Raw genomic sequence first — 115343 nt, forward strand, 5'->3', positions numbered from 1 at the left:
GTGTCGTATCTCATTCGTCGCCCGAGCGGGTGCGGATTGGTCAGATCAGCTGATTTGCCGGTTCGGCAAGGAAGTTTGGCAAAGCGGCCCCGGTGCGAGCACGCTCACGGCCATGAACGCACACCACGGCGCACACGCCCACAACCACGGCCACAACCACACACACCCGGGCACGCAACAGCCCGACTGGGACGCCTTCGCCCCGATCCTCGAACAGGGTGCCGAGGTGCACACCCCCGTCTACGACCAGGCCACCGCCTGGCTGCGCGAGCGGTTCGCCGCGGCGGACGGCTCCGTACGCCGCGTCCTCGACGTGGGCAGCGGCCCCGGAGTGGTGACCTGCCTCCTCGCCCGGGCCTTCCCGGACGCCGAGGTCGTGGCCGTGGACGGTACGCCCGCCCTGCTGGAGCGGGCCCGGGAGCGCGCCGCCCGGCTCGGGCTCGACGGCCGCGTCACCACCCTGCACGCCGAGCTGCCGGAGGGGCTCGACCCGGCCACGATCGGCACCGCGGATCTGATCTGGTCGAGCAAGACCGTGCATCATCTGGGTGATCAGCTCGCCGCGCTGCGCCGACTCGCCGCCGCCCTGCGCCCCGGCGGGCTGCTGGTGCTCGGCGAGGGCGGACTGCCGACCCGCTTTCTGCCCCGGGACGCGGGGCTCGGCCGACCCGATCTGCTGGCCCGGCTCGATGCCATCCAGGCGGAGCGGTTCGCCGAGATGCGGGCCGAGCTGCCGGACGCGACGGAGACCGTCGAGGACTGGCCCGGGCTGCTCACGGCGGCCGGTCTCACCGGCGCCGCCAGCCGCAGCTTCCTGCTCGACCTGCCCGCCCCGCTCGGCGCGGCGGCCCGCGACTTCCTGCGGAACGAGCTGGGCCGCTGGCGCGAGGCCGCCGCCGACCGTCTCGACGACGGCGACCTCGCCACCCTGGACCGGCTGCTCGACCCGGACGACGAGGCCGGGATCATGCGGCGGCCGGATGCCTTCCTCCTGACCGCGCAGACCTTCCACGTGGCGGCCCGGACGGAGTGAGGGCCCGCGTCGGCGCCGTCAGCCGGTGGTGAGCGTGAGCCCGTACGCGCTGAGGATCGGGTTCACCGGCTGGTGGTACGTCGTACCGCCGACGGTGCAGTTGCCGGAGCCGCCGGAGAGGACGCCCTGCGCCTCGGTTCCGGAGACGAACGAGCCGCCCGAGTCGCCGGGCTCGGCGCACACATTGGTGCGGGTCACGCCGCGGATGGTGCCCTCGGGGTAGACCACGCTGGTGTTGTGCTGCTGGATCGTGCCGCAGTGCCAGCCGGTGGTCGAGCCCGAGCGGCAGACGGACGAGCCGACCGGCGCCTCCTGGGAGCCGGTGACCGTGATGGTGGTGGAGTCGGGGCCGACCACCAGGGGCGTGGGCTTCCAGTCGGCGTTGGTGGCCACCCACGCGTAGTCGCTGCGGGGGAAGACCGAGCCCTGGAAGGTGCCCTGCGCGACGCGGTTGAAGCCGGTGGTGGTGTCGCCCGCGTCGCCGCAGTGCCCGGCGGTGACGAAACCGGCCTGGGTGTCCTGGGTGACGGAGAAGCCGACCGAGCAGCGGGCGGTGGCATTGATGTAGTACGCCTCGCCGCCCCGCAGGTCATAAAGGGGAGCCGGGCGCTCGGCCGACTCCACGATCCGCACCATGCCGCGGTCGACGCCGCTGGCGTCGATGAACCGCTGGGCCGCGGCGGGCTGGGCCGACTGGACGACCACGCTGTTGCTCTTCACGTCCACGTACCAGAGGGAGGCGGTGGTGGCGGACGGGGGGCGCTCCTCGGCCATCCGGTCCAGCGCGTCCTTCGCGGTGTTCAGTTTCTCCAGGCTGTGGCCGACGACGGTGGCCTTGGCGCCGGAAGCCGTGATGGCGCCGCTCTGCGCCTCGTCGGTGGTGCCGACGGTGAGTTCGGCGGTGTTCCCGGTCACCCAGGTGCCCGCGTAGCTGCTGCCGAGGTTCTTGCGCCAGCCGGGTTCGGCCTGTCCGGCCTTGTACTCGTTGTTGATGCGGGTCCGCGCCTCGTCGGCCGTCAGTCCGAGGTCGCGCTGCATGGCGGCGAGCACCTCGGGCGGGATCTCCCGGTGGGAACCGGGCGGCGGGGACGGGTTGGCGGTCGCGGGTATGCCCGCACCGGCGAGGAACAGTGCGGCTATGGCGACGGTGCAGCCCGTGGCGAGCTCAAGACCATGACGACGTCTGCGGCGCATAGTGCGTTCTCCTGTCGCGTATCACGCTGCGTGTCTTACTGATCGCCAAGCGTAATTGCGGCTGCGGGGGAGCGCTCGGCGGGCGCGGGCATGACGCCGCCCCGCCGCGCGGTGCGCGACGGGGCGGTGGCGACCGGCTGTCAGATGTCGGTCAGACCTGGGTCAGGTTGAACGTGTCCGGGTTCGGGCCCAGGCGGTTGCCCGAGTCCAGGGAGTCGATCGCGGACAGGTCCTGGGAGTCCAGCTCGAAGTCGAAGACGTCGATGTTCTCCTTGATCCGGGACGGCGTCACGGACTTCGGGATCACCACGTTCCCCAGGTCGAGGTGCCAGCGCAGCACGACCTGCGCCGGGCTCTTGCCGTGCTTCGCGGCGATCTCCGCGAGCTTCGGCTCCTCCAGCAGGCCCTTGCCCTGGCCCAGCGGGGACCAGGCCTCGGTGGCGATGTTGTGGCGGGAGTTGAAGGCGCGCAGCTCCGACTGCTGGAGCTGCGGGTGCAGCTCGACCTGGTCGATCACCGGGGTGACCGACGCCTCGGAGAGCAGCCGCTGGGTGTGGGCGGGGTGGAAGTTGGACAGGCCGATGGCCTTGGCGCGGCCGTCGGCGTAGATCTTCTCGAACGCCTTCCAGGTGTCCACGTACTTGTCCACCTCGGGCAGCGGCCAGTGGATCAGGTAGAGGTCCACGTACTCCAGGCCGAGCTTGGTCAGCGAGGTGTCGAAGGCGCGGAGCGTGGAGTCGTACCCCTGCTCGGCGTTCCAGAGCTTGGTGGTGACGAACAGCTCGTCGCGCGCGATGCCCGACGCGGCGAGCGCCTTCCCCGTGCCCTCTTCGTTGCCGTAGATGGCCGCGGTGTCGATGTGGCGGTATCCGGCATCCAGGGCGTTACGCACCGCGACCTGTGCCTCGTCGTCCGGCACCTGCCAGACGCCGAAGCCGAGCTGCGGGATCCGAACGTCGTTGTTGAGGGTGATGAAGGGGACCTTGCTCACGAGCGGTCGATCCTTACGTCGGAATGCGAACACGTACTCTCTTGTCAACGATCACCGGGCGCCACGCATTCCCGGTCCGCGAGCCGCACCGGCTGCGCGATCTCCGCGCGGAAACGGTGGAGGGTGTGCCCCTCGCGTACCGTCGCGCCCACCGCGACCGCCGCCAGGCTCACCGTACCCCGCGGTGCTCGCACCACCATGGCCAGCCGGTACGTACCGCCGATGGGGACCGTGCCGGTGCGGCGGATCTCCCACCCCGGGTCGGAGCGCAGCTCGCGCCGGGCTTCCAGGCAGACCCGCTCGCCGGGCGGCGGCGCGTGGCTGTCGTCCCGGAGCGCCAGCCGGGGACCGAGGCGGACCGGTGCGGACACGTCGCCGGTGCCGGTGAGCTGATGCGGGGCCATGGACCAGGCGACCGGTCCGAAGGCGGCGGGCCCGGCCGCCTCGGGGTCGGTCGACAGGGTCAGATCGAGGTTGACCGTGTGCAGAGCGGGTTCCGGCGCGTCCTGTGCGCAGCTGACCGCGCAGAGCAGCAGATGGTAAACGGCGGTGTGCGCCTCGGCCTCCACGAAGGCCAGGAGTTCCGGGTCCCCGGCGACCAGCTCGGAGGTGACCGGGACGGACACCGGTCCGCCCAGGGTGATGTGCCCGGTCAGCGCCGGGGCCTGGGGAGTCTCCTCGGAGACCGGGGTCAGTTCGCGCTCGGGAAGTGCGGGGAGAATGACATCGATCATTTCGTGCCCCCTTCGCGGCTCGGTGGTTCCCAGGGAGTGCGCGTGTCCCGTAAGCCGGCTGGGCGTCGTACGGCCGCCCAGGCGTGGCACGACCGCCCATGCGTGGTACGACCGCTTATGCGTGGCACGACCGCCTATGCGTGGCACGACCGCCTATGCGTGGTACAGCGCCTCGACCTCGACGGCGTACGCCTGTTCGATCGCCTTCCGCTTCAGCTTCAGGGACGGTGTCAGGAGACCATGCTCCTCCGAGAACTGCGCGGCAAGTATGCGGAACGTACGAATCGACTCGGCCTGCGAGACGGTGGTGTTCGCCGCGACCACCGCCCGCCGGATCTCGGTCTCCAGATCCGGGTCCCGCACCAGCTCAGCTGCCGCCATCTCCGGTTTGCCGCGCATCGTCAGCCAGTGCGAGACGGCCTCCGGATCCAGGGTGACCAGCGCCGCGACGTACGGGCGGTCGTTGCCGACCACGATGCACTGGGCCACCAGCGGATGCCCCCGCACCCGGTCTTCCAGCCACACCGGTGAGACGGTCTTGCCGCCGGAGGTCACCAGGATCTCCTTCTTCCGCCCGGTGATCGTCAGATAGCCGTCGTCGTCCAGGGTGCCCAGATCGCCGGTGGCCAGCCAGCCGTCGCGCAGCACGGCGTCGGTCGCCTTCGGGTCGCCGAGGTAGCCGTTGAAGATCTGGCCGCCGCGCAGCCAGATCTCGCCGTCGTCGGCGATGTACACGGTGGTGCCGGGGATCGGCTGGCCGACCGTGCCGTAGCGGGTCCGCTCGGGCGGGTTGGCGGTGGCGGCCGCGGTCGACTCGGTGAGTCCGTACCCCTCGTAGATGGTGACGCCCGCGCCCCGGAAGAACAGCCCGAGCCGCCGCTCCATGGCCGAGCCGCCCGACATCCCGTGCCGGACGCGGCCGCCCATCGCGCCGCGCACCTTGCTGTACACGAGCTTGTCGAAGAACTGGTGCTGCATGCGCAGCGAGGTGCTGGGGCCCGTGCCGATGCCGAACGCCTTCTCCTCCACCGCCTCCGCGTACCGCACCGCGATCTCGACCGCCTTCTCGAACGGCCCCGACTTGCCGTCCGCCTCCGCCCGGCGGCGCGCCGCCGCGAACACCTTCTCGAAGATGTACGGCACGGCGAGGATGAAGGTCGGCTTGAAGGACTGGAGGTCCGGCAGGAGCGCGGACGCCGCCAGCTTCGGCTGGTGGCCGAGCTTGACCCGGCCGCGGATCGCGGCGACCTCCACCATCCGGCCGAAGACGTGGGCGAGGGGGAGGAAGAGCAGGGTGGCGGCCTCGTCGCCGCGCTTGGAGTGGAAGGCGTCCTCGTACCGCTCGACGACGTTGTCGCACTCGGCCATCAGATTGGCATGGCTGATCACACAGCCCTTGGGACGGCCGGTGGTGCCCGAGGTGTAGATGATGGTCGCGGTCTGATCCGGGGTCATCGCCAGCCGGTGCCGGTCGACCAGGTCGTCGTCGATGGACTCGCCGTCGCTCAGCAGCTGCTCCAGCGCCCCGGCGTCCAGCTGCCACAGCCGCCTGAGATGCGGCAGCCGGCCGACCACCGAGCCGACCGTCATGGCGTGGTCCTCGTGCTCGACCATGCACGCCGAGACCGACGCGTCGTGCAGCATCCAGAAGACCTGCTCGGCGGAGGAGGTCGGGTACAGCGGCACGCTCTGCGCGCCCACGGTCCACAGCGCGAAGTCGAACAGCGTCCACTCGTAGCGGGTGGGGCACATGATCCCGACCCGGTCGCCGAACCGGACCCCCTGCGCCAGCAGTCCCTTGGCGAGCGCCACCACCTCGTCCCGGAACTGGGCCGAGGTCACGTCCTCCCAGCGGCCGTCCGGCGTCTTGCGCCCCAGCGCCACCCGATGAGGGTCGGACTCCGCGTGCTCGAAGACGGCATCCGCCAGTCCTCCGGCCTGGGACGCCGACGCCAACGGGGGGACGGTGAACTCGCGCAATACCTGCTCCTTGAAGCCGCTCCGCACAGCGCCGCGACCGTACCCGATCCGAAGCCCCGGGTGGGAGAGGTGTTTCGTCAAGTAATGGTCGGAATGTGCGCTGACCAGTGAGGTGAAAGGGTGTCAAACGGTCACCGTGGGGACCGGTTTGTACTCATGTTGACCCTATGCACCGCATGTGTAGCTGATATGTGACGACTTTCTGCACGGAATCTCTCCGATCACGCCACAGGCCCGGCCGGTCACGCCACCACAGGCCCGGCCGCTCACGCCACAGGCCCGGCCGGTCACGGCACGGGCCCGGCCAGGATCGCTTCCGCGAGCCGCTCCGCCGCGGCGCGGGTCGCGGTGTCCCGCTGCCGCTCCCCGTACAGCAGTACGAAGTCCACCGGCCCCAGCTCCGGCAGCCCGGCCCGCTCCGGAACCGGCACCAGGCCCGGCGGAATCAGGCCATCGGTGTGCGCCATCACCCCGAGCCCCGCGCGCGCCGCCGCGACCAGCCCGTTGAGGCTGCCGCTCGTGCACGCGATCCGCCACGATCTGCCGTGCCGCTCCAGCACCTCCAGCGCCCGCGCCCGGGTCAGCCCGGGCGGCGGGAAGGCGATCAGGGGCAGCGGGCGGCCCGGATCCAGCCGCAGCCCCTCCGCGCCGATCCACACCAGCCGGTCCCGCCACACCAGCTGCCCCTGCGGCCGCTCCTCGGACCGCTTGGCCAGCACCAGATCCAGCTTCCCCGCCTCCAGCCGCTGGTGCAGGGTGCCCGACAGCTCGACCGTCAGCTCCAGATCCACCTCCGGGTGCTCACGGCGGAACCCCTTCAGGATCTCCGGCAGCCGGGTCACCACGAAGTCCTCCGACGCCCCGAACCGCAGCCGCCCGCGCAGCCGGGTGCCCCGGAACCAGCCCGCCGCCCGCTCGTTCGCCTCCAGGATCGACCGCGCGAAGCCGAGCATCGCCTCGCCGTCCTCGGTCAGCTCCACCCCGTGGGTATCCCGGCTGAACAGCTGCCGCCCGGCCGCCTCCTCCAGCCTGCGGACGTGCTGGCTCACGGTCGACTGGCGCACCCCGAGACGGTGCGCGGCCTGGGTGAAGCTCAGGGTCTGCGCGACGGCGAGGAACGTACGGAGCTGGGCGGGATCGAACACGTCTTCCAGCCTAGGCACGCCCATCACGGAACGCGATAGCAGTCAGTGCGGTATGCGGGATTCCCGATGGGCCCGATCCCGGGCAGGCTGGAGAGGGCCCCGTCCGGATGCCCGGGCCCACGGCAGCGAGAAAGAGAGTTCATGCACCGCCCGCACCATCTGCTCCGCAAGATCACCCTCCCCTCCTGGCTGCCGCTGGACGGCTTCATCCTCGGCCTGGTCGGCACCGTCGCCCTCGCCGCGCTGCTCCCGGTCAGCGGCCGGGCCGCCACCGTGACGGACGGGGCCACCACCGTCGCGGTCGCCTTCCTCTTCTTCCTCTACGGCGCCCGGCTCTCCACCCGCGAGGCGCTGGACGGGGTACGCCACTGGCGCCTCCATCTGACCGTGCTGGCCTGCACCTTCGTCATCTTCCCCGCGCTGGGCCTGGCCGCCCGCGGGCTGGTCCCGTACGTCCTCACCCAGCCCCTCTACACCGGCCTCCTCTTTCTGTGCCTGGTGCCCTCCACGGTCCAGTCCTCGATCGCCTTCACCTCGCTCGCCCGGGGCAACGTCGCCGCCGCGATCTGCGCGGGCTCCTTCTCCAGCCTGATCGGCATCGTCGTCACCCCGGTCCTGGCCGCGCTGCTCCTCGGCAGCAGCGGCGGCGGGTTCTCCGCCGACTCGATGATCGAGATCGCCCTTCAGCTGCTGGCCCCGTTCCTGGCCGGTCAGTTCCTCCGCCGCTGGATCGGCGGCTTCATCACCCGCCACCGCGCGGTCCTGCGCCTGGTCGACCGCGGCTCGGTCCTGCTCGTCGTCTACGCGGCCTTCAGCGAGGGCATGACCCGGGGCATCTGGCACCAGATCACCCCCGCCCGGCTGGCCGTCCTGCTCGGGGTGGAGGCGGTGCTGCTCGCGCTCATGCTCACGCTGACCACGTACGGCTCCCGGAAGCTGGGCTTCCCACGCGAGGACCGCATCACGATCACCTTCGCGGGCTCCAAGAAGAGCCTGGCCGCGGGCCTGCCCATGGCCAGCGTCCTCTTCGGCGCCCAGGCGAGCCTGGCCGTCCTCCCGCTGATGCTCTTCCACCAGATGCAGCTGATGGTCTGCGCCGTCCTGGCCCGCCGCTTCGCGGACCGGGCCCCGGAGGCGGTCCCCGAGCCCGCCCCGGAGGAGCCGGTACGGGAAGAGAGCGCCCAGCCCTCGGCCGTGACCCGCTGAGGGCCGGGGCTGTTTGGCCCCGGGCGGTGCGATGACACACGGCTGGGAGTGAGGTGTCAGTGGGATGACCGGACGCGGTTTGCGGGAACCTCATCGCGGGTCCGGTCCCGGGCGCGACCGCCCATCTGGTCCCAAAATCGCCGCAGATCCGGCACCGCCGCCTTGCGCTGCCATGCTGCCCGTCGGCGGAACCGCAGATACAACCAGGCGTGGAGCTGCACGAAATTGAGCAGCCCGCGCTGGTTGATGCAGAACAATTCGTTGAGTTCCATGCGGCACTCAGGGCCCTTGGGGGGATACGGGCACAGCATGAACGGGCAGTCATCGGCACACTTTGAGCCTGGCGGAGACTGCGGTGCCTCGCCGATGGGCGTACGCATCGGATCCAAGGACTCGCGGCTTTCGGTCAGACACGGTGGCAGCAACGGCGGAGCCTTCCGGTCCACCCGTGCCAGACGACGTTGCAGTTCGTCCTGATGGTCGCCCCGTTCCTCGGCGAGCACGGCGAGTATGAGGACATCGGCCAGCAACTGCTGCGCTGCCGGATCGAGGGTGCTCCAGCCAGTGGAAGGAGGTATCCAGAGGTTATGCGCGCGAGGCTCGTGCAACGAGGAGGTCTCCGAGCCGATCTGTGATGCCACACCGGCCTCGTCAATCCATAGAAATCGGTCCGGATGCCGGGTCTCCAGTGCTTGTCGGGACATCCTGGCCGCCGCCCGCACCAACGGGTGCTCGTTCCGGGGCCTGACCCTTCTGCCGTCGTCATCGTGCCGGTGGAGCCAGTGGCGCACCTGCGCGCGAGGGTTGGATCCATGGCCGTGCAACGGCTGCCGCTGCGCGATGTTGTCGGGAAGCGCCCACAGCGTGAGGGCATGGAGAAGGGTGAGCCGGGTGAACCAGAAATGTGTTTTCCCGAGCATTTCCCACGCCTTTTCGCTGAGGAAGTCTCGAGTGTCGTTCGGCCGGGAGGGAGGATGGCGGTGGTTGGCGGCCTGCTTGAAACCCTGGGCAAGGGCAACTTCCAGTCCCCTGTCGAGCCGCTTCTCTTCCATCGCCTGCGTCAAACGGCAGAGCACTGAGTATGGCGTGTCCTGGTGGTGGGCGAGTGTGCAGGAATCCACCAGCATGGGGCTCAGCCAGGCCCGCATGATGTGCTGACGCCGTTGCTTTTCCTCGTCTTCCTGCTCCCGGTCCTCGTGGTCGCGCTCTTCCCTCCGCTCCTCGCGAATCCGCTCGTCGCGTAGCTTGCGACGAAGCCGCTCGCTCTTGGTCGAGTCGGATGGCCGTTCCTCCCGATCTCCGGGGGCTCCGGACTCGTGTCCTGTCCGGGAGGCGTTCTCCGGACAGGCGTCGCCTGACAAGGGCAGTGTGAGTTTCTCCTTCAGAGCGTAGAACGCGGTGTCACTGCCCGCGCCGATCTCCCGCGCGATGGCGAATCGCACCGCGTGGGAACGTTCGTCACAGGCCAGGTCGAACAGCAGGTCGTATGCGGTCTCTTTCTCCGTTGCGTCGGGATTACGCCCAGCCAACAGGCGGGCCGTCGCCCCGATCCGTTTGACCAGGCCCGTTTTGGCGCAGTCGAGCTTGCGCTCGTTGTATTCCTGGACGTTCGGCCATTCATCCTGGATTTTCTTGACGATGTTCCGGTGCTGAGGCTGATCATCGAAGCTGTCGATGTCCAGCGCGGCGGAGTACATCTCCAGGGCCTTGATCCGTAGATCCTGCTCCTCGTCGCTGTCGCCCCACACGTCGCCTCGGGTCAGCGCGTTCTCTGCTGCTCTTCTGAGCAGTTCCCTGCTGTGGTGTGTCGTGCACAGCTGTGGCGCTGTCCTGCAACTGCATATGCACTCGAGTGAGCGGGAATGGAGTACGAGGGCTGTGCTGAGTTCCCTGCCGGGGCGTTTCAGCGCCTTTATGAAGTAGTTCGATCCCTCAGGGCCATTCTTGGTGCTCTGCTCGAGCAGGGGGGCCATGTACCGGGAGGCCAAATAGGCCTGCATCACGCTGTGCCGGAAGCGGATGCCCTGTCCCCGGTCGTCCACCAGGCCCAGGCGGCTGCCCCAGCTACCGGCGGTACGTGCGCCGATCCGAATCTTTTCCAGTAGTTCGGGCTTCACGCGGTTGTGCAGCCGCTTCGTGATCGCCGCAAGGGCCTCCCGGTCCATACGGCTGTCGGCGTCGCATTGCTCGGTGAGAGCATTGTAAGAGACCTCGGCGGAGCTCTCCCACAGCGCGGCGCACGCAAGGGCGGACAGATACTCCACCGTCATGCGTCGCCCCAGATGGGAAATGGGCTGTTCGGGGAAGAGCGCGCCGTCGATGAGCGCCTCGGTCCAGGCTTCCAGCAAGTCGTACCGCAAAGCCCATTCGTCCTGATCGCGCGTGTCCGACGGATCGTCTCCGCCACCGATGATCGGGGCCAGTCGTCCCAGCGTCTCCAGTTCCCTGGCAATCTCGAGGTAGAGGGGGGATCCGGCGACATTGGCCGCCTCCACGACCCAGTCCAGCCGCTGCTTGTCGGAACGCCAGTTGCTGCCCGAAGAAACATAGGACAACGCGGCCTCTTCACTGAGTGGTTCCAGCGCCGTGAGTGCGGCTGGCACCGCCTCCAGGGAGTCGTTGGGACGGGAGGTGACGACTAGGGGAACCATTGCCTCGTCAGCCTCGGTGATGGCTTGGCGGATGAGGTTGTCGCGGTCGGGGTGCTTTCTGAGCGCTTCCTCAAGGCCGTCGGCCAGTACGACGACCCTGTCCTGCTGATAGCGCAGGCGCTGCCAGATCTTCTCGCCTTCCGACGGCGAAAGTGTCTTGTCCGAGACCTCTTCGAGGAAGCGCTGCCGGGCCAACTCGGCGAAATTCAGTTTCTGCCTGGCGTCCGTCATGTCTTCGACGTCCTGGATGTCCCGCAACTGTAGGACGACAGGCGCGGCGCCCTTCCGGGCAAGTCGCTCAGTGAGGCGCACGAGAAGCGCAGTCTTGCCGACGCCGATCGTGCCTACTATCACATGCGGACGTCGACGGTCCCTGTCGCGCAGATCGGTCATCAGGGCGTCACACAGCGGGTCCCGTCCCACGACCCGCCCGATGATGCTGCCGGGCTTGACCAGATTGCTCGGATGGCGCCTCGCCTTGCGCAGGTAATACCGCCGTACCCGTCCGAAGCGCCAGAACACGAACCAGGCCACGATGAACACGGCGGTCGAGGAGGTTCCGATGGCTCCCAGTGCCGTCTCTTCCTCGTCGAAGAAACTCCGCAACGGCGCACCGGCCCAAAACAGGTGGACTATCCACATGAGATAGAGGATGGAGAGCGCGCCGACGAGCACCGGCCACGTCCAGGACCGTGGCCGCGACCAGCGGCGTGGCGTGCGAATGCCGCGGGCGAGGAGCCAACGGCTACGGCCTGCGCGCCATATCGTCACCACGGGCCAGCTCACCCGTGAAGCGAAGCGGCGCAGTCGGCCGGCCGGGGCGGGGCCGGGCGGTCCGGCCGTAAACGTGCTCTCCAACGTCTGCTGATTAACAGCGTTCACCGGGCCTCCCTTCGCCATGGGGCAGGCGAGGGAGTCAGAGCCGTATGCTCGCGAGCCCCGATGAGCTATGAGCATGGGGGCCGCCACCGTGCTGAGGAGGCCGTTCGCCCCTCTTCTTCACCGTAGGCGGGGCGTGCTGTGGTTGCCACTGGGCTGCGCCCCGCCTCGGAATCAGCGGGGTGAGCGGACGCGGTCCAAGGGGAGACGGGCGGTCGCGGATTTCCCGTCGACCGGGGCGTTGAACTCGCGGACGTGGCGGAGTTCTGTGTCGGTCAGGGCCCGGTCGTAGACGCGGACCTCGTCCAGGGCGCCCGTCATCCGGGAGCGGCCGTCGACCGCCTCGCCGAGGTGCAGGGCGAAGGGGGAGGAGCGGCTGATGGTGCCGGGTGCGTCGGGCGCGGAGACCGGGGCGGTGCCGTCCACCGTGAGGGAGAGGCGGCCGCCGGTGCGGGTGAGGGCCAGATGGTGCCATGCGCCGTCGTTGTGGGCGGCGGTGGTACTGACCGAGGCCGAGGTGTAGGTGGCGGGGCCGTTGACGGTGGTCATCAGGGCGCGGACGCGGTTCGCGGACGGTTCGCCGCGCACCCAGACCTGGGCCTGCTTGCCGCCGATGCCGCCCATCCAGAGGAAGGGGTGCTGTCCGGAGGCGGCGGAGTAGCGGAACCACAGGCTGATGGTGAAGTCACGGGTGCCGAGCGGCAGCGAGGAGCGGTAGGGGAGGCGTACGGCGTCGTCCGTGCCGTCGAAGGCGAGCGCTCTGCCGAAGCGGCCCTCGGCGGTCCCGGTGGCGCCGCCGAGGACGGTCGCGGGGCGGGCGCGGGGCGAAGCGGATCTCGTCGCGGGCGTCCACCGCGCCGCCCTCGTACATCAGCCCGACCGTGCCGGGCGCGACGAGGGCCATGTCGGAGTAGCCGGACCAGTCGGTGGTGACCACCTTGCCGCGGTCGGTCCCCTCCCAGCTGCGGGCCTCGTCCCAGGAGGAGCGGATCATCATGGTGCGGCGCCGGTCGGGGTCGGCGGGCGCCGCGAACAGCAGGCGCCCCCGATCGTCGCGGCCCGCGTCGCGCAGCCGCAGGACCGAGCCCTGCACCATCGGCGTGGACAGGTCGGGGATGGTGCGGAAGGGTGCGGCGAAGCTCTCGCCGCCGTCGTGGCTGATGGCGTAGTCGCGGTGGCCGAGGTCGGTGCCGTCCTGTTCGCGCCCGTTGACGTAGACCGAGCCGTCGGACCGCTCCAGCAGCGTCATCTCCGACGGCTTCTGACGGAACGTGCCGTCCTGCGCGATCGGGTACGAGTCCACCGCGCCGACCTTCCAGCGCCTGCCGCCGTCGTCGCTGTAGGCGAGGGCCGCGTGGTTGGCGGTGATGCGGGTGCCGTCGTGGCTCTCGGTGTTGACGGTGAAGAGCAGCCGCCCCTTGTGCGGCCCGTGCTTCAGCTGGATGCCGTGCACCGGCCCGGTGGCGTACCAGGAGTTCCACGCCGGGGGCAGCAGGGCGGGGCTCAGATCGCGCGGGGTGGACCAGGTGGCGCCGTCGTCGTCGCTGTGCTGGAGGTGCGGGGTGCGGTCACACGGCACGTCACAGCTCTGGGAGTCGTCCCGGCCGGTGTTGTACGTGCTGGCCAGCAGGATCCGGCCGGTGCGGGTGTCCACCACGGGCGCCGGGTTGCCGTGGGTGTCGCCGCCGCCCTCGTTGACCACCTGTAACGGGCCCCAGGTGCGGCCCCCGTCGGTGGAGCGCTTGAGCACCAGGTCGATGTCCCCGGCGTCGCCGCAGTTGTCCTTGCGGCCCTCGGCGAAGGCGAGCAGGGTGCCGTCCTTGGATGTGACGATGGCGGGGATACGGAAGCAGAAGTACCCCGCGTCCTGGTTGGACTTGAAGAGGATCTGCTGGTCGAAGTCCGCGTCCACGGAGGAGCCGGAAGCGGTACGGGCCGCGGACACGGTGTCGTCCGTGTCCGCGGCCCGTACCGGAAGCGGTGTCAGGGCCAGTGCCGCGGCGGCGAGAAGCACCGAGGCGCGGCGCCGCCAACGTCTGGTCCGGGGGCGTGTGCGGGGATCTGACGCCATGGTCACGACCTGCCCTTCAGAGCCATCTGGACATCAAGACATCACGACATCCCATGTCTCATGGAGACTGTCGCAGAAGTGTCCCGCTTTGCGCCGGGTGGAACAAGGACCGTGCGTCAGGGGATGAGGACGACCTTTCCCCGGTTGGTGCGGGACTCGATGATGGCGTGGGCCTTCGGGGCCTGGTCGAGCGGTATTTCGGCGTGCACGGCGGGGCGCAGGCGGCCCTCGCCGAAGAGCCGCCACAGCTCGCCGCGGTGCTGCGCGTACAACTCGGGTCGGTTCCGGGAGAAGTGAGCCATGGTCAGCCCGGTGATGGTCTTCGAGCCGGAGAGCAGGGCGTGCGCGGGTACGGTGCCGCCGCCGGAGTTGAAGAACACCAGCCGCCCGGCCGGGGCCAGGGCCGCGAGGGCGCGGGGGAGGAGGTCGCCGCCGACGCCGTCGAGCACCGCGTCGACCGGTTCGCCCCAGGACTCGTCCCCGTACGCCACCACCTCGTCCGCGCCGAGGCCGCGCAGGAACGCGGCCTTCGCCGGGTCGCCGACGGCCGCGACGACGCGGCGCACCCCTTGGACGCGCGCCAGTTGGACCGCCAGATGGCCGACGCCGCTCGCGGCGCCCGTGATGAGCAGGGATTCGGTGGGGGAGGGTGCGGCGGCCGCGAGGGCGGCGAGGGCGACATGGCCGCCGCGGACGAGGGCGACCGCCTCCACGGCGGTCGCGTCGTCCGGGAGGGGTGAGGCGGTGACGACGGGGGCGGTGGTGAGGTCGGCGTAGGAGTCCGCGAACGAGATCGCGCTGACCCGGTCGCCGACGGCGAAGCCGGTGACGCCGTCCCCGAGCGCGGCCACCCGCCCCGCGACGTCGCCGCCGAACGACCCCGGGAGCGGCGTACCGGTGTCCCGGACGCGGCGGACCCCGGGCAGGGTCACGCCGATCGCCTCGGTGCGGATCAGCAGCTCGCCGGGGGCGGGCGCGGGCGGATCGGCCTCCTCCAGGCGGAGGACGTCCGGGCCGCCGTGGGCGTGGAAACGGACGCGGCGCATGGGGCCTCCCGGGGCGATTGAATTCATTGGGTGACCCAACGATAGCGGGAATTGTTGGGGCTGCCAACGTTGGGATGTCCAACGATGTGCCGGGTACGCTGAGGCCATGCCCGAGACCCCGTTCGCCCCCGCCCGCATCCGCTCCCTGCCCAGCTGGCTCCTCGGCCGTGCCGCCGCCCGCGGGCACCGTCTGGTGGCGGAGGCGCTGGCCCGGGAGGGGATGCGGATGATGCATCACGCGGTGCTGTCCGCCGTCGCGGAGCTGGGCCCCGTATCGCAGGCGGAGCTGGGGCGCAGCCTCGGCATCGACCCCAAGGACATGGTGGGGATCGTCGGCGACCTGGAAGGGGAGGGCCTCGTCACCCGCAGCCCCGATCCGCGTGACCGCCGGAAGAACGCGATCGCCATCTCGGAGGAGGGCGAGCGGCGGCTGGTGCGGACGCGGCGGCTGGGCGACGAGGCCAACGACGAGCTGACGGCGGGGCTGAGCACGGCGGAGCGCGAGCAACTGATGGCGCTGCTGCGGCGGGTGGCCGAGCCGGACGAGCCGTGCCGCGAGGCGTAGCGGGGGGGCGGACGTCCGGTGGCTGCGGGTCAGTCCGTGGCGGACTGACCCGCCGTGATCACCACGTCCAGCAGCGACCGCGACGTCTCCAGCTCCTCGATCGCGGTCGTCATCCGGTCCCGCTCCCGCCGCAGTTGGCCCAGCAGGTCCTGGCAGGTCGGGACCAGCCGCTCGCCGTCGTCGCGGACGCACGGCAGGACCTGGGAGATGACCGCGGTGGACAGGCCCGCGGCGAGGAGGGCGCGGATGCGGTGCACCGTCACCACATCGGACTCGCGGTAGACGCGGTAGCCGCTGGGCAGCCGGTCGGGCCGGAGCAAGCCCTGCTGTTCGTAGTAGCGCAGCAGGCGTTCGTTCACCCCGGTGCGCCGGGACAGCTCGCCGATGCGCATGGACTTCTCTCCTCCGGCTCCCCGACTTCCGCCGTCAGAGTTTACGAGCGCACATCACGTCGTCGAGCAGCGCCTGGACTTCCTTCTCGGCCGCGAGGAGCTGCTCGTCGTCGGACGTCGTGCCCGTGGTCATGACCACGACCGAGCGTCGCCCGTGGGTGTCTGTGGTGGCCCTGACCGTGCCGCCCGCGAGGTCACCGCCGTGGCCCCAGCGGTCTCCGCCGCAGGTCAGCGGCTGCTGGGCCAGCCCGAGGCCGTAGCGCATCCCGGGGAAGACCTTCTCGTAGTCCGCGTTGACGGCGACGGTCCGGCGCATCTCGGCGAGCTGCGGCGGCAGCAGCAGCTTCCCGCGCAGCAGCGCGGTGTAGAACCGGTTCACATCGTGGTCGGTGCTGACCAGAGAGCCCGCGGAGCCCGCCCAGTTCACATTGCGGACGGTGGTGTCGGTCCACTTGGCTGAATCGGGGAAGCGCTTGTACGTATGCGCGTGCGGGCCCCTCAGATACGGGTCGTCGCCGGGCGCGTAGGTGCCGGTCAGGCCCAGCGGGCGGACGATCCGGTCATGGACCTCCTTGTCCCATGACCGCCCGGTGACCTTCTTGATGATCATTCCGGCGAGGAGGTAGCCGGGGTTGGAGTAGCTCCACTGCGGATTCGGCTCGTCCTCGGCGGCGGGCGGGAAGTCGGGTCGGTGCCTCATCGCTCCGGCGACGATCTCCTCGGGGTCGATGTGGCGGTACCGGTTCTGCTCGAATGCCTCGGCCGTGTCCCCGGTCTCCTCCGTGGGGTCGTAGCGGTAGATGCCGCTGGTGTGCTGGAGCAGGTTGCGGATGGTGATCCGGCTGCCGTCGTTGCCGTTGCCGCTCACCACGCCCGGCAGCCACTTCTCCACCGGGTCGCTCAGCGACAGCTCCCCCTCGGCGACCAACTGGAGTACGACCGTGGCCACGAAGGTCTTGGTGACGCTCGCGGCCCGGTAGTTCGCCCCGTACGGCATGGGGCGGCCGGTGTTCCGCTCGGCCACGCCCGCGCGGGCGCGGACCTCGCGGCGGCCGTCCCGCACCTCCACGGTGATGCCGGTGTATCCGGCGTCCCGGAGGACCCTGGCCACCCGCTGGTGTAGCTCCTTCGAGGTGAGCGCGGTGGGCGCGGCGGACGCGGTGCGGTGATCGGCCGTGGCCGCCGGGACGGCGGCGGCGCCGACGAGGAGGGCGGCGGCCGCCGTGGTGGCCGCGGCGAGACGTAAACGGGCTGTTCTGATACGTCTGTTCATGTCGCCCCAGCCTGCCGGGGCGAGGGGCCCCGGACCATGGAGACGGCCCCCGGGCCCGGGTGGGGGCAGGCCCCGGGCCCTGGTGGGGGCAGCCCTACAAGGTGGCAGGCGCCGTCAGGCCGAGGAGCCACTGTCCACGACCAGGTCGGTGCCGACCACGGAACCCGCCGCCGGGGAGGCGAGGTAGAGCACCGCCGCCGCGATCTCGTCCGCCTCGGCGAGCCGGCCCAGCGGGGTCTGCGTCTTCATCCGCTCGGCACGATCGGCCTCGGTCTCGCCGGGCAGCAGCGACATGGGGCCGTCGGAGGCGCCGGGGCTGACCGCGTTGATCCGGACGCCCTGGTGGATGTGGTCGAGCGCGGCTGCCCGGGTCAGCGCGGCCACCGCCGCCTTCGAGGTGCTGTACGCGCCGTTGCCCGGAACCCGGAGGTGGGCGCCGAGGTTGGACGAGACGTTGACGATGGCTCCGCCGCCGTTCTCCTTCATGTGGGCGATCTGGTGCTTCATGGCCAGCCAGACGCCCGTCACATTGGTGCGCAGCACCGCGTCCCAGTCCTCCTCGCTGACCTCGCCGACCGGCCCCTGGCCGCGGAGTATCGCGGCGTTGTTGACCGCGATGTCCAGCCCACCGAAGCGGCTGACGGTCTCGCGCACCAGATCCCGCAGTCGGCCGGAGTCGGTGACATCGGCGGTGACGGCGGCGGCCCGGCCGCCCGCGGCCTCGATGAGGCGGACCGTCTCGGCCAGGGTGGCTTCGGTGCGCCCCGCGGCCACGACGGCCGCGCCCTCGGCGGCGAAGGCGAGCGCGATGGCACGGCCGAGGCCGGAGCCCGCGCCGGTGACGAGGGCGGTCTTTGCGGTGAAGCGGTTCATCGTATGGCTCCTTGTGCGGTGGAGGAGGGACGGCTCCGCTGGACGCGGAGGTTCAGGGCGGCGGCGGCCGCGAGCGCGGCGCCCGTCGCGGCGAGGGAGGAGGAGTCGCTGCCGAAGGTGAGCACGATGGCGAAGACCACCGTCGGACCCAGCTCCATCGCCGTGTTCAGCACCCCGCCGGCGAGCCCGGTCCGCTCGGGCGGCACACCGTCGGTGGTGAGGACCGCGGCCCCGGCGAAGGAGGCCGCGGTACCGGTCGGCAGCAGCATCAGCCCGGGCAGAAGCCCCGACGCGTACGGGGTGTGGGGGTCGAGCCCGGTGAGAGCCAGCAGGACGAGCCCGGCAGCGGCCGTGGCCAGTCCGGCGGCGGTGACCTTCCGGGGGCCGAAGCGGGCTATGAGCCCTCCCGCCAACCGGCCCGAGGCGAGCAGTGCGACGGCGAACGGCAGGAAGGCGGCCGAGGTCCGCAGCGGGGACCAGTCACGGTCCTGCTGGAGGTGGAGCGAGAACGTCACGAAGGTCATCGCGGTCGCGCAGGCGCTCAGCGCGATGGCCGTGAGGGCGAGGGCCCGCTGCCGGTCCGCCAGGAAGCGGGGCGGCAGGAGCGGATCTCCGGCCCGGTGCTCGGCGTACCAGAACGCGGTGAGCAGCGCGGCTCCGAGGAGCAGCGGCACCAGCACCCCGGCCGACGACCAGGGAAGGGCGTCGGTGACGACGAGCCCGTAACTGGCGAGCGTGATCCCCGCGGTGGCCAGCAGGGCGCCCGGCAGATCGAGCGTCCGGCCCGGGGCCGGCGCGGTGTCCGGAAGCAGCCGGGGCGCGAGCGCCAGGGCGGCCGCGGCCACCGCGAACGGTACGGCGAAGCTCCAACGCCAGGACAGCAGTTCCGCTATGACGCCGGAGAGCACATTGCCCGCGGTCGCGCCGAGCACCGAGAGCCCGCCCCAGGACGCCATCGCCCTCCCGTACGCCGCGGGGGAGGGGAAGACGGCGCGCAGCACGGCCATCGCGGCGGGCGCGATCAGTGCCGCGCCCGCGCCCTGTGCGAAGCGTGCCGCGAGGAGTGTGCCGATGCCGGGGGCGAACGGGGCAGCGGCCGAGGCCGCGGCGAAGAGCGTGAGCCCGGCGCCGAGGGCTCGTCGCCCGCCGTACCGGTCGGCGATGCGGCCACCGAAGAGCAGCAGCCCGGCGAAGGTCAGTCCGTAAGCGGCGCTCAGCAGGATCAGATCGGCGCGCTCCAGGTCGAATGCGCGCCCGATCTCGGGCAGCGGCACGGCGATCGCGGCGAGCGTGAAGATCAGCGTGATCTGGACGGAGCCGAGCAGGGCGAACGCCCGGCGCCGGCGCGTGCCGGTGGCGGTGCCGGTGCCGGTGCCGGTGGCGGTGCTGGCGCCGGTGTCGGTACTGGCACCGCACGGCGGCGTATCCGTGGCGGTCATCTTGTCCCCCAATTTTGACCGATCGGTTTAATATGCGGGCATGAAAAAGGAGCGGCTGCTGTTGTGCCGTGATGTGGGTCGGCCCCGGGGCGGGGCTTCAGTCCAGCAGCGCCAGCGCCTGCTCCGCCGCGTCCCGTACCCGGGCGGGGTCGTCCGACGCCTTGCCCACCACCCGTAGTCCCTGGAGGAGGACGAACAGCATCCGTGCCAGCGCGCGGGGGTCGCGGTCCTCGGGAAGCTCCCCTTGGGCCTGGGCCCGTATCAGCGCGGAGTGCAGTGGGGTCTCCACGTGGTCCCAGCTCACTTCGACTCGGCGGGCGATCACCGGGTCGTGCGGGGCCAGTTCGGCCGCGGTGTTGGTCACCAGGCAGCCTGTCAGTCGGTGCTCCGGGGAGGCGGCCTCCTCGGCGAAGCGGTGCACCAGCGCCCGCACCGCGGGCAGTGCGGGGCCCGGCTGGGACAACTCGGCCAGCAGGGACGGGTCGCGGGTCTCCGCGTAGCGGTCCATCGCCTTCAGATACAGCTCGCGCTTGTTTCCGAAGGTCGCGTAGATGCTGGCGCGGCCGATGCCGAGATGCTCGACGAGGTCCGCCATCGAGGTCGCTTCATAGCCGCGCCGCCAGAACAGCTCGAGAGCCGACTGGAGTGCGGCCTCCGGATCGAATTCCTTCGTTCTGGCCATGGGGAAACCCTAGCACCCATCCAGAACGATCGGTCAATAACTCTTTCGAGGGACAGGGACAGGGACAGGGACAGGGACAGAGGCAGTGCCCTCAGGCGCCGCCGACCGCCGTCGGCAGGGCGAGCCGGTGCTCGCCCGCGTACACGTTCATCGACGTGCCGCGCAGGAAGCCGACCAGCGTCAGCCCCGCCTCGTCCGCCAGGTCCACGGCCAGCGAGGACGGCGCCGAGACCGCGGCCAGCACCGGGATACCCGCCATGACGGCCTTCTGTGCCAGCTCGAAGGAGGCCCGGCCGGAGACCAGCAGCACCGCCCCGGACAGCGGCAGCAGCCCCTGCTGCACGGCTCGCCCGACCAGCTTGTCCACGGCGTTGTGGCGGCCCACGTCCTCCCGTACGTCCAGCAGCTCGCCCTCCGGCGTGAACAGCGCCGCCGCGTGCAGCCCACCGGTGCGGTCGAAGACGCGCTGGGCGGCGCGCAGCCGGTCGGGCAGGGCGGTCAGGGTCTCCGGGGTGATGCGGATGGGAGCGTGCGGGTCGTCCGGCCCGTCCAGCCGCCAGCGCGCCGTGGTGCGGACGGCGTCCAGGCTGGCCTTGCCGCACAGGCCGCAGGACGAGGTCGTGTAGACGTTGCGTTCGAGGGTGATGTCGGGGACGGGTACGCCCGGGGCGAGCTTCACGTCCACCACGTTGTAGGTGTTGGAGCCGTCCTCGGTCGCGCCCGCGCAGTAGACGATGTTCGCCAGTTCGTCCGCGCTGCCGAGCACGCCCTCGCTCACCAGGAAACCGGCGGCCAGCGCGAAGTCGTCACCCGGTGTGCGCATGGTGATCGCCAGTGGCCGTCCGTTCAGCCGGATCTCCAGCGGCTCCTCGGCCACCAGGGTGTCCGGGCGGGTGCTGACCACCCCGTCCCGGAGGCGGATGACGCGGCGTCGCTCAGTGACCCGTCCCATGTCGATCAGTCCCGGTTCTGTGCGTGGTTGCGTGCGTGGTCGTGTGCGTGCTGGGAGGTCTCATTGTCCTGCACGTGGGCCTGAGACCGTAGCCCCGGTGTGCGTAAACTGTAGACAATAACCAATCCGGAACAACCAATCCGGGAATCCGGCCGACGCCGATCCACAGGGGGCGCGATGCTGTCCAAGGGGCTGCCGCAGGGCGCGGTGCCGAGGCTGGAGCGGCCCGGGCCGCTGCGCGAGCGCGTCTACGAGGCTCTGCTCGAACTCATCACCACCCGCGCCCTCCGCCCCGGCCAGCACCTCGTCGAGAGCGAACTGGCGAGCCAGCTCGGCGTTTCCCGGCAGCCGGTGCGCGAGGCGCTTCAGCGGCTCAACACCGAGGGGTGGGTCGATCTGCGCCCGGCGCAGGGCGCGTTCGTCCACGAGCCCACGGAGGAGGAGGCCGACCAGCTCCTCACCGTTCGCACCCTGCTGGAGGCCGAGGCCGCGCGGCTGGCCGCCGCGGGCGCGGGGCCGGAGGGGATCGCGGCGCTGGAGGAGGTGTGCGCCACGGGTGAACGGGCCGTCCTGGACGACGACGTGGACGGCGCGGTGGCCGCGAACGCCGAATTCCATGCCACGGTGATGGCGCTCGCCGGGAACGCGGTGCTGGCGGACCTGGCCGCCCAGGTGCACCGCCGGGTCCGCTGGTACTACACCCCGGTGGCCCGGCAGCGCGGCAAGCAGTCCTGGACCGAGCACCGCGAGCTGATCGCTGCCATCGCCGCGCGCGACGAACGGCGCGCCACGGAGATCATGCGCGCGCACACGGAGCACACTCGCCGCAGCTATCACGAGCGCCCCGGCGACTGACTGCCGAGCGTCCCGGCGACCGACCGCCGAGCGTCCCGGCGACTGACCGCCGAGCATCCCCGCGACTGACCGCCGGTCGTGCGCGTGGCGTCAGCCGCCGGTCGCGCCCGTGGCCTCAGCCGCGGGTCCCGTCCATGCGCTCGACCGCGTCCTTGGCCTCCTTGAGGTCCGCGTTCGTGATCTCGCGGTACTCCTTGATGGCCTGGATCTTCTTGTTCTCGCGCAGCAGGGCCGTCACCCGCTCCATGCCCGGCTCCTCCTGACGGATGCCCAGGTGCTCGAGGATCAGGTCCGCCTTGCGCTCCAGCCGGGCGTTCCGGCGCTCCAGCCGCTTGAGGCGGGCTTCCAGGCTGCCGTACACCACGACGACGACCACGAGGGTTGCATAGCTGGCTATTTCCATGATCGACATGGTACGGCGCGGCCGTGACGGGAAATCGCCCCTGCCTCACCTCTAGTTTGTCCTTCCGCAGGAGAAAGTCCGCATGGATTGCGGCGCAAGTTCTTCCCACCCCCGACAACCGCTGCTACGTTCCCCGTGAAAGCCCGACCATGTGCATGCCGATGACGGCGGGAGGGGCGGCGTGAGGCGCATGACGGCACGACCCGCGAACGCGCATCAGGCCCGGCTGCTCCGCCTGTTGCGCGATGGCGGCCCCAACTCCCGGGCTCAACTGGGCGATCAGATCGACCTCTCGCGTTCCAAGCTCGCCGTCGAGATCGACCGGTTGCTGGAGACCGGGCTGGTGATCGCCGACGGCCTCGCCGCCTCACGGGGCGGGCGACGCTCGCACAACATCCGGCTCGCGCCCGCCCTGCGGCTGCTCGGCGTCGACATCGGCGCCACCTCCGTCGACGTGGCCGTGACCAACGCGGAACTGGAGATTCTCGGCCACCTCACGCAGCCCATGGACGTCCGCGAGGGCCCGGTCGCGGTGTTCGAACAGGTCCTGGCCATGGCCGCCAAGCTCCGCGCCTCCGGCGTCGCGGAGGGGTTCGACGGCGCGGGCATCGGAGTGCCGGGCCCCGTCCGGTACCCCGAGGGCGTGCCCGTCGCGCCGCCGATCATGCCGGGCTGGGACGGCTTCCCCGTACGGGAGGCACTCAGCCAGGAACTGGGCTGCCCCGTCATGGTCGACAACGACGTGAACCTCATGGCCATGGGGGAGCAGCACGCCGGAGTCGCCCGCTCCGTCAAGGACTTCCTCTGCGTCAAGATCGGCACGGGTATCGGCTGCGGCATCGTGGTCGGGGGTGATGTCTACCGCGGTACGACCGGCAGCGCGGGCGACATCGGACACATCCAGGCCGAGCCCGACGGCCGCCCCTGCGCCTGCGGCAACCACGGCTGCCTGGAGGCCTACTTCGGCGGCGCGGCCCTCGCCCGCGACGCCGAGGCCGCCGCCCTCGACGGCCGCTCCGCCGAACTCGCCGCGCGGCTGGAGGCCGCGGGGCAGCTCGCCGCCACGGACGTCGCGGCGGCGGCCTCGGCCGGTGACGCCGCCGCCCTCGACCTCATCCGCGAGGGTGGCATGCGCACCGGTCAGGTCATCGCCGGTCTCGTCAGCTTCTTCAACCCGGGCCTGGTCGTGATCGGCGGCGGCGTCACCGGCCTCGGTCACACGCTCCTCGCCGCCATCCGCACCCAGGTCTACCGTCAGTCCCTTCCGCTCGCCACCGGCAACCTCCCCATCGTGCTGGGCGAACTGGGCCCGGCCGCGGGGGTCACCGGCGCGGCCCGTCTGATCAGCGACCACCTCTTCTCCCCGGCCTGACCTTCCCGCCCGGGCGCCCACCGCCCGGCCCCCGTCCCTACGGTCCGCCCCGCGGAACGGACCGTACCGAGGCACAGCGCGCAGCACGCGCGACACCCCCGGCGCCCTGGGCACCCGGCCCCCAGAGGGCGCCTGCCGCAGGTGTCCGTTATCGCCTCGGCACCACCAGCCCCTCCGGCGTTCGAGGAGCGGGGGCCGGGGCGGGGCCCCGGGGTCGGGGAGGGCCGGGGCGGGGGAGAGCAGCAGCCGCACCACCCGCACGGCACCAGCAAACGGCAACCCGCACCGCCACAGCACCGCGTACCCCGCAACCCCGCACACCGCGACAGCGATCCGCACCGCCACAGCGACCCGCCCGAGGAGGCTCGCCATGGCACCACCCGAACCGCGTCAGACGAACCCGCCCCCGCTCCTCACCATGTCCGGCATCACCAAGTCCTTCCCCGGCGTACGGGCCCTCGACGGCGTCGACCTCGACGTCCAGGCGGGCGAGGTGCACTGCCTGCTGGGGCAGAACGGCGCGGGCAAGTCCACGCTGATCAAGGTGCTGGCCGGGGCCCACCAGCCGGACGGCGGGGAGATCGTGTGGCAGGGCGCGCCCGTTGCCCTGAAGTCGCCCGTCGCCGCCATGCGCCTCGGCATCGCCACCATCTACCAGGAACTCGACCTGGTGGAGGGCCTGTCCGTGGCCGAGAACATCTTCCTCGGCCACGAGCCCGCCACCGCGGGCTTCGTACGGTCCCGGGCCGCCCGGGGCACCGCCGCCGAGCTGCTGGCCCGCCTCGGCCACCCCGAGATCGACCCGCGGCGGCTGGTGGGCGAACTCTCCGCCGCCGCACAGCAGATCGTGTCCATGGCCCGCGCCCTCTCGCACGACGTACGGCTGATCGTCATGGACGAGCCGTCCGCCGCGCTCGACCCCGACGAGGTGGACAACCTCTTCCGTATCGTCGGGGACCTCACGACCGGTGGCGTGGCGGTCGTCTACATCTCGCACCGGCTGGAGGAGATCCGCCGCATCGGCGACCGCGTCACCGTGCTGAAGGACGGCCGCGCCGCCGCCCGCGGGCTGCCCGCCCGTACGACGCCCACCCGTGACGTCGTCGCGCTGATGACGGGCCGTGATGTCGAGTACGCGTTCCCCCGCCGCACCACCGAAGTCCCCACCCCACACCAACCCGTGCTGCGACTCCAAGGGCTGGCCAGGGCCGGGGAGTTCGAGCCGGTGGACCTCGACGTGGCGCCCGGCGAGATCGTGGGGCTCGCCGGACTCGTCGGCTCCGGCCGGTCCGAGATCCTGGAGACCGTCTACGGTGCCCGCCGCCCCACCGCGGGACGTGTCCTCGTCGACGGCCGCCCGCTGCGCCCCGGCAGCGTGTCCGCCGCCGTGCGCGCCGGGCTCGGGCTGGCGCCCGAGGAGCGCAAGGCGCAGGCGCTGCTGATGCTGGAGTCCGTCACCCGTAACGTCTCCGTCTCCTCCCTCGCCCGCTTCTCCCGGGCCGGTTGGCTGGACCACGGCGCCGAGCGGGACGCGGCCCGCCGCAGCGTGCGCGATCTGTCGCTGCACCCGGACGACCCGGAGCGGCCGGTGCGCACGTTGTCCGGCGGCAATCAGCAGAAGGCGGTGCTGGCGCGCTGGCTGCTGCGCGGCTGCCGGGTGCTGCTGCTGGACGAGCCCACCCGCGGGGTGGACGTCGGCGCCCGCGCCGAGCTGTACGCGGTGATCCGCCGCCTCGCCGACGACGGCATGGCGGTGCTGCTGGTCTCCAGCGAACTGCCCGAAGTCCTCGGCCTCGCCGACCGGGTGCTGGTGCTTCGCGAGGGGCGTGTCGTGCATACGGCGCCCGCGGGCGAACTGGACGAGCACCGCGTCCTCGATCTCGTGATGGAAGGGAGTCCGTCGTGCTGAACTCACCCGGAGGCGCCGACGCCGACACGGGCGCCGACGCCGTCCCCGGCGCCGCCGCCACGCTCACGAAGGCAGCCGGGCCCGGGCCCGCCGCCGGGCCACCGGCCAAGGGCGGCGGCCTCAGAGGCCTCGCCGACGTCCGCAACCTCTCCCTCCTCGGCGTGCTCGCCGTCCTCGTCGTCGTGGGCGGCATCACCAAGCCCGACGCGTTCCTGAGCACCGACAACCTGCAACTCGTCCTCACCCAGGCGTCCGTCATCGGCGTCGTCACCGTCGGCGTGACCTTCGTCATCACCAGCGGCGGCATCGATCTGTCCGTCGGCGCGATCGTCGCGCTCGCCTCGGTGTGGGCCACCACGCTCGCCACCCAGGACTACGGTTTCGGCGGCATCCTGATGTGCGCCGTACTCGTGGGGCTCGGCTGCGGCCTGGTCAACGGTGTGCTCATCGCGTACGGCAGCGTGGTCCCGTTCATCGCCACCCTCGCCATGCTGGCCTCCGCGCGCGGCCTCGCGCTCCTGATCAGCGACGGCAAGACGCAGGTCATCACCGTCAAGCCGGTCCTGGACCTCGGGCTCCGCGACTCCTACGTGCTCGGCATCCCACCGCTGGTGATGATCTTCGCCGCGGTCACGGTCCTCGGCTGGCTGCTGCTGGGCCGTACGACCTTCGGGCGGCGCACCGTCGCCATCGGCGGCAACCCGGAGGCGGCCCGGCTCGCGGGCATCGACGTACGGCGCCAGCGGCTGCTGCTGTATCTGCTGTCCGGGCTGTGCTGCGGCATCGCCGCGTTCATGCTGGTCGTCCTCACCGGCTCCGGCCAGAACACCAACGGCAACCTGTACGAACTCGACGCCATCGCCGCCGCCATCATCGGCGGCACCCTGCTCAGCGGCGGCCGCGGCACCATCACCGGCTCCGTCCTCGGCGTCCTCGTCTTCACCACCATCACCAACCTCTTCGCCCTGAACAACCTCCAGAGCGATGTCCAGCAGATCGCCAAGGGCGCGATCATCGTCGCCGCCGTCCTGGTACAGAAGGGTCGTTCGACGCCATGAACCACACCCCGAACCACACCCAGGGAAACCCCACCAGCCGCAGAAACCTCCTCCTGGGCACCGCCGCGGCGGGCGCGCTGTTCGCGGCCGGCTGCACCAGCAACGAGAACAACGACAGCAAGGACGAGGGCAAGCAGCCCGCGGGCGCCGCCGACAAGAAGCCCGGCAAGAAGGTCACCATCGGCTTCGCCGGGCCGCAGGCCGACCACGGCTGGCTCAACGCCATCAACGAGCAGGCCAAACGGCGAGCCAAGGAGTACCAGGACGTCACGCTGGTCAGCACGGAGGGCTCCAACGACACCGCCCAGCAGATCGGGCAGATCGAGACCCTCATCAACAAGAAGGTCGACGTCCTGGTCATCCTGCCCGCCGACGGCAAGGCGCTCACCCAGGTCGGGCTGAAGGCCATGGAGTCGGGCATCCCCGTCGTCAACCTCGACCGCGTCTTCGCCTCCCCGCAGGCGTACCGCTGCTGGATCGGCGGCGACAACTACGGCATGGGGCTCAACGCCGGTCGCTACATCGGCGAACAGCTCAAGGGCAAGAAGAACGCCAAGGTGGTGGAGCTGGCCGGGCTGGACAACCTGGAACTGACCCGCCAGCGCACGGCCGGTTTCGACGACGCCCTCAAGAACTACCCCAACATCAAGAAGGTGGGCCGCCAGGCCGCCGAATTCACCGTCGAGTCCGGCCAGTCGAAGATGGCCCAGCTGCTCCAGGCCCACTCCGGCTTCGACGCCCTGTGGAACCACGACGACGACCAGGGCGTCGGCGCCGAACGCGCCATCCAGCAGGCCGGACGCGACGACTTCCTGATGGTCGGCGGCGCGGGCGCCAAGCGGGCCATGGACGCCATCAAGGCCGACAACACCGTCCTCAAGGCCACCGTCCTGTACCCGCCGACGATGGCCGCCTCCGCCATCGACCTGGCCCGCGCGCTCGGCCAGGGCAACGGCGTCGGGGGCCTGGCCGAGCTGGAGATCCCCGCGTCCCTCACCCTCTACTCGGCCGTCGTGACCAAGGACAACGTGGACGAGTACCTGCCCACGGGATTCAGCTGATTCGGCCAGGCCCCATCTCCACCTCGCATCCGCCGCGATCTGAGAGGAGCCTCATGGAACACCCCGAAGCGCAACAGGCCGAAGCACAGGGCCTCGGCATCGGCATGGTCGGCTACGCCTTCATGGGCGCCGCCCACTCCCAGGGCTGGCGCACCGCGGCCCGCGTCTTCGACCTCCCACTCCGCCCCGCCATGGCCGCCATCTGCGGCCGCGACCCGGACGCCGTCCGCGCCGCCGCGGACAAACACGGCTGGGCGGCCGCCGAGACCGACTGGCGCGATCTGATCGCCCGGGACGATGTGCAGCTGGTCGACGTCTGCACCCCCGGAGACAGCCACGCCGAGATCGCGATCGCCGCGCTGGAGGCCGGTAAGCACGTGCTGTGCGAGAAGCCCCTCGCCAACTCGGTCGCCGAAGCGGAAGCCATGGCCGACGCGGCGCGCCGGGCCCGGACGCGCGGACAGCGGGCGATGGTGGGCTTCAACTACCGCCGTACGCCCGCGATCGCGCAGGCCCGCCGCATGGTGGCCGGGGGCCGGATCGGCGTCCTGCGCCACGTACGGGTCACCTACCTCCAGGACTGGATCGTGGATCCGGAATTCCCCCTGGTGTGGCGGCTGCGCCGGGAACTGGCGGGCTCCGGCGCGCTCGGCGACCTCGGTGCGCACATCGTGGACCTCGCGCAGTACCTGGCGGGGGAGCGGCTGGTCGGCGTCTCGGCACTTACCGAAACCTTCGTACGGGACCGTCCGCTTCCGGGCGCCGCGGGCCCGGGCGCGGCGCATTCCGGTGCGGCGGCGCGCGGCCCGGTCACGGTCGACGACGCCGCCCTGTTCACCGGTCGGCTCGCCTCCGGCGCGCTGGCCTCCTTCGAGGCCAGCCGCTTCGCCGCCGGGCGCAAGAACTCGCTGCGCATCGAGCTGAACGGCGACCACGGCTCGCTCGCCTTCGACCTCGAACGGCTCAACGAGCTGTCCTTCCACGACCACACCGCCCCCGCCGCCGACTCCGGCTTCCGCCGCATCCTCGTCACCGAACCCGACCACCCCTACCTGGCGGCCTGGTGGCCCCCGGGCCACGGGCTCGGCTACGACCACACCTTCGTCCACCAGGCGCGCGACATGGTGGCGGCCATCGCCGCCGGAACCGACCCCGAGCCGTCCTTCGAGGACGGGCTCCAGGTGCAGCGGGTGCTGGCCGCGGTCGAGGACAGCGCCGAGAAGAACTGCGTCTACACACCCGTGCCCGCCTGAGGAGGAGGCCCCCATGCCCAGACCCTTCACCCTCTTCACCGGCCAGTGGGCGGACCTGCCACTGGAGGAGGTCTGCCGCCACGCCCGCGACTTCGGCTACGACGGCCTCGAACTCGCCTGCTGGGGCGACCACTTCGAGGTCGGCCGCGCGCTCGGCGAGCCCGGCTACCTCGACGGGCGCCGCCGGCTCCTCGACAAGTACGGCCTCCAGTGCTGGGCCATCTCCAACCACCTGGTCGGCCAGGCCGTCTGCGACCACCCCATCGACGAACGCCACCAGGCCATCCTCCCCGCCCGCATCTGGGGCGACGGCGACGCGGAAGGCGTACGGCAGCGGGCCGCCGCCGAAATGGCCGACACGGCCCGCGCCGCGGCCGCCTTCGGCGTGCGCACCGTCATCGGCTTCACCGGCTCGTCCATCTGGCACCTGGTCGCCATGTTCCCGCCGGTGCCGCCCGGCATGATCGACCGCGGCTACGAGGACTTCGCCACGCGCTGGAACCCCATCCTCGACGTCTTCGACGCCGAGGGCGTGCGCTTCGCCCACGAGGTCCACCCGAGCGAGATCGCGTACGACTACTGGACGACCCACCGCGCCCTCGAAGCCGTCGGCCACCGCCCCGCCTTCGGCCTCAACTTCGACCCCAGCCACTTCGTCTGGCAGGACCTCGACCCGGTCGGCTTCCTGTGGGACTTCCGCGACCGGATCTACCACGTCGACTGCAAGGAGGCCCGCCGCCGCCTCGACGGCCGCAACGGCCGCCTGGGCTCCCACCTCCCCTGGGGCGACCCCCGCCGCGGCTGGGACTTCGTCTCCGCGGGCCACGGCGACGTGCCCTGGGAGGACGTCTTCCGCATGCTGCGCTCCATCGCGTACGACGGCCCGATCTCGGTGGAGTGGGAGGACGCGGGCATGGACCGCCTGACCGGCGCCCCCGAGGCCCTGCACCACTTGAAGTCCTACGACTTCGACCCCCCGACGTCCTCCTTCGACGCGGCTTTCGGCGGCGCCTGAGCCCTCCCGGCCACGCACCCGAACTCCGCCCGGCCCGGCCCACGCCCCGGGGCTGCCGGGGCCTGCGAGTCCGGCGGGGCAACGCGGTTGCCAGGCTTCGGCCTACGCCGTGGCCCGGGCGCCGGGCCGCCACCCCCGGCCTCGCCGGGGGTGGGGGTGGGGTGGGTCGGCGCGGGGGCCGATTCTTCCCCCACCCCGCCCCTTCCCGAAACTGGGGGCAAGCCCCCAGACCCCCGGCCCGGCAGGGCTGGGCAATGCCGGGTCGCCGAGGCCGACGGAGCGCGCGACGGCACGCACACGGGATTCCGGGGCGCGGGGCTCTCGGTGCGCCGGGGTTGGCCCCTGCCCGTGCCCGGGGCTGCGGTCCGTGCCGGTCCGGTGGAGGCGCTGCGCGGCGCCCTGGCCGGACCCGGGCCCGAACGGCGCGCCCTAGAACCTCGGGGGGCTGGGGGCCTGCCCCCAGTTCGGGGAGGGGCGGGGTGGGGGAGAGGAACCCGCCCAACACCCCACCGGCTTTGTCCTCCCCGCGGACCAAGCCAACCCGCCCCGTGTCAAAGGGGTTTCCGAACCGGACAAACCACGCTACCGTCCTTGAGATGTACCGGTCACATGGGGCCCCTCACCCCGAACCGGTCATCGAACGGCGCGACGGCGCGCGCCTGTGCCAGGTCGGGCGGCCAACGGCCCCCGTCCGTACACCCCCTCTTTTCCCGGAGGATCAGCGTGCACAGGAAACGGCATGGACTGCGCGGCTCCCTCGCGCTCGTCACGAGTTCGCTGCTCGTGGGCGCGGGGCTCGCGTTCACCGCATCCCCACCAGCGGGAGCGGACCAGGCGGAGGAGAAGTTCCAGCAGGTCACGCTCGCCAAGGGCGCGGCCGAGACCGGTGAGCCCATGTCGCTCGCCGTCCTCCCCGACCGCTCGGTGCTGCACACGTCCCGCGACGGCACCCTCCGCCTGACAGACGCGGGCGGCGACACCAAGGTGTCCGGCAAGCTCCCGGTCTACTCGCACGACGAGGAGGGGCTCCAGGGCGTCGGCATCGACCCCGGGTTCGAAGAGAACCGCGCCATCTACCTCTACTACGCACCCCCGTTGGACACCCCCGCGGGCGACGCCCCCAACGAGGGCACGGCGGCCGACTTCGCGAAGTTCGACGGCGTCAACCGCCTCTCCCGCTTCACCCTCGACGCCGACGGCACCCTCAACACCGCCAGCGAGAAGAAGATCCTCGACGTCCCCGCCTCCCGCGGCACCTGCTGCCACGTCGGCGGCGACATCGACTTCGACGCCGAGGGCAACCTCTACCTCTCGACCGGCGACGACACCAACCCGTTCGCCTCCGACGGCTTCACCCCCATCGACGAGCGCCCCGACCGCAACCCCGCCTATGACGCGCGCCGCTCCGCGGGCAACACCAACGACCTGCGCGGCAAGATCCTCCGTATCAAGGTGGCCGCGGACGGCTCGTACACCGTCCCGGACGGCAACCTCTTCGCGCCCGGCACCGAGAAGACCCGCCCCGAGATCTACGCGATGGGCTTCCGCAACCCGTTCCGGATCAACATCGACAAGCCGACCGGCACGGTCTACGTCGGCGACTACGGGCCGGACGCGGGCGCCGCCGACCCGAACCGCGGCCCGGCGGGCATGGTCGAGTTCGCGCGCGTCACCAAGCCCGGCAACTTCGGCTGGCCGTACTGCGTCGGCGACAACAAGCCGTACCGGGACTACGACTTCGCCACCGGCGCCTCCGGCCCGGCCTTCGACTGCGCCGCACCGAAGAACACCTCGCCGCACAACACCGGGCTGACCGACCTGCCGCCCGCCCAGCCCGCCTGGATCCCGTACGACAACGACTCGGTGCCCGAGTTCGGCACCGGTTCCGAGTCGCCGATGGGCGGCCCGGTCTACCGTTACGACGCCTCGCTCGACTCCCCGGTCAAGTTCCCGGAAGGCTACGACGGCGACTTCTTCGCGACCGAGTTCGGCCGCCAGTGGATCAAGCGCATCGAGCAGGGCGCCGACGGCACCGTGGAGAAGATCAACGACTTCCCCTGGACCGGCACCCAGGTGATGGACTCCGCCTTCGGCCCGGACGGCGCGCTGTACGTCCTCGACTACGGGCTGAACTGGTTCGGCGGCGACGAACACTCCGCCCTCTACCGCATCGAGAACGCCACCGACGGCTACTCGCCGATCGCCGAGGCCGCCGCCGACCGCACCTCCGGCAAGGCGCCCATGAAGGTCGCGTTCAGCTCGGCGGGCACCGCCGACGCCGACGGCGACACGCTCACGTACCGCTGGGACTTCGGCGACGGCCACACCTCCACCGCCCCGAACCCCACCCACCGGTACACCAGGAACGGCACCTACACCGCCACCGTCACCGCCACGGACCCCACCGGCCGCAGCGGCAGCGCCGGCGTGCACCTGACCGTCGGCAACACCGCCCCCAAGGTGACGCTGCAACTGCCCGGCGACGGCCAGCTGTTCACCTTCGGCGACGAGGTGCCGTTCAAGGTGAAGGTGACCGACCCCGAGGACCGGACCATCGACTGCGCCAAGGTCAAGGTCACCCATGTCCTCGGCCACGACAGCCACGGCCACCCCGTCACTTCGGCCACCGGCTGCTCCGGAACGCTCAAGACCAGCGCCGACGGCGAACACGACCCCAACGCCAACATCTTCGGGGTCTTCGACGCCGAGTACACCGACAACGGCGGGGGCGGCCAGCCGTCGCTGACCACCCACGACCAGAACGTCGTCCAGCCCCGCCACCGTCAGGCCGAGCACTACGACGACTCCCAGGGCGTCTCCGTCATCAGCCACGCCCCGGCCAACGGCGGCAAGACGGTCGGCGACATCGACAACGGCGACTGGATCGCGTTCACCCCGTATCTCCTCGGCAACGCCAAGGACTTCACCGCACGCGTCTCCTCCGCGGGCGCGGGCGGCACGCTCGACGTACGCGCCGGCTCCCCGACCGGGCAGCTGCTGGGCCGGGCCACCGTGCCGGTGACCGGCGGCTGGGAGACGTTCCAGGACGTCAAGACGACGCTGCGCAAGCCCCCGGCCCGCACCACCACGCTCTACCTCGTCTTCAAGGGCGGGGCGGGAGCGCTGTACGACGTGGACGACTTCACCATCGGCACCGGCTGACCGCCCGCCCGTGGCCCGGGGCGGCGGCGCGCCCGTCCGCCCCGGGCCACGGGTCCGCACCCGGAGGAAGGAGTACCCGGCCATGCCCCCGCACCCCCGCCGCTCCAGACCCCGCGCAGCCCTCCTACGGACATCCGCCGTGGCCGCGCTGCTGCTCGCCGCCACGGCCCTGCCCCCTGCGGCGGCTTCCGGCGCGTCCCCATCGCAGAACGACCGCGTCCTCGTCTTCTCCAAGACGGCAGCCTTCCGCCACGACGCGATCCCCGACGGCATCGCCGCCATCCGGGACCTCGGCGCCCAGTACGGCTTCGCCGTCGACGCCACCGAGGACGCCGCCGCGTTCACCCGCGCCAACCTCGCCCGCTACGACGCCGTCGTCTTCCTCTCCACCACCGGCGACGTCCTCGACGCCGCGCAGCAGTCCGCCTTCGAGCGCTACATCCGGGCGGGCGGCGGATTCGCCGGGGTGCACGCGGCCGCCGACACCGAGTACGACTGGCCGTTCTACGGCGGCCTCGTCGGCGCGTACTTCCGGACCCACCCCGCCATCCAGCAGGCCACCCTCGCCGTCGAGGACCGCGCCCACCCGGCCACGGCGCACCTGGGCGCGGCGTGGCAGCGCACCGACGAGTGGTACGACTACCGCAGCAACCCGCGCGACCGGGCCCACATCCTCGCCACCCTCGACGAAACCTCGTACGAGGGCGGTGGGATGGGGGAGGACCACCCCATCGCCTGGTGCCAGGACTACCGCGGCGGCCGCGCCTTCTACACCGGCCTCGGCCACACCAAGGAGTCCTACGCCGACCCCGCCTTCCGGCAGCACCTGCTCGGCGGCATCCGCTACGCCACCGGCGCCGCCCGCGCCGACTGCCGCCCGGAGCGCGGCTACCGGCCCCTCTTCGACGGCACGTCGGTGGCGGGCTGGAAACAGGCCGGACCGGGCGGCTTCACCCTCGACCCCGCCACCGGCACCCTCACCTCGGCGGGCGGCATGGGCCTGCTCTGGTACGAGGCGCGGGAGCTGCGGTCGTACTCGCTGAAGCTGGACTGGCGGATGGCCGGGGCCGCTGGGGACGACAACTCCGGCGTCTTCGTCGGCTTCCCCGCCTCCGACGACCCCTGGTCCGCGGTCGACCGCGGCTACGAGATCCAGATCGACGCGACGGACGCCCCGGAGAAGACCACCGGCGCGGTGTACGGCTTCCAGTCCGCCGACCTGGCGAAGCGGGACGCGGCGCTGAATCCGCCGGGGGAGTGGAACACGTACGAGATCAGGGTGCGCGGCGAGCGGCTCCAGATCTGGCTCAACGGCGTACGGATCAACGACTTCACCAACCACGACCCGGAGCGCAGCCTGCGCCGCGGCCACGTCGGCATCCAGAACCACGGGGACGGCGACGAGGTCGCGTTCCGCAACATCCGCGTCAAGGAACTCCCGTCCTGACGTCCCTGACCGGCCCTGATCGGCCGCCCAACGGCCCGAGGGGAGCCGTAGGGCGGCATCAGGCGGCGGGGAGGAGTACGCCGCCTCCTCCCCGCCGCCGCGGCGGGCGCCGAACGGCCGTGCCCGCACCACCCCTACGGCCACCGCCACCGCCACCGCGTATCCGCGCAACCGACCGGCACCCGGGAGGCAGCCAGTGACCACCGGCCCCGACACCACCCACCTCCATCCCCACCCCACCGGCACCCCGGGCGGCGGTCTCCGCACCGGCATGTGGCTCATCGGCGCGCGCGGTTCGGTCGCCACCACCGCCGTCGTCGGGTGTGCCGCCGTCGCGGCGGGGCTTCAGCCCGCGACCGGGATGGTGACCGAGACCGCGCCGTTCGCGGACAGCGGTCTGCCCGCGCTCGGCGATCTGGTCTTCGGTGGCCACGACACCGCCACCACCCCGCTCCCCAAGCGCGCCGAGGCGCTGGCCGCCGAGGGGGTGCTGCCGTACGGGCTCCCCGATGCCGTACGCGCCGAACTGACCGCCGCCGACGACGCGATCCGCCCCGGAGGACCGCAGCCCGGGGACACCCGCGGCGACGACGAGCTGATCGACGCCTTCGCCCACGACCTCGACGCGTTCCGCCGTACGCATCACCTCGCCCGCGCCGTCGTCGTCAACGTCGCCTCCACCGAACCCGTTCCCACCGGCGGTGACCGGCTGCCGCCCAGCTCCCTCTACGCCTGCGCCGCGCTCCGCGCCGGGTGTCCGTACGTCAACTTCACCCCGTCCACCGGGCTGCATCACCCCAGCCTCCGCGAGGTGGCGACCCGCTCCGGGCTGCCGTACGCCGGGCGTGACGGCAAGACGGGGCAGACGCTGCTGCGGTCCGTGCTCGCGCCGATGTTCGCGCAACGTGCGCTGCCCGTACGGGCGTGGTCCGGCACCAACCTGCTGGGCGGCGGGGATGGCGCCGCGCTCGCCGACCCCGCCGCCGCGGCCGCGAAGAACGCGGGCAAGGCGCGGGTCCTCGCCGACACCCTCGGCGAACTCCCGGACGGCGAGCTGCACATCGACAACGTGCCCGCGCTCGGCGACTGGAAGACCGCGTGGGATCACGTCGCGTTCGAGGGCTTCCTCGGCTCCCGCATGGTCCTCCAGACCATCTGGCAGGGCTGCGACTCGGCCCTCGCCGCGCCGCTCGTCCTCGACCTCGCCCGCCTCACGGCCCGCGCCCACGAGGCGGGTCTCACCGGGCCGCTCACCGAACTCGGCTTCTACTTCAAGGACCCGGACGGCGGCCCGTCCGGCCTCGCCGACCAGTACACGGCCCTCACCGGTTTCGCCGCCCGGCTGCGGGAGCAGTCATGACGTCGGCGCGCGCCTGGGCGGAACTGCTCAGGGTCTCGGCCCTGTTCACGGTCCCCGGCGACGCCCTCGCGGGCGCCGCGGCCACGCGGACCGCCCCGAACCGCGGCACCGCGCTCGCCGTGGGCGCGTCGCTGTGCCTGTACGAGGCGGGCATGGCGCTCAACGACTGGGCGGACCGCGACCTCGACGCCGTCGAACGCCCCGGACGCCCCCTGCCGTCGGGCCGGATCACCCCGGCCGCCGCCCTGACCGCCGCGACCGGACTGACGGGGGCGGGGCTGGTGTGCGCGGCGCTGGCGGGCCGCCGGACGCTCGCCACGGCCGCGGCCCTGGCGGGCACGGTGTGGGCGTACGACCTGGGGCTGAAGAACACCCCGGCGGGCCCGTACGCTATGGCCACGGCCCGATCGCTGGACCTGTTCCTCGGCGCCACCGCCACGTACGCCCCCGCTGCCCGTCAGGCCGTCGCCCCGGCGGCCCTCCTGGGCGCGCACACGCTCGCCGTGACCGGGGTCTCCCGCCACGAGACGACCGGCGGCTCATCGAAGGCCCCCCTGACGGCCCTGGCCACGTCCGCGGCGATCACCTGCGCAACGACAAGAAGCCCTGGGCGCACCACCACGAGGGTGCGCGCCGCCGCGCTCGCCGCCACGTACCTCGCCACCGCCGCCCGGCCCCTCGCGCACGCCGCGCTCAATCCTTCCCCCCAGCTCCTCCAGCGCGCCGTCGGTGGTGGCATCCGGGCGATGATTCCGCTTCAGGCGGCGCTTGCGTCGCGGGCCGGGGCGGGGCGGGCGGGGATGGGGTTGCTTCTGCTGATGCCCGTCGCGCGGCGACTGTCCAGAAAGGTCAGCCCGACATGACGTCCCCGACCCCGCCCCCGACCCCGGCCGCCGCCCTCCGCTTCGCCTACGGCACCAACGGGCTGACCGACCTCCGGCTCGACGATGCCCTCGCCCTGCTCGCCGACCTCGGCTACGACGGGGTGTCGCTCACCCTCGACCACATGCACCTCGACCCCCTCGCCCCGGACCTGGACGCCCGTACCCGCCGCGTCGGGCAGCGCCTCGCGCGGCTCGGGCTGACCGTTGCCATCGAGACCGGGGCCCGCTACGTGCTCGACCCGGGCCGCAAGCATCACCCCACGCTCCTCGATCCCGACTCCGGGGCCCGCGCCGCCCGGGTGGATCTGCTGGTGCGCGCCGTGCGGGTGGCCGCGGAGCTGGGGGCGCACGCGGTGCACTGCTTCAGCGGTGTGCGACCGCCGGGGACGGCGGAGGACATCGCGTGGCGGCGGCTGGGCGACGCCCTCCAGCCGGTGCTGGAGGCCGCCACGTCCGCGGGCGTTCCCCTGGCCGTCGAGCCCGAGCCGGGGCATCTGCTGGCGGATCTCGCCGGGTTCCACCGGCTCCGCCGGGAGCTGGGCGATCCGCCCGCGCTCGGGCTGACGCTCGACATCGGCCACTGCCAGTGCCTGGAACCGGCCCCGCCCGCCGACTGCGTACGCGCCGCCGCGCCGTGGATCCGCCATGTGCAGATCGAGGACATGCGGCGCGGTGTGCACGAGCATCTGCCGTTCGGGGAGGGCGAGGTGGACGTCCCGCCGGTGCTGGAGGCGCTGCGCGCCATGGACTACCGGGGCCTGGTCGGTGTCGAGCTGCCCCGCCACTCGCACGCGGGGCCCGAACTGGCCCGCTCCTCCCTGGCGTACCTCAAGGCGGCGGAGCGCACGGCCGCGAGGGGAGGCGTCGCGTGCTGATCGCGGACCTGCACACGGCCGTGCGCGACCACCTGGACGGCGACGCCGCCGCCTGGCTGGACCGCGCCCTCGCCGAGGCGGCGACCACTCCCCACTGGGAGGCGGACTTCGCCGCCGCGGCCCGCCACTGCCGCCGCAGTCATCATGGCGAACTCGCCGACGCCACCCGCATCCTGCTCCTCCACGCGGCCCGCCCCGACATCCGCACGCTCACCCGCCTCTACACGCACGGCACGGCCGCCGAGCGCCGGGCCGTCCTCCTCTCGCTGCCCTATCTCGACCCCGGCCCGGACGCCCTCCCCCTGGTCGAGGACGCCCTGCGCACCAACGACACCCGCCTGGTGGCCGCCGCGGTCGGCCCGTACGCGGCGCGCCATCTCGACGCGCACGGCTGGCGGCAGGCCGTACTGAAGTGCCTGTTCACCGGGGTGCCCATGGACGCCGTGGCCGAGTGGCCCGCCCGCGCCCGGGGCGACGCCGAGCTGGCCCGCATGCTGACCGACTACGCGCGCGAACGCACCGCCGCGGGGCGGGACGTGCCCGCGGATCTCTCTCGCGTCCTGGCCCACACCACCCCCGAGGAGCCCTGATGCGCATCTTCGACCCGCACATCCACATGACCTCCCGCACCACGGACGACTACGAGGCCATGTACGCCGCGGGCGTGCGCGCCCTCGTCGAGCCGTCCTTCTGGCTCGGCCAGCCCCGCACCTCGCCCGCCAGCTTCTACGACTACTTCGACGCCCTCCTCGGCTGGGAGCCCTTCCGCGCCGCGCAGCACGGCATCGCCCACCACTGCACGCTCGCCCTCAACCCCAAGGAGGCCAACGACCCCCGCTGCCTCCCCGTCCTGGACGAGCTGCCGCGCTATCTCGTGAAGGACGGCGTGGTCGCCGTCGGCGAGATCGGCTATGACGCGATGACCCCCGCCGAGGACGCCGCGCTCGCCGCGCAGCTCCAGCTCGCCGCCGACCACGGGCTGCCCGCCCTCGTGCACACCCCGCACCGCGACAAGGCCGCGGGCCTGGCCCGCACGCTCGACGTCGTCCACGAATCCGCCCTCCCCACCGACCGCGTCCTGCTCGACCACCTCAACGAGACCACCGTAAGGGCGGCCACCGACAGCGGCTGCTGGCTCGGGTTCTCGATCTACCCGGACACCAAGATGGACCCGGACCGCATGGTGCGCGTGCTGCGCGAGTACGCCACCGAACGGGACCGCATCCTGGTGAACTCCGCCGCGGACTGGGGCCGCAGCGATCCGCTGAAGACCCGCGCGGTGGGGGAGGCGATGCTGGCGGCGGGCTTCACCGACGACGACGTCGACCAGGTGCTGTGGCGCAACCCGGTGGCGTTCTACGGGCTCAGCGGGCGGCTGGACCTCGACGTCGAGGACACCACACCCCACGCCACCCACGAGGGGAACTCCATCCTCCGCGGCGCCCCGGTGACCACCGCCACCACCGAAGGCCGGTGACCCCATGCGCTTCCGCCACCCCGACGGCTCCACCGTCCACCTCGCCTACTGCACCAACGTCCACCCCGCCGAAGACCTCGACGGCGTCGTGGACCAGCTCCGCCACCACTGCGAGCCGGTGCGCCGCCGCCTGGGCCGCGACCGGCTCGGCATCGGCCTGTGGCTGGCCCGCGACGCCGCCCGCACCCTGACCGCCGACCCGGCCGCCCTGCGCCGGCTGCGCACCGAACTCGACCGGCGCGGCCTGGAGGTCGTCACCCTCAACGGCTTCCCTTACGAGGGGTTCGGCGCCGAGGAGGTCAAGTACCGCGTGTACCGGCCGGACTGGACGGAGACCGAGCGGCTGACCCACACCGGCCACCTCGCCCGGCTGCTGGCCGCCCTGCTCCCGGACGACGTCACCGAGGGCAGCGTCTCGACCCTCCCGCTCGCGTGGCGCGCGCCGTTCGACCCCGTCCGGCGGCGGGCCGCGCTCGGCCACCTCACCACGCTCGCCACGCGGCTCGACGCGCTCCAGGACCTCACCGGCCGTTCGATCCGCATCGGCCTGGAACCCGAGCCGGGCTGCACCGTCGAGACCACCGCCCAGGCCATCGACGCGCTCACCGCGCTCCCCGAGGGCGCACCCCGCCGCCGCATCGGCCTCTGCCTGGACACCTGCCACCTCGCGACGCAGTTCGAGGACCCGCACACCGCCACCGCCGCCCTCACCGCGGCCGGTGTTCCCATCGTCAAGGCGCAGCTCTCCGCCGCCCTGCACGCCGAGGAGCCGCACCGCCCCGCCGTACGCACCGCCCTGGCGGCGTTCGCCGAGCCGCGCTTCCTGCACCAGACCCGCACCCGCACCCCCGCGGACGGCGTACGCGGCACCGACGACCTCGACCAGGCCCTCGCGCCGGGCGGGCTCGACACCGCCGCACCCTGGCGCTCCCACTTCCACGTGCCCCTGCACGCCCCGCCCGAGCCGCCGCTCACCTCCACCCTGCCCGTCCTCACGGACACCCTCGCCCGGCTGGTCGGCGGCCCGGCGCCGCTCACCCGCCACCTGGAGGTCGAGACGTACACCTGGCAGGCGCTGCCGCCCGAGCTGCGGCCCCGCAACCGCGACCGGCTGGCCGACGGCATCGCCGCCGAACTCGCCCTGGCCCGCGACCTGTTGACCGACCTCGGCCTGAAGGAGCTGCCGTGAGCGCCCCGGGGAAGCCCACCCCCCTCCTCGTCCTCGACGTCGTCGGCCTCACCCCGCGCCTGCTCGCCCACATGCCCCGGCTGCGCGCCCTGGCCGACTCCGGTTCGTACGCCCCGCTCGGCACCGTGCTGCCCGCCGTCACCTGCGCCGCCCAGTCGACGTTCCTCACCGGCGCGACCCCCGCCGAGCACGGCATCGTCGGCAACGGCTGGTACTTCCGCGAGCAGGGCGACGTCCTGCTGTGGCGGCAGCACAACGGCCTGGTCGGCGGCGACAAGCTGTGGGACGCGGCCCGCCGCGCCCACCCCGGCTACACGGTCGCCAACATCTGCTGGTGGTACGCGATGGGCGCGGACACCGACATCACCGTCACCCCGCGCCCCGTCTACTACGCGGACGGCCGCAAGGAGCCCGACTGCTACACCCGGCCGCCCGCGCTCCACGACGAACTCACCGCCGCCCACGGCACCTTCCCCCTCTTCCACTTCTGGGGTCCCGGCGCCGATCTGGTCTCCTCCCGGTGGATCATCGACGCGACCCGCCACATCCTGCGCCACCACCCCACCGACCTCACCCTCACCTACCTCCCCCACCTCGACTACGACCTCCAGCGCCACGGCCCCGACGACCCCCGCTCGCACGCCGCCGCGACCGCGCTGGACACCGCCCTGGGGCCGCTGCTGGACGACGCGCGGGCTCAGGGCCGTACGGTCGTGGCGCTGTCCGAGTACGGCATCACCCGCGTGTCCCGTCCCGTGGACATCAACCGGGCGCTGCGCCGCGCAGGGCTGCTGGAGGTGCACACCCAGGACGGCATGGAGTACCTGGACCCGGGCGCCTCCCGCGCGTTCGCGGTGGCCGACCACCAGCTCGCGCACGTCTACGTACGCCGCGCCGAGGACCTGGCCGCCACCCGGGCCGCCCTCGACGGCCTGTCCGGGCTCGCCGAACTCCTCGACGACGAGGGGAAGAAGGCGCACGGACTGGACCACCCCCGCGCGGGCGAACTGGTCGCGGTGGCCGAGCCGGACGCCTGGTTCACGTACTACTACTGGCTGCACGACGACCGCGCGCCCGACTTCGCCCGGCTGGTGGACATCCACCGCAAGCCCGGCTACGACCCGGCCGAACTCTTCCTCGACCCCGTCGACCCGTATGTGCGTGTCAGGGCGGCCACCGCGCTGGCCCGCAAGAAGCTCGGGATGCGCTACCGGATGGCCGTCGTCCCGCTCGATCCGTCCCCGGTGCGCGGCAGCCACGGCCGGTTGCCGGACCGGGACGAGGACGGGCCGGTGCTCATCTGCTCCCGGCCGGACGCCGTGCCCGGCCGGGTGGCCGCCACCGACGTCAAATCGCTGCTCCTCCGCCTCGCCGGTCTCGAAAACACCTGACCCAACCGACAGGAGACACGCACGTGACAAGCGCCCAGCACCCGGAACTCGCCGCCGCCCTCCGCCGCCGGAGATTCCTCGGCGTCGCCGCCGGAGCCACCGCGGCCACCCTGCTCGGCACCACCACCGCGCATGCCACCAGCGGCGGCAGGGGCGGTCCGATCGTGCCGCGCGGCCACCTCGGCATCCAGCTCTACACCCTCCGCGACCAGGTGCAGTCCATCGGCTTCGCCCGCGTCTTCGAGGAACTGGCGGCTTACGGCTACGACCAGGTGGAGTTCGCCGGATACACCCAAGGGTCGGCGGGCGCCATCACCCTGAAGCAGCTGAAGCGGTTGCTGCGCGACAACGGGCTGCGCGGCATCGGCAGCCACGTCGGCTACTACTCCGACGATCCCAACGCCTACACCTTCGCCACCAACCTCACCAAGGTGCTGGACGACGCCCAGGCCCTCGGCCTGCCGCACGTCGGCACCGCGTCCGGCCCCTGGCGCTACGGCACGACGGTCGACGGCTGGAAGCGCTGCGCCGAGGACTTCAACACCTACGGCGCGGCCGCGAAGGCGCGCGGGATGAAGTTCTACCAGCACAACCACGCTGAGGAGTTCTCCTTCGCCACCGACCGCCCGGACGTCCGCCTCTACGACGTGCTGCTCGCCGAGACCGACCCGGAGCTGGTCCACCTGGAGATGGACATCTACTGGGCGTACGTCGCCCAGCACCGTTTCGGCAAACGCGCCGACGGCACCCCGGCGCCCTTCGAACCGCTCGACTACGTCCTGGCCGACCCGGACCGCTATCCGCTGTTCCACGTCAAGGACGGCGAGCACGACGAAACCGTCCCCGACGGCTACCGCATGGTGGACGTCGGGGACGGTGACATCGACTACGTACGGTTCCTCGGCAAGGTCGGCAGGACCCACGGGGGGCGCCGGAACCACCACTGGATGGTGGAGCACGACAACCCGGCCGACTCGCTCACCACCGCCCGTCGCTCCGCCCGCTATCTGCGCACGGGGCGGTGCGGCGACTGAGCACACGGAGAGGTCACACCGCCTCGCGGCTGATCGGCCGCGGGTTCGGGGCGATGTCCCGGACCCGCGGCCGGCCCGGCTGGCGCAGCAGCAGGGCGACGTGGATTGCATACAGTCGACGTTATGCTGTATGAAACCCGTTATTCCGCATCGGCCGATCGATGTCCAGGGGGCGTACGTCAAATCGTTCGATCAAGTCGCCGCGGGCCGACGTCCCCGCGGGGGAACTGGCCCCCTCGTCACCCTCCGTGACCCCACGTGCTCACGCCCCGCCCACCCCCCACGTCACCGCAGGTCGTCGCGGGGCTGGGCGGCACACATACGCTGGTGAAACGCACCCCAAAACCTTGGTATCGTTGTCCATGTCGCCGCGGGGAACCGCGGGGCACACCTTGTCCGGGTGGCGGAATGGCAGACGCGCTAGCTTGAGGTGCTAGTGCCCTTTATCGGGCGTGGGGGTTCAAGTCCCCCCTCGGACACCATGAAGCATGTGGGTGCTGGTCGAGTCTCGGCCAGCACCTTTTGCGTTCCATGATCGTAGGTGCGCGTGAAGCCGAGTAGCCGGTATGCCTCGGCCCCGCGCTCGGCGGCGATCAGCTGTGCGCAGGGCTCCAGGCCGCGGTATCCACCGGGCAGTCTCCGCGTTCCCGCAGTAGTCGGCGGAATCGCCGCTGGGCTTCCTCTCGCCCGTGAACCAGCATGATCTCGTGGGGCTGTACCTCATCGATGACCCGGAGGAGTCCGCGCCGGTCGGCGTGGGCGCCGAGCTGGAACTGCCGCACTGCGGCTCGCACCTCGACCGGACCGTCCGGGAGATCCAGGGTGCCGTTGCCGTCGGCCAGTTCGAGCAGGCGGCGTCCTGGGGCGTCCTCGTCCTGATAGCCGCAGATGAAGAGGGCGTTGGCCGGATCCGGCAGAATGTCCCGCGCCCAGATGACGGCAGGACCGCCGCGCAGCGTGCCGGCGGTGGAGACGACTACCCCCTGACGGAAGGTGAGCTGCTCGGCCCGGCGGTCTTTCACTCGTCGGACCCGGTCGGACAGCACCGCCCGTTCCGCCGCGGTTGCCTCGGCGTGCCGGCCGTACGTCTCGGCGACGTTCCCGGCCAGCCCGTCGATGAGCACCGGAAGGTCGGGCAGCCGCGAACTGAGGGTCAGTGCGATCTCCTGGGCCCGCCCGAGGGCCGTGGCCGGGATGAGTACCCGTCCACCGTTCTCGCAGACCTCCCGGACCGAGCGCACCAGATCCTCGACCATCGCCTCGCGTGACATGTGAAGGGCGTCGCAGCACGTCGACTCCATGACCAGCAGGTCCGTCTCCTCGGTGGTGACCGGAAGACTCAGCGGTTCGGCTCCCAACTGGCGTTCGACCGACACGTCGCCACTGACCACGATGCGGCGCCCGGCACCTCGGACCACTACCCCGGCGGAGCCGAGGATGTGCCCGGCGGGGAAGAGCTCGATGTCCAGGTCGCCGATCGGGACGCGGAACCCGAAAGGCAGATCTTCGATGGCACGGCTCGCGACATTGACCTCCGCCCGCCCGTACGGCGCGTCGGCGCTCCGCTCTCCCCACCTCCGGCGTTCATCGGCCCGACGGCGCATCAACTGGGCGGTGTCCTGCCACATGAGCGGCAGGAGTTCCGCCGTCGCCGACGAGCACAGCACGCGCGCCCCCGGCCAGCGCCGGACGACCGCCGGTACCCAGCCGCCGTGGTCGTTGTGGGCGTGCGTGACGACGACCGCGGCGACCGGTGGCCCGGAGGCCAGTTCCGTGTCGAGCAGGCGGGGCGCCACATGGTCGGCACGGTCGTCGTTCCGGATGCCCGCGTCGACGAGCACGCGCGTGTCGCCGAGTTCCACCAGGATGCACGAACCGCCGATCTCGGTGCCTCCCCCGAGGGGCACTACCCGTGGGCCGGTCACGACGGAAGTCTCCACCGCACCTGCCGGGGCCGCCCTGGGCAGATCGGGGACAAGCAGCGCGTCGAGGGTCTTGAGCAGGCCCTCCCGGTCGCCCCCGGCGCTCTCGATCAGTTCCAGCAGCGGGCGCACCGAGGGATGGGCCCGCAGGATGTCGGTCCCGGGCGCAGCCGAGTCCCTCGGGTCGGAGGAGCGAGTGGCGGCCGCGGATCGCAGGGCACGGTGCACCGTGCGCAGGGCGCGTACGGGGTCGTTCGCGCGGGCGGACAGGATGTCCCGTTCCATCGCGACGGTGGTGGCGGTCTCCTCCGCCTCCCGGGACCGCTCGGCGCTCTCTTCCAGCCGCGTGCGCAGCACGGTGACCTCGTCCTGGGCCCGTTCGGCCCGGCCGCGGTACAGCCGTGCTCGTTCCTTGGCTTCGGCCAGTTGTCCCTTGAGACGCTGGACCTGGCGCTCCTCGGTGCTCGGTCGACGTGCCCCGGGCAGGGCGGAAGACGAGGAGGGGACGGCACGACCGCTGTCCCATGCTCCGACGGTCCGACGCAAGGCGGCCGAGCCGTCCCAGAGGCGGCGGAGTATCCCCTCCTGCTCGGCGGCGTACCGTTCCGGCGAGGTGGCGGCTGCGACGCCCGCCATGGCCGGGCGGGACAGCACGATCTCGGCGGCCCGCAGCAACTGCGCAGGGGTGGGAGGCGTGGCCGGTTCCATGGCGGTCACTGCGGCTGCGCCGTACTGGAGCAGGCCTGTTCCAGTCTGGTCAGCAGGGGCTCCGTCATCAGCAGACCGGAAGCGTCCTCCACGAGCGCGCCGAGGAGGCGAAGCACCTCGACCACGTCGCGCAGGGAACCGTAGCCGTCGCTCCGCAGGACTTCGGGGTCCAAGTCCGGGTCCTCGGACATCGGGAGCAACTCGCAGAAGAGGTCGGGGTCCTGTCCCTCCTTCTCTCCCAGCGCGACCAGCTGGCGCCAGGCGGCGCTCAGCGAGCGGTTGGCCCGCAGCCCGCAGCGCGCGAGCATCGCTTCAGGGGCCTGCGCCAGCGCGGCTTCCATGCGGGCATAGGCGTCGTCGCGGTCCTTGGCCTCGCGGGAGACGTAGCACTCGATGACCTGGTGGACCAGGTAGGGCCACGCTCCGGTGCGTTGCAGCAGCTCGGCCTGGAGCCGGGGCTCCTGGAACGGCAGCTCCGCGTCCCACATCCACAGCCGGATGCCGGCCGGGTCGAACCGGTGCACCGAGACGATCTCCGTGTGGTCCCCCGGTTCACCGGCCCACAGGAAGCTCTGCTGCGGGCCGGTCACCAGGACCACGGCCCGGGTGTCGTCCTCCCGCGTTCCCTGGGGTACGCCGACACGCTCCCTGGCGAGCGCCACCATCTCCCGGGCCTGCTCGGGAGCCGCGTCGAGGAGGTTGACCACCATGACCCGGTGGCCCACCCCGGCCGGTTTGAGCAGCGCCTTGGACAGTTCCGCCGTGGAGCAGTCGACCCGCTGCACCTGCCGGACCGCGGCGCCGTCCTTATGGGCCTCTTCCAGGGCTCGAGGCACCCGGCTGACCTGGACGGCTTCGGAGCCGGTGACGATGAAGCAGCCGTTGGCCGGCCGGAAGAGCCGACCGATCTGCCCGGTCGTCAGCGGCGACCGCTCCGAAGGACGGCCACCGTACGGCGCCCGGTAGGACGTGCCCTCGAAGCGGCGCGGAAGCTGGAGGTGCTCCGATGCCTGATCGAGTTCCTCCTCGATCTGCTCCCGGGTGCCCAGCAGTCTGAGCAGATTGGGGGTGCGCAGCCGGAACCGATTGCCGTCAGTGCCGAGTACACCGAGTTCGACGCACTCACCGAGCAGACCGGCGAACTCCTCTCCGCTGCACTCGCTGAACCCCTCCGGCCATCTGCCGCGACACGTCTCCATCAGCTCTCGGCCGGTCGCCGATGCCGCCGCGCCGTCGTTGAGCGCCATGCGGGCGATGCAGTAGGCGATGACCCGGTAGCGGTTGTCCAGGTTGAGCGTCCACAGGAACCGCTCGCGGAAGTCCGACATGAGCTTGCGGTCCTCCCAGACCGCGTCTATGTCGGCCCGGGTGATGACGGACGGCGGCGCGGCCGGTGCGACGGTGGCCGAACGCATCCGCTCCAGCAAGGCGGTGGCGAACAGCTGGACGAGCGCCGGGGCGTTGTTGGCCAGGGCGAGGACACGGGCGGGCACGGAGCTGTCCGGGAAGGTGTACCCCAGCGCCCCCAGCGGCCGGGTGAGCAGCCGATAGGCGTCGCGAGGCTTCAGAGGGCCGATGGACAGGGGTGCTCCGAAGTGCGCGAGCGGCTGATTGGGCAGCTTCTCGAAGCGCACAGTGCTGTGCAGGCCGGCGAACACCACCTTCGCGCGGCGCCCTGTGTCCTCCATGATCTTGCGGATGATGTGCACATTGGCGAAGGACCGCTCCTCCGCGTCGAAGCGCAGGAAGTCGTCCGCCTCATCCAGCAGGATGAGCAGCTGACGGGAGTCACCCGCATTGACCCAGGCGAGGATGCCCCGGTGCACCGCCTCACCGACATCCCTCATCGGTGGCTGGCCGCTCAGTACTCCGGCGTCGGCGAGCTTGGGCCACAGCACGTTCCACAGCTGATCGGAGGATCCCGGCTGCTTGCCGACGGAGTAGATGCTCTCCAGGATGACCAGCCGGTTCGGGGCGGTGGCCCGGACCCGGCGCAGTGCCGCACGCAGGAGCGCCGACTTGCCCAGCTGCCGTCCGCCGTAGACGAAGCAGGATCCGTGCCGGTCGAGCACCTCGTCGAGTTCCTTGCCCCGGCCGAAGAACATTTCCTCCGGCACGTCCCCGGCCGCCTTCGGGGTGTACGGGTCGGCGGACGTGAACGGCGCGAGGATCCCGGTGAGCAGACCGATGTCCGGCACCTGGCGTAGCAGGAGGTGGAGCAGCGCGGCGATGTCCAGGACCGCGACGACGCTGCGTCGGCGGCGGGCGGTCTGTGCCAACTCCCGCCACTGCTGCGGCTGGAGGACACCGAGGTACAGCACGATGACCGTTTCCTCGGCGGGGCAGTACCTGGTGTAGTCGAGCAGTTGGCTGGGCTCGGAGGCGTTCCACACCAGCAGCACGCGCAGCGTCCGGCCGGTGGGGCTCACGAGGCTTCCGAACTGCGGCAGCACCGGCTCGCCCTGGAGCCGCAGGTCGGACAGCCGAATCCACAGCCGGCCGGCGCCGTTCTCCGCGTCATGGATGGGCCGTACGGTGCCGGACTCGACGCCCAGGGCGTTGAACACCTGCCGGATGTTGTCGAGATGGGTGGAGTCGGCGCGGGTGCCGAAGCGATGTCCCTGCGTGAGGTTCCTCAGCTGGCCGAGGGCCTTGCGGGTGATGGCCAGCCGGTCCGCGCTGAGACGGCCCCGGTCCCCCAGCACCGCCATGACACCGGCGAGTTGATCGGGAACCTTGCTGTGGGCGGACTCCAGGGTCTTGCGCACCTGGATGATGAGGTCGGTTACTCCGGCGGCCTGGGAGCCGGCGGGACCCAGATACCGGCTGACGGCGTCCGGCACGGCGGGGAAGAAGCTCTCGATGCCGATGGGATCGTCATCGTCGGGAGGCAGTTCCTTCCCGGCTTCCGCCTGGGCGAGGAACTCGTCGGCCGTGGTCAGGTCGTCGGCCGCGATGCGCGCGCTGATGCGGTCCGCGACCTCGGCGACGTGGGGGTTGGCCGTCGCCTTGTCGAGTCGTTCGCGGAGGTCCCGGCGCGCCCGCTCGCAGTGGGTCTCAAGATCGGCGGCGAGCGCCGCGGCCTCCTCGGGGATCCGGTTGAAGTCGTAGCGGTCCGGGTCGTCCAGGTCGCGGTAGCGCGCCGTCAGTACCGACCAGTCGTTGGACTGGAGCAGGCCGTTGCGCAGCCCGGAGTCGATGCGGTCGGACAGCGCGCGGAGTTGCCCGCGCATCTTCTCGCGCCGGGTCTTGATGTGGTGTTCGCGGCGGGCCCGCAGTTCCTGGGCCAGACGAGGGTCGTCGACCCGTACGACACGGATGATCTCGCCGGTGCCCACGTGGTCGCCGTACTGTGCGCGCGCTTCGAAGGCCGTGGCGTAGTCGGGGCGTGTCTTTGCGAGCTCGGCGAGCGCGGGCAGGAACGTGGCGTCAACAGGGACCAGCGGCTCCAACGACCGTCGGCGGACCGAGAGGTTGCTCAGCAGGAGAAGGTCACCGCGGAGCACGACATCGACGATGTCGCTGGTGACCGGTTGTGGCTGACCGTCCAACAGGTTGAACGCACTCTGTAGGACGAGCTGCGCGGCCTCGGCGGCGGCTGCCTCCAGGGGATCACCGCCGACCGAACCGGTCCGCAGAAGATCCTCCCGGACCGGCTCGCGGAACCGCTGGACGTTGCCGCGCAGCTCGTTGATCCGCCGGACCAGCCACGCGTTGCTGTCCTGGTAGCCCTCCTTCAGGTGCAGGCGTCCGGTCAGGTCGGCCCAGGTGGCCGCCACCGTGACGGCTTCGCCGATCAGGGAGCGCAGTTTTTCTCGGGCGCCGTAGTCCACCCGCTTGCGTCCCTTGGCGACGTGCCGGGTGGCCTGGTCGATCTCCCGTTCCACCGCGTCGGTGGAACGCAGCCGGGCGACCTCTTGGCGGACCTCGGCCAGCTCGGCGGGGTCGTCCCGCGCGACGCGGGCGCAGAGGGCACCGACGACTCCACCAGCGCCGACGAGGTGGTGCCAGACTTCGGTGGCAAGCTGGTAGCGGATCTTGCGCTGTGGCCCGGAGTGGAAGATCTCCTCGGCCTGCTGTGCCGCCGTCCGCCGCTGCTCCTCGGCCTCGGCCTCATCCCGGACGGTCCCGAGTATCTCGGGCACGATGAAGGTGCCCTGCTGCACGGCCTCGGCCAGCACCTCGGAGAGCTCGATGACAGACCGGCGTCCCCGTGCCGCGTACGGGGACAGGTCGCGGATCAAGGCGGTGATCTGGGCACTCGGCGCGATGAGGCCCACCCGGATGGCGACCGCCCAGGTCAGAATGGCACCGGCCCGGTCGTCGGCGAAGCGGTCCGGGGTCAGCCCGTCCAGCAGCACCTGGCAGCGGTGGGCGATGTCGCCGGTCGCGCTGTTGAGGTGGCTTGCGAGGGCCGCGGCCTCCCGGACCTGCACCGCGGCGCTTGTGTCACCCGATGCCCGGCGGATCCAGGCGGCCAACGCGAAGCGCCCGGCGCGGAGAGCGGCGGCCTCCGGGCCGGCCGCATCGCTGCGGTCCTGTGCCGTGCCAACGATCGGTTCCGCGGGGGTGGGAGGCCCGGCGTTCGTCCGGTCCGAGGCAGCGGTGGTCTCTGCGGACGGATCGGAGGTCCGGAGCGCCACACCGTCCTCGGCGGTCCGGGATTCAGGCGTGCTGACGCCGCTCCGCTCGGCGGGGGGCTCCTGCGCATCGTCTTGCGCGGTGGGCTCGTCGGCGAGCGCCGCGGTGTCCGGTGAGCCGCTCGTTGCCTGGTCCTGATGCGGTGCGGTCGGCTGCCCGCTTCCGGACCCGGCACCGCCCGACTTCTCGGCGGGTGCCGTTTGTGCGGCAGGGCCTTCGCCCGTCGGCTGGCAGTCATCTACAGGGGCGGTGTCCGCCGACTCAGGTGTCGTCGTCGTATCGGCGAGCAGGATTGCGGCGATGTCCTGGTCGAGCAGGTCGATGTCGTCGGGGGCCGCCTCCGATTCCCCGCTCTCGATGTCGCCGACGTCGTGCACGTCCGTATCCAGCGCGATGGGGTCCTGATCGGTGGATCCGGGAGTGTCTGCGGGTCCTGCGGACGCGGTAATCGGCGCGTGGGCCCGCCGGACGTCGTCCGGCACGGAGAGGCCCGGTGGGTCGGACTCGGCAGGCTGCGCGGAGCGGACGGCAGGGAGGGTCAGCTGGCGCATGGCCGCGACGGCCAGAAGCGGAATCCAGGTCCCCGGCAGACGTTCGGACAGCAGCGGCATCAGCCGCTGGGTCTCGGCTTGGCCGCCGTCATCGTCCGCCGCGGACTGGCGGATGAAGTTGGACAGGGCTACGAGGTCGGCCGCGTCCGGCTGTTCCGTGGAGGCGGTCTCCTCGACCAGCTCGCGGGCCCGCTGGCGCACGTGCTCCAGCTTGGACTCGCACCAGGCGGGACCGGTGAGCCCGGTCAGCGCGATGAGCTCGGCCCGTGTCTCACTCAGCCGTTCGGCGCTTTCCCACGTGTCATGAAAGGCGGCCAGGTTCCACTCCTCCGGCGGGAGGTCCGTACGTAACTCGCTCGCAACGGTGCGGAAGAGCCGGGCGGCCTCGTCGACCATGGCCAAGTCGGTCGGCAGTGGGTACCTGTTCTCGTGCAGAGCGGTCGCGGCCCGCTCCGCAGCGAGGGCCGCGGGACCGACCAACGCGGCCAGGCGTTCGAGAAGACGGCCCGTGGTCTCCGGGGCCTGAGGCTCGGACGCCGGGGAATCCGCCGGAGTCGGTTCGTCGAGTTCCTCACCCACAGGGTCAGTGCCGGTTTGGCCATTGCGCGGGGAGTGGTTTCCCAGAGGTGCGACGAGGGAGTCCAGCGCGCTCCATCCGATCGGCTCCGCCGGGAGCTCGGGAAAAGACACGATCATTTCCTTCCACGCCGCGTTCAGCGCGTCGGCGACGGAGGCCGGGAGCGCGGCGTGGTCTCCGCGGAGCAGCCCCAGCGCCAAGGCGCCGTAGGGGCAGTTCGGCTGCCCGGCCGCCATGGCCAGATCCCGCCAGATGCACGATTTCGCGAATTCCCGGACGCTTCGCATCGCCTGTGGCCCCCTCTCCGCGCCGCGGAGCAGCGCGAGCGCCGCGTCTCCTCCCGTCAGCAGAGCGGCGACGGCAGGCAGGGACGACAGAGCGGGATCGCTGAGCAGCAACCTCAGGGCCCGGATACCCGGATAGCTCGCCGCAGCCGACCCGGCAGGGGCGGCACTGGACGGACTGGTCGAGGACTGCGGGAAGGCTTCGACGGGGTGGCAATGGGCCACATCGGTGGGGACGCTCGCCACGACCGTCGCGGAGTTCTGCATCTCCGACACGGCCTCGAGATGGCGGGCTTGTTCGGGGGTGATCCGGCGGGCGAGCTCATCGCCGACTTTCCTCAGGTCGTGGCGGCGCAGCAGGTCGCGCGGCACGGGGAAGTCCGCGAGGGCGGCGTCTTCAGCCCCGCTGGGCTTGCGGTGGGCGCGCTCCCGGCGCCAGGGATTCCTTGCATACGTCATTGGCCCCCCAGCCACACCCGCCGTCGATGACCAGACGGCGATTCTGATGCCAGTTATATACCGGAAGGGGTCCCTTCCAGGACCACAATTGCCAAGAAGGTCGGTCGGTGCTGTGGCAGGGCAGCGGTCGGTCTCTCGCCAGGGAGCCCGCGCTCCCGTCGTGAATCGAGCTGGTTCACCGTCGCAGGCGAGACGTGCCCGGCCGGGAGCCGCAGCATGGTCGATCGCCGCGGCTTCGGGGACTCCTCCGCCTCGCCTCGAAGACCGAGAAGCTGACGAATACGCCGCCGACGACCAGCGCCGCGCCCCAGAACTCGTAGGGCGCGGGCATGCGCTGCTCCCAGAGCAGGTAGAAGAACGCCCCGAACACCGCCTCCATCCCGATGATCGGCCCCATCACCGTCGACGGCAGCCACTGGGAGGCGATGTTCCAGAACCAGGTGGCGCACCAGGAGCCCAGCACCGCGAACGCCGCGCACCAGGACAGGAACGCCCCCAGCGTGCCCGGGTCGGCGAAGGGGGACGTCCCTCCGGAGGAGGCGGCCAGGGGGAGCAGGGTCAGCGACCCGCCGAAGGCTCCGATGCCGATGCAGGCCGTCCAGGTGCTGTTGTCGAGGACGGAGGCCCGCCGCCTCATGGTGATCCGGTTGGCGATGACGAAGTAGGACCACGCCAGGCAAGCGGCGAACCCGAGCCCGGCGGCGGTGAGTTGTCCGTCGTCCTCCGCCCGGAAGGCGTCGACGCCGCCGTTCACCAGGAACAGTCCGACGGAGATGACCCCGATGGGCAGGAGGCATCGGTGCCACGGGAAGACCTTCTCGATGGCGTTGGAGATCAGCGAGACCATGAGGGGGATCAGGCCCGTCATGGTCGAGGCGAGAACACCGCCGCCGACGGACGCGGACATCGACAGCAGGAGATAGAAGCCGATGTAGCCCACGACGCCCAGGTGCATCGCGGTGAGGACGCCGCGGACACCGAGGGCGCGGAGTCTGCCCCGCCGGGTCGCCAGCACGGCCACCGACATGAGCCCGAAGACCGCGTACCGGCCCAGTACGAGGAAGTAGATGTTCACCGGGGCGACGGCGGCCGGGCCCAGGAAGGTGAACCCCCACAAGGCCGTCGCGACCAGCGCGGCCGACAGCCCGACGAGCGGCGTCGTGCGGGGCGTCATCGGCGCTGGACGTACAGGCGGTTGCCCGTCGGACCGGTCCATTCCAGCCGTACGACACCCGGCACGGCGGCGTCGGCCACGCGCGATGGCGCGGACCAGTAGCCGGAGGCCGGGTTGCGGAAGAAGGTGGCCCACAGGTCGCCGTGGTGGTCCGCGAAGACGTTGTTGTGGCCCGCGCCGACGCCCGCTGTCCAGCGCGGGGAGTACGGGCCCTCGAAGCGGTCCGAGACCGCGACGATCGCGTCGTACTGGTACTGCTCGCGGCCGGGGCCGGGCGGGTCGTAGGCGTGGCGTGTGGTGCCGTCGGGGTTGTCCGAGGTGCGGTTCCAGGCGGCGTGGAGGAGGTAGTACCGGCCCCCGTGCTTGAACACGTACGCGCCTTCGAGATACGGCTCGGGGGAGTACGGCGTCTGCCGGAACCTCGGGAGGTTCGTCGTCGGGACGATGTCCTCCATGTCGTCCCGGAACTTCGCGTACAGGTCGTTGTGCAGCACCAGCCACGCGTCGTCGCCCTCGGCGTAGAGGCTGCCGTCGATGTGGTGGTACGCGCCGGGCTCGATGAAGTCCGGCCCGCCGGGGGCGAGGTCGCCGAAGGGCTTGTCGAGATTGCCCTCGACCAGCCGGTACGGGCCCTCGACGCCGCCCTCGCTCACCAGCAGGAACGAGCCCACCTTCCGGGAGTGGTCGCCCATGCACGCGACGATGTACCACGTGCCGCGGACGTGGTGCACCTCCGGCGCCCAGGCCTCGCCGCGCTTGCCGAACCGGGCGTCGTGCCAGTACTCCTGCCACGGGGCGACGACCGTGCGGCCGGGCCGGTTCTCGCCGGCGAACTCCGGCGACCACACCTTCCCCCGCTCGGCCCCGGGCCGGACGCCGGTCGTGTCGACCAGCCTCCACGGCCCCCGCAGCGACCGGGCCACCCACACGAAGATGCCGTCGTTCCACGGCCCGGCCGCATCGAGCCCGGCCGCGCGCGTGGTGCCGGTGGCGACGTAGAGCGGACGGCCGTCGACGACGAAGCAGTTGACGTAGGTGTCCCGTATCCAGACCCGGCCGTCCTCCTGGTCGCGGGGGCGCAACTCGAGCGGGAGGACGAAGGAGTTGTCCTCCCGCGGCCACAGGTCCAGCCGAGTGTCCGCGAGCCCATACGGCTCGGGATCGGGCCAGTTCGCCGGATACCGCCCTCCCCGCCGCGGAGGCGCCGCCTGCGCGGCGGCCCCGGGCAGCGCCGCCGCGCCCAAGGCGCCTGCGGCACCGGCCAGGAAGAACCGCCGGTCGAGGTGTAATCCGTGCTCGGAGCTGGCCATCAGTGCGTCCTTCCCGGTCGTGCAGGACACCGGCGCCCTGCCTGGGAAGCCACGTTAGGGATCCGCTCCGACGGTGAACAGACGCCCCTCGGGGGCAGCGAGTTCGTAGCCCGCTTCCTCCACCGCGGCGCGCACTGCTGGGCGAGAATGGTCGTCTGACGGAGCGCCGGAGCCGGGGAGGGCGGGCATGGACGCGGTGGTGGAGTGGGTGGACGCGCGCGAGAGGTTGCCGAGGAGCGGTGTGCCCGTGGCGGCGGCGACGTCGGGGCGCTATCCGCCCGAGCCGGGGCAGGCGGCGGGGGAGGACTTCTGGCTGGTGCTGCCGATGTACTTCACCACCCGCCACATCGCCGAGGACGGCACCGAGTACCGCGATTGCTTTGTCGATTCCGACCGCGTCGTCCGCCTGCCCCATGGCCGCCCCTGCGCCGAACCCGTCACCCACTGGGCAGAGTTGCCCGCCCTGCCGGGCATGACCGTGCACCACGTGCTGGGGGAGGACGCGCGGACCGCCGTCAGGGACGCCATGGGGTGAGGCGGAGGTCGCCGCTCCTACGCGTGGTCCAGCGAGGTCCAGAAGCGGGTGAGGACGCGGGCGCCGCGGGCGGGATCGTGTGTCATCCACCAGTGGCCGAGCCCGTCGAGGGTCTCGACCCCGGCGCCGGCGCGGCGAGCGGCGCGGCGGCGCTGCTCGACGGTTCCGACCGCGTGGTCCTCGGTGGCGAGCAGGGTGAGTCCCGGTCGTTGCGACGCCCGTTCCAGGTCCCGGCCCAGCTCGGCCATCGCCGGTTGCGCGGCGGAGGTGTAGAGCGCGAGCACGGCCCGGCCCATCGCCTCGTCCTGGCCCCGGGCGACCTGTCCGGCCACCGCCTCGTGCATCCCCCGGTCGACGAGTGTCGCGACCCGTTCGCCGAGGGGCGCGCCGAACCGTGCGGTCACATCGGCTTCTCCGGCGCCCGGCGTCTGCCACCGCCGGGCCAACTCGTGCCAGACGTAGTCGGGTTCGTAGATCCCGATGGAGTCGCTGACCCAGCTGCGTACGAGGTCCGGGCGGCTCATCACCGCGTTCAGGACGTGCCCGCCGCCCCAGTCGTGTCCCACCAGGTCGACGGGTTCGGCGAAGCGGGTCAGCTCGCCGATCAGCCAGTCGCGGTAGTCGGCGACGGTCGCGCCGAACCCGGCCGGTAGCGGTGCGCCGAACCCGGGCGGGGACAGGCACACCAGACGCGGGCGTGCCGCACCGGCGCGCTCCAGCTCGGGGAGCAGCCGGTCCCAGACCGCCGCCGTCTCGGGGTTGCCGTGCACGAAGACAACGGGCATCAGGTCAGTCCGCCCAGCGGTACGGTCGGCTGCAAGACCGATTCCACCAGCGCCTCGCTGCGGAAATGGGACACCGCCTGGTATTCGGGGTCACGGAGCATGTCGGCGAACGCCTGTCGGCTCGGGTAGCGGACCAGGGCCACCATGTCCCAGGCTTGCCCGTCCTCGGCGACCAGTGCCCGCCCGCCGTCTCCCAGGTAATCCACCTGCACCCCGTACCGCGCGTTGATCACCGGGCCGAGCGCCTCGGCGTAGCGCTGGTAGCTCTCGCGGCCGCCGTCCGGATGGAACCGCAGCAGGTTCAGCATCACCACGGAACCACCCGGATCCTCGGCCAGCAGAGCATCCACGGCGCGCTCGTCAATCTCGATCATCGGAAACCTCCAGTTGGTCGACGCCGTGATCCTTGCGTACTTGTTGGTCGGCTGACAAGTTTGTTGTAGATTCTTTTCCATGACGACCACCCGCCGTACCCAGCAGCAGCGCCGTGACCAGGCCGAATCCGCATTGCTCACCGCCGCCGCCGAACTCCTCGTCGAGCAGGGAGTGCGCGCGCTGACGCTGGTGCGCGTCAGCGAGCGAGCCGGATACAGCCGCGGACTCGTCACCCACCACTTCGGGTCCAAGCAGTCGCTCCTCGAACGCCTGGCACACGCGACCCAGGCCGGATTCGTCCCCGGGCTCGACGGCCTGCCGCCCGGTCTGGAGCGCCTCCTGCGGCTGATCGACGGATACATCGGAGCCCTCGGCCGGGTGGGCGTGTGGAACCGGGCGTTTCTGCTGCTCTGGGCCGAGGCCGCCACGGCGTCGGAACTGGCCCCGATCTTCCGTGAGCGGGACGAGGCGTTCCGCGCCGATCTGCGCGAGGACGTGGCCGCCGGTCTCGCCGACGGCACCATCCGCCCCGAGGTCGTACCCGGCGAGGCCGCGATCGCCATCGTCGGGCAACTCCGCGGAATCGGGCTGCAACGGCTTCTCGATCCCGAGGCCGTCGACACCGAACGGCTGCGGCACTCGGTCACCGAGCACTGGCGCCGGGCCCTGGCCCGCGGCTGATGCCGCCCGCCCGACGGTGCCGTTTTCCTGCCGGATGGCGGGGCACTCGTCGCGCATGGATCACACCGAGGCTCCCGTCCTGGAGGCCCTGGCTCGGTATCACGAGCGGGGGTTCCTCCCGTTCACCCCGCCCGGGCACAAGCAGGGCAGGGGCGCCGACCCGGAGGCGCGCAAGGTTCTGGGCGACGAGGTGTTCCGCGCCGACGTCCTCGCCTTCGGCGGGCTCGACGACCGGCTCCAGTCGGGCGGGGTGCTGCGGCGCGCCGAGGAGCTGATGGCCGACGCGGTGCGCGCCGATCACACCTTCTTCTCCACCTGCGGCAGCTCGCTCTCGGCCAAGGCCGCGATGCTCTCGGTCGCCGGGCCTCACGAAACGCTGCTGGTGGGCCGGGACGCGCACAAGTCCGTGATCTCCGGCTTGATCATCTCCGGGGTCCGCCCGGTGTGGGTGGAGCCCCGATGGGACGCCGCCCGCCACATCGCCCATCCGCCGTCGGCCGACGACTTCGCGAGGGCGTTCGCGGACCACCCGGAGGCCAAGGGCGCCCTGGTGACCAGCCCGACCCCGTACGGTGCCTGCGCGGATCTGGCGAGGATCGCCGAGGTCTGCCACCGGCTACGGCGCCCCCTGATCGTGGACGAGGCGTGGGGAGCGCATCTGCCGTTCTGCTCCGGGCTGCCGAGCTGGGCCATGGACGCGGGCGCCGACGTGTGCGTGACCAGCATCCACAAGATGGGCGGCGGCCTGGAGCAGGGCTCGGTGTTCCACCTTCAGGGCGACCTCATCGACCCCGCCGTCCTGAAGTCCCGCGCCGATCTGCTCGGCACCACCAGCCCGAACGTTCTCCTCCACGCGGGCATGGACGCATGGCGACGCCACATGGCGCTGCACGGCGGGGAACTGATGGGTGCGGCGCTGCGCCGGGCGCATACGGTCCGTACGGACATCGAAGCCATCGACGGCCTGCACGTGGACGGCCACGACGATTACGTGGGCCCAGGGCTCGCCGCCGACATCGATCCGCTCCCCGTCGTCATCGACCTCACCGGACTCGCGGTGAGCGGCTACCGGGCCGCCGACTGGCTCCGGGAACGCCACGACGTCAACGCCCACCTGGCCGACCACCGGCGGATCAGCGCCCAGCTGACCCACGCGGACGACGCCTCGACCACCGGTGCGCTGCTGGCGTCCCTGCGCGAACTCGTCGACCACGCGGACGAGTTGCGGCCCGCGCCCGAGGTGGCCGTGCCGACCCCGGGCGAGCTGCGGATGGACCAGTCCCATCTGCCACGGGACGCCTACTTCGGCTCCGTGGAGGACGTCCCCCTGGACAGCGCGGTGGGCCGGGTGGCGGCCGAGATGGTCACCCCCTACCCGCCGGGCATCCCGGCCGTGCTGCCCGGCGAGGTGCTGAAGCGTCCGGTCCTGGACTATCTGCGCACGGGCGTCGCCGCCGGGATGAACCTCCCCGATCCGGCCGACCCCGGCCTGCACACCATCCGCGTCCTGGTCGAGGGGACGCGCGCCGACTGACGCACGAACCACCTGACGGACATCGGCGCCCGGCCACCGGCCGGGCGCCGGCCGGGCGCCGGTCTCGCCTGGTGACAGCACTAGCATCGGCGCATGCCATTACGCCGCAGCCATGACAAGCTCGCCGACCTGCCGCGCGACCCGCGAGCCGACGCGTACCCGATGCCGCCCGTTCCCCACGGCTGGTACGCCGTGCTCCGCAGCGGCGAGCTGCGGCCGGGGAAGGTCGTCAGCCTGCACTACTTCGGACGTGCCCTCATCGCCTTCCGCGGAGCGGACGGACGGGCGGCGGTGCGCGACGCCCACTGCCCGCATTACGGCGCGCACCTGGGCGCCGGGGGGAAGGTCGTCGGCGGCACCGTGGAGTGCCCGTTCCACGGGTGGCGGTTCGGGGCGGACGGGCGGTGTACGCACGCCCCCTTCGCGGTCCGCACCCCCAAGGTGTCCCTCGGGGGGTTCCCGGTACGCGAGCACAGCGGGCTCGTCTTCGTGTACTACGGCCCCGCCGCGCCCTCGTGGGAGGTGCCGGACATCCCGGAGACGGCCTCCGGGGACTTCGCGACACCGATCGACGACGTGTGCCGGGCACGCATCCACATCCAGGAGATGCGCGAGAACATCGTGGACGAGTCCCACTTCCACTTCATCCACGGCCAGAGCGAACCCCCGGTCCAGGAGCTGCGGCCGGACGGCCCCTTCGCCGAGGTCCGTGGCCGGATCCACCGGCGTGTTCTCGGCCGGGACATCAACAACACCTTCGATGTGTTCATGTACGGGCCGGGCGTGATGGTGGTGCGCGTCCTCGGGCCCGTCCTCTCGCTCACCGCCGTCGCCCTCACCACCCCCATCGACGACCGTACGAGCGAGATGCGGATGCTGTACTACGTCCGCAAACCGGCCCGCCTGCCCTTCCTGGCACCGGTGTTCAAGCTGGTCTTCCGTGCGGAAGCGCTGAGGGAGGTGCGGGAGGAGGTCCGGATCTGGGACCACAAGATCCACCAGCCGCGCCCCGTCCTGCTCCCGCACGAGAAGGGCATCCGGGCGCTACGGCGTTGGTACGCCCAGTTCTATCCGGCCGACGCCTGACGGGAGTCCAGTTCCGCCCACACCTCCTCTCGGGGAGCGATACGTGGCGCGGGGCGGTCGTCGGGTCGCGTGCGAAAGAAGGGCCGGTTGTCGGGTAAATCACGCGGCAATTAAGGTCACGGACGTGCATAAGGGCGATGGCTACCAGACCGATCCGGTCCTCCTGCCCTCCGTGCCCGTCGGGCTGCGAAGGGTGCTGGACCTCGTGGTGTCGGGCGAGGCGACCAGCCGTGCCGAGATCGCGCGGCGCAGCGGTCTGGTCCGGACGACGGTCGGGAAGCAGGTCGACCATCTCCTCGCGCGCGGCATCCTGGAGGAGCTCGAATCGAGCGAATCGGTGCGGGGCCGACCGCCGAGGGTGCTGACGCTCAGCCCGCGGTCCGGGACCGTCGCCGTGGCGGACGTCGACACACTGGCGTCACAGGTCGCGATCGCCGACCTCACGGGGCGGGTGCTCGCGCAGGAGACCGTGGGCGTCCGGATCGATGCCGGGCCGGAGACCGTGCTGGAGACGGTGACCGAGCGTCTGATGGCCCTGCTGGCGCAGTGCGGGCGCGACTCCGGTCGGGTCCGCGCGGTGGTGATGGGCCTGCCCGCGCCGGTGGACTTCCAGCGCGGCTGGGCGGTGCGGCCGACCGGGATGCCCGGCTGGGGCGGCTACCCGGTGGCCGACGAACTGCGGAAGCGGTTCCGGTGCCCCGCCCTGGTGGACAACGACGCCAATCTCATGGCCCTCGGCGAGGCAGGCCAGGAGCAGGGCGACACCCCGCTGGTGTGCATCAAGATCTCCGCGGGGGTGGGGGCCGGGATCGTCACCGCGGGAGGCGGGGTGTACCGCGGGGCGGACGGAGCCGCGGGCGACGTCGGCCACATCCGGGCCGTCGGCGGCGGCGAGGCCCTGTGCTCCTGCGGCAACGTCGGCTGCCTCAGCGCGCTGGCCTCCCGCCCGGCCGTCCTGCGCGGCCTCGGCATCCCCGAGTCGACCGACGAGGACCCGCTGCACGGCGCGCGCGTGCTGGCGGAACGCGTCGCCGACAACGAACCGAACGCCGTGCGCGCCCTGCGCCAGGCGGGCACCGACGTCGGCGAGATAGCGGCCATGCTGGTCGCCATGTTCAACCCGCGCACGCTGGTCATCGGCGGCCCGCTGAGCGAACTCCGCGACGACCTCCTCTCCGGGGTGCGCGCCGTGGTCTACCGGCGCGCGCTGGCCCTCGCCACCAGCAAGATGACCATCACCACGCCCCGGCTCGGCGAGAGCGCCGGGATCCACGGCGCCATCGCCCTCGCCACCCGGGAGGTCTTCAGTCCCCAGGGCATCGCCCGGATGATGGTCGTCGACCCGTAGCCGCGGGCGACCCGTAGTGCCGCGGGCGGCCGAGCCCGGCTGAAGGGCTCGGCCGCCCGCGGCACGGCATCAGCCGACGCGCATCAGCAACCGGCAGGCGGGGTCGCCGTTGCGCAGGCACGCGGTGGCGCAGTTGCGGGTGAGTTCGACGCCGAGCCCCTCCGACCAGCCCGCGTGGATGTCCGTGCACGGGCAGTCGTAGCCGTCCAGCGAACCGGCCATGCGGACCATGGTCACGGCGAAGTTCTGCCGCATGGTCAGCTCGATGTCGCCGTCCGGGAGCACGGCGGTGCCGCCGTCGCGGAGTTCGCTCGGGAACATCCACTCCGAGCAGTCGTCGTACCGTTGCCGGAGTTCTTCGAGGTCGGCGGCGGGTTTTCCACCGTGCTGGCGGGCGATGCGCTTGCCGACCTGGACGGCCACGTAGCGCAGCGCCTCGGCGTTGATCTCGTTGGCCACCGCGTGGCCGAAGCGCTTCGCCACGCCCTGGTACCAGCGGGCGTCGTGCAGCCACCACTGGCGGTACACGTCCATGGGCCGGGGGCGGGGAGTCGTCATCGCCCCGCCTCTCCCAGCGCGCGCCCGCCCGCCAGCCGGGCCCGGAAGCGTTCGCGCATCTCCCGTTTGAGCACCTTGCCGGTGGCGCCCTTCACCACGTCGTTCGCGTCCATCCGGAGCGCTCCGGTGAGGGGCGGGAAGCCCTCGGCGGTGAGCGCCCGGTTGACCTTGGCGGTCCAGTGGTCCGCGTCGTCCCCGTCGGCCGTGTCCGCCGCGTCCGGGCGCACCTGGAGCAGGACGTACGCGTCGGCGGTGCCGTCGCCGTCCCAGTCGGCGCGTACGCCCTCGGGGGCGACGGCCACCACCGTGCAGTCGTCGAGTTCGGGCAGCTCGCGCAGGAGCAACTCCTCGGTGCGGGTGCTGAACACCAGGCCCGCGGCCGTGCGGATGGCGTCGGGGGCGCGGTCGAGGTGGTAGAAGTTGCCTTCCTCGTCCCGGTAGGAGAGGTCGCCGGTGAGCCAGTAGCCGCCGAGCCGCAGCCGGTGGAACGTCAGCGAGTCGTTCCAGTAGCCGGGGGTGAGGGTGGGGGACCGTACGCCGAGGCGGCCCACCTCGCCGGGTGGCAGCGGGGTGCCGTCCTCGGAGAGCACCGCGGCCTCGGCGAAGCTCATCGGCTTGCCGACGCAGCGGGAGAACGACGAGCGGCCGGGCTTGTGTCCGTTGTGGAAGAGGGAGTAGCCGGTCTCGGAGGAGCCGAGCCCGTCGGTGAACACGGAGCCGGGGACGCGGCAGCGCTTGAGGTCCCGGCCGACCGTATCGTGGCTGCCCTGCGCGATGAGCGCCCTGATGTGTGCCTCGTGCGCCGCGTCGCCGGTGTTGTACCAGGCCTCGACGCTGGACAGATCGCGCGCGGCGAGATCCTGCGCCGCCATCTCCCCGTACGTTCCGGCGAACGCGAACACCGTGGTGGGGCGGAACGACTCCATCGCGTCCAGGACGTCGACACCGCGCTGGCTGGACAGCAGCAGGACGGGCGAGCGCAGCAGGAAGCCGAACAGCATGACCGAGATGGACGCGTTGTGCGAGCCGGGCATCGCGACCAGCAGCCTGCCCATCGCGGAGCCCACCGACAGCTTCAGCCGGTGCAGTTGCGCGTACAGCAGGGTCTCGTGCGTGTGCGGGACGGCCTTCGGCATGCCGGTGGTGCCCGAGGAGTGGGAGATGATGATCGGATCGGTGGGATGGTGGGCGTACGGGTACGACGCCGGGAGCGGGCCGCGGGCCGTGTCCGCGCGGATGTCGGCCGCGGTGGCGCAGAAGGTGAGGCCCAGTTCGGCCTGGTGGGGAGCCAGGACCGGGTGGTGTGCCCGATCGGTGAGGGCGCCCACCGCGCCCTGGCGGCGCACGTATTCGCGGGCGATCTCGGGGCGGAGGTTGCCGTTGACGAAGGACGGGATCGCGCCGAGGGAGGTGAGCGCGAGGAAGTTGATGGCGAACTCGGTGCTGGAGTACGTCTGGATCGCGACCGGATCGCGCGGCCGCACGCCGTGTGCGTGGTACCAGGCCGCGTAGCTGGCGACGACGTCGTGCAGCTCACCCAGGGTCAGCACCTCGGGGTGGCCACCGTCCGGAGCCTGCCAGATGGTGTCGGTCCACAGCACCTGCTCGTCGAGCGGTCTGCCGTACGCCTTCAGCCGGTGGATCACGTTTCCGGCACCCAAGGCGGCGTCCTCGCTGATCTGCGCGCGTTCTTCCTTGGTGATCATGGGTTGGTTCCTTGGATTCGGGCGGCCAGCTCGACCAGGCCGCGGAGGGTGCCGTGCTCGGTGGAGGGGGTGTCGGACGGGGGACGGGGGTGCGGGTCGTTGCGGTCGAGCACGAGGGCCACGGCTCGGTCGGCGGCGGGCGGGCCGATGCCGCGCAGCCGGCGGTACGCGGCCGTGGTGCGCTCGGCCCCGGCCAGCTCGACGCCGACGAGCACGACGCGGTCCAACTCCTCGTCCTCCAGCAGGAGTTCGGCCGTCGCCAGCAGCTCCCCGGCCAGGTCCGCCACGGTGGACAGGCAGAGCAGCGGCCCGGTGATGGCGAAGTCCCGGCTGAGCTGGCCGAGGATCGCGTTGGCGGTGCTCTGCATGAACAGCAGCGGATTGTGCACCTGCCCGGAGACGAGCCGACGGCTGCCGAGGTCGAGGGTGGTGGCATCGCCCATCGTGCTGGCCAGGACCATCGCGGTCCGGGAGCCGTCGCCGGGGTGGGCGCTCAGACAACGCTCGACGGCCTGGTGCACGAGCGGATTGAAGGCGGACTCCACGAAACCGGCGACGGGCGGAGCGGCCTCCGGCCCGGACATCGCGGCGATCATGCCCGCTCCAGGATCAGCGCGGTGTTGGCACCGCCGAAGGCGGCGTTGACGGTGAGTGCCCGCCGGATGTCGGCCTTGTGGGGGCGATTCGGTACGTAGTCGAGGTCGCAGGCCGGGTCCGGTTCGGTGGATCCGGCGGTGGGCGGCAGGACGCCGTCCCGCAGCGCGAGCAGGGTGATCACGAGTTCCACCACTCCGGACGCCTCCAGCAGATGTCCCGTCGTGCTCTTGGTCGAGCTGACCGGCACGTGGGGCGCGTCCGCGCCGAAGAGCGTGTGCAGTCCGCGCGTCTCGGCGGGGTCGTTGGACTTGGTCGCGGTGCCGTGCGCGTTGACGTAGTCGATGCGCGGACCGCCCGCCCGCCGCAGCGCCCGCCGCGCGGCGGTGACCAGCCCGGTGCCGTCGGGGTGCGGCCGCGCGATGTGGTGCGCGTCGGACGCGGCGCCCCACCCGGTCAGCGCCCCGAGCACCCGCGCGTCCCTGCGCCGGGCGCTCTCGGCCGACTCGAGGACGACGGCGGCGGCCCCGTCGCCGAGCAGCAGCCCGCTGCGGTCGGCGCAGAACGGCCGCACCATGCCGTCGCGGGACAGGGCGAACCCGGAGCCGAACTTGGCCAGGTTCTCCTCCTCCACCAGGTACGCCCCCGCGCAGATCACGATGTCGGCCCGGCCGGAGGCGATGAGCTGGCAGCCGTGCGCGATGGCGGTGGCGGAGGCGACGCACGCGTTGGTGAACGCCAACCGGGGCCCACGCACCCCGAGCGCATCGGCGAGCGCCTCGGCCTGCCACGCGGGCACGGTCTCGACGGCGCGGTCGGGCAGGTCTTGCGCGGCGCCGCCGGGGGAGTCGGGGAACCCGGCGCCGTCGGGGGGCGCCGCGCCGTCGCCCGATGCCGTGGTGCGCCAGAAGTGGGTCAGGCTCGTGAAGTCGCCCGCGGTGCCCACCAGGACGGTTGCCTCCGTGCCCGGCCGCAGTCCGGCCATCCCGACCGCCGCCCCCGCCACCTCGGCCAGCACCTCGTGCAGCGGGACGGCACCGCCGCTCGCCGCGGCCAAGTCCGTACGGTATGGGCCGGGGTCGAACCGTGTGATCGGCGCGAACGCGGGCCTTCCGTCGAACACGCCGTCCCGCAGAGCGTCCGCCCCGGTGCCGAAGGCCGTGCGTACGCCGAAGCCCGTCAGCAGCACCTCATGGCTCATGGACGGTCCGCCACATGATGGTCGTTCAAGTAGTCGGTGATCCGCCGTACCGAGGTGAACTCGGCGAGAAACGCCTCGGCCGGTTCGATCTCCACGCCGTAACGCAGCTCCAGCTGGTGCAGGAACCACACCAGGCCGAGCGAGTCCAGCGCCAGGTCGGCGTCGTCGTCCAGTGCGTCCGGCAGCGCGGCGAAGATCTTGGGGTCGGACAGCAGCTCCCGTACCACGTCAACGGTGATGAGCGTTCGGGCCTCGGATTCCGCGGTCATGCCGTGGCGCCCCGCTTGATGACGTCGTCGACCAGATCGCCGAGGTTCATCGCGCCGACCGGTTCGAAATCGGTGTCCGGGAACTTCACGCCGAACCGGCGCTCGATCCGCAGGACCAGCTCGATCAGGCTCAGCGAGTCGATGTCGATGCCACCGGTGCCCAGGGGGCTGTCGTCGGTGATGGTGTCCGCGTCGAGCGGGTGGTTCATGTCGTCGCTGATCGTGCTGAGCACGAACTGACGGATCTCCTTCTCCAACGTCGTCTGCATGGTGCGAAACCCTTCTGTGGCAGCGAATGGCAGCGGGCCGGATGGACAAACGTGGTCAACGGGCGGGGGAGGAGCGCGCGAGCAGGGCGTCGCGGCGCCGGATGAGCTTGCCGTTGGAGGTGCGGGGCAGGTCAGGGAGGACCTGGATGACGCGCGGCACCTTGTAGTCGGCCAGCCGGTCCCGGCACCAGCGCAGCAGCTCCCCGGCCGAGGGCCCGTCCGGTTCGGTGGACACGTACGCCTCGGTGGCCCCGGCGTGGACGACGACGGCCCCGCTGACCCCGGGGTGGTGGCGCAGGACGTCCTCCACCTCGGTCAGGTCGACCTTGAGGCCGCCGATGACGACGAGCGAGTCGCCGCGGCCCAGCAGTCGCACGCCGCCGGTGGCATCCAGCTCGGCCCGGTCGCGGGTGTGCAGCCAGCCGTCGGCGTACCGGCCGCCACCGGAGGCGTGCAGATACGGGGAGCCGTCCGGCAGCCGGACGTCCAGCTCGCCGTCGTGGATGCGCAGCCGCACACCGGGGGCCGCCCGCCCGACCGTGGGCCGCGAGGCGCCGCTGACCTCCATCGCGATGACGCCCGTCTCGGTGGTTCCGTACGATTCGCCGACTCCGATGCCGTACCGGTCGGCGAACCGCGCGGCCGTCTCCGGGGGCATGATCTCGCCGCCGGACACCGCCGCGCGCAGGGCGGGGAGAGGAGGCAACTCCCTTGCTGTACTGAGCAGTTCGTAGTGAAAGGGGGTGCCGAATATCGCGTGGACGTCGTGGCGCCCGGCGGCGGCGAGGATGTCCTTGGCCGACACCCGGCGGGCGAACACGGCCGCGACGCCCGCGGTGAGCGAGTGCAGCACCCCGGCGATCAGCCCGAAGCTGTGCGCGGTGGAGCTGAGCAGCAGCACCCGCTCGCTGAGGGTCGGCATGCCGTCGATCCGGGTGAACCGTTCGATCTCGGCCGCCAGGGAGGCCGGAGTCCGCCCGATCACCTTGGGCAGCCCGGTGGAGCCCGAGCTGAACTGCACCAGCCGGTGGTCGGTCGCCGCGGTCCGGCCGTCCGGGAACCGGGAGGTGACCACCTCGTACCGGGGCTCGAACCGCAGCGGTGCGCGGTCCGCCGTACCCGCGCTGACCAGGAACTGCGGATGGCACAGGGCCCGCAGGGCTTCCACTTCGGACGGTTTGAGCCGGTGGTCGATCAGCATCACCTGGGCGCCCAGCCGCCACAGCGCGAGCAGCACCTCGATCTGGGTGAAGCTCGGCGGTATCCGGAGCATCACCGTGGTGCCCTCGCCGATGCCGTACTCGGCGAAGACGTCCGCCTCGGTGGCCGCGGCGGCGCGTACCTCGGCGCGGCTCACCGGGTGGTCGCCGTGCACGAGGTAGGGCAGGTCGCCGGGGTGGGCGTCGAACAGCGTCTCGACGAGCGTGCGCATATCGATAGCGACGCTCATCACTGTTCCCTACAGAACTCGCCGATGGGGAAGCCCACATGGCGCTGGTCGGTGGCCAGATAGCCGAGCAGTTCGTCGCCGGGCCGCAGCTCGGTGACGTTGTGGACCTTCGCGCCGGGCCCGAGCACCCGTACGTGCCAGTCGTCCTGGACGGTCAGGCTCACCACGGTGCCCTCGGGGGAGTGCGCGGTGATGGTCAGCAGCGGCCGGGACTCCAGCTTGGCGCGGCCGATCAGGACGGGGCGGGTCCGGCCCTCGGCGTTCACGGCCAGCGTGGTGCCCCCCGCGCGCAGCTCGCTGAGGTAGTTGGTGCGGTTGTCCGGGCCGAGTACATAGGAGTGGAGGGCGCCCGCGTTGACCCGGAAGGGGCGGGTCGGCATGTACGGCAGCGGGTGGGTCTCGCTACAGCACAGGATGAAACCGGTCGAGTACGAGCCGACGAGGATGCCCTCGTCCTCGGCGAAGTGGCTGCACGTGTCCACGCACACCCGGTCGCCGAGGCCGTGGTGCTCGATGCCGTCGACGGTCAGCGTGGTCAGGTCCAGCGGTGCCGTACCGGCCTCCAGCAGCCGGGCCAGCGCGAACACCTCACCCGCGTTCGAGGGGGCCAACAGCACGCCGTCCGAGCCGCGTTCCAGCACGTCGAGGACGGTGGCGGCCTCTTCGAGGTCCGCGCAGACCGTGATCAGCTTGCCCTCGGCACGGTCCGCGGCGGCGAGCACGATCTCCAGCGGGATCTTCGTCGGGTCGGCGAAGCGGACCACGGTGAAGGGCAGCGCGACGGCGGCGGCGCACGCCAGCCGCAGCGACGGTTCGTCGTGGACGTCGACCCAGCCCGCGGTGTCGGCGTCGAGGCCGTGCAGCTGCTTCTCGTCGGTCACCGGGGTGGTGGTGACGCCGGTGACGGTCGGCGGCAGCGCCTTGAGCACGGATTCGTCGTCGCTGAGCACGCCCTGCATCCGGGTGTGGATGGCGGCGTCCACGACGGACTCCAGCTTGTCCTGCGGAACGGTTCTGAGGTCGATCCAGGCGAACTTCATGCGGCACCTGTCGCAATCGTCGGGGGATGGGGGGCCGTTCCGGCGTCGGCGGCGTGGACGACGGCCGCGAGCCGTAACACCAGGGAGGCGGGGGAGGGCGAGGTGAAGATCCGGCGGCCGACGGCGAGGCCCCGGCAGCCGGCGAGCATCAACGAGGTCGCGTGGCTGATCAGGTCCGAACCGTCGGGCGGGCCGCCCGCGGCGAGGACCGGCAGCGGGCTGCTGTCCACCACCTCGGCCATCCGGTCCACCGGCAGCGCGACCGACGTCTTCACCAGGTCGGCGCCCAGGTCCGCGGCGATGTTGACGGCGTGGGCGAGCAGCGCCGGGTCGTGCGGATCGGCGATCCGCGGGCCCCTCGGATAGATCATCGCGAGGAGCGGCATGTTCCATGTGTCGCACGCGGCGGCGACGGTTCCGAGGTCGGTGAGCTGCCGGTGTTCGGTGTCCGAGCCGAGGTTCACGTGCACGCTCACCGCGTCCGCGCCCAGCCGTACGGCCTCTTCCACCTCGCCGACGAGCACCTTGGCGTCGGCGTCGGCCGCGTACATGGTTCCGGCGCTCAAGTGCACCACCAGCGCGCAGTGGCGCAGGATGCCCGGTGCGATCGTGCGCGCCCGGCCCTTGTGGACGACGATCGCGTCCGCGCCGCCGTCCACCAGCGCGCTCAGCAGCCCGTTCCAGCGGGCCTGGGGCACCACCGGCCCGTCGGACACACTGTGGTCGAGCGGGACGAAGAGATGTCTCCCGTCCCCCACGGCGGAGAGCCTCCGCATCCGTAGTGATTTACCCAAATCGGTCATGTGCCGGGAACACCTCTTCCAACGGGTGGACGGTGCTTCGGGATTGCCGGGTCAGAATGGCACGCCCGTGCGAAGGCGAGCAGATATCGAATCTCCATCACTCCGCGGTTATGCGGCTCTGAGAAACCTCTGAGACTCCTGTGGCAGGCTGGCCGACGCTTTGCGGACACCCCCTGGAACCGGACCCGGAACGGCGTTTTCGAGGAGGCCGGCTTGACCGCCCTGACCGACCCGGTACACATCGCCCTCGCCTGCCACGGCGGACGCGGACACACCGCCACGCTGGGGGAGGCCGTACGCGCCGGGGCGAGCCGGGCCCCGGACACCAAGGTCACCCTCGTCCGGGTCGACCGGATCACCGATGAGGACTGGCAACTGCTCGACGACGCCCACGCGATCGTCTTCGGCGCGCCGACGTACATGGGCACGGCCTCCGCCGCCTTCCACACCTTCGCCGAGGCCAGCGCCCGGCGCTGGCTCGGCCGCCGCTGGCAGGACAAGGTGGCGGCGGGATTCACCACCTCCGGCTCCATGGCCGGGGACAAGGCGGGCACCCTCGGCTACTTCGCCACCCTCGCCGCACAGCACGGCATGCTCTGGGTCACCCTCGGCCTCCCCTCCGGCTGGAACTCCACCCGCGGCAGCGAATCCGACCTGAACCGGCTCGGCTTCTACCAGGGCGCGGGCGCGCAGTCCCCCGTGGACGACCGGACGGGCACGGTGCACCCGTCCGACCTCGCCACCGCGGAACATCTCGGCCACCGGGTCGCGGAGGTCACCCGGACGCTCGTCGCGGGCAGACGAGCGCTGACACCGTGAAGGCGGCGACACCATGAAGGCGGCGACGCCGTGAAGCAGTGGTGGACCGTGGCCGTGGCGGTCCTGGCGCAGACGCTGGTCCTGCTGGACAACACGGTCCTCAACGTGGCGATGGAAACCCTCGCCGACCCGGTACGCGGGCTCGGCGCCGACTCCGCGGAGCTGGCGTGGGCCAACGCCTCGTACTCACTGGTCTTCGCCGCGGGCAGCTTCGCCGGTGGCGCCCTCGCCGACCGCTACGGGCCGCGTCGCACCCTGACCGCCGGGCTGCTGCTCCTGGCCGTCGCCTCCACGCTGGCCGCGTTCTCGCCCGGCGCCACCGAACTCATCGTCACCCGCGGGTTCATGGGCGCGGGCGGCGCGCTCATCACCCCCGCCACGCTGGCGCTCGTCACGCGCGGCACCGCGCCCGCCCACCGCACCCGGGCCATCGCAGTGTGGGCCTCCGCGGGCGGCGCGGCCGTCGCGCTCGGGCCGGTGGTGGGCGGTGCGCTGCTGACCCGGTTCTGGTGGGGCTCGGTGTTCCTCGTCAACCTGCCGGTGGTGGCCGTATGCCTGGCCGGTGCGGCGCTGCTGGTGCCCGAACTGCGGTACGCCGAGCGCAGGGTGCTCGACCCGGCGGCGCTGCTGCTCTCCGTGCTGGGTCTTGGCCTGGTGGTGTACGGCGTCATCCAGGGCGGCCGCCCGTCCGGCTGGTCGAGCCCGGCCGCGCTGCTGCCGCTGGTGGCGGGGCTCGCCCTGCTGGCGGTGTTCGTCACGACGCAGGGCCGCCGCGAGGCGCCGGGATTCGACGTGCGCCTGTTCACCGAGCCGCGCTTCGCGGGCGGCAGCGTGACGCTGCTGCTGCTCTTCTTCGGGCTCGCCGGGCAGCTCTTCTACTGCGCCTTCTATCTGCAAGGGGTGCACGGCCTGTCGGCGCTGGCCGCCGGGGCCGTGATGGCATCCGCCGCGGGCGGCATCGTCCTCGGCAACCAGATCTCCCCGGGGCTGGCCCGGCTGCTGACCGTCCGCTGGTGCGCGGTCGCCGGAATCCTCCTGTCGAGCGCCACCTTCGGCGCCTACGTGTTCTTCGACGCGGACACCCCGGTGGCCGCGATCGCCGCGGTGCTGCTCGCGCAGGGTGCCGGTATCGGGCTGGTGGTCGCGCCGATGACGGCGGAGATGATGGCCGTCCTGCCCGCGCGGTACACCGGCGCGGGCGCGGCCATCAGCGCCGCCACCCGGCCCGTGGGCAGCACGCTCGGGGTCGCGGTCCTCGGCTCGGTGCTCGCCACGTCCTACCGCGGGGAGATCCGGCCCGCGCTCGACGGTCTGGCCCCCGGGGCACGGGACCGGGCGCTGGACTCCGCGGAGGCCACCCGGGCGGTGGCGGCGTCGCTGCACCGGCCCGATCTCCTCGCCGCCGCCGACCGGGCCTATCTGCACGCCCTGTACGTCACCGCCACCTGGACGGCGCTGCTGTCCCTGGCCGGTGCCGTGCTCGTCATCGGCTATTTCCGGCCACGACCATCACCGAGGGAGGCAGGAAGTGGATATGGGTCTGCGCCACCTGCGGATCGTGCTCACCGTGGCTGAATCCGGCAGCATCAGCCGCGCGGCCGCCACGCTGAAAATCGCGCAATCCGGCCTCTCCACCCAACTCAGGCGGATCGAGCAGGAGTTGGGCGGGCCGCTGTTCCGGCGCCGCCCGCAGGGTGTCGTACCGACGGAGCTGGGCGTCCATGTGGTGGGCCGGGCCCGGGAGTTGCTCGACGAGTTCGGGGATCTGCTCGCCACGGCGCGTACGCTCGCCCAGCCGGCCGAACCGCCGCGGGCCGTCGCGCTGGGCGGCGTGGACAACCCCTGGGTGCCGCGGATCGCCGCACTCATCCGGGAGCGGCTGCCGCACCACGAACAGCTGACCTACCTGGAACCCTCCTCCCAGGCCGTGCTGGAGCTGCTGCGCACCGAGAAGATCGCGCTCGCGGTCATCAGCGAGTTCCCGGACGTCGGGCCGCCCGCGGTCCGCGAGTTCACCGTGCGCGACCTCGGCACCGAACCCGTGCTGATCGGACTGGCCCCCGGTCACCGGCTGGCCCACCGGCAGCTGATCACCCTCGAAGAACTGGCCGACGAGATCTGGGTCGCCCCCGGAGACCGCTCCGACGGCCTCGGCCTGAGCCTGCGGATCGCCTGCGAGCGGGCCGGGTTCACCCCGCGGTTCCGGTACTTCGGCGCCGACCAGACCACCGCGGCGGCCATCGTCAGCGCCGGGAACGCGGTCGGCGTCTTCGTCGGACCGGGCGACCGCTGCCCGGGCATCACCCTGAAGCGGCTGGCCAACGGGCGGCTGTGGCGCCGGACCCGGCTGGTGTGGGCGGCGGGCTCGCCGCTGGCCGGGCTGGCCGAGGACATCGACGGCGGCGCGCTCGACTGGTGCCGCCCGCGCGCCTCATGAGCGGCGGGCCTGCGTACGGCCGTCGGCGGTCCGTATGGACGGAGCTCAGCGTCCCGGCCCGCCCGGCTGGCGGGCCACCACGGACAGGCACGCCGAGATCGACCGCTGCCGCGGAATCGCGTCACTGGTTGTGCCATCCCCCGCATCACCCGTCCGCGCCGCCGGGAGTTCGACGGTGAACAGCGCGCCGTGCCCCGGCCGCCCTCCGGCGGTGATCCGTCCCCGATGGCTTTCGACCACCTCCCGGGCCAGCGCCAGACCGAGCCCGAACCGCCTGCCGCGCCCGGCCGTCCCCCGGGCGAACCGCTCGAAGAGGCGATCGGCCTCCTCGGGCGCGAACCCCACCCCGGTGTCGCGTACGGACAGCGATACGACACCGGGACGCGGGGCGTCCACGGACACCACGACCTCCCCGCCGGGCGGGGTGTGCCCCATCGCGTTGTCGACCAGCGCGGCGATCACCCGGCGCAGCGCCGGTGCGGTGCCCATCACCACATGCGTCCCCTGACCCTGCCGCAGCCGCACCGCCAGCCCCATCGACTGGGCCCGCGCGTCCTCGGCGGCCACCGCCTCCTCGGCGAGCGCGGCGACGTCCACCGGATCGCGCGAGCCCGGCGACTGGGACAGCCGCGCCGACAGCAGCAGGTCGTCGATGACGTCACCGAGCTGCCGGGTCCCGGTCACCAGGCGCTGGAGGTCGGCCGTCAGCTGCTGCGGGCACTCCGCACCGGAGCAGCGCCGGGCCAGCAGCTGGGCGCGGGTGTGCAACTGGGTGAGCGGGGTGCGCAGTTCATGACTGGCGTCCGCGACGAACCGCCGCTGCCGGTCCAGGGCCTCGGACAGCGGCGTCATCGCCCGCCGCGCGAGCATGCCGCTCGCCGCGGCGACGAGCAGCAGACCGATCGACTCGGCCGTCGCGAAGGCCAGCAGCAGATGCTCGCGGTCGGCGCGCTGGAACCGTTCGCCGTACGCCGCCTGTACGACCGCGTCGCCGCGCCACGCGGTGCGCACCGTGTACTGCTCGCCGCCGCGCTCCACCCGCTCCAGCACCGGGGGCGCGCCCGCGCGGACCGCGGTCAGGCTGGACCTCACGGGCAGGCCGTCCGGGATGCCGCGGGTGCTGCGGACCACCCCGTCCCGTTCCACGGTGATCCACATGCAGATCGGTGGGCTGTCGACGGTGTTGTGCCGGATGCCCCACTGCGTCTCGCGCTCCGCGTCGGCGCGTTGGGCGAACAGCACCACCGAGTAGACGATGGCCACGACCAGCAACATGATCACCGACATCACCAGCGAGATGCGCAGGGTGATCGACCACTGGGCGGAGGCGAGCCTGCGCTGCTCGGGGCTCGGAGCCGTGCGGCGCGGGATGCGGACCGGAAGGGAGATCACAGCGTGCCCATCTGGTAGCCGCGCCCCCGCACGGTACGGACGACGTCACGGCCCAGTTTCCGCCGCAGATAGTAGACATACGTATCGACGATGGACTCCGCCGAGGTATCGGGGAACACGCGCTCGCGCAGGTGGGAGCGGTCGTGCACCCGCTTGGGGCCGTCCGCGAGCGCGTGCAGCAGGCCGAACTCGCGCAAGGACAGCTCGACGCGGCTGCCGTCGGCGAGACAGACCTCGTGGCGCCGCAGATCCAGCTGCCCGCCGTCCCCGTCGCCGAGCGGCAGGACTTCGGCGTCCGCGAGGTCGCGCCGGTGCAGGGCCCGCACCCTGGCCAGCAGTTCGTCCACTTCGAAGGGCTTGACCAGATAGTCGTCCGCTCCGGAGTCGAGGCCGGTGACCCGATCGCCCAGCTCGCCCAGCGCGGTCAGCACCAGGATCCGGGTGGTGACACCGACCCGCCGTAATCGTTTCACCAGATCCAGGCCGTCGAGGCCGGGCAGCATCCGGTCGATGACCATCACCTGATGGCGCCTGCCGAGACCGAGATGGAGCCCCCGGTGGCCGTCGAATGCCACATCGACGTCGTAGCCCTCTGAGACGAACAATTCGGCCAGCATGTCTGCGGTCTCCCGGTCGTCCTCGACCAGTAACAGCCGTGTCTGATCCGCAGTCGACCGTTGTGTATCGGCTGGGTAGATCATTCGCTCATCTTGGCAGCCCCGCTCCGGGGGCGGAGCGTACTATCTCGGCCGTCGGCCGGGCCCCGCGGCTACAGCGCGCGCCGGATGGCCTCCGCCACCGTGTCGACGTGCGCGGAGAGGGCGAAGTGACCGCCGCCGAGGTGGACGCGCTCGCGGACATCCACGACATCGCCCCAGGCAGCGACCTCGGCGGGGGAGAAGACCGGGTCGTCGTCCGCGGCGACGAGGAGGACCGGGGACTTGGTCCAGGTGCGGTCGGTCATGGCGGCGAGGCCCTCGCCCAGGAGGAGGTCGGACCGCAGGGGCGGGAGGAGATATTCGGCCACGAGGGCGTCGTCCAGATCGGCCAGCCCGGGGGTGTCCAGGGAGCGCAGGAAGGCGAAGAGATCGTCGGTGCCGAGTTCGGCGGCCGGCTTGCCGAGGGGGTGCCGTACGAACCGGCCGGGAACCGGCCATGCGGAGAGGACGACGAGATCCGGGGGCGCGGGCGCGCGGGTGGCCAGGAGGTGGGTCATGGCCGCGCCCATGCTGTGGCCCATGAAGATCAGCCGACCGTCGGTGGGCGGCAGCTTGTCGAGCGCGGCGAGGACGCCGTCCACGGCCTCATCGGGCACGGTGACGGGCGGTGTGCGGCGGCGGTTGGCCCGGCCCGGGGGCTGCACGGCCCAGACGTCGGCCTCCGGGAGTGCGGCGGCGAAGGCGTGGAAGAAGGTGGCGGAGCCGCCCGCGGGCGGCCAGCACACCAGCCGGTCCCGGTGCTCCGGAGCCACCGCGGCGGACTGCTCGGCGGGCCGCAGCGGCTGGAGCCAGGGGTCGGTGATCGGGGCGCTCATGGTGTGACCTTCCGGTGGCGGAGTCGCGTGATGGCGGTTGCGTGTGATGGCGAGATGGCGAGATGGCGAGTGGCGGATGCGTGTGATGGCGGGTCGCGTGGCGGGAATTCAGTAATCCTGTGGTGTGCGGTGGCTGTCAAGCACGCGAATTAGTCAGGGCAGTCTCATTTCTGCCGCTGTCCAGAGAGCACTAGGGACATCACTAGTTTGGCAAAATGCGACAGTGTAACGTTCGCCACATGGGTGCCCCTTGCATGGGTCGACGCGTTTCCTCGATGCTGATTTAGGGCCGAGCTCATTAACCGGCTCTTCTTCTGGTGTCCACCTGAAAGGCGCCATGGTTTTTGCGATTCTTTTTCCCGGACAGGGTTCGCAATTCCGGGGAATGGGCAAGGATGCCTTCGAGCGCTATCCCGGACTCACCCAATTCGCCTGTGACGTACTGGACTACGACCTCGTCGCCCTGTGCCGTGACAACCCCGACGACGCGCTGTCCCGCACGGAATACACACAGCCCGCGCTCTACACCGTCAACGCGTTACAGATGTTCGAGCGCACACGGCGCGAGGACCCGCCCGCCGACTGCTATCTCGGGCACAGCCTCGGTGAATACAACGCCCTGCTGGCCGCGGGGGTGTTCGACTTCGAGACCGGCCTCCGGCTCGTCAAGAAGCGCGGCGAGCTGATGGCGGCGGCCTCCGGCGGCGGCATGACGGCCGTGATGGACACACCGGCGCCACGACTGCTCGACATCCTCGGGCAGGACGGTGTCGAAGGTCTGGACATCGCGGGCTTCAACACCGACGCGCAGCTCGTCATCGCCGGTCCGGCCGAGGCGCTGCGCGCCGCCCACACCTCGTTCACGGAACGCGGCATCCGGTTCGCCCCGCTGCGGGTCAGCGCGCCGTTCCACTCCCGGTACATGGAGCCGGCCCGCGCGGAGTTCGAGCGCTACCTCAAGGAATTCACCTTCGCCGAGCCCGCGGCCGAGGTGGTCGCGAACGTCAGCGGACGCCCCTACGAAAAGGGCGCGATCGTGGCGACGCTGAGCCAGCAGCTCGTCGAACCGGTGCGCTGGACGGACAGCGTCCGTCATCTGCTCGCCCGCGACCCCCGGTTCGTCTGCGAAGAAGTGGGCGGAAAATCGCTCCTTCGCATGGTGGAAAAGATCCGTGCGGCCGCAGTTCACGCCCCGTCCCTCAACGAGAAATCAGGGCCCTGATATGAGCAGGACAGAGAAGATCCAGCAGTACATCGAGGAACGTTTTCTGGTCGAGTTCGGCGGCGATCTGAACGCCGACACCGATCTCTTCAAGGCCGGGGTCATCGACTCCTTCGGCTACATCCAGCTCATGAACTTCCTGGAGGACGAGTTCGCGTTCCAGATGGACGAGGCCGACATCCTCACCGATGTCTTCGTCTCCCTCTCCTCGATCGACGACTTCGTGGCCCGCAAGCTCGCCGAGCCGAACCCCCGGTAACTCGCCGACCCGACACCCCGTAAGAGGACTGCCATGTGCGGACTTGCCGGTTTCCTTTCCGCTGAACTCCAGGGTGACGCCGTGCCCCGGGTCATCACCTCGATGCTGTCACTCATTCACCACCGCGGCCCGGACGAGGCGGGGTACTACCTCGACGACGGCATCGCGATGGGGGCCGTCCGCCTGTCGATCATCGATATCGCCGCGGGCTCACAGCCGATGGCGGACCGCACCGGGCGGTACTGGATCTGCTTCAACGGCGAGCTGTACAACCACATCGAGCTGCGCGACGAGTTACGCGGGCTCGGCCGGACGTTCCGTACCCACTCCGACACCGAGGTCGTGCTCCAGGCGTGGATCCAGTGGGGGCCCGCCTGCCTCACCCGCTTCAACGGCGCCTTCGGCCTGGCGATCCGGGACGCGGCCACCGGCGAACTCTTCCTCGCCCGCGACCGGTACGGCAAACGCCCGCTCTTCTACGCCGACCGCTCCGACGCGTTCCTCTTCGCCTCCGAGATGAAGGCGTTCCGCGCGTTCCCCGGCTTCCGCTTCGAGCTGGACCCCCGGGAGCTGGCGTCGATCTTCGCCGTCTGGACGCCGCTGCCCGACCGCACCCCGTTCCGCGACATCCGCCAGGTCCCGGTGGGCGGCCTCCTCACCGTGCGCGGGGAGCGGCGCACGCTGAGCACGTACGAACAGCTGCGCGTCGACGCGCCCCCGTTCACCGGAACCGAGGAGGACGCGGCCGCCTTCGTCCGCGAGGAACTGCGCAAGAGCGTCGAGCTGCGGCTGCGCAGCGATGTCGAGGTCGGCGTCTACCTGAGCGGCGGACTCGACTCGTCCATCGTCACCAAGCTCGCCACCGACCTCTCCCGCAACCAGGTGCGCACCTTCTCGGTGGAGTTCGAGGACAAGACCTTCGACGAGTCGGGCAGCCAGCGCAGCGTCGCCGCGCACCTCGGCACGCTCCACTCGTCGCTCGCCATATCGAGCGCCGACATCGCGGAGAACTTCCCCGAGGCGGTCTACCACGCCGAAGTCCCCGCCTTCCGCACCGCGTTCGTGCCGATGTATCTGCTGTCGCGCCATGTGCGGGACAGCGGCATCAAGGTGATCCTGAGCGGTGAGGGGGCCGACGAGGCGTTCCTCGGCTATTCGCTGTTCCGCGAGACCCTGCTGCGTACGTCGTGGAACGAGCTGTCGGACGAGGAGAAGGCGGCCAAGCTCGGCAGCCTCTACCCCGAACTCGGCCATTTCGGGCCCGGTCACCGTAAACATCTGACCGGACTCTTCAGCCAGTTCTCCACCGAACGGCTGCCGGGGCTCTTCTCGCACGAACTCCGCTACCAGAACGGCCGGTTCGCGGCACGGCTGCTGAAAGACCGCGACGAGCCGTTCGGGGACGTCCTCGACCTCGTCCGGACCACCCCCGGCTACGCCGCGCTGTCGCCGACCCAGAAGGCGCAGTGGCTCGAATACAAGACGCTCCTCGCGGGCTATCTGCTGTCCACCCAGGGCGAGCGGATGAGCCTCGCGCACAGCGTGGAGAACCGCTGCCCGTTCCTCGACCCGGCCGTGGTGCGGGCGGCGGCGTCCGTGAACCTCCATTACGACGACGGATTCCAGGAGAAGGCCATCCTCAAGAAGGCGTTCCACGGCGAACTGCCCCAATCCAGCCTCACCCGGCCCAAACAGCCGTATCGCGCACCGGGCGCCGCCGCGTTCAAGGACCGGCGCCCCGACTACATGGAACTGCTGCTCTCGGACACCGAACTCGCCCATCTCGACTGCGTCGACCCGGTCTTCGCGCGCAAGCTCGTCAACAAGGTCATGTCGACTCCCGATCCCGAGATCAGCACCAAAGAGGATCAGGCGTTCGTCTATCTGCTCTCCACCGCCGTCCTCAACCACCAGTACGTGCGGAACCGCGAGGACCGTGTGAGCGCGGAGCCCGAGTCGCGCATGGAGATACGGACCGCTGTCGACCACCGTCTGTCCCGGCTGTCCGTCGGAGGAACGCGATGAATCCCGCCGCCACGCCGGCTCCCGCCACGCCCTCTTCCGCGGCGACTTCTGCCGCTGATGACATCGCCGTGATCGGTCTCGCGCTGCGGCTTCCCGGAGCCGACACCCTCCACGAGCTGTTCGGACATCTGACCGCGGGCCGCTCGCTCATCACCGAAGTGCCGCCCGAGCGGTGGTCGAAGGAGCGCTACTTCGGCGATCCGCGGCGCGGCGCCGAAAAGACCAGCAGCGTCTGGGGCGGCTTCATCGACAACGCCGACTGTTTCGACGCCGCGTTCTTCCGCATCTCCCCGCGCGAGGCGGAGAGCATGGACCCGCAGCAGCGCTTCGCGCTCGAACTCGCCTGGAAGGCCATTGAGGATGCCGGATACCGGGCGAGCGAGTTCGCCGGGACCACGACCGGCGTCTTCATGGGCGTGTGCCACGCCGACTACGCGGAGCTGATGGAGCGCGACCGGGCGAAAACCGATGCCTATTTCCCCACCGGCACCGCCTATTCCATCATCGCCAACCGGGTCTCCTACTTCTTCGACTTCCAGGGCCCGAGCATCACCAACGACACCGCCTGCTCCAGCTCGCTGGTGTCCGTGTACGAGGCGGTGTCCGCCCTCCAGCGCGGCGAATGCGGGCTCGCCCTCGCCGGGGGCGTCAACCTGTGCTGGTCGCCCAAGCACTTCATCGCCTTCAGCCAGGCCGGGATGCTCTCCCGCACCGGCCGCAGCCGCGCCTTCGACCAGGACGCGGACGGCTATGTGCGCGGTGAGGGCGGCGCCGTCCTGCTGCTGAAACCCCTCGCCCGGGCCATCGAGGACCGGGATCCCGTGCACGCCGTCATCAAGGGCATCGCGACCAACCACGGCGGCCGGACCAGTTCCCTCACGGTCACCAACCCCGTCGCCCAGGCCCAGCTCATCGAGGGGCTGTACACCCGCGCCGGAATCCGCCCGGAGACCGTCACCTACATCGAGGCGCACGGGCCGGGCACGCCCGTCGGCGACCCGATCGAGATCATCGCGCTCAAGCGGGCGTTCCAGAACCTCCACGCGGCACAAGGCACCGAGGCGCGCCCGGCGACCTGCGGGGTCGGCTCGGTCAAGACCAACATCGGCCACCTGGAAGGTGCCGCGGGCGTCGCCGGAATGGCCAAGGTGATCGCCTCCCTGGCGGGCCGGACCCTGCCCGCGACCGCCGGTTTCGAGGCCCAGAACAAGCTCATCAAGCTGGACGGAAGCCCCTTCTTCATCGTGCGCGACACCCAGCCGTGGGGCGATCCGGAGCGGCAGGACGGGCCGCTGCGGGCAGGCGTCAGCTCGTTCGGCTTCGGCGGTACGAACGCCCATGTGGTCCTGGAGGAGTACGTACGCGCACGGGACGACGACGAACGCGTCGATGACGTGGCGGGCCCGGAGGTCGTGCCGCTCTCCGCCCGGACGCCCGAGCAGCTGCGTGATGTCGCCCGGGAGCTGCGGGACCATCTGCGCACCCCGCACACCGGTGACGGCGCGGCGCGGCGGCTCGCCGACATCGCGTACACGCTTCAGGTCGGCCGCGAGCCGATGCCCGCGCGTGTCGCGTTCGTCGTCGCGAGCCTGTCCGAACTCGGCGCGTCGCTCGCCTCGTTCGTGGACGGCGCGCTCGCCGAGTCGGCGGTGCACGGGGATGCCCACGACACACCTGGCCTGCTGCGCGCGGCGACCCGCTGGGTCGAGGGCGAGACGGAGACGGTCGACGTGGCCGCGGTGCACGACGGGTACGGGGAGCGGCGGCGCGTACGGCTTCCCACGTACCCCTTCGCGCGGGAGCGCCACTGGTTCCGGGGGCGTGAGGCGTCGGGGGAGGGCGGTGCCGGTGCGCTCCGGCCACCTTCTCCGCTCGTCCAACGGAACACCTCCGATGCGCACGAGCAGCGCTACAGCTCGACGTTCACCGGAGACGAACCCTTCCTCGCCGGACACCAGGTGCGGGGCGCCCGGGTGCTGCCCGCCGCGGCCCATCTGGAGCTGGCCCGAGCGGCGGTGCACGATGCGGCGAGCGCCGGTGCGACCGGCCTGCGGCTGCGCGATGTCACCTTTCTGCGCCCCGTGGTGGCGGACGACGCCTCGCTCGACGTCCACGTGGGTCTCGTCCCCGGGAACGGGCGCGGCTTCGGCTACCAGGTCTACACGGGCGCGTCGGCGCAGGACCCATCGTGCGTGATCCACAGCCGTGGCACCGCCGAGGTGGGCGGGCTCGCCACGCCGGAGCCGGTCGATCTGGCGGCGCGGCGTGCGGCGTGTTCGGTGCGGCGCGCGCCCGACGACGTCTACGCCGCGTTCCATGACCAGGGTCTGGAGTACGGCGCCGCGATGCGCGGACTGGCCGAGATCTCCGTCGGGACGGACGAACTCGTCGCCCGGATCGCCCGACCGGGCCCGGGGGCGGGCGGCGTCCTGCCGCCGAGCGTCCTGGACGCGGCGCTTCAGGGGTCGGTGCTGTTGCTGCACGAGGCGGCCGGCGGTGACGTACGGCCCCAGGGCCCGGCGCTCCCGTTCGCCCTGGAGGCCCTGGAGGTCCACGCCCCCTGCCCGGACGACACCTGGGCCTGGGTCCGCCGCCGCGCGGGTGCCGGTTCCCTGGACACGTTCGACATCGACCTGTGCGACGCGGACGGCGTCGTCGCCGTACGGCTGCGCGGCCTGGTCCAGCGCCGGGCCCCCGCCGCGGCCGGAGCCGATACGCCCGGCAGCGGTGTGGGGCGTGTCGTCACCGCTACCTGCCAGTGGGTGGACGCACCGCTCGGGGCGGCGTCGGGGCCGAGTGAAGGCGGCCCCGCCGTGCATGCCCCGACCGTGCACGGCCCGACCGCGCAGAGCCTGACTGCGCAGGGGCCGACCGTGCACGGCTTCATTGCCGGGGCCGGGGCCGGCCCGGCCGTGGGCGTGGCGGGTGGCTCGCTCACGCGCCTGCCCGACATCACCCGCGACCGCGTCGCCGACGGCATCGACGCCGTGCTGGTCGTCGTCTTCGGCCGCGTTCAAGAACTGATGCGGTCGCGCCCCCGGCACGCGCACCGCGTCATCGTCCTCGTCGACGGCCGCGTACCCCGCCACTTCCACGCCCCGCTCGCCGGTCTCCTCCAAACCGCCGCCACCGAGAACCCCCTCGTCTCCGGGCGTGTCGTGCGTATCGCCGAGCTCGACACCGCCACGCCCGAGCGCCTCGCCGCCATCGTGGCCGCCGAGGCAGCCGACCCCGCGGGCGCCGGCGAGGTCCGGTACGCCCACGACGGCACCCGCCAGGAGTGGCGGCCCGTGGACGTCGACCTGGGCGAGGGACCGCAGGTCCCGCCGCTGAAGGACGGCGGGGTCTACTGGCTGACGGGCGGACTCGGCGGACTGGGACGGCACTTCGCGCGGTACTTCGCCCGCTCCGGCCGGGTCACCGTCGTCCTGAGCGGGCGGTCGGCGGCCGGGGCCGCGAGCGACGCGGCGCTGCGCGAGCTGCGGGCAGCGGGCGTGGACGCGCACTACCGGGCCGTCGACGTCGGCCGCCGGGAGGACGTGGAGCAGGCCGTCCGCGCCATCACCCGCGACCACGGCTCGCTCGACGGGATCGTGCACGCCGCGGGCGTGTTGCGCGACGGCTACCTCCTCACCAAGGACGCGGCCGAGCTGCCCGTCGTGCTGGAGCCGAAGGTGCGCGGCGCGGTGCACCTCGACGCCGCCACGCGTGACCTCGCGCTCGACTTCTTCGCCGTCTTCTCGTCCGTCGCCGGGGTGTACGGCAACGCCGGGCAAGCCGACTACGCGGCGGCGAACGCCTTCCTGGACGCCTTCGCCCACCATCGGCAGGCGCTGGTGGACGTGGGGGAGCGGACCGGGCGGACCGTCGCCGTCAGCTGGCCGCTGTGGGCGGACGGCGGGATGACGGTCGACGCCGTGACCCGCGAGTCGATGCGCAAACAGCGCGGCTGGGAACCACTGCCGACGGAGGACGGACTGCGCGTGTTCGGCCGCGTGCTGGGCGACGCGCCCGGGCATGTCGTCGTCGCGTACGGCTCGGACGCCACGCTCTCGCCCGCGCGGCGCGACGAGCAGCGGCCCGCCGCACCCGCAACGGCTGTCGCACCGGCGGGCGGTGACCTGACGGAGCCGACCGAGGAACTGCTGAAGCGGATCCTCGGCGAGGTGCTGCACCACGATCCCGCCGCGATGGACACCACGGTCAACCTGGTCGAGTACGGCATCGACTCGCTCGCCATCCTGGAGACCACCGCGCGCCTCGAAGAACTCTTCGGCCCGCTACCGAAGACGATCTTCTTCGAGTACGTCACCATCGAAGGCGTCGCGAGCTACTTCCTCGCCTCGCACCGCGCGACGCTGGACGCGATCCTGGGCGGGGAGGCCCAGGCCGAGACCCCCGCCGAGACCCCTGCTGAGGCCGAACCCGTGGCCATGGCCGTGACCGAGGCCCCGGCCCCAGCCCCGGCAGCCCCGGAGCCCCGCCCGCGCCGCGGTGACGACGACTACCACGACATCGCCGTCATCGGCATCTCCGGCACCTACCCCGGCGCCGACACGATGGACGAGCTGTGGTCGCTGCTCGAAGAGGGACGGCACACCTTCGAAGAGGTCCCGCGCGATCGCTGGGACCACGACGCGATCTACAGCCGCGACCGCGCCGTCCTCGGCAAGAGCTCCATCCGCACGGGCACGTTCCTGCGCGGCATCGACGCCTTCGACCCCCGCTACTTCCGCATCTCCAAGCGCGACGCCGAGCACATGTCGCCGGAGGTCCGGCTGTTCCTCCAGACGGGTGTCGAGGCGCTGGAGGACGCGGGGTATTCGCGCGAGACCATCCAGCGGCAGTACGGCGGCGATGTCGGTGTGCTCGTCGGGGCGATGAGCAACCACTACGGCCTCTACGGCTTCCAGAACAGCCTGACCCGGGGCTCCGCGGCGAGCGGCAGCTACACCGGCACGCTCCCCAACATGCTCTCGTACTTCTACGGGCTCACCGGGCCGTCGATCTTCCTGGACACCATGTGCTCGGGGTCCTCGGCCTGCATCCACCAGGCCGTGCAGATGCTGCGCGCCCGCGAGTGCCCGATGGTCGTGGCCGGGGGAGTGAACCTCCTCCTCCACCCCTACAACCTCATCTCCTCCTCGCAGGAGCACTTCACCACCGCGACCTCCGATGTGATCCGCAGCTTCGGGCTCGGCGCGGACGGCACGATCCTGGGCGAGGGCGTGGGCGCCGTCGTCCTCAAGCCGCTGGTCGAGGCCGAGCGCGACGGCGACCATGTGTACGCGGTCATCAAGGGCACCGCGCTCACCAACGCGGGCGTACGCAACGGCTTCACCGTGCCCAGCCCCCACGCGCAGGCGCGGGCGATCGAGAAGGCCATCGACGACGCGGGCGTGGACCCGCGGACGATCAGCTACGTCGAGGGGCACGGCTCGGGTACGTCGCTCGGCGACCCGATCGAGGTCAAGGCGCTCACCGACGCGTTCCGCAAACACACCGAGGACACCCAGTTCTGCGCCCTCGGCTCGGTCAAGTCGAACCTGGGGCATCTGCTGCACGCGGCCGGAATGATCGGCTTCGCGAAGGTGATCCTCCAGTTCCAGAAGGGCAAGCTGGCGCCCTCGCTGCACAGCGACGAACTCAACCCGGACATCGACTTCGGCGGGACGCCCTTCCGCGTTCAGCGCGCACTCGCCCCGTGGGATCCGGTGACGGTCAAGGCGGCCGACGGGCGTGTCGTCACCCATCCCCGGCGGGCCGGAATCACCTCGATCGGCGCGGGCGGGATGAACTCGCACATGATTCTGGAGGAGTACGCGGGACGGCCCGGCGACGCGCACGACGTCCGCGACGGGCGCGACGAGTTGTTCGTCTTCTCGGCGATGACGGATGCCGCGCTGGACACCTCCCTCGCCCGTTTCCGCGCGTATCTGACCGAGGCGGACGAGTCCGACCTGCCGTCGATCGCGTTCACGCTGCGCGTGGGCAAGAACGAACTCCCGCGGCGGTGGGCCTTCTTCGCGTCCGACGCGCGCGGCGCCATCGAGGCCATCGACCGCTACCTTGCGGGCGACCGCGACCTCACCACCGCGCTGAGCAGCGACGATCCACGAGCGGCGGCCGCGCGCGACCTCGGTGCGGTCTGGGCGGGCGGCAAGAGCGTCGATTGGGCGCGGCTCGGCGATCAGCGGCGGCTGCGGCGTGTCTCGCTCCCCGCCTACCCCTTCGACCGCGTGTCGTGCTGGGTGACCCCGGAGCCCGGCGCGCCGAGCGTGCTCGCGCCCCTCGCCCTCCGCGACAAGCTCCACCCGTTCCTGGGCCGCAACGCATCCGATGTCGACGGGCTGCGCTACACCCTCGACGTCCACCTCGACGACCTGCTCGACTACGGATACCAGCGGGGCAGGGAACGGGACATCGTCCCGGCATTCGCCCTGGACGTGGCGCTCGCCGCCGCGCGGATCTCCGGACTCGCCGCCGATGCGGCCGCCGTGCGGGTACGCGACCTCCGTGTCCTGGGGCCCGTCGAGTGGACCGCCACGGAGCGCCTGATCACCACGCTGGACACGACCCGCCCCGAGGCGGCCCGGGGCGCGGTGTTCGCCGAGGACGCGTCGGGGACGCGTACGCGGGTCGTGGAGTTCGACGTCGGCGTGGACGGCACGCCCGGCCCGGCGATGCCCCGCGCATCCCTCCGCTTCGACGCCGTACGCACCCTCGACCAGCCGCAGACGCTCGCCGAACTGGCCGACGGCGGGCTCGACTACGAGCCCATGCTGTGCGGGATCGACAGCGCGCTCCGGCTGCGGGACGGACGGCTGGTGCTCACGCTCACCGCCCCCGAGCTTCAGCGGGATCACACCAAGCCCAACGTCACCCTCGCCCCACATGTCCTCGCGGCCCTCGACCAGGGCGCGCACCTCGCGGCGAAGAGCGCCGGGATGCCGCACTGGGAGCGGCAGACCTGGCGGCACACCGCCGACGTCCGCCTCCACACCGGTGCCCCGGACGTGGCGTACGCCGTGCTCGACCTGGCCGCCGAAGGCGGAGCCCTGGCCGGGAGCATCACGCTGCTGGGGCCCGGCGGCGAGGTCGCGGTGGAGCTGACGGGCGTGCGCTACGGGGACCACGACGCACCCGGGCGGGAGGTGGTGCGTCAGGATGTGCCCCGGCAGGACACACCGCAGCACGAGGCACCCCGGCACGAGACGCCCCGGCACGAGATGCCCCGGGACGAGGCACCCCGGCACGACACACCGCGTGACGGCGGAATCGTCTCCTTCGTCGTGGACGAACTCCGCGGCATCGCCTCGGGCATCCTCAAGTTCGACGCGGACGAGCTGGACGTCCACACGGGCTTCGACGCCTTCGGCTTCGACTCGATCTCGCTGGTCACCTTCTCGAAGCGCATCCACGAGCGGTTCGGCATCGACGTGAGCCCCGCGGTCTTCTTCGACGTCCGCACCTTCGACGCGCTGGGCCGCCACCTCGCCGCGGAGTACGAGGAGCCGGTCCGCGCGGCGCACGAAGCGCGAACGCCGCAGGCGGCACAGGCGCCGCGCCGCGAGGTGGCGAGCGCCGCCGCGCCCGTGGCGAGCCCCGTCCCCGACCGGGGCGTGGACGACACGCCGATGCCCGTCGCCGTCATCGGCGCGGCGGGACGCTTCCCCGGCGCGCCCGACCTCGACACCTACTGGGCGAATCTCCTCCAGGGCAAGGACTCGGTCGCGGAGTTCCCGGTCCACCGCTACGACGCCACCTACGCACGCATCGTGGACGAGGCCGACTTCCCGCGCCACGCGGGCGTCCTCGACGACGTGGACGCGTTCGACGCGGGCTTCTTCCGGATCTATCCGCGCGAGGCCGAGCTGATGGACCCGCAGCACCGGCTGGCCCTCGAAACGGTGTGGAGCGCGCTGGAGGACAGCGCGTACACCCGCGCCGATCTCCCCACCAACACCGGGCTCTTCCTGGGTGTGTCGGGGACGGACTACGCCACGCTGCTCACCACGTACGGCGTGGAGCCGGACGCGTTCACCTCCACCGGCAACGCGCACTCGATGCTCGCCAACCGCGTGTCGTACGTGCTCGACATCCGCGGTCCGAGCCAGCCGGTCGACACCGCCTGCTCCAGCTCCCTCATCGCCGTCCACCGCGCCCTCGACGCCCTGCGCTCCGGCGCGTGCGACGTGGCGATCGCGGGCGGGGTGAACCTGCTGCTCAGCGTCGACACGTTCGTGAGCGCGCAGCGCGCGGGCATGCTCAGCCCGGATGGCCGGTGCAAGACCTTCGCCCGGGACGCGGACGGCTACGTACGCGGCGAGGGCGTCGGCGCCATCGTCCTCAAGCCCCTGGCGGACGCGGAACGGGACGGGGACGCGATCCTCGCGGTGCTGCGCGGCAGCGCCGAGAACCACGGCGGCCGGGCCAACTCGCTCACCGCGCCCAACGCCGACGCCCAGACCGAGCTGGTGACGGCGGCGCTGGGCGACCTCGACCCGGACACCATCGGCTACATCGAGACGCACGGCACGGGGACCGCGCTCGGCGATCCCGTCGAGGTACGGGCGCTCCAGTCCGCGTTCCGGCGGCTGGGCGCCGGGGACACGGCCACCTGTGGTCTCGGCTCGGTGAAGTCGAACATCGGCCATCTGGAGGCCGCCGCGGGCATCGCGGGGCTGCTGAAGGTGATCCTGGCCCTGCGCCACGGGGTGCTTCCGGCAACCCGCCACTGCGCGGAGATCAACCCGTTCATCCAGCTGGACGACGGCCCCTTCCACATCGTGCGCGAGAACGAGCCGTGGCCGCGCCCGCGCGACGGCGGTGGCGGTGGCCGTGGCGCGGTCACGCCGCGCCGCGCGGGCGTCAGCAGCTTCGGCTTCGGCGGCTCCAACTGCCATGTGGTGGTGGAGGAGTACGTGCCCAAGGCCGGCGCACGCGGCGACGGCGGGCCGTCGGAGGGCGCGAGCGTCATCGTTCCGATCTCGGCCCGCACGGACGAACAGCTCCGGCAGGTCGCGCGCCGACTCCTCGCGTACGTCAGCGACCCCGGCCGGTCCGACGCGCTGCCCTCGATCGCCTGGACGCTGCAAACCGGGCGCGAGGCGATGGAGCGGCGCGCCGCCTGGGTGGTGGCCTCGCGGGAGGAACTCGCCGACAGGCTGCGGGCGTTCGTGGAGCGTGGCGAACGCGGCGGCGCGCCGGACGGTGACCTCGGGCGGTTGCTCACCCGCTGGACCGAGGGCGGCACCGTCGAGTGGCGCACGCTGTACGGGGCGGACACCCCGCTCCGGGCCCATCTGCCCACGTACCCCTTCGCCCGCGAGCGCTATTGGATTCCCGGCACCGACACCCCCGCCCGGACCGATACCGATACCGATAGCGACGCCGACGCATCGGCGCAGAGTCTCCTGCCCGTCATCGGGACGACCCTGCTCGTCCCCCGGTGGGCCCCGCAGCCCGCACCGTCGGCGTCGGGCGAGCACACCTCCACCCGCCACCTGGTGATCCTGTGCGGGACGACCGCCACCGCGCGGGCCGCCGTGGAGCGACGTGTCCCGGGAGCCCGCTGCCACACCGTCACCACGGCCAAGCAGCGCCTCGACAGCCGCTTCAGGGACGTCTCACGGCAGGTCTTCGAGGCCGTCCGCGACCTGGCCGCCGAGCCTGCCGAAGGTAGCGGGGCCACCCTCGTGCAGGTGGTGGTCTCGACGGACGGCGACGACGCGACCCAGCTGGCCCTCGCGGGCCTGCTGCGCACGGCGGCGCTCGAAAGCCCCCGGTTCGTGGGCCAGGTGATCGGCCTGGACCGCGCTGCCACGGACGACAACACCGTGGCCACCGTCGTCGCGGACAACGCCAGCGCCACGGACGGCGATGTGATCCGCTACGACGACGGCGTACGCACCGTCCAGACCTGGGACGTCCCGGCCCCGAACACGGCGGCGGGCATCCCGTGGCGCGCGGGCGGCAGGTACCTCATCACGGGCGGCGCGAGCGGCATCGGCGCCATCGTCGCCCGGCACATCGCCCACGGCGTGGAGCGCCCGACCCTCGTCCTGGTCGGCAGGCGGCCGAAGAATGGCCGCATCGACACGCTCCTCGACGAGCTGCGCGCCGCCGGTGCCGTGGCCCGCTACGAGCGCGCCGACATCTCGCGCTGGGAAGAGGTCCGCCACCTGGTCGCACACGTCCGCGAGGAAGTCGGCGAGCTGCACGGCATCGTGCACTCCGCCGGTGTCATCCGTGACGCGACGCTCGCGAAGAAGACGGCGGAGGAGTGGGACGACGTCCTCGCTCCCAAGGCCGACGGCCTCGTCCACCTGGACCGGGCCACCGCGGGCGAACCGCTCGACTTCGTCCTCACCTTCTCCTCCGGCTCCGCCCTCACCGGCAACCCCGGCCAGGCGGACTACGCCACCGCCAACGCCTTCCTGGACGCCTTCGCCACGCTCCGCACCGCCCGCGTGGCCGCCGGGGAGCGCTCCGGGCGCACCCTGTCGATCGCGTGGCCGCTGTGGAAGGACGGCGGGATGGGAGTGGACGAGGCGACGCTCGCGTACCTCTGGCACAGCCGTGGCCTCGTCCCCATGGAGTCGGCCGACGGGCTCGCCGCCCTCGTCCGCGCGTGGCGGCTCGGCGTGGAGCGGGTGTGGGTGCACTACGGCGACCCGGACCAGGCGCTGCACTCGGCAACGTTCAGCGCACCGGCCCGCACACAGGGCGCACCGAACGCCGCCCCCGCCCCGCCGCCATGGTCACGGCCGAGGCGCGCCGCCTCCGAGCGTGCCGGGCGCGAGGCGCTGCACCACCTCCTCGACCTCTTCGCACGCGTCACCAAGGTTCCGCGTGAGGCCGTGGACGCCGATGAGCCGATCGGTGCGACGGGACTCGACTCGATCATGGTCGTGCAGCTCAACAAGGAGCTTGCCGCCCGGTACGGCGATGTCTCGAAGACCCTCTTCTACGAACACCCGACGCTGCGCGCGGTCGCCGGACACCTCGCGACGGAGCACGCGTCACCGGCCCCCGAGGACACCGCCCCCGAGGACACCGCCCCTGTGGACACCGCCCCCGTGGAGACCACCGTGACACCCGACACCGCACCGCAACCCCCGGCCCCGTCGCCCTCGCCCGGGGCGCGGGAGCCCATCGCCATCATCGGCATGAGCGGCCGCTACCCGCAGGCCGAGAACATCACCGCCTTCTGGGAGAACCTGAAGGCGGGCCGCGACTGCGTCGGCGAGATCCCGGCCGACCGCTGGCCGCTGGACGGCTTCTACGAGCCGGACCGCGCGACGGCGGTCGCCACCGGCCGCAGCTACAGCAAGTGGGGCGGTTTCCTGGAGGACTTCGCGGCGTTCGACCCGCTCCTCTTCCAGATCGCGCCGCGCGACGCGTACGCCATGGACCCGCAGGAGCGCCTGTTCCTCCAGGCGTCGTGGGAAGTGCTGGAGGACGCCGGGTACGCACGCGAGGAGCTGGCGCGCCGCCACCAGCGCCGGGTCGGTGTGTTCGCGGGCGTCACCAAGACCGGCCACGCACGCCACGGCGTGCGACGGCTGCCGTCGGGGGAGACGACGACCCCGGTGGTCTCCTTCGCCTCGCTCAGCGCCCGTACCTCGTACGTCCTCGATCTGCGCGGGCCGAGTCTGACGCTCGACACGATGTGCTCGGCGTCGCTCACCGCCATCCACGAGGCGTGTGAACATCTGCACCAGGGCGCGTGCGAGCTGGCCATCGCCGGTGGCGTCAACCTCTATCTGCATCCGCAGGACTACATCGAACTGTGCGGCTCCACCATGCTGTCGTCCGACGCGCAGTGCCGGAGCTTCGGCAGCGGTGGCGACGGCTTCGTACCCGGTGAGGGCGTCGGCTGTGTCCTGCTGAAGCCGCTCTCGCGCGCCCTCGCCGACGGCGATCGCGTGCTCGCGGTGATCCGCGGGACGAGCATCAACCACGGTGGCCGTTCCAACGGCTACACCGTGCCGAACCCCGGCGCCCAGGCCGAGCTGATCCGGGACGCGATGACCCGCGCCGGGGTGTCCGCCCGCGAGGTGGGCTACGTCGAGGCGCACGGCACCGGTACGGAGCTGGGCGACCCGATCGAGGTGAAGGGGCTGACGCTCGCCTTCGCACAGGACACGGGGGACACGCAGTACTGCGCACTCGGCTCCGTGAAGTCGGTGATCGGCCACTTGGAGGCCGCGGCGGGCATCGCCGGGCTGACGAAGGCCGTACTCCAGCTGCGCCACGGACAGCTCGTGCCGAGCCTCCACGCCGAGGAGCCGAACCCCAACATCGCCTTCGAACGGACCCCGTTCTTCGTCCAGCGCGAGCTGACCGCGTGGGAGCCGGACGGTCCCCGCATCGCGTCCGTCTCGTCGTTCGGCGCGGGCGGATCCAACGCGCATGTGATTCTGGAGGAGTACGCCACCGAGCAGCCACCTCCCCCGGGCGCGGCCGAGGGGGGCGCCGAGCAGATCGTCGTCCTCTCGGCCCGTACGCCGGAGCAGCTGCACACCTCGGCCGCACGCCTCGCCGCGTTCCTCGACACCCAGGACGTCCGGCTGGCCGATCTCGCCTTCACCCTCCAGGTCGGGCGCGAGGCCATGAAGGAACGGCTCGCGGTGGTCGCGGCGTCGGTGCCCGAACTGCGCGACGCGCTGCGTGCGTACGTGGACGGTTACGTGGAAGGCGGTGGTGAGGCCGACGGCGTGTCGGGCGTGTACCGGGCCACCGCGGGCCGTGCGCACGGCGCCCTCGCCGAGATCGCCGCCGACGACGACCTCCGGGAACTCCTGGTCCAGCGCTGGGCCCGGGCCGGGAAGGCGGCCAAGCTCGCGGCCCTGTGGGTCGAGGGCGTGGAGCCCGACTGGCATGCGCTGCACGCCCCGGCGGCGCCGCGGCGGATCGCGCTGCCCACGTATCCGTTCGCCAAGGACCGGTACTGGGTCGGGGACCTCGATCCGGTGGCGGACACGGCACCCGTGGCCGTACGCCAGGCCGTACGACCCGCCGTGGCCGAGCAACCCGTCGAACCAGCCAGGCAGGAGGAGCCGCTCGAAGCGCAGGTGGCCCGCGTGGTGCGGGACAAGCTCGCCAGGGCGCTCGCGCTGCGGGAGAGCGAGGTCGAGGGCGGCCACGCCTTCGCCGACTACGGACTCGACTCCATCCTCGGCGTCCGCCTCGTCCACGAACTCAACGAAACTCTCGCGCTCGACCTCCCGACGAGCGTCATCTACGACCACAGCACGGCGGACCGCCTCACCGCCCACATCCTGGGCGCCCACCGTCCCGTCGTCGCCCGCACCGAGCCCCGACCGGCCCCAAGTGGCGCCGCGCCCGCGACGCCACGGCCGCCGATCGCCATCGTCGGTATCAGCGGCCGGTTCGCCGGATCCGACTCCCCGGACGGGCTGTGGGAACACCTCGCGGCGGGCCATGACCTCGTCGGCGAGGCCACCCGCTGGGATCTGAAGAGCACGGACACCGGCGCGGCGAAGCGCTGCACACGCGGCGGATTCCTCGACCACATCGACGCGTTCGACCCGCTGTTCTTCAACATCTCCGGCGTCGAGGCCGCCATCATGGACCCGCAGCAGCGGCTGCTGCTCGAAGAGTCCTGGAAGGCCCTGGAGGACGCCGGATACGCGGGCCAGAGGATGAGCGACGTCCGCTGCGGCGTCTACGTCGGCTGCTGGGACGGCGACTACCAGGAACTACTGGGCGAGGACGCGCCGGCCCAGGCGTTCTGGGGCAACACGGCCTCGTTCATACCCAGCCGTATCTCCTACTTCCTCAACCTCAAGGGCCCCGCCATCGCGGTGGACACCTCCTGCTCCAGCTCCCTCGTCGCCATCGACCTGGCCTGCAAGGACCTGGCGTCGGGCGAGACCACGATGGCGCTCGCGGGCGGTGTGTACGTCCAGTCGACACCGAGGCTGTACGACCTGGCCGGGCGCGCCGGGATGCTCTCACCGACCGGCCGCTGCCACACCTTCGACCACCGCGCCGACGGTTTCGTACCGGGCGAGGCGGTCGGCGCGCTGGTGCTCAAGCGGCTGGACGACGCCCTCGCCGACGGGGACCACGTATACGGCGTGATCCGCGCGTCGGGCGTCAACCACGACGGCGCGACCAACGGCATCACCGCGCCCAGCTCCGCGTCCCAGGAGAGCCTGCTGCGCGAGGTGTACGACGCGTACGGCATCGACGTGGAGCACATCCAGCTCGTCGAGGCGCACGGTACGGGCACCAAGCTGGGCGATCCGATCGAGTTCCAGGCGCTCACCCGGGCGTTCCGCAAGGACACCGACAAGTCGGGTTACTGCGCCCTGGGTTCGGTGAAGACGAACCTCGGCCACACCCAGCACGCGGCGGGTGTCGCGGGTGTCGTCAAGGTGCTGCTGGCGCTGAAGCACCGCCAGATCCCCGCCTCCCTGCACTTCGAGACCGCGAACGAAGCGGTGGCGCTCGACGGCAGCCCGTTCTACGTGAGCACCCGCACCCACCGCTGGGACACGGCCCCGGGCGTGCCGCGGCGCGCCGTGGTCAGCTCGTTCGGCGCGAGCGGCACCAACGCACACCTCGTCATCGACGAAGGGCCCGCCCCCGCGCGCGCCGCGGCGCCGCGGCCCGCGTACCTCGTCGTCCTCTCGGCACACTCGCGCGACCAGCTCGCCCAGCAGCTGACCCGCCTGGCCGCCCACGTCCGCCGCGAACCCGCGCTCGACTGCGGCGACATCGCGCACACGCTCATCGCCGGGCGCGAACACTTCGCGCACCGCTTCGCCTGCGTCGTCCGCGACCGCGAGGAGCTGGTCCGGGTCCTGGACGAAGGGCTGGGCGGGGCGCGCGCGTTCACCGGGGAGGTGGTGGCGCCGGGCGGAAAGCAGGACGGCACGGACGGCACCCGGCTCGGCGAGGAGAGCCTGCGGCGCTGCTCCGGCGGTACGGCGCACACCGACGCACCGCTCGCCTACCGCACGGATCTCGAACTGCTCGCCGAGCTGTTCGTCCAGGGCATGGCGCTCGACTACGCCGCGGTGTTCCCCGAGACCGCGCGGCGCCGGGTGCCGCTGCCGACGTACCCGTTCGCCCGCGAGCGCCACTGGCCGACGACGGCTGAGGTGGCGGCGACACCCCCCGCCCCAGAAGCCCCCGCCGTACGCCACCCGATGGTCCCCCGGCCCGCGCCCGAGGCGGACGGCGGCCACCGTGCCACGGCCACGCTGACCGGTGACGAGTCCTATCTGCGCGACCACACGGTCCACGGCCGCCGGATCCTGCCCGGGGTGGCCCACCTCGAAATGGCGCGGGAGACCGCCGTCCACGCGCTCGGCGCCGACGCCACCACCCCGCTGCGGATGCGCAACGTCACCTGGGTGCAGGCGCTCGCCGTCGAGGGCGCGCCCGTGAACGTCGAGGTCCGGGTGAAGCCGGTCCAGGACGGCGGTGTCTCCTTCGAAGTCGCCTCCCGGACCGCCGAGTCGTCCGTCCACAGCGAAGGCCGAATCGCACGCTCGGACACCCCGCGCCCGGCGCCCCTCGACCTCGCGTCCCTGCGCGCGAAGTGCCCGACCACGGTGTCCGCGGCCCGTGTCGCCGGTGCGCTGCGGACCATGGGCATCGTCCACGGCGCGTCGTTGCGCGCCATCGAGGAGGCGTACGTCGGCCCCGGCGTCGTCGTCGCCCGGCTCGCCCTCCCCGACGCGGCCGACAGCTCGGACGGGCCGGACGGGCCGTACGTCCTGCACCCGGCCATGATGGACTCGGCCATCCAGGCGTCGATGGCGCTGCATCTGGCAGAAGGGGAGGGGCCCCGGGACACCGCGATCCCCTTCGCGCTCGACCGGCTCGAACTCTTCGCCCCGTGCACCTCGGCGATGTGGGCCGTCGTCCGCGTCGCGGACAGCGCGCAGCCGGTCACGGCCCTCAGCAGGCTCGACATCGACCTCGTGGACGACACCGGCGCGGTGTGCGTGGCCATGACCGGCTACACCTCGCGCCGCGTGGCCGAGCCGGTGCCATCGCTGTACGCGCCCGTGTGGGAGCCGCTCGCGCCCGACGCGTTCGGCGCGCCCGTACCGTCCGCCGCGGACCGCGTCCTGGTCGTCGGCGGCACCGCAGAACAGCAGGCGGCGATCACCGCGCAGTGCCCGTACACCACCGTGTGGAGCCTCGCGCCGGACGCGTCGATCGACGAGGTCACCGACGCGCTGCAAGCCGTCGGTCCGCTCGGCCACCTGGTGTGGATCGCGCCCGACACCGGGCTCGAAGTCACCGACGCGACCCGTCTCATCGCCGCCCAACAGGACGGTGTCCTCGCGGCCTTCCGCATGGTCAAGGCGCTGCTGCGGACCCGGCACGACGCCCGGCCGCTGGGCCTGACCCTGGTCACCCGGCGCGCCGTCCCGGCCCATGCCACCGATGAGGTCCGGCCCGTCCACGCCGGACTGCACGGCCTCTTCGGATCGCTCGGCCAGGAGTACCCGAACTGGACCGTCCGCCGGCTCGACCTGGACGGCGACACCGCATGGCCCGCGGATCTCACCGCACTGCCCGCGCATTCCCACGGCGACACCTGGGTGCGCCGCGCGGGCCAGTGGCTCGGCCGCCGACTCGCTGCGTGCGACGCGGCGGCCTCCGCCACCGGGCAGCGCTACCGCGAGGGCGGCGTCTACGTGGTGCTCGGCGGCGCGGGCGGTCTGGGAGCGGCCTGGACCGAGCACGTGGTCGAGCGGTACGGCGCGCGGGTCGTGTGGATCGGACGCCGTGAGCGCGACGCGGAGATCGACGCCAAGCTGCGCGCCATCCACGGCCGCGGCGAGGTGACCTACCTCGCCGCCGACGCCACGGACCCCGCGGCCCTGGCCCGCGCCCACGCCGAGGTCATCGAGCGGTACGGGCGAATCAACGGCGTCATACAGGCGGCCCTGGTGCTCCGCGACCAGAGCCTCGCCAACATGGACGAGGACACGTTCCGCGCGAGCCTGGCGGCCAAGGTCGACGCGAGCGCGGCCATGGCGGCGGTGTTCGCCGACGACGACCTCGACTTCGCCCTCTTCTTCTCCTCGATCCAGTCGTTCACGACCGCGGCCGGGCAGAGCAACTACGCCTCCGGCTGCACCTTCGCCGACGCCTACGCGCACGCCCTGTCCGGGCAGTGGCCGGGCCCGGTGAAGGTGATGAACTGGGGCTGGTGGGGCAGCATCGGCAGCGTCGCCTCCGACTTCCACCGCGAGCGCATGGCCCGCTGGGGGCTGCTGTCCATCGAACCGCCGGAGGGAATGGCCGCGCTCGACACCCTGCTCGGCGGCCCGCAGCAGCAGCTCAGCTACGTCAAGCTCACCGAACCGGGCGGGCTCCGGCCGATCGACCCGGCCACCCGCCTCACCGTCTACGAACGCGACCCGGCCGCCCGCATCCCCGCCGACGCCCTGATGGCCCGCTCCGGCCTCGCCGACAGCCAGGAGATCCTGCGGACCGTGGCCGACTGGCGCGCCGAGCGCGACGCCCTGCTCGGCCGCATGACCCGCGGCCACCTGGCGGCCATGGGCGTCGTACGGGACGGCGAGACGTACGACACCACCTCCGGTCCCGGTGCCGACCTCACCGCGCTCCGCGCACGCGGCGGCATCCTCGACCGCTACACCACCTGGCTGGAGCACGCGCTGCGGACGATGCCCGCCACGGCCCCGCCGCTCGACGCCCTGAACCAGGAGTGGAAGGAGCGCTGCGCCGAGTGGTCCGCCGACCCCGACAAGCGGGCCGAACTGCGGCTCGTCGACGCCACGCTCACCGCCCTGCCCGACATCCTGACCGGCCGCACCCGGCCGACCGACATCATGTTCCCGCGCGGCTCCCTCGAACTCGTCGAGGGCTGCTACAAGAACAACCGCGTGGCGGACACCTTCAACCGCGCCATGGCGGACGCCGCCGTCGGCGTGGTGTCCGAGCGGCTGCGGCGCGACCCCGACGCGCGGCTGCGCATCCTGGAGATCGGCGCGGGCACCGGCGGCACGAGCGTGGGACTGTTCGCGGCGCTGCGCCCCTACCAGAACCACATCGAGGAGTACCTGTACACCGACCTGTCGAAGGCGTTCCTGAACCACGCCCAGAGCGAGTACGGGCCCGACGTCCCGTACCTGGAGACCGCGCGCCTCGACGCCGAACAGCCGCTCGCCGGGCAGGGCATCGAGGTCGGCGGCTACGACCTCGTCGTCGCCGCCAACGTCCTGCACGCCACGCGGGACACCCGCACCACCCTCCGCAACGCCAAGTCGGCGCTGCGGGACGGCGGTTGGCTGCTGCTCAACGAGCTGTGCTCGTTCGACGTGTTCAGCCACCTCACCTTCGGGCTGCTGGAGGGCTGGTGGCTGTTCGAGGACGCGTCGCTGCGCATCCCCGGCTCGCCCGCGCTGTCGCCCGAGAGCTGGCGGGACGTCCTCCACGGTGAGGGCTTCCCGTCGGTGGTCCTCGTCCTGCCGCAGGCCCGGGCGCTCGGACAGCAGATCATCGCGGCCGAGAGCGACGGCATCGCCCGCAGGCCGGTGCCCGTGGCCGACGCCCGCCCCGCCCCCGTACCCCACGAGCCCGTACTCCACCAGCCCGTGGCCGACGAGCCCACGCCGCGTGAAGAGCCCGAGCCCGCCGGCCCCTCCGACGAGGCCCGCGCCGAGACGATGGTGGCGTACCTGAAGGAGAAGGCCGCGGCCACGCTGAAGATCCCGGCGGAGAAGATCGATCCGTCGGTGTCGCTCATCCACTACGGCATGGACTCGATCCTCGTCCTGCAACTCGCCAACGCGCTGCGCGAGGACTTCGACGACGTCTCGCCCACCCTCCTCTTCGACGCCGAATCGGTCGACGAGCTGTCCGCCCACTTCCTCGACACCTACCGCGACCGCGTCGACGCCCTCGTGCTCCGACGCCACCAGGAGGCGTGATGGCGCTGCCGACGACGGACCCCGCACCCGCCAGGATCGTGGTGGGCATCACCGGCGCCACCGGGGCCGTGCTGGGGGTGCGGCTGCTGGAGCGGCTGCGCGAGCACGGCGGGGTGGAAACCCATCTGGTGATCAGCCGCTGGGCGCGCTCCACCATCGAGTACGAGACCTCGATGAGCGTCCGCGAGGTGGCCGCGCTCGCTGACGTCACCCACAACCCGGAGGACCAGGGCGCGGCCATCTCCTCGGGCTCCTTCCGCACGGACGGCATGGTGATCGTCCCGTGCAGCATGAAGACCCTCGCGGCGATCCGCATGGGCTTCGCCGACGGACTGGTGGCCCGCGCCGCCGACGTCACCCTGAAGGAGCGCCGCAAGCTGGTGCTGGTGCCCAGGGAAACCCCGCTGAGCGACATCCACCTGGAGAACATGCTCGCGCTGTCCCGCATGGGCTCGGTGATCCTGCCCCCGATGCCCGCCTTCTACCAGCACCCGGAGACGGCCGACGACATCGTCGACCACACCGTGACCCGCGTGCTCGACCAGTTCGGCATCGACACGCCCAAGGCCGTCCGCTGGAACGGGATGCGCGACGCCCGGCAACACGCCCGACCACGACCCCGAACCCGAGGCGAGGACGAAACCCCATGAATCACCTGTCCAGTCTGCGCGACTACCTGGACGCCCTGGCCAAGCTCGACGATCTGCGGGTCATCGACGACGAGGTGGACGCCGAGCTGGAGATCGGCGCGATCGCCCGCTACGCCACCGAGCACCGCGCCCCGGCGCATCTGCTGTCCCGCATCCGGGGCTTCACGCCCGGCTTCCGGGTCCTCACGGCGCCCGCCGCGTACAGCAGCGTCCCCGACACCCCGTACGCGAGGGTCGCGCTCTCCCTCGGGCTCGACCCGGACACCCGGCCGCTGCGCCTGCTGGACGGGCTGGTCGCCGCCCAGGCGGCCGCCCCCGTCCCGCCCGTCACGGTGGCGTCGGGCCCCTGCCAGGAGAACGTCCTGCTCGGCGCGGACGCCGACCTGACCCGCTTCCCGTTCCCGCTGCTGCACCACGGCGACGGCGGACGGTACGTGAACACCATCGGCACCTTCGTGCTGCGCAGCCCCGACCGCCGCTGGACCAACTGGGGCCTCGCGCGGGCCATGCTGCACGACTCCCACCGCATGGCCACCTTCACCGGCTCGCCGCAGCACATCGGCGTCATCGACGACATGTGGCGCGAACGCGGCGAGCGCACCCCCTTCGCGCTGGTCCTCGGCGCCGAACCCGCCGTCCCGTTCGTGTCCACGATGTCGCTGCCGGAGGAGGTGGACGAGGCCGCCTACCTCGGCGCCTACTACGGCCGCCCGGTGGAGCTGGTCCGCTGCCGGACCGTCGACCTGGAGGTGCCCGCCACCGCCGAGATCGTCATCGAGGGGTACATCAACCACGACGAGCTGATACCGGAAGGCCCGATGGGCGAGTTCGCGGGCTACATCCCCGACTGGCAGGTGGAGCTGCCCGCGTACACCGTCACCGCCATCACCCACCGCGACGATCCGATCATGCCGGTGGTGTGCGCGGGCAAGCCGGTCGACGAGGACCACACCCTCGTCGGGCTGACCCACTCCGCCCGCTGGACCCACTATCTGCGCGAGGCCGGTCTGCCGGTCGCCGCGTCCTGGATGATCCCGGAGACCGCCGTCCACGTGCTGGCCGTCACCGTCGACCGCGACTGGCGCGAGCGCACCGGCTTCACCTCCTCCGAGCAGCTGTGCCGGGCCATCGGCGAGGCGTGCGACGCCTTTCCGCACGGCGGCTGGTGGGTCACCCGGATCATGGTCCTCGACCACGACATCGACCCCACCGACCTGCGCGACGTCCTGTGGGGCTTCGCCACCCGCTCGCACCCCACCACCGGCATCCACGTCCTGCCCGACACCGCCATCATGCATCTGATGGTGTGCTACACCGACGAGGAACGGGACACCGGGCGCGGCCCGACCGTCCTGTTCGACTGCCTCCGCGAGGACGAGCTGAACATCGCCTCCTTCGCCGAGAACTACCCGCAGGCGGTACAGCAGCGCACCCGCCAACTCCTGGCGAGCGCCCGGCCGGTCACGTGGTGATCTCCGCGTCACGCGCCAGGAGGGCGGCTTGGACGCGGTTGGCGACTTCGAGCGCGGCCAGGATGCGGCTGACGTGGGCCTTGACGGTGCTTTCCCGCATGGCGAGGTGGGTCGCTATCTCCGCGTTGGTGTCGCCCCGGGCGAGCAGGGTCAGCACATCCCGTTCCCGGGGAGTGAGCCGGTCCATCCGGGCCCGGGCCGCGGTGGCCTTTGGCCGGGTGGTGGCGTGGTAGCGGTCGATGAGGCGGCGGGCCGCGGTGGGGTGGAGCATGGCGGAACCGGCGGCCACCAGGTGGACGGCGCGCAGGATTTCGGCCGGGTCGGTGTCCTTGAGCAGGAATCCGTCGGCTCCGGCGGCGAGGGCGTTGTAGACGTATTCGTCGAGGTCGAAGGTGGTCAATGTGATCACCTTCGGGGGGTGGGGGAGAGCCCTCAGCCGGGCCGTGGCGGTGATGCCGTCCATGCGGGGCATGCGCACATCGACGAGGGCGACATCGACGCGGTGTGCGGTGGCGTGCTCGATGGCCTGGAGTCCGTCGGCGGCCTGAGCGACGACCTCGATGCCCTGGTCGCCTTCGAGGAGGTCGGCCAGGCCGAGGCGGACCAGGGCGTCATCGTCGACGATCATGACGCGGATCATGTGCGGTCCCCGTTCTGCTCGGTGCCGTTCTCTTCAGCGTTGTTCTCTTCGGTGTCGTTCTGTTCGGTGCCGACCGGGTGCGAGATGCGGGCGGCCAGCCGCCAGGCCCCCGCGTCGGCGGGTCCGGCCTCCAGATGGCCGCCGAGAGCGGTGACGCGTTCACGGAGTCCGACGAGCCCGTAGCCGCCGCCGACGGTGTCCGTGCGCGCGTTGCCGGGGGAGTTGGCGACCTCGACCCGTGTGGCGGGCGGCCGGTAGTCGACTCGTACCGTCACCTCGGCGCCGTCGGCGTGCTTGCGGGCGTTGGTCAGCGCCTCCTGGACGATGCGGTACACGGCCAGACGGTGGGTGGTGGGAGCCCGCTCGGGCAGGCCGTCGGTCGTCAGCCCGATGCGCTGTCCGGCGGCGCGGGCCTCGTCGACCAGCTCCCGCACGTCTCTCAGAACGGGTGCGCGTGCGGGGCTCGTCGGCGTGGCGTCGGGGTCGCGCAGGGCACCGAGCACATCGCGCAGATCGGCCAGGGCCTCCGTGGATGTCGTGCGCAGCAGGCCCAGGCGCATCGCCACCGGCGCGGGCAGTGTGTCGCTCCTGGTGGCCAGGACGCCGGTGTGCAGGGCGATCAGGCTCAGGCGGTGGGCCAGCACGTCGTGCATCTCCGCGGCGATGCGGGACCGTTCCGCGGCACGGGCCGCTTCTTCGCGCAAGCGCGATTCGACCCGCAGGTGCTCGACCCGGGTGGCCAGCGCGGCGACCAGCCGCCGCCGGTTGCCCAGCCACAGGCCGCCGACCACGACCAGCAGCAGGAACACGACGGATCCGTACTGCTGTGGCGTCCACAGCGAGGTCGCCGGCCGAGTGAGCAGGTTGCCGACCAGCGCGGTCGCGATGCAGGCCACCGCCACCCGTGCGCGGCGGTGCGCGGCCAGGTCGAACAGGGCGACCAGCAGCAGCGGCAGTACGGGCCATCCCCACCACGACGTCGCCGCGGTGACCAGGAGCGGGGCGATGTACCAGGGAAGCCGACGCACGAGCAGGGCCACCCCGCACAGCAGGGCGGCCATGGGCGCGGGAGCGAGGTAGCGGTCATCGCTGACCGACGCACCGTTCTGCACGGCGATCGAGCCCAGCAACACCACCAGCCCGGCCCGCCCGTACGCGGCCCGCCCAGGGAGCGTCTCTCTCCAGTTCATCCGGGCAATCCTAGGCAGACCCCGCGCACACCCGTTCCGACGATCTGCCACGCCGACCCCCTACTTTCGTAGGGAGAGGCCGTCGCACCACGACGGATCTGATCCGGGACGCGCGTTCCTAGCGTCGCAACCATGAACGACTGGACCACTTCTCACGACCGTGTCGTGGCGCAGCGCCGTGCCGAGGGCTGGATGTTCCTCATCGAAGCGGCCCGCGATCTGCGGACCACCGGCGCGGTCGCCCCCAGCGGCAGGGCCCTCGCCCGCGCCCTGACCGATCCCCTGCTGGGCCGGGCGCCCCGCCCGCTGACCGTCCTGGAAGCGGGCGCCGGAACCGGCGCGGTCACCCGCACGCTGATACCCCGGCTGTCCCGCGGCAGCCGTCTGGACATCGTCGAGGCCAACCCGCGCTTCGCCGCGCGACTGCGCCACCTGGCCGCCGCGGACCCCCATCCGGCGGCCCCGCCCCGGCAGGTGACCGTGCACCAGGCGTACGTCGAGCACCTCGGCGCCGACCAGCGCTACGACGTGATCGTCTCCGGCCTTCCGCTGACCAACTTCACCCCCGGGCAGGTCGATCGCATCATGGCCCGGTACATGGAGATGCTGAACCCCGGCGGCACGCTGGCCTACTTCGCCTACGTCGGCACCCGCACCGCCCGGGCCCTGACCGCATCACGCGCCGAAGCACGCCGGCACACCGCCGTGAACGAGGTCATGGCCGATTACCAGCGCAGCTACGCCACCGGCCGCCGGACCGTGTGGGCCAACCTGCCCCCGGCCCACGTCTGGTACCTGCGACGCCCGCTCGCCTCCCCTCGCGAGCGGCAGCGTCCCCGGGACGTGGCCGGTCGGTGAACGCGCAGTCCGACGTCCTCGGCCACCTCGCCCCCGCATACGCCGCCGCGACCTCACTTCAGCGCGTGCTGACCTTCGTGCCCTGAGCGCTCGTGCCCTGAGCGCTCCGCCGCCGCGAGCGCGCGGTGGCGGGCCGCCGGGTGGTCCTCGGGGACGCGGGGGTTGCCTGGGCCGTGGAGGTGTTCGCGGAGGGTGGCGCCCTCGTAGGAGTGGGGCATCCGGCCGCGGGCGCGCAGTTCGGGGACGACCAGGTCGACGAAGTCGGTGAAGGTGCCGGGGGTGGTGGCGTAGGCGAGGTTGAAGCCGTCGATGTCGGCCTCCTCGACCCATCGTTCGAGTTCGTCGGCCACCGTGTCAGGGGCGCCGACGACGACCGGGCCGATGCCGCCGATGCCCAGGTAGCGGGCGACCTGGTCGGGGGTCCACTCGCGGGACGGATCGGCCGTGGAGAAGATGGCGAGGGCGGAGCGGACCGCGTCGGTGTCCACGTACGCCAGCGGCTCGTCCGGGTCGAGGGTGGACAGGTCCAGGCCGCTCCAGCCGCCGTAGAGGGCGAGTGCGCCCTCGTACGAGGCGTACGAGGCGAGGTCGGCGTGTTTGGCGCGGGCCTCCTCGTCGGTGGGCGCGGTGATGGCGGTGAGCAGGATGTAGATCTTCACGCCGTACGGGTCGCGGCCCTCGGCGGCGGCCCTGGCGCGGATGTCGTCCACGACGCGGCGGGTGGCCTCGGGGGTGACCGCGTTGATGAAGACGCCCTCGCCGTGGCGGGCGGCGAAGGCGCGGCCGCGCGGGGAGGCGCCCGCCTGGAAGACGACCGGGGTGCGCTGCGGGGAGGGTTCGCTGAGGAAGACGCCGGGGACGGAGAAGTGCTTGCCCTCGTGTGCGATGTCGCGGATCCGGGCGGGGTCGGTGAACAGCCCGCGCTCGGGGTCGCGGACCACCGCGTCGTCGTCCCAGGAGTACTCCCACAGCTTGTAGCAGACCTCCAGGAACTCCTCGGCCATCTCGTACCGGTCGTCGTGGGCGACCTGTTCGCCGAGGCCGAGGTTGCGGGCGGCGCTGGCCAGGTTCTGGATCACCAGCGGTTCCCCGGCCGCCCGGTCGGCCCCCGACTCGCCCCAGGGACGGGCGACGTCACGGATCAGCTCGCCGCCCTCCTCCAGCGCGGCCCGGGCGATCCCGGTGTCCACGGCAGCGTGGAGGAACTGCCCGAACGCGCCGAACACCTCGGGCCGCTCGAAGGTCAGATGGTGCGGCACCACCCGGTCCTCGGGCACGTGCACGTCCTCCAGCCGCACGGTGCCGCTGGCCGTGGTGCGCTGGCCGATCCCGTCCCAGTCGTCCACGACGGTCAGGCCGGGCGCGTCGCGCGGCAGGAAGGCGGCGGTGAGACGGTCCTCCGGGCCGAGCGCGAACACCGGCACCCAGTGCGCGAACAGCGCCCCGGTGGCGTAGTCCTTGGTCCCCGTCAGCCGGAAACCGCCGGCCACCGGATCCGGGACCAGCCGGGTGGCGAACTCCAGGGCGTGCCGGGTGCCCTTCTCCGCCAGCGCGTTGCCGAACCGGCGCCCGGCCAGCAACTCGCCGTAGAAGAAGGCGCGTTGCTCCTCGGTGCCGTTCTGCTTCAGGACCTCCACGAAGAAGAAGTGGTTCTGTGGAATCTGCCCGATGCTGGAGTCGGCCGCCGACAGCAGCCGGATGACCTCACCGAGCGTCCGGGCGCCCACCCCGGCGCCGCCGTGCGCGCGCGGCACGGTGACGCCCAGCAGCCCCGACTCCGACAGCGCGTCGAGTTCCGCGTGCGGCAGCCTGCGGTCCGCGTCGCGCCCGGCCGCGCCCGTACGGAACCCCTCGGCCAGCTTCGCCGCCACCCGGGCCGCCTCGGCCTCGGTGGCGATCACGTGGGCCATCATCGGCTCCCGGACGCGGCGAAGGGCACCTGCGCGGCGGGCTGCGGGGCGGCGGTGGGGCGGGCCGGGTGGGACCACAGCCCCTGCTGCCGCAGGCGGGGCAGCACGCCCTCGCCGAACCAGTACGCCTCCTCCAGGTGCGGATAGCCGGACAGCACGAACTCGTCGATCCCGATCCGGTGGTATTCGGCGATCCGCTCCGCCACTTCCTCGTGGCTGCCCACCAGCGCCGTACCGGCGCCGCCGCGCACCAGGCCGATGCCCGCCCACAGATTGGGGTGGATCTCCAGCCCGTCCCGGCCGCCGCCGTGCAGCGCGAGCATGCGCTTCTGCCCCTCGGACTCGCTGCGCGCGAGCCCGGCCTGAACGGACTTCACCGTCTCCGGGTCGAAGCCGTCCAGCAGCCGCCGCGCCTCCGCCCACGCCTGCTCGCTGGTGTCGCGGGTGATGACGTGCAGCCGGATGCCGAAGCGGATCTTACGGCCCTCCCTGGCCGCAAGACCCCGGATCCAGGCGATCTTCTCCGCGACCTGGGCGGGCGGCTCGCCCCAGGTGAGGTACACATCCACATGGCGCGCCGCCACCTCACCGGCGATGGGGGAGGAGCCCCCGAAGTACACCTCCGGCACCGGGTCGGGCAGCCGGGCCAGGGAGGCGTCCGCCACCTGGAGGTGCTCGCCCGCCAGATCCACGGTCTTGCCGTCCCACAGCCCGCGCACGATCGCCAGGAACTCGTCGGTGCGCCGGTAGCGCCCCTCCTTGTCGAGGAAGTCGCCGTACGCCCGCTGCTCATGGCTCTCGCCCCCGGTGACCACGTTCAGCAGCAGCCGGCCGCCCGTCTGCCGCTGGTACGTCGAGGCCATCTGCGCGGCGAGTGTGGGGGAGACGAACCCCGGACGGAACGCCACCAGGAACTTCAGCCGCTCGGTGTTCTGGCTGACCATCGCGGTCGTCAGCCACGCGTCCTCGCACCATGCCCCGGTCGGCGTCAGCGCCCCGACGAAGCCCAGGTCCTCGGCGGCGCGGGCGATCTGGGTGAGGTAGCCGACGGACGGCGGACGGTCGCCACCGGCCGCGGTGACGGGCGTTCCGTGGCCGCCGCCGACGACATGGCGGCTGTCGCCGTTGGTGGGCAGGAACCAGTGAAAGGTGAGGGACATGGATGCGGCTCCGATCAGGGAGTTTTCTCGAGGGATGGTTACAGAAGGCCGTGCCGGGGCGGCCGGGTGCCGTTCAGCACGTAGCGGCCGATGTGCTGGACCTTCCAGCGGGGCGGGTCGTGCAGGGTGTGGGTACGGGCGTCCCGCCAGTGGCGGTGGAGGTTGAGGGAGTCCAGCGCCGAGCGGGTGCCGGACACCTCGAAGAGCGCGCTGCCCGCCTCCACCGCCGTGGCCGCCGCCGACACCTTCGCGGTGGCCACGGCGATCGACGCCTCGGCCGCGGTGTCGTCGGTGAGATCCCCGCGGGCGGTGTCCACCGCCCGCGCGGCGGCGGACAGCAGCGCCTCGGCCGCCCGCACCTGGACGGCCAGTTCGCCGAAGCGCTGGATGAGCAGCGGGTCCTCGGCGGCCGTCTCGAAGCCGCTCTCGAACCACGGGCGGCTCTTGGTGCGGACGAACGCCACCGCCTCCGCGAGGGCGCCCGAGGCGATCCCCGCGTCGATGGCGGCGTGCAGCAACTGGGCCACGGCGCCGTGCAGTTGGGGGCCACGGAAGGTGAGGTGATGCGGCACCACGCGGTCGGTGGGCACGTCCACGCCCTCCAGCCGTACGGTGCCGCTGGCGGTCGTACGCTGGCCCATGCCGTCCCAGTCGTCCACGACGCTCACCCCGGGCGCGTCCCGCGGAACGTACGCCACGTACAGCTCCTCGTTGGCGCCGCGCGCCAGCACCGGGACCCAGTCGGCGAACAGGGCGCCGGTGGAGTAGTGCTTGACGCCCGTCAGCTCGTACGAGCCGTCGGGCCGTGGCTCCAGGCGGGTGCGGATGTCCTGGATGTGCTTCGTCCCCGCCTCCGACTGGGCGTTGCCGAACCGCCTGCCCGCCAGCACCTCCGCGAAGAAGAACGCCTGCTGCTCAGGCGTGCCCTGACGGCGCAGCACGTTGATGTACACGAAGTGGCTCTGCGGAATCTGGGCGAGGCTCGCATCCGCGGCCGCCAGCAGCCGGAACACCTCGGCGAGGGTGACCGCCGAGACGTCCGCGCCACCGTGTTCGTCCGGGACGGTGATCGCCAGCAGCCCGGACGCCGACAGCCGGTCCAGCTCGGCGCGCGGCAGGGTGCGGCCCGCGTCGCGCCCGGCCGCGCCCGTACGGAACTCGTCGGCGAGCTTCGCGGCCACCTCCAGCGCCTCCGCGTCGTCGGCGATGCGGTGGGCGGTTTCGGGAAGGGACGTCATGGCGGCCGTCAGCTCGCCGCCGCGAGCAGGGGCTGGTGGCCCAGCGCCACGGAGAACTGGTCGACGACCTGCTCCAGCGCCTCGGCCGCGCCGGGGGTCACGATCACCCCGCCGTCGGGGGTGGTGTTGATGTCCTTGTCGAGCGTGAACCAGCCCTGCACGATGTGCGCGGCGCCCATCGAGGACAGCACCGGCCGCAGCGCGTAGTCGATGGCCAGCACGTGCGCCGTGGTGCCGCCGGTGGCCAGCGGCAGCACGGTCTTGCCCGCCAGCGCGTACTGCGGCAGCAGGTCCAGCAGGGACTTCAGCAGCCCGGAGTAGGCGGCCTTGTAGACGGGGGTGCCGACGATGATCCCGTCCGCCTGCTCGACCAGCGTCTTGGCCCGGACGATGTCCGGATGCGCGAAGTCGGCGCCGAGCAGGGCGGTGGCGGGGATGGTGCGGACGTCGAGCGGGATCACCTCATGGCCCTGGTCGGTGAGCCGTGCGTCGAGGTGGCGCAGCAGCCGGCCGGTGCGGGAGGCGGCGGAGGGGGAGCCGGAGATGGACAGGATGGTGGCCATGGTGGTCCCTTTCGAGGAAGTGGCGGGCGGTCAGGAGTACCAGGTGGGCTGGGGGAGTTCGGCGGTCAGCACATGGCGGCCCACCTCGCGGCGCTTGTAGGCCACCGGGTCGTGCAGGGTGTGGGTGCGGACGTTCCGCCAGAAGCGGTCCAGGCCCTCGGCGGAGGCGGTCGAGCGGGCCCCGGTGACCTCGAAGATGCGGCTGGTGACCTCCAGGGCGACATCGGTGGCCCGCGCCTTCACCGCGGCCACCCTGACCTCGAACTCGCCGCGGGCCTGCTCGGTGACCGCGTCCGGGTCCTCGTGCAGCCGCTGCCCCTCGGCCGCCACGGTGTCCGCGAGCGCCTCGGCCGCCCACAGCTTGGCGGTGAGGTCGCCGTAGGTGTCGATGACATGCGGCTCGTCGACCGCCGCGTCGAACCCGCCGTGCAGCCAGGACCGGGACTTGGTGCGGGTGTACACGGCCGCGGTCTCCAGCGCACCGGCCGCGATGCCCAGGTAGAAGGCGACGAAGACCAGCTGGATCGTCGGCACGTTGAGCGTGTTGTAGACGCGGGGCTGGAACTCCTTGTCCACGTATCCCGCGGCCGCCGCCCAGGGGACCCGTACGCCGTCGAGCGTGACGCTGCCGCTCTCGGTGAGCCGCTGGCCGATGTTGTCCCAGTCGTCGTGGAAGGTCAGCCCCTCGCTGTCGGACGGGACGATGGCGAACACATGGCGGTCGGTGCCCTCGAAGACCCCCTCCAGGACGGTGACGTCGGAGACCTTGCTGCCGGTGGAGAAGGACTTGTGGCCGGTGAAGGTGATGCTGTCGCCCTCGTCCCGGACGACCACGTCGTTGTCGCGCGGGTTGACGGCGCCACCGAAGAACCACTGGTTCCGGGCCGCGTCGGCCTCGACCTGCTCCCACTGCTTGCGGGTGCCGACCAGCCGGGCGGCCCAGTTCCACAGGTAGTGGTAGCCGAGCAGCTGGCCGATGGAGCCGTCGGCCTTGGCGATCTCCCGGACCACGCGGTACGCGGTCGTCCAGTCCTGGCCGCCGCCCCCGTGCGCGGCGGGGCCGAGGAGGGTGACCAGGCCCGAGTCCTTGAGCAACTGGACCTCGGCGTACGGGGTGGCGCCGGCCTTGTCGCGGGCGGCCGCGTCGGTGGCCAGCACCCCGGCGACCTCGGCGGCGCGTCCGATCCAGCCGTCGGCGTCGGTGGGGCGGGTGCGGGTCTGCCAGTCGGTGCGGGTGGCGGTGCTCATGGGCGTTCCCTTCCGGGCGTGCGTACGGGGATCAGGTGAGGGCGGGCGCGGGCTCGGCGTCCGGCAGCTGTGCCTCCAGCTCGCGCACCAGCGGCAGCACCCGCTTGCCGAAGTACTCGACCTCCTCCAGGTAGTGCAGGAAGCCGAGGAGGAACAGATCGACGCCGAGCCGCTTGTAGGCGACGATGCGCTCGGCGATCTGCTCGGGGGTGCCGATCAGCCCGGTGCGGAAACCGTCGTTGTACTGCACCAGGTCCTCGAAGCCGGAGTCCTGCCACATGCCCTTGCCGTCGGCGGTGGACTGCCCCGCCTGCTGCACCGCGTCGCGGAAACCGTGGACGGCGTCGGCGTTGGCCTTGGCGACGATCTCGCGCAGGGTGTCGCGGGCCTCGGCCTCGGTGTCGCGGGCGATGAGGAACGCGTTGAGACCGAAGCGGGGCGCCGGGCGGCCCGCGGTGGCGGCGGAGGCGCGCACGTCCCGGAGCTGCTCGGTGACGCCGTCGAAGTCCTTGCCGTTGCTGAAGTACCAGTCGGAGACCCGCCCGGCCATGGCGCGGGCCGCGGTGGAGTTGCCGCCCTGGAAGATCTCCGGATGCGGGCGCTCCGTGCTGTTCAGGGGCTTGGGCTTGAGGGAGAAGTCACGGATCCGGTAGAAGTCCCCGGCCACTTCGGCGTGGTCCTCGGTCCAGATGGTGCGCAGCGCGTGGATGAACTCCTCGGCGCGGCGGTAGCGCTCGTCGTGCTCCAGCCACGGTTCGCCGAGCGCGGTGAACTCACCCTTGAACCAGCCGCTGACGACGTTCACCGCGAACCGCCCACCCGAGAGCTGATCGGCGGTGGCGCCCAGTTTGGCCAGGACGCCCGGATGCCACAGCCCGGGGTGGACGGCGGCGATGACCTTCAGCCGCTGCGTGGCGAGCAGCAGCGCGAGGCTGAAGCTGGTCGACTCGTGCTGGTACTCGGCGCCGTAACTGGCCATGTACCGCACCTGGCTGAGGGCGTAGTCGAAGCCGTTGTTCTCCGCGAGCACGGCCAGCTCGCGGTTGTAGTCATAGCCCCAGTCGGTGCGCTGATCGATGGTGCTGGTGACCAGACCGCCGCTGACATTGGGCACCCAATAGGCGAAACGCAGTGGGTCGTTGCGGAATTCGGTGGCGGGATCTGCGGGCATGGGGAACTCCCGGAATGTGCATACGGGCATGGCGAATCAGCGCCTGGCGGGGAATTCAGACGCGGGCGAAATCGACCGCCGCGCGGCGGTCAGGCCGTCATGCGTGAAGGGCGGGCAGCGACGCGGAAGGACGGCGGCCGGTGCGAAACAGCCCTGGACCGTGCCTGGTCAGGGGTGCTGAGGAGGGGGGAGGGGGAGGGGCGGCGACGCGGAAGGCGTTGCGGAGATCGGTCGCGTGCGCTCAGGCCCGACAGCAACAGGACGCGCTGGAGACACGCGCAAGGTCGACGTGGCGTCGCCGCGTGAGGTCCTGTCGATTCATGGCATCGATACAAGCAGGGGAAAGTCCGGCCGGTCAAGAAGTCTCGGCCCGGATTCCATATCCCGGACACGCACACAAAAAGCGGCCGGGCCGCGGAATCCCGCAGCCCGGCCGGTGTTGCTCGCGGTGCCCCGCGGCTACAGCTCCCTGAGCGCGGGCAGCAGCTGCTTCTCGGCCCAGTCGAAGAAGGGGGCCTGGTGGTCCCCGCCGATCTGGACCAGGGCCACGTCCGTGAAGCCCGCGTCCACGAACGGGCGGATCTTCTCCGTGAACTCCGTGACGTCATTGCCGCACGGAATGGACGCGGCCACGTCCTCGGGCCGTACGTACTGCGTGGCGCCCTCGAAGGAGGCCGGACCCGGCAGCTCGGAGTTGACCTTCCAGCCGCCGCCGAACCAGCGGAACTGGTCATGGGCCCGGGTGATCGCCGCGTCCCGGTCGGTGTCGTACGCGATCGGCAGCTGCCCGATGCGTGGCTTCCCGCCGCCGCCGTGCCGCTCGAAGGCGTCCACCAGGCCGGGCTTCGGCTCGGTGGCGATCAGCATGTCCGCCAGTCGCCCGGCAAGCCCGCAGGACGCCTCGCCGGAGGCGGCCAGCCCGATGGGCGGCGCCTCGTCGGGCAGATCCCACAGCTTGGCGGACTCGACGTCGAAGTGGGTGCCCCGGTGGTTGACGTAGCCGCCCCGGAACAGCTCGCGGATGATCTCCACGGCCTCCTCCAGCATCTCCTGCCGGATGTCGGCCGACGGCCAGCCGGTGCCCACGACGTGTTCGTTCAGGTTCTCGCCGGAGCCCAGGCCCAGCCGGAACCGGCCCTCGGACAGCAGCTGCATCGTGGCGGCCTTCTGCGCCACCACCGCCGGGTGGTAGCGGACACTCGGGCAGGTGACGAACGACGTCAGCGGGATCCGCGACGTGGCCTGCGCGGCCGCCCCGAGCACACTCCAGGCGTAGGGGGAGTGCCCCTGGGAATCGAGCCACGGAAAGTAGTGGTCGGAGGTCACCGAGAAGTCGAAACCGACCTGCTCGGCCCGGACCACGTCCTCCACGAGCTGGCGTGGTCCGGCTTGCTCGGTCATCATCGTGTATCCCCATCGCATGGTCCCCGGGTACCGGTTTGCCCCGCTTTCAAACCGGCCTCCCGGGTCCTCGTTGCTACCCGTGTCACCTGGGGTTACTTGCGGTAAAGATGGATGGTCCGCACAGACTGGCGTCAGGAACCTGGGGAAGGAGTTGGATAACCATTTCCCGGGAGGCGTGAGGGCGTGCCAGGGTCGGCGGATGACTGTTTCCCCTGCGTCCCGATGTGATCTACTGCGCTGGCAGTTCGACCTGACCTGGTCGCTCTTCGACTACCACCTGGAGAGGCTGGAGCCCGGGGACTTCCTCTGGGAGCCCGTATCCCACTGCTGGACGATGCGTCAGGCACCCGACGGCACATGGGTGCCGGACTGGGCCGACACCGAACCCGATCCCGTTCCGGTTCCCACGATCGGCTGGGTGAGCTGGCACATCGGCTGGTGGTGGAGCGTGACCATCGACCACGCCCGGGGGCGGACGCCCCGGGAGCGGACCGAGATCGTCTGGCCGGGCGGCGGGAAGGCGGCCATCGAGTGGCTGCGCGGTCTGCGCGACGACTGGCTGACGGTGCTGGACGGGCTCGCCGACGCCGAACTGGACGCCACCGCCCAGTTCCCCTGGCAGGGCGACCCGCAGTACACCGTCGCCCACATGGTCGGCTGGGTGAACGCCGAGCTCATGAAGAACGTCACCGAGATCGGCCAACTCCGCCTGCTGCGCGCCGCGTCGCCAGGGTGATGTCGGTGACGTCCCACCGGGCTCCCGCCTGAGCCGGGGACCCCGCGCCGCGTTCAGTCGTCCCCCGTGCTCCCGCCTCGGCCGCCGCTCCCGCGCCCCGACGCGCGCACCACCTCACCCAGCGTCAGGGTCACGGTGGACACCGCGCGCACCCAACGCGGCCCGCCCCGCGCCGCCCACACGACGCAGACGCACCCTCCGACGACGAGCAACAGGACGCACGCCAAGGCGAGCACGATCACGCTCTTCACGCTCCTTCTGTTGTGGTGCGCGCCATCCTCTCAGCCCGGGAACCGGGCCACCATCGGCTAGCCGCCGAGCTTTTCGGAGATGAGGGGCGCCAGCCGGGTGGTGATGGTGCGGTGGCCCTGGTCGTTCGGGTGGACGGAGTCGGAGAGGTCACCGGCGGCCAGCCAGCCGGTGGTGTCGACGTAACTGACCCTGGCGTCGCCGAAGGCGGTGACGGCGGTCTTGGTCTCGGTGCCGAAGCGGCCGCTGAAGGTGCGCAGGGCGAAGATCCAGGCGCCCGGGTAGGCGGTGCGGACCTTGCGGAGCAGGCTGGTGTACGACGCCTGGAACTGCGCCGAACTCACGCCGCGCCCCACGTCGTTGGTGCCGAGGTTGATGACCACGGCGTTCGCCTGGTAGCGGGAGAAGTCCCAGGTGGGCGTGGTGGCGTTGGGGTTGAGCTTGGTGAACTGCTGCTCCAGGCTCATCCGGTCGTCCGCCGTGTCGACGAGCGCGGCGCCGCCCTGGGCGATCTGGGTGTGGTCGGCGCCGAGGCGTTCGCCGATGAGCCAGCCGTAGGCGGTGCGGGCGTTCTGGGAGGTGGTGGTGCCGACGGTGATGGAGTCGCCGACGAACTCGATCAGCTTCTTCGGGGTGGGCGGGGTGAAGGTGGTGGCGCCGCTGTCGAGGGTCAGGCCCTGGAAGACCGCGTCGCCGTGGTAACTGCCCGCGATGACCTGGTAGTTGACCTGGAGGGTGTGGTTTCCGGCGGCGAGCGGGGTGGGGGTGAGGTTCACCGTGCCCTTGGCCTCGTCGAAGAAGACGGCGGGGCCGCCGTCGATGCTGGCCCACAGGTCGATGGCGTTCCGCTGCTTGAGCTTGACGGTGCGGCCGGTGAAGCCGGTGCGGAAGTACGCGCCTGCCCAGTAGGGGGTGTAGGCGGTGGTGGAGGTCTGGGTGTCCCAGCGGCCGCTGAACTTGATGTTGGGGTCGCCCGGCTGGCCGGGGGCGGCGGCCTTCAGCGGCGCGGAGCCGAGCCTCGCGGAGATGACCGGGGCCAGGCGGTTGGCGAACTTGGTGTGGCCCGCCTCGTTGGGGTGGCCGTTGCCGTCCTCGTAGTCCGTGCCGTCGGTGAGCCAGCCGCTGGTGTCGACGTGGTACACCTTCGCGTCGCCCGCGCCGTTGCGCGCGCTCACCGCCGCCTTGGTCTCCGCCAGGTAGCGCTTCTTGAGGGTCTGGACGGCGAACAGGGCCGCGTTCGGGTACTTACCGCGGATGTCGCGGAGGAGGGCGGTGTACGCCGACTGGAATTCGGCGCCGGTGACGCCGTGCCCGATGTCGTTGGTGCCGAGGTTGATGACGACGGCGTTCGCCTGGTAGCGGGAGAAGTCCCAGCCCTGGTCGCCGGTGGAGCCCGTCTTGAAGAACTGGGTGGCGAGGCCCACGCAGCCGTCCTTGCCGACCAGGCAGTAGCCCGCGCGGGCGATCTGGGTGTGGCGCATGCCGAGTTGTTCGGCGGCCTTCCAGCCGTACGAGTCGAGCGCGAGCCGGTCGGTGAGGGCACCGGCGGTGATGGAGTCGCCGACGAACTCGATGAGCTTGCCGGGCACGCGCGGGGTGGTGGTGCCCGCGCCCGCGTCGAGGACCAGGCCCTGGAAGACGGTGTCACCGGAGCGGTAGGAGATGCGGAGGGTGTGGTTGCCCTGGGGGAGGGGCGTCGGGGTGAGGTTGACGGTGCCCTTGACGCCCGCGTGGAAGACATAGGCGCCGCCGTCGATGCTGGCGTAGAAGTTCACCGCGTTCCGGGCCTTGACCTTCACCGTCGTCCCGGTGAAAGCGGTCTGGAGGTAGCCGCCGGTCCAGTGGGGGACGGCGGCGGTGGCGGAGCCGAGGTCCCAGCGGCCGGTGTAGACGATGTTCGGGTCGGTCACCGAGCCGTCCCCCAGGGCCTTGGCGGGGGTGGCGGGTGCCGCGTGGGCGGTGGCGGTGCTCAGGCTCAGCCCCAACAGGAGCAAGGTCGTGGCCATGACAAACGCTAAGAGTCTGCGCATGGGAGGGGGTCCTCTCGCGGAGGGGGCGGGGATGCCTGGGAGCGCTCCCAGGGGGGTGCGGTCACGATGGAAGCGATGAATCGGTTCAACGTCAAGGTGAAGCGCACACCTCAAGCGCACATCCGGCCCGGGCCGCCCCCTCGGCGGCCCGGGCCGGGCTGAAGGCTGAGCGGGCGTACTACCAGCGCGGAATGGCCGGGGTCACCCACGCGGGGTCGGTGACCCGCATCGCGGCGGCATCGTCGCGGTCCCGCATCGTGCCGTCGTCGTCCAGCCAGCGCTGGTGCAGTACGGCGAGCCGCTCACGGTCGAGGTCGACGCCGAGCCCGGGGGTGTCGGGGACGTCGAGACGGCCGTCCCGGAAGGTGAGGCGCTCGGTGATCACGTCCTCGGACTGCCACGGGTAGTGGCTGTCGCAGGCGTAGTCCAGGTTGGGCACGGTGGCCGCGACATGCGTCATGGCGGCCAGGCTGATGCCCAGGTGGGTGTTGGAATGCATGGACAGGCCGACGCCGAAGGTGCGGCAGATGGCGGCCAGTTCACGGGTGTTGCGCAGCCCGCCCCAGTAGTGGTGGTCGGAGAGGACGACCTGCACCGCACCCTTGGTGAACGCCTCCCGGATCTCCCCGAAGGTGGTCACGCACATGTTGGTGGCCAGCGGGACACCGGCGGACCCGGCGACCTCGGCCATCCCGGGCGTACCGCTGGTCGGGTCCTCCAGGTACTCCAGGACGTCCCGCAGTTCCTCGGCCACGTGCAGGGACGTGGGCACGGACCAGGCGCCATTGGGGTCCAGGCGCAGCGGCTGACCGGGGAAGCGCTCGGCCAGGGCGCGGATCGCGGCGATCTCCTGATCCGGTTCGAAGACGCCGCCCTTGAGCTTGAAGGAGGTGAAGCCGTAGTCGCGGGCGAAGCGCTCGGCCTGGGCGACCACCCCGGCCGGGGTGGTCGCCTCGTCCCAGTCGTCGGCCTCCCCGGCGCCGTTCGGGTGCTCGGCCCAGCGGTAGAAGAGGTACGCGCTGTACTCGACGCGGTCGCGGACCTTGCCGCCGAGCAGCGCGTGCACCGGCAAGCCCGCCGCCTTGCCCCAGGCGTCCAGACAGGCCACCTCGAAGCCGGAGACGATCGACAGCCGCAGCTTGTCCGCCGTCTGGACGCCGCGCAGGCCGCCGACGTCGACCGAGTTCTCGACCCGGGAGGCGTCCACCGCGACCTCGTCGGCCAGGGTGAAGAGCCCGTTCAGGTCGGTCACGCTGTGGCCGGGGAGCTTCTCGGCCAGCGGGCGGGCCAGGTCGAGGTACTTGGTGTCGCCGTACGTCTCGCCGATGCCGGTCGCCCCGCCCTCGGTGACCACCTCGATGATCAGCCGGGGGGTGTACGGCTGGTGGACGCCCTGGGTGTTCAGCAGCGGCGGGTCGGCGACGAGGATGGGCGTCAGCCGCACCTCGGCGATGGTCAGGCCCTGGGCC

80 protein-coding genes, 1 tRNA gene and 1 pseudogene (1 of these 82 only partly in view) are annotated in these 115343 nt (G+C 71.8%); 37 read left to right on the forward strand and 45 right to left on the reverse strand.

The window, feature by feature from the left end:
- The first annotated feature begins 112 nt into the window (after window positions 1-112).
- Window positions 113-1033 (forward strand): trans-aconitate 2-methyltransferase, encoded by a 921-nt coding sequence (locus HYQ63_RS33600; RefSeq protein WP_179937531.1) that lies wholly within the window; start codon window positions 113-115, stop codon window positions 1031-1033.
- Window positions 1034-1051: 18 nt separating this feature from the next.
- Here the strand turns inward: HYQ63_RS33600 and HYQ63_RS33605 are convergent, their stop codons facing one another.
- The 5 genes from HYQ63_RS33605 to HYQ63_RS33625 all read right to left on the reverse strand — a co-directional run bounded on the left by HYQ63_RS33605 (window position 1052) and on the right by HYQ63_RS33625 (window position 7077).
- Entirely contained in the window at window positions 1052-2227 is a 1176-nt protein-coding gene (locus HYQ63_RS33605; RefSeq protein ID WP_179937532.1) for a S1 family peptidase, read from the reverse strand.
- A gap of 151 nt (window positions 2228-2378) precedes the next feature.
- Window positions 2379-3218: an aldo/keto reductase gene (locus tag HYQ63_RS33610; RefSeq protein ID WP_179937533.1), complete on the reverse strand. Its 840-nt coding sequence runs from the start codon at window positions 3216-3218 to the stop codon at window positions 2379-2381.
- A 44-nt stretch (window positions 3219-3262) separates the two neighbouring features.
- Window positions 3263-3952, reverse strand: coding sequence for a hypothetical protein (locus HYQ63_RS33615; RefSeq protein WP_179937534.1), 690 nt, complete (start codon window positions 3950-3952; stop codon window positions 3263-3265).
- A 153-nt stretch (window positions 3953-4105) separates the two neighbouring features.
- On the reverse strand, window positions 4106-5932 hold the full coding sequence (locus HYQ63_RS33620) for a long-chain fatty acid--CoA ligase (protein WP_179937535.1): 1827 nt from the start codon (window positions 5930-5932) through the stop codon (window positions 4106-4108).
- A gap of 287 nt (window positions 5933-6219) precedes the next feature.
- On the reverse strand, window positions 6220-7077 hold the full coding sequence (locus HYQ63_RS33625) for a LysR substrate-binding domain-containing protein (RefSeq protein ID WP_179937536.1): 858 nt from the start codon (window positions 7075-7077) through the stop codon (window positions 6220-6222).
- A 141-nt stretch (window positions 7078-7218) separates the two neighbouring features.
- Here HYQ63_RS33625 and HYQ63_RS33630 point away from each other — a divergent pair, with 141 nt between their 5' ends.
- On the forward strand, window positions 7219-8283 hold the full coding sequence (locus HYQ63_RS33630) for a bile acid:sodium symporter family protein (protein WP_179937537.1): 1065 nt from the start codon (window positions 7219-7221) through the stop codon (window positions 8281-8283).
- A gap of 56 nt (window positions 8284-8339) precedes the next feature.
- Here HYQ63_RS33630 and HYQ63_RS33635 read toward each other — a convergent pair whose 3' ends face one another.
- The 3 genes and pseudogenes from HYQ63_RS33635 to HYQ63_RS33645 form a co-directional block, all read right to left on the reverse strand.
- On the reverse strand, window positions 8340-11816 hold the full coding sequence (locus HYQ63_RS33635; protein WP_179937538.1) for an NACHT domain-containing protein: 3477 nt from the start codon (window positions 11814-11816) through the stop codon (window positions 8340-8342).
- Window positions 11817-11987: 171 nt separating this feature from the next.
- Window positions 11988-13884, reverse strand: a pseudogene (locus HYQ63_RS33640) (exo-alpha-sialidase).
- Between the two features lie 116 nt (window positions 13885-14000).
- On the reverse strand, window positions 14001-14930 hold the full coding sequence (locus tag HYQ63_RS33645) for a zinc-binding dehydrogenase (protein WP_179937539.1): 930 nt from the start codon (window positions 14928-14930) through the stop codon (window positions 14001-14003).
- A gap of 106 nt (window positions 14931-15036) precedes the next feature.
- On the opposite strand from HYQ63_RS33645, the gene HYQ63_RS33650 reads away from it, so the two are divergent.
- Entirely contained in the window at window positions 15037-15495 is a 459-nt protein-coding gene (locus HYQ63_RS33650; RefSeq protein WP_179937540.1) for a MarR family winged helix-turn-helix transcriptional regulator, read from the forward strand.
- Between the two features lie 29 nt (window positions 15496-15524).
- Here HYQ63_RS33650 and HYQ63_RS33655 read toward each other — a convergent pair whose 3' ends face one another.
- The 6 genes from HYQ63_RS33655 to fdhD all read right to left on the reverse strand — a co-directional run bounded on the left by HYQ63_RS33655 (window position 15525) and on the right by fdhD (window position 21106).
- Window positions 15525-15887: a MerR family transcriptional regulator gene (locus HYQ63_RS33655; RefSeq protein ID WP_179937541.1), complete on the reverse strand. Its 363-nt coding sequence runs from the start codon at window positions 15885-15887 to the stop codon at window positions 15525-15527.
- Window positions 15888-15921: 34 nt separating this feature from the next.
- Window positions 15922-17160, reverse strand: a complete 1239-nt coding sequence (locus tag HYQ63_RS33660) for a serine hydrolase (RefSeq protein ID WP_179937542.1) — start codon at window positions 17158-17160, stop codon at window positions 15922-15924.
- 114 nt (window positions 17161-17274) lie between these two features.
- Window positions 17275-18033 carry an SDR family NAD(P)-dependent oxidoreductase gene (locus HYQ63_RS33665; RefSeq protein ID WP_179937543.1) on the reverse strand — a complete coding sequence of 253 codons (759 nt, stop codon included), beginning with the start codon at window positions 18031-18033 and terminating at the stop codon, window positions 17275-17277.
- On the reverse strand, window positions 18030-19472 hold the full coding sequence (locus tag HYQ63_RS33670) for an MFS transporter (RefSeq protein ID WP_179937544.1): 1443 nt from the start codon (window positions 19470-19472) through the stop codon (window positions 18030-18032). The genes HYQ63_RS33665 and HYQ63_RS33670 overlap by 4 nt, the downstream gene beginning before the upstream one ends.
- A 97-nt stretch (window positions 19473-19569) precedes the next feature.
- Window positions 19570-20154 carry a TetR/AcrR family transcriptional regulator gene (locus HYQ63_RS33675; protein ID WP_179937545.1) on the reverse strand — a complete coding sequence of 195 codons (585 nt, stop codon included), beginning with the start codon at window positions 20152-20154 and terminating at the stop codon, window positions 19570-19572.
- Between the two features lie 91 nt (window positions 20155-20245).
- Window positions 20246-21106, reverse strand: a complete 861-nt coding sequence (gene fdhD, locus HYQ63_RS33680) for a formate dehydrogenase accessory sulfurtransferase FdhD (protein ID WP_179937546.1) — start codon at window positions 21104-21106, stop codon at window positions 20246-20248.
- A 177-nt stretch (window positions 21107-21283) separates the two neighbouring features.
- Between fdhD and HYQ63_RS33685 the strand changes: the two genes are divergently transcribed.
- Entirely contained in the window at window positions 21284-21961 is a 678-nt protein-coding gene (locus HYQ63_RS33685) for a GntR family transcriptional regulator (RefSeq protein WP_179937547.1), read from the forward strand.
- Between the two features lie 115 nt (window positions 21962-22076).
- Here the strand turns inward: HYQ63_RS33685 and HYQ63_RS33690 are convergent, their stop codons facing one another.
- A complete protein-coding gene (locus HYQ63_RS33690) occupies window positions 22077-22373 on the reverse strand; it encodes a ribosomal protein L7/L12 (protein WP_179937548.1) in 297 nt (98 codons plus the stop codon).
- A 181-nt stretch (window positions 22374-22554) separates the two neighbouring features.
- Here HYQ63_RS33690 and HYQ63_RS33695 point away from each other — a divergent pair, with 181 nt between their 5' ends.
- The 17 genes from HYQ63_RS33695 (at window position 22555) to HYQ63_RS33775 (ending at window position 43333) form a co-directional block, all read left to right on the forward strand.
- Entirely contained in the window at window positions 22555-23736 is a 1182-nt protein-coding gene (locus HYQ63_RS33695; protein ID WP_179937549.1) for an ROK family transcriptional regulator, read from the forward strand.
- A gap of 370 nt (window positions 23737-24106) precedes the next feature.
- Window positions 24107-25645, forward strand: a complete 1539-nt coding sequence (locus HYQ63_RS33700) for a sugar ABC transporter ATP-binding protein (protein WP_179937550.1) — start codon at window positions 24107-24109, stop codon at window positions 25643-25645.
- The gene (locus HYQ63_RS33705; protein ID WP_373689172.1) at window positions 25639-26703 is read left to right on the forward strand and encodes an ABC transporter permease; all 1065 of its coding nucleotides are present in this window, start codon (window positions 25639-25641) and stop codon (window positions 26701-26703) included. The genes HYQ63_RS33700 and HYQ63_RS33705 overlap by 7 nt, the downstream gene beginning before the upstream one ends.
- On the forward strand, window positions 26700-27764 hold the full coding sequence (locus HYQ63_RS33710) for a substrate-binding domain-containing protein (RefSeq protein ID WP_179937551.1): 1065 nt from the start codon (window positions 26700-26702) through the stop codon (window positions 27762-27764). Before HYQ63_RS33705 ends, HYQ63_RS33710 begins: the two co-directional genes overlap by 4 nt.
- A gap of 53 nt (window positions 27765-27817) precedes the next feature.
- Entirely contained in the window at window positions 27818-29017 is a 1200-nt protein-coding gene (locus HYQ63_RS33715; RefSeq protein ID WP_179937552.1) for a Gfo/Idh/MocA family protein, read from the forward strand.
- A gap of 13 nt (window positions 29018-29030) precedes the next feature.
- A complete protein-coding gene (locus HYQ63_RS33720) occupies window positions 29031-30032 on the forward strand; it encodes a sugar phosphate isomerase/epimerase (RefSeq protein WP_179937553.1) in 1002 nt (333 codons plus the stop codon).
- A 723-nt stretch (window positions 30033-30755) separates the two neighbouring features.
- Window positions 30756-33194: a PQQ-dependent sugar dehydrogenase gene (locus HYQ63_RS33725; protein WP_257232309.1), complete on the forward strand. Its 2439-nt coding sequence runs from the start codon at window positions 30756-30758 to the stop codon at window positions 33192-33194.
- A gap of 82 nt (window positions 33195-33276) precedes the next feature.
- On the forward strand, window positions 33277-34641 hold the full coding sequence (locus tag HYQ63_RS33730; protein ID WP_179937555.1) for a ThuA domain-containing protein: 1365 nt from the start codon (window positions 33277-33279) through the stop codon (window positions 34639-34641).
- A gap of 271 nt (window positions 34642-34912) precedes the next feature.
- Window positions 34913-36001, forward strand: a complete 1089-nt coding sequence (locus HYQ63_RS33735) for an inositol-3-phosphate synthase (protein WP_179940770.1) — start codon at window positions 34913-34915, stop codon at window positions 35999-36001.
- The gene (locus HYQ63_RS33740) at window positions 35998-36864 is read left to right on the forward strand and encodes an SCO3242 family prenyltransferase (RefSeq protein WP_179937556.1); all 867 of its coding nucleotides are present in this window, start codon (window positions 35998-36000) and stop codon (window positions 36862-36864) included. The genes HYQ63_RS33735 and HYQ63_RS33740 overlap by 4 nt, the downstream gene beginning before the upstream one ends.
- On the forward strand, window positions 36861-37760 hold the full coding sequence (locus HYQ63_RS33745; RefSeq protein ID WP_179937557.1) for a sugar phosphate isomerase/epimerase: 900 nt from the start codon (window positions 36861-36863) through the stop codon (window positions 37758-37760). Before HYQ63_RS33740 ends, HYQ63_RS33745 begins: the two co-directional genes overlap by 4 nt.
- The gene (locus tag HYQ63_RS33750; protein WP_179937558.1) at window positions 37754-38350 is read left to right on the forward strand and encodes an EboA domain-containing protein; all 597 of its coding nucleotides are present in this window, start codon (window positions 37754-37756) and stop codon (window positions 38348-38350) included. The genes HYQ63_RS33745 and HYQ63_RS33750 overlap by 7 nt, the downstream gene beginning before the upstream one ends.
- A complete protein-coding gene (locus HYQ63_RS33755) occupies window positions 38350-39237 on the forward strand; it encodes a TatD family hydrolase (protein WP_179937559.1) in 888 nt (295 codons plus the stop codon). Before HYQ63_RS33750 ends, HYQ63_RS33755 begins: the two co-directional genes overlap by 1 nt.
- A gap of 4 nt (window positions 39238-39241) precedes the next feature.
- Window positions 39242-40426, forward strand: a complete 1185-nt coding sequence (gene eboE, locus HYQ63_RS33760; protein WP_179937560.1) for a metabolite traffic protein EboE — start codon at window positions 39242-39244, stop codon at window positions 40424-40426.
- A complete protein-coding gene (locus HYQ63_RS33765; RefSeq protein WP_179937561.1) occupies window positions 40423-41817 on the forward strand; it encodes an alkaline phosphatase family protein in 1395 nt (464 codons plus the stop codon). The genes eboE and HYQ63_RS33765 overlap by 4 nt, the downstream gene beginning before the upstream one ends.
- 23 nt (window positions 41818-41840) lie before the next feature.
- On the forward strand, window positions 41841-42851 hold the full coding sequence (locus HYQ63_RS33770; RefSeq protein ID WP_179937562.1) for a sugar phosphate isomerase/epimerase: 1011 nt from the start codon (window positions 41841-41843) through the stop codon (window positions 42849-42851).
- A 394-nt stretch (window positions 42852-43245) separates the two neighbouring features.
- A tRNA-Leu gene (locus tag HYQ63_RS33775) sits at window positions 43246-43333 on the forward strand.
- Window positions 43334-43444: 111 nt separating this feature from the next.
- Here HYQ63_RS33775 and HYQ63_RS33780 read toward each other — a convergent pair.
- The 4 genes from HYQ63_RS33780 to HYQ63_RS33795 form a co-directional block, all read right to left on the reverse strand.
- Window positions 43445-45481, reverse strand: a complete 2037-nt coding sequence (locus tag HYQ63_RS33780; protein WP_257232683.1) for an MBL fold metallo-hydrolase — start codon at window positions 45479-45481, stop codon at window positions 43445-43447.
- Between the two features lie 5 nt (window positions 45482-45486).
- A complete protein-coding gene (locus HYQ63_RS33785; protein ID WP_179937564.1) occupies window positions 45487-51993 on the reverse strand; it encodes a hypothetical protein in 6507 nt (2168 codons plus the stop codon).
- 175 nt (window positions 51994-52168) lie between these two features.
- A complete protein-coding gene (locus tag HYQ63_RS33790) occupies window positions 52169-53167 on the reverse strand; it encodes a DMT family transporter (RefSeq protein WP_257232310.1) in 999 nt (332 codons plus the stop codon).
- Window positions 53164-54477 carry a family 43 glycosylhydrolase gene (locus HYQ63_RS33795; RefSeq protein WP_179937565.1) on the reverse strand — a complete coding sequence of 438 codons (1314 nt, stop codon included), beginning with the start codon at window positions 54475-54477 and terminating at the stop codon, window positions 53164-53166. Before HYQ63_RS33795 ends, HYQ63_RS33790 begins: the two co-directional genes overlap by 4 nt.
- A 187-nt stretch (window positions 54478-54664) precedes the next feature.
- Between HYQ63_RS33795 and HYQ63_RS33800 the strand changes: the two genes are divergently transcribed.
- On the forward strand, window positions 54665-55012 hold the full coding sequence (locus tag HYQ63_RS33800; RefSeq protein WP_179937566.1) for an AQJ64_40280 family protein: 348 nt from the start codon (window positions 54665-54667) through the stop codon (window positions 55010-55012).
- A 17-nt stretch (window positions 55013-55029) separates the two neighbouring features.
- On the opposite strand, the gene HYQ63_RS33805 is transcribed toward HYQ63_RS33800, so the two are convergent.
- Both HYQ63_RS33805 and HYQ63_RS33810 read right to left on the reverse strand, forming a co-directional pair.
- Window positions 55030-55797, reverse strand: coding sequence for an alpha/beta hydrolase (locus HYQ63_RS33805; protein ID WP_179937567.1), 768 nt, complete (start codon window positions 55795-55797; stop codon window positions 55030-55032).
- Window positions 55797-56171: a DUF1330 domain-containing protein gene (locus HYQ63_RS33810; RefSeq protein ID WP_179937568.1), complete on the reverse strand. Its 375-nt coding sequence runs from the start codon at window positions 56169-56171 to the stop codon at window positions 55797-55799. The genes HYQ63_RS33805 and HYQ63_RS33810 overlap by 1 nt, the downstream gene beginning before the upstream one ends.
- Before the next feature lie 79 nt (window positions 56172-56250).
- On the opposite strand from HYQ63_RS33810, the gene HYQ63_RS33815 reads away from it, so the two are divergent.
- The 4 genes from HYQ63_RS33815 to HYQ63_RS33830 all read left to right on the forward strand — a co-directional run bounded on the left by HYQ63_RS33815 (window position 56251) and on the right by HYQ63_RS33830 (window position 60821).
- Window positions 56251-56853 carry a TetR/AcrR family transcriptional regulator gene (locus tag HYQ63_RS33815; protein ID WP_179937569.1) on the forward strand — a complete coding sequence of 201 codons (603 nt, stop codon included), beginning with the start codon at window positions 56251-56253 and terminating at the stop codon, window positions 56851-56853.
- 55 nt (window positions 56854-56908) lie between these two features.
- Window positions 56909-58387: an aminotransferase class I/II-fold pyridoxal phosphate-dependent enzyme gene (locus HYQ63_RS33820; protein ID WP_179937570.1), complete on the forward strand. Its 1479-nt coding sequence runs from the start codon at window positions 56909-56911 to the stop codon at window positions 58385-58387.
- Between the two features lie 93 nt (window positions 58388-58480).
- Window positions 58481-59473, forward strand: a complete 993-nt coding sequence (locus tag HYQ63_RS33825) for a Rieske 2Fe-2S domain-containing protein (protein WP_218929593.1) — start codon at window positions 58481-58483, stop codon at window positions 59471-59473.
- A gap of 124 nt (window positions 59474-59597) precedes the next feature.
- Window positions 59598-60821 (forward strand): ROK family protein, encoded by a 1224-nt coding sequence (locus HYQ63_RS33830; protein ID WP_179937571.1) that lies wholly within the window; start codon window positions 59598-59600, stop codon window positions 60819-60821.
- A gap of 69 nt (window positions 60822-60890) precedes the next feature.
- Here HYQ63_RS33830 and HYQ63_RS33835 read toward each other — a convergent pair whose 3' ends face one another.
- Genes HYQ63_RS33835 through HYQ63_RS33875 form a run of 9 tightly spaced genes read right to left on the reverse strand, consistent with a single transcriptional unit; the run spans window position 60891 to window position 68711 of the window.
- Window positions 60891-61379, reverse strand: coding sequence for a hypothetical protein (locus HYQ63_RS33835; RefSeq protein WP_218929594.1), 489 nt, complete (start codon window positions 61377-61379; stop codon window positions 60891-60893).
- Window positions 61376-63085, reverse strand: coding sequence for a class I adenylate-forming enzyme family protein (locus tag HYQ63_RS33840; RefSeq protein WP_179937572.1), 1710 nt, complete (start codon window positions 63083-63085; stop codon window positions 61376-61378). Before HYQ63_RS33840 ends, HYQ63_RS33835 begins: the two co-directional genes overlap by 4 nt.
- The gene (locus HYQ63_RS33845; protein WP_179937573.1) at window positions 63082-63681 is read right to left on the reverse strand and encodes a hypothetical protein; all 600 of its coding nucleotides are present in this window, start codon (window positions 63679-63681) and stop codon (window positions 63082-63084) included. Before HYQ63_RS33845 ends, HYQ63_RS33840 begins: the two co-directional genes overlap by 4 nt.
- Window positions 63678-64880, reverse strand: a complete 1203-nt coding sequence (locus HYQ63_RS33850) for a beta-ketoacyl synthase (RefSeq protein ID WP_179937574.1) — start codon at window positions 64878-64880, stop codon at window positions 63678-63680. The genes HYQ63_RS33845 and HYQ63_RS33850 overlap by 4 nt, the downstream gene beginning before the upstream one ends.
- Entirely contained in the window at window positions 64877-65149 is a 273-nt protein-coding gene (locus HYQ63_RS33855; protein ID WP_179937575.1) for a phosphopantetheine-binding protein, read from the reverse strand. The genes HYQ63_RS33850 and HYQ63_RS33855 overlap by 4 nt, the downstream gene beginning before the upstream one ends.
- On the reverse strand, window positions 65146-65418 hold the full coding sequence (locus HYQ63_RS33860) for an acyl carrier protein (RefSeq protein ID WP_009713973.1): 273 nt from the start codon (window positions 65416-65418) through the stop codon (window positions 65146-65148). Before HYQ63_RS33860 ends, HYQ63_RS33855 begins: the two co-directional genes overlap by 4 nt.
- Before the next feature lie 55 nt (window positions 65419-65473).
- Entirely contained in the window at window positions 65474-66868 is a 1395-nt protein-coding gene (locus HYQ63_RS33865) for a class I adenylate-forming enzyme family protein (protein ID WP_218929595.1), read from the reverse strand.
- Complete coding sequence (locus HYQ63_RS33870; protein ID WP_179937576.1) at window positions 66868-67908, reverse strand: 3-dehydroquinate synthase II; 1041 nt, start codon at window positions 67906-67908, stop codon at window positions 66868-66870. Before HYQ63_RS33870 ends, HYQ63_RS33865 begins: the two co-directional genes overlap by 1 nt.
- Entirely contained in the window at window positions 67905-68711 is an 807-nt protein-coding gene (locus HYQ63_RS33875) for a 2-amino-3,7-dideoxy-D-threo-hept-6-ulosonate synthase (RefSeq protein ID WP_179937577.1), read from the reverse strand. The genes HYQ63_RS33870 and HYQ63_RS33875 overlap by 4 nt, the downstream gene beginning before the upstream one ends.
- Window positions 68712-68924: 213 nt before the next feature.
- Here HYQ63_RS33875 and HYQ63_RS33880 point away from each other — a divergent pair, with 213 nt between their 5' ends.
- From HYQ63_RS33880 to HYQ63_RS33890, 3 genes are read left to right on the forward strand one after another with little or no spacing between them, the layout of a single operon-like run.
- Window positions 68925-69530 carry a flavodoxin family protein gene (locus HYQ63_RS33880; protein WP_179937578.1) on the forward strand — a complete coding sequence of 202 codons (606 nt, stop codon included), beginning with the start codon at window positions 68925-68927 and terminating at the stop codon, window positions 69528-69530.
- A gap of 30 nt (window positions 69531-69560) precedes the next feature.
- On the forward strand, window positions 69561-71105 hold the full coding sequence (locus HYQ63_RS33885) for an MFS transporter (RefSeq protein WP_179937579.1): 1545 nt from the start codon (window positions 69561-69563) through the stop codon (window positions 71103-71105).
- Window positions 71065-71967 (forward strand): LysR family transcriptional regulator, encoded by a 903-nt coding sequence (locus tag HYQ63_RS33890; protein WP_179937580.1) that lies wholly within the window; start codon window positions 71065-71067, stop codon window positions 71965-71967. Before HYQ63_RS33885 ends, HYQ63_RS33890 begins: the two co-directional genes overlap by 41 nt.
- 45 nt (window positions 71968-72012) lie before the next feature.
- Here the strand turns inward: HYQ63_RS33890 and HYQ63_RS33895 are convergent, their stop codons facing one another.
- The 3 genes from HYQ63_RS33895 to HYQ63_RS33905 form a co-directional block, all read right to left on the reverse strand.
- On the reverse strand, window positions 72013-73359 hold the full coding sequence (locus tag HYQ63_RS33895; protein WP_179937581.1) for a cell wall metabolism sensor histidine kinase WalK: 1347 nt from the start codon (window positions 73357-73359) through the stop codon (window positions 72013-72015).
- Entirely contained in the window at window positions 73356-74060 is a 705-nt protein-coding gene (locus tag HYQ63_RS33900; RefSeq protein ID WP_179937582.1) for a response regulator transcription factor, read from the reverse strand. Before HYQ63_RS33900 ends, HYQ63_RS33895 begins: the two co-directional genes overlap by 4 nt.
- Before the next feature lie 68 nt (window positions 74061-74128).
- Window positions 74129-74893, reverse strand: coding sequence for a thioesterase II family protein (locus HYQ63_RS33905; RefSeq protein ID WP_179937583.1), 765 nt, complete (start codon window positions 74891-74893; stop codon window positions 74129-74131).
- Between the two features lie 250 nt (window positions 74894-75143).
- On the opposite strand from HYQ63_RS33905, the gene fabD reads away from it, so the two are divergent.
- The 6 genes from fabD to HYQ63_RS33930 all read left to right on the forward strand — a co-directional run bounded on the left by fabD (window position 75144) and on the right by HYQ63_RS33930 (window position 99477).
- Complete coding sequence (gene fabD, locus HYQ63_RS33910; RefSeq protein ID WP_257232311.1) at window positions 75144-76115, forward strand: ACP S-malonyltransferase; 972 nt, start codon at window positions 75144-75146, stop codon at window positions 76113-76115.
- Between the two features lies 1 nt (window position 76116).
- The gene (locus HYQ63_RS33915) at window positions 76117-76374 is read left to right on the forward strand and encodes an acyl carrier protein (protein ID WP_179937584.1); all 258 of its coding nucleotides are present in this window, start codon (window positions 76117-76119) and stop codon (window positions 76372-76374) included.
- A gap of 81 nt (window positions 76375-76455) precedes the next feature.
- The gene (gene asnB, locus HYQ63_RS45060) at window positions 76456-78399 is read left to right on the forward strand and encodes an asparagine synthase (glutamine-hydrolyzing) (protein ID WP_257232312.1); all 1944 of its coding nucleotides are present in this window, start codon (window positions 76456-76458) and stop codon (window positions 78397-78399) included.
- Between the two features lie 68 nt (window positions 78400-78467).
- Entirely contained in the window at window positions 78468-97355 is an 18888-nt protein-coding gene (locus tag HYQ63_RS33920) for an SDR family NAD(P)-dependent oxidoreductase (RefSeq protein ID WP_257232313.1), read from the forward strand.
- The gene (locus HYQ63_RS33925; protein WP_179937586.1) at window positions 97355-98005 is read left to right on the forward strand and encodes a non-oxidative hydroxyarylic acid decarboxylases subunit B; all 651 of its coding nucleotides are present in this window, start codon (window positions 97355-97357) and stop codon (window positions 98003-98005) included. Before HYQ63_RS33920 ends, HYQ63_RS33925 begins: the two co-directional genes overlap by 1 nt.
- Window positions 98002-99477, forward strand: a complete 1476-nt coding sequence (locus tag HYQ63_RS33930) for a UbiD family decarboxylase (RefSeq protein WP_179937587.1) — start codon at window positions 98002-98004, stop codon at window positions 99475-99477. Before HYQ63_RS33925 ends, HYQ63_RS33930 begins: the two co-directional genes overlap by 4 nt.
- Here HYQ63_RS33930 and HYQ63_RS33935 read toward each other — a convergent pair.
- Together HYQ63_RS33935 and HYQ63_RS33940 are read right to left on the reverse strand one after the other, a co-directional pair.
- Entirely contained in the window at window positions 99467-100117 is a 651-nt protein-coding gene (locus HYQ63_RS33935) for a response regulator transcription factor (protein ID WP_179937588.1), read from the reverse strand. The two genes, HYQ63_RS33930 and HYQ63_RS33935, sit on opposite strands and share 11 nt — an antisense overlap.
- Window positions 100114-101307 carry a sensor histidine kinase gene (locus HYQ63_RS33940; RefSeq protein WP_179937589.1) on the reverse strand — a complete coding sequence of 398 codons (1194 nt, stop codon included), beginning with the start codon at window positions 101305-101307 and terminating at the stop codon, window positions 100114-100116. Before HYQ63_RS33940 ends, HYQ63_RS33935 begins: the two co-directional genes overlap by 4 nt.
- Before the next feature lie 132 nt (window positions 101308-101439).
- On the opposite strand from HYQ63_RS33940, the gene HYQ63_RS33945 reads away from it, so the two are divergent.
- The gene (locus HYQ63_RS33945) at window positions 101440-102165 is read left to right on the forward strand and encodes a class I SAM-dependent methyltransferase (protein WP_179937590.1); all 726 of its coding nucleotides are present in this window, start codon (window positions 101440-101442) and stop codon (window positions 102163-102165) included.
- 53 nt (window positions 102166-102218) lie between these two features.
- Here HYQ63_RS33945 and HYQ63_RS45710 read toward each other — a convergent pair whose 3' ends face one another.
- From HYQ63_RS45710 to HYQ63_RS33985, 7 genes are all read right to left on the reverse strand, one after another.
- Window positions 102219-104075: an NtaA/DmoA family FMN-dependent monooxygenase gene (locus HYQ63_RS45710; RefSeq protein ID WP_373689226.1), complete on the reverse strand. Its 1857-nt coding sequence runs from the start codon at window positions 104073-104075 to the stop codon at window positions 102219-102221.
- Window positions 104075-105235: an LLM class flavin-dependent oxidoreductase gene (locus HYQ63_RS33960; protein WP_179937591.1), complete on the reverse strand. Its 1161-nt coding sequence runs from the start codon at window positions 105233-105235 to the stop codon at window positions 104075-104077. The genes HYQ63_RS45710 and HYQ63_RS33960 overlap by 1 nt, the downstream gene beginning before the upstream one ends.
- A gap of 38 nt (window positions 105236-105273) precedes the next feature.
- On the reverse strand, window positions 105274-106473 hold the full coding sequence (locus HYQ63_RS33965) for an SfnB family sulfur acquisition oxidoreductase (RefSeq protein WP_179937592.1): 1200 nt from the start codon (window positions 106471-106473) through the stop codon (window positions 105274-105276).
- Window positions 106474-106481: 8 nt separating this feature from the next.
- Complete coding sequence (ssuE, locus tag HYQ63_RS33970) at window positions 106482-107036, reverse strand: NADPH-dependent FMN reductase (RefSeq protein WP_179937593.1); 555 nt, start codon at window positions 107034-107036, stop codon at window positions 106482-106484.
- A 30-nt stretch (window positions 107037-107066) separates the two neighbouring features.
- Window positions 107067-108284, reverse strand: a complete 1218-nt coding sequence (locus HYQ63_RS33975) for an acyl-CoA dehydrogenase family protein (RefSeq protein WP_179937594.1) — start codon at window positions 108282-108284, stop codon at window positions 107067-107069.
- Between the two features lie 31 nt (window positions 108285-108315).
- A complete protein-coding gene (gene sfnG, locus HYQ63_RS33980; protein ID WP_179937595.1) occupies window positions 108316-109455 on the reverse strand; it encodes a dimethylsulfone monooxygenase SfnG in 1140 nt (379 codons plus the stop codon).
- A gap of 459 nt (window positions 109456-109914) precedes the next feature.
- Window positions 109915-110877 (reverse strand): LLM class F420-dependent oxidoreductase, encoded by a 963-nt coding sequence (locus HYQ63_RS33985; protein WP_179937596.1) that lies wholly within the window; start codon window positions 110875-110877, stop codon window positions 109915-109917.
- Between the two features lie 181 nt (window positions 110878-111058).
- On the opposite strand from HYQ63_RS33985, the gene HYQ63_RS33990 reads away from it, so the two are divergent.
- Entirely contained in the window at window positions 111059-111595 is a 537-nt protein-coding gene (locus HYQ63_RS33990) for a DinB family protein (RefSeq protein ID WP_179937597.1), read from the forward strand.
- 53 nt (window positions 111596-111648) lie between these two features.
- Here the strand turns inward: HYQ63_RS33990 and HYQ63_RS33995 are convergent, their stop codons facing one another.
- From HYQ63_RS33995 to HYQ63_RS34005, 3 genes are all read right to left on the reverse strand, one after another.
- Window positions 111649-111837, reverse strand: a complete 189-nt coding sequence (locus HYQ63_RS33995; RefSeq protein ID WP_179940786.1) for a hypothetical protein — start codon at window positions 111835-111837, stop codon at window positions 111649-111651.
- A 66-nt stretch (window positions 111838-111903) separates the two neighbouring features.
- Window positions 111904-113850 carry a GDSL-type esterase/lipase family protein gene (locus tag HYQ63_RS34000; RefSeq protein WP_257232314.1) on the reverse strand — a complete coding sequence of 649 codons (1947 nt, stop codon included), beginning with the start codon at window positions 113848-113850 and terminating at the stop codon, window positions 111904-111906.
- Between the two features lie 202 nt (window positions 113851-114052).
- Window positions 114053-115343, reverse strand: partial view of a glucarate dehydratase family protein gene (locus tag HYQ63_RS34005; RefSeq protein ID WP_179937599.1) — the 3' portion only. Its footprint extends 50 nt past the window's final position; only the last 1291 of its 1341 coding nucleotides appear in the window; its start codon lies off the right edge, out of view; the stop codon is at window positions 114053-114055.

It is taken from the genome of Streptomyces sp. Rer75 (assembly GCF_013414305.1).
Classification (GTDB): Bacteria; Actinomycetota; Actinomycetes; order Streptomycetales; family Streptomycetaceae; genus Streptomyces; species Streptomyces himastatinicus.

Excerpts from the sequence above, each read along its gene's own strand:
- HYQ63_RS33710 (WP_179937551.1), top strand. The coding sequence starts at position 26,700 with ATGAACCACACCCCGAACCACACCCAGGGAAACCCCACCAGCCGCAGA.
- ssuE (WP_179937593.1), bottom strand. The coding sequence starts at position 107,036 with ATGGCCACCATCCTGTCCATCTCCGGCTCCCCCTCCGCCGCCTCCCGC.
- HYQ63_RS33600 (WP_179937531.1), top strand. The coding sequence starts at position 113 with ATGAACGCACACCACGGCGCACACGCCCACAACCACGGCCACAACCAC.
- HYQ63_RS33875 (WP_179937577.1), bottom strand. The coding sequence starts at position 68,711 with ATGACCGATTTGGGTAAATCACTACGGATGCGGAGGCTCTCCGCCGTG.
- HYQ63_RS33940 (WP_179937589.1), bottom strand. The coding sequence starts at position 101,307 with ATGAACTGGAGAGAGACGCTCCCTGGGCGGGCCGCGTACGGGCGGGCC.
- HYQ63_RS33840 (WP_179937572.1), bottom strand. The coding sequence starts at position 63,085 with ATGATCACCAAGGAAGAACGCGCGCAGATCAGCGAGGACGCCGCCTTG.
- HYQ63_RS33675 (WP_179937545.1), bottom strand. The coding sequence starts at position 20,154 with ATGGCCAGAACGAAGGAATTCGATCCGGAGGCCGCACTCCAGTCGGCT.
- HYQ63_RS33755 (WP_179937559.1), top strand. The coding sequence starts at position 38,350 with ATGCGCATCTTCGACCCGCACATCCACATGACCTCCCGCACCACGGAC.
- HYQ63_RS33925 (WP_179937586.1), top strand. The coding sequence starts at position 97,355 with ATGGCGCTGCCGACGACGGACCCCGCACCCGCCAGGATCGTGGTGGGC.
- HYQ63_RS33650 (WP_179937540.1), top strand. The coding sequence starts at position 15,037 with ATGCCCGAGACCCCGTTCGCCCCCGCCCGCATCCGCTCCCTGCCCAGC.
- HYQ63_RS33865 (WP_218929595.1), bottom strand. The coding sequence starts at position 66,868 with ATGAGCGTCGCTATCGATATGCGCACGCTCGTCGAGACGCTGTTCGAC.
- HYQ63_RS45710 (WP_373689226.1), bottom strand. The coding sequence starts at position 104,075 with ATGGCCCACGTGATCGCCACCGAGGCCGAGGCGGCCCGGGTGGCGGCG.
- HYQ63_RS33850 (WP_179937574.1), bottom strand. The coding sequence starts at position 64,880 with ATGAGCCATGAGGTGCTGCTGACGGGCTTCGGCGTACGCACGGCCTTC.
- HYQ63_RS33845 (WP_179937573.1), bottom strand. The coding sequence starts at position 63,681 with ATGATCGCCGCGATGTCCGGGCCGGAGGCCGCTCCGCCCGTCGCCGGT.
- HYQ63_RS33795 (WP_179937565.1), bottom strand. The coding sequence starts at position 54,477 with ATGGCCAGCTCCGAGCACGGATTACACCTCGACCGGCGGTTCTTCCTG.
- HYQ63_RS33645 (WP_179937539.1), bottom strand. The coding sequence starts at position 14,930 with ATGCGCCGCGTCCGTTTCCACGCCCACGGCGGCCCGGACGTCCTCCGC.
- HYQ63_RS33805 (WP_179937567.1), bottom strand. The coding sequence starts at position 55,797 with ATGCCCGTTGTCTTCGTGCACGGCAACCCCGAGACGGCGGCGGTCTGG.
- HYQ63_RS33975 (WP_179937594.1), bottom strand. The coding sequence starts at position 108,284 with ATGAGCACCGCCACCCGCACCGACTGGCAGACCCGCACCCGCCCCACC.
- HYQ63_RS33730 (WP_179937555.1), top strand. The coding sequence starts at position 33,277 with ATGCCCCCGCACCCCCGCCGCTCCAGACCCCGCGCAGCCCTCCTACGG.
- HYQ63_RS33715 (WP_179937552.1), top strand. The coding sequence starts at position 27,818 with ATGGAACACCCCGAAGCGCAACAGGCCGAAGCACAGGGCCTCGGCATC.
- HYQ63_RS33820 (WP_179937570.1), top strand. The coding sequence starts at position 56,909 with ATGGATCACACCGAGGCTCCCGTCCTGGAGGCCCTGGCTCGGTATCAC.
- eboE (WP_179937560.1), top strand. The coding sequence starts at position 39,242 with ATGCGCTTCCGCCACCCCGACGGCTCCACCGTCCACCTCGCCTACTGC.
- HYQ63_RS33890 (WP_179937580.1), top strand. The coding sequence starts at position 71,065 with ATGGGTCTGCGCCACCTGCGGATCGTGCTCACCGTGGCTGAATCCGGC.
- HYQ63_RS33605 (WP_179937532.1), bottom strand. The coding sequence starts at position 2,227 with ATGCGCCGCAGACGTCGTCATGGTCTTGAGCTCGCCACGGGCTGCACC.
- HYQ63_RS33735 (WP_179940770.1), top strand. The coding sequence starts at position 34,913 with ATGTGGCTCATCGGCGCGCGCGGTTCGGTCGCCACCACCGCCGTCGTC.
- HYQ63_RS33930 (WP_179937587.1), top strand. The coding sequence starts at position 98,002 with ATGAATCACCTGTCCAGTCTGCGCGACTACCTGGACGCCCTGGCCAAG.
- HYQ63_RS33700 (WP_179937550.1), top strand. The coding sequence starts at position 24,107 with ATGGCACCACCCGAACCGCGTCAGACGAACCCGCCCCCGCTCCTCACC.
- HYQ63_RS33665 (WP_179937543.1), bottom strand. The coding sequence starts at position 18,033 with ATGAACCGCTTCACCGCAAAGACCGCCCTCGTCACCGGCGCGGGCTCC.
- HYQ63_RS33945 (WP_179937590.1), top strand. The coding sequence starts at position 101,440 with ATGAACGACTGGACCACTTCTCACGACCGTGTCGTGGCGCAGCGCCGT.
- HYQ63_RS34000 (WP_257232314.1), bottom strand. The coding sequence starts at position 113,850 with ATGGCCACGACCTTGCTCCTGTTGGGGCTGAGCCTGAGCACCGCCACC.
- HYQ63_RS33615 (WP_179937534.1), bottom strand. The coding sequence starts at position 3,952 with ATGATCGATGTCATTCTCCCCGCACTTCCCGAGCGCGAACTGACCCCG.
- HYQ63_RS33905 (WP_179937583.1), bottom strand. The coding sequence starts at position 74,893 with ATGAGCGCCCCGATCACCGACCCCTGGCTCCAGCCGCTGCGGCCCGCC.
- HYQ63_RS33785 (WP_179937564.1), bottom strand. The coding sequence starts at position 51,993 with ATGACGTATGCAAGGAATCCCTGGCGCCGGGAGCGCGCCCACCGCAAG.
- HYQ63_RS33965 (WP_179937592.1), bottom strand. The coding sequence starts at position 106,473 with ATGACGTCCCTTCCCGAAACCGCCCACCGCATCGCCGACGACGCGGAG.
- HYQ63_RS33990 (WP_179937597.1), top strand. The coding sequence starts at position 111,059 with ATGACTGTTTCCCCTGCGTCCCGATGTGATCTACTGCGCTGGCAGTTC.
- HYQ63_RS33790 (WP_257232310.1), bottom strand. The coding sequence starts at position 53,167 with ATGACGCCCCGCACGACGCCGCTCGTCGGGCTGTCGGCCGCGCTGGTC.
- HYQ63_RS33670 (WP_179937544.1), bottom strand. The coding sequence starts at position 19,472 with ATGACCGCCACGGATACGCCGCCGTGCGGTGCCAGTACCGACACCGGC.
- HYQ63_RS33855 (WP_179937575.1), bottom strand. The coding sequence starts at position 65,149 with ATGACCGCGGAATCCGAGGCCCGAACGCTCATCACCGTTGACGTGGTA.
- HYQ63_RS33690 (WP_179937548.1), bottom strand. The coding sequence starts at position 22,373 with ATGTCGATCATGGAAATAGCCAGCTATGCAACCCTCGTGGTCGTCGTC.
- HYQ63_RS33825 (WP_218929593.1), top strand. The coding sequence starts at position 58,481 with ATGCCATTACGCCGCAGCCATGACAAGCTCGCCGACCTGCCGCGCGAC.
- HYQ63_RS33835 (WP_218929594.1), bottom strand. The coding sequence starts at position 61,379 with ATGACGACTCCCCGCCCCCGGCCCATGGACGTGTACCGCCAGTGGTGG.
- HYQ63_RS33630 (WP_179937537.1), top strand. The coding sequence starts at position 7,219 with ATGCACCGCCCGCACCATCTGCTCCGCAAGATCACCCTCCCCTCCTGG.
- HYQ63_RS33695 (WP_179937549.1), top strand. The coding sequence starts at position 22,555 with ATGACGGCACGACCCGCGAACGCGCATCAGGCCCGGCTGCTCCGCCTG.
- HYQ63_RS33655 (WP_179937541.1), bottom strand. The coding sequence starts at position 15,887 with ATGCGCATCGGCGAGCTGTCCCGGCGCACCGGGGTGAACGAACGCCTG.
- HYQ63_RS33900 (WP_179937582.1), bottom strand. The coding sequence starts at position 74,060 with ATGATCTACCCAGCCGATACACAACGGTCGACTGCGGATCAGACACGG.
- HYQ63_RS33860 (WP_009713973.1), bottom strand. The coding sequence starts at position 65,418 with ATGCAGACGACGTTGGAGAAGGAGATCCGTCAGTTCGTGCTCAGCACG.
- HYQ63_RS33685 (WP_179937547.1), top strand. The coding sequence starts at position 21,284 with ATGCTGTCCAAGGGGCTGCCGCAGGGCGCGGTGCCGAGGCTGGAGCGG.
- HYQ63_RS33935 (WP_179937588.1), bottom strand. The coding sequence starts at position 100,117 with ATGATCCGCGTCATGATCGTCGACGATGACGCCCTGGTCCGCCTCGGC.
- HYQ63_RS33660 (WP_179937542.1), bottom strand. The coding sequence starts at position 17,160 with ATGAACAGACGTATCAGAACAGCCCGTTTACGTCTCGCCGCGGCCACC.
- HYQ63_RS33985 (WP_179937596.1), bottom strand. The coding sequence starts at position 110,877 with ATGCGATGGGGATACACGATGATGACCGAGCAAGCCGGACCACGCCAG.
- HYQ63_RS33870 (WP_179937576.1), bottom strand. The coding sequence starts at position 67,908 with ATGAAGTTCGCCTGGATCGACCTCAGAACCGTTCCGCAGGACAAGCTG.
- sfnG (WP_179937595.1), bottom strand. The coding sequence starts at position 109,455 with ATGCCCGCAGATCCCGCCACCGAATTCCGCAACGACCCACTGCGTTTC.
- HYQ63_RS33915 (WP_179937584.1), top strand. The coding sequence starts at position 76,117 with ATGAGCAGGACAGAGAAGATCCAGCAGTACATCGAGGAACGTTTTCTG.
- HYQ63_RS33745 (WP_179937557.1), top strand. The coding sequence starts at position 36,861 with ATGACGTCCCCGACCCCGCCCCCGACCCCGGCCGCCGCCCTCCGCTTC.
- HYQ63_RS33740 (WP_179937556.1), top strand. The coding sequence starts at position 35,998 with ATGACGTCGGCGCGCGCCTGGGCGGAACTGCTCAGGGTCTCGGCCCTG.
- fdhD (WP_179937546.1), bottom strand. The coding sequence starts at position 21,106 with ATGGGACGGGTCACTGAGCGACGCCGCGTCATCCGCCTCCGGGACGGG.
- HYQ63_RS33960 (WP_179937591.1), bottom strand. The coding sequence starts at position 105,235 with ATGTCCCTCACCTTTCACTGGTTCCTGCCCACCAACGGCGACAGCCGC.
- HYQ63_RS33800 (WP_179937566.1), top strand. The coding sequence starts at position 54,665 with ATGGACGCGGTGGTGGAGTGGGTGGACGCGCGCGAGAGGTTGCCGAGG.
- HYQ63_RS33810 (WP_179937568.1), bottom strand. The coding sequence starts at position 56,171 with ATGATCGAGATTGACGAGCGCGCCGTGGATGCTCTGCTGGCCGAGGAT.
- HYQ63_RS33780 (WP_257232683.1), bottom strand. The coding sequence starts at position 45,481 with ATGGAACCGGCCACGCCTCCCACCCCTGCGCAGTTGCTGCGGGCCGCC.
- HYQ63_RS33815 (WP_179937569.1), top strand. The coding sequence starts at position 56,251 with ATGACGACCACCCGCCGTACCCAGCAGCAGCGCCGTGACCAGGCCGAA.
- HYQ63_RS33720 (WP_179937553.1), top strand. The coding sequence starts at position 29,031 with ATGCCCAGACCCTTCACCCTCTTCACCGGCCAGTGGGCGGACCTGCCA.